Annotated in this window: 90 protein-coding genes, 2 tRNA genes and 3 rRNA genes (1 of these 95 running past the window's edge); 60 read left to right on the top strand and 35 right to left on the bottom strand. The window is 61.9% G+C overall.

Going from position 1 to position 115,343, the window contains the following annotated elements; genetic code table 11:
• On the bottom strand, positions 1 to 717 hold the 5' portion of the coding sequence (speE, locus tag R3F00_RS09885) for a polyamine aminopropyltransferase (protein WP_371281615.1). It extends 141 nt beyond the left edge of the window; only the first 717 of its 858 coding nucleotides appear in the window; it begins with the start codon at positions 715 to 717; its stop codon lies off the left edge, out of view.
• Between the two features lie 272 nt (positions 718 to 989).
• On the opposite strand from speE, the gene speA reads away from it, so the two are divergent.
• From speA to R3F00_RS09865, 4 genes are all read left to right on the top strand, one after another.
• Entirely contained in the window at positions 990 to 2,879 is a 1,890-nt protein-coding gene (speA, locus tag R3F00_RS09880; protein WP_371281614.1) for a biosynthetic arginine decarboxylase, read from the top strand.
• Positions 2,876 to 3,751, top strand: a complete 876-nt coding sequence (locus tag R3F00_RS09875) for an NAD(P)-dependent oxidoreductase (RefSeq protein WP_371281613.1) — start codon at positions 2,876 to 2,878, stop codon at positions 3,749 to 3,751. Before speA ends, R3F00_RS09875 begins: the two co-directional genes overlap by 4 nt.
• Positions 3,752 to 3,900: 149 nt before the next feature.
• Positions 3,901 to 5,214 (top strand): sorbosone dehydrogenase family protein, encoded by a 1,314-nt coding sequence (locus tag R3F00_RS09870; RefSeq protein WP_371281612.1) that lies wholly within the window; start codon positions 3,901 to 3,903, stop codon positions 5,212 to 5,214.
• Positions 5,215 to 5,393: 179 nt separating this feature from the next.
• Positions 5,394 to 6,482 carry an endonuclease/exonuclease/phosphatase family protein gene (locus R3F00_RS09865; protein WP_371281611.1) on the top strand — a complete coding sequence of 363 codons (1,089 nt, stop codon included), beginning with the start codon at positions 5,394 to 5,396 and terminating at the stop codon, positions 6,480 to 6,482.
• A gap of 84 nt (positions 6,483 to 6,566) precedes the next feature.
• On the opposite strand, the gene R3F00_RS09860 is transcribed toward R3F00_RS09865, so the two are convergent.
• Positions 6,567 to 7,583: a mechanosensitive ion channel family protein gene (locus R3F00_RS09860; protein ID WP_371281610.1), complete on the bottom strand. Its 1,017-nt coding sequence runs from the start codon at positions 7,581 to 7,583 to the stop codon at positions 6,567 to 6,569.
• 241 nt (positions 7,584 to 7,824) lie between these two features.
• Between R3F00_RS09860 and R3F00_RS09855 the strand changes: the two genes are divergently transcribed.
• Complete coding sequence (locus tag R3F00_RS09855; protein ID WP_371281609.1) at positions 7,825 to 8,769, top strand: hypothetical protein; 945 nt, start codon at positions 7,825 to 7,827, stop codon at positions 8,767 to 8,769.
• 64 nt (positions 8,770 to 8,833) lie between these two features.
• Here the strand turns inward: R3F00_RS09855 and R3F00_RS09850 are convergent, their stop codons facing one another.
• The 4 genes from R3F00_RS09850 to radC form a co-directional block, all read right to left on the bottom strand.
• Positions 8,834 to 9,433, bottom strand: a complete 600-nt coding sequence (locus R3F00_RS09850) for an SPOR domain-containing protein (protein ID WP_371281608.1) — start codon at positions 9,431 to 9,433, stop codon at positions 8,834 to 8,836.
• A gap of 70 nt (positions 9,434 to 9,503) precedes the next feature.
• Positions 9,504 to 11,186 (bottom strand): arginine--tRNA ligase, encoded by a 1,683-nt coding sequence (argS, locus tag R3F00_RS09845; protein ID WP_371281607.1) that lies wholly within the window; start codon positions 11,184 to 11,186, stop codon positions 9,504 to 9,506.
• Between the two features lie 581 nt (positions 11,187 to 11,767).
• Positions 11,768 to 12,832: a hypothetical protein gene (locus R3F00_RS09840; RefSeq protein WP_371281606.1), complete on the bottom strand. Its 1,065-nt coding sequence runs from the start codon at positions 12,830 to 12,832 to the stop codon at positions 11,768 to 11,770.
• A 78-nt stretch (positions 12,833 to 12,910) separates the two neighbouring features.
• Entirely contained in the window at positions 12,911 to 13,573 is a 663-nt protein-coding gene (gene radC / locus R3F00_RS09835; protein ID WP_371281605.1) for a DNA repair protein RadC, read from the bottom strand.
• A gap of 121 nt (positions 13,574 to 13,694) precedes the next feature.
• Between radC and coaBC the strand changes: the two genes are divergently transcribed.
• The 3 genes from coaBC to R3F00_RS09820 all read left to right on the top strand — a co-directional run bounded on the left by coaBC (position 13,695) and on the right by R3F00_RS09820 (position 18,012).
• Positions 13,695 to 14,918 (top strand): bifunctional phosphopantothenoylcysteine decarboxylase/phosphopantothenate--cysteine ligase CoaBC, encoded by a 1,224-nt coding sequence (gene coaBC / locus R3F00_RS09830; protein ID WP_371281604.1) that lies wholly within the window; start codon positions 13,695 to 13,697, stop codon positions 14,916 to 14,918.
• Positions 14,915 to 15,373, top strand: coding sequence for a dUTP diphosphatase (gene dut, locus R3F00_RS09825; protein WP_371281603.1), 459 nt, complete (start codon positions 14,915 to 14,917; stop codon positions 15,371 to 15,373). The genes coaBC and dut overlap by 4 nt, the downstream gene beginning before the upstream one ends.
• Before the next feature lie 218 nt (positions 15,374 to 15,591).
• Positions 15,592 to 18,012 (top strand): phosphomannomutase/phosphoglucomutase, encoded by a 2,421-nt coding sequence (locus tag R3F00_RS09820; protein ID WP_371281602.1) that lies wholly within the window; start codon positions 15,592 to 15,594, stop codon positions 18,010 to 18,012.
• 102 nt (positions 18,013 to 18,114) lie between these two features.
• Here the strand turns inward: R3F00_RS09820 and R3F00_RS09815 are convergent, their stop codons facing one another.
• Positions 18,115 to 18,750 carry a DUF4124 domain-containing protein gene (locus R3F00_RS09815; RefSeq protein ID WP_371281601.1) on the bottom strand — a complete coding sequence of 212 codons (636 nt, stop codon included), beginning with the start codon at positions 18,748 to 18,750 and terminating at the stop codon, positions 18,115 to 18,117.
• A 97-nt stretch (positions 18,751 to 18,847) separates the two neighbouring features.
• Positions 18,848 to 19,489, bottom strand: a complete 642-nt coding sequence (gene pyrE, locus R3F00_RS09810) for an orotate phosphoribosyltransferase (protein ID WP_371281600.1) — start codon at positions 19,487 to 19,489, stop codon at positions 18,848 to 18,850.
• Positions 19,490 to 19,643: 154 nt separating this feature from the next.
• Between pyrE and R3F00_RS09805 the strand changes: the two genes are divergently transcribed.
• From R3F00_RS09805 to R3F00_RS09795, 3 genes are all read left to right on the top strand, one after another.
• Positions 19,644 to 20,423, top strand: a complete 780-nt coding sequence (locus tag R3F00_RS09805; protein ID WP_371281599.1) for an exodeoxyribonuclease III — start codon at positions 19,644 to 19,646, stop codon at positions 20,421 to 20,423.
• Positions 20,420 to 21,733: an MFS transporter gene (locus tag R3F00_RS09800; protein WP_371281598.1), complete on the top strand. Its 1,314-nt coding sequence runs from the start codon at positions 20,420 to 20,422 to the stop codon at positions 21,731 to 21,733. The genes R3F00_RS09805 and R3F00_RS09800 overlap by 4 nt, the downstream gene beginning before the upstream one ends.
• Positions 21,734 to 21,807: 74 nt before the next feature.
• Positions 21,808 to 22,095 carry a hypothetical protein gene (locus R3F00_RS09795; RefSeq protein WP_371281597.1) on the top strand — a complete coding sequence of 96 codons (288 nt, stop codon included), beginning with the start codon at positions 21,808 to 21,810 and terminating at the stop codon, positions 22,093 to 22,095.
• Between the two features lie 33 nt (positions 22,096 to 22,128).
• Here R3F00_RS09795 and R3F00_RS09790 read toward each other — a convergent pair whose 3' ends face one another.
• Together R3F00_RS09790 and R3F00_RS09785 are read right to left on the bottom strand one after the other, a co-directional pair.
• On the bottom strand, positions 22,129 to 23,232 hold the full coding sequence (locus R3F00_RS09790; protein WP_371281596.1) for an anhydro-N-acetylmuramic acid kinase: 1,104 nt from the start codon (positions 23,230 to 23,232) through the stop codon (positions 22,129 to 22,131).
• An 8-nt stretch (positions 23,233 to 23,240) separates the two neighbouring features.
• Positions 23,241 to 24,653 carry an OapA family protein gene (locus tag R3F00_RS09785; RefSeq protein ID WP_371281595.1) on the bottom strand — a complete coding sequence of 471 codons (1,413 nt, stop codon included), beginning with the start codon at positions 24,651 to 24,653 and terminating at the stop codon, positions 23,241 to 23,243.
• Between the two features lie 227 nt (positions 24,654 to 24,880).
• Here R3F00_RS09785 and tyrS point away from each other — a divergent pair, with 227 nt between their 5' ends.
• The 6 genes from tyrS to rrf all read left to right on the top strand — a co-directional run bounded on the left by tyrS (position 24,881) and on the right by rrf (position 31,891).
• Positions 24,881 to 26,092, top strand: a complete 1,212-nt coding sequence (gene tyrS, locus R3F00_RS09780; RefSeq protein WP_371281594.1) for a tyrosine--tRNA ligase — start codon at positions 24,881 to 24,883, stop codon at positions 26,090 to 26,092.
• 459 nt (positions 26,093 to 26,551) lie between these two features.
• Positions 26,552 to 28,090: ribosomal RNA gene (locus tag R3F00_RS09775) — 16S ribosomal RNA — on the top strand.
• A gap of 127 nt (positions 28,091 to 28,217) precedes the next feature.
• A tRNA-Ala gene (locus R3F00_RS09770) sits at positions 28,218 to 28,293 on the top strand.
• A 135-nt stretch (positions 28,294 to 28,428) separates the two neighbouring features.
• Positions 28,429 to 28,505, top strand: a tRNA-Ile gene (locus R3F00_RS09765).
• Between the two features lie 182 nt (positions 28,506 to 28,687).
• Positions 28,688 to 31,567 (top strand): 23S ribosomal RNA (locus tag R3F00_RS09760).
• 210 nt (positions 31,568 to 31,777) lie between these two features.
• Positions 31,778 to 31,891, top strand: a 5S ribosomal RNA gene (rrf, locus tag R3F00_RS09755).
• Together the 16S, 23S and 5S rRNA genes with 2 tRNA genes alongside form the textbook arrangement of a ribosomal RNA operon.
• Before the next feature lie 231 nt (positions 31,892 to 32,122).
• Here the strand turns inward: rrf and R3F00_RS09750 are convergent.
• Both R3F00_RS09750 and R3F00_RS09745 read right to left on the bottom strand, forming a co-directional pair.
• Positions 32,123 to 32,941, bottom strand: coding sequence for an IS3 family transposase (locus R3F00_RS09750; RefSeq protein ID WP_371281593.1), 819 nt, complete (start codon positions 32,939 to 32,941; stop codon positions 32,123 to 32,125).
• Complete coding sequence (locus tag R3F00_RS09745) at positions 32,941 to 33,255, bottom strand: DUF1153 domain-containing protein (protein WP_371281592.1); 315 nt, start codon at positions 33,253 to 33,255, stop codon at positions 32,941 to 32,943. Before R3F00_RS09745 ends, R3F00_RS09750 begins: the two co-directional genes overlap by 1 nt.
• A gap of 199 nt (positions 33,256 to 33,454) precedes the next feature.
• Between R3F00_RS09745 and hemF the strand changes: the two genes are divergently transcribed.
• A complete protein-coding gene (gene hemF / locus R3F00_RS09740; protein WP_371281591.1) occupies positions 33,455 to 34,363 on the top strand; it encodes an oxygen-dependent coproporphyrinogen oxidase in 909 nt (302 codons plus the stop codon).
• 28 nt (positions 34,364 to 34,391) lie between these two features.
• On the opposite strand, the gene R3F00_RS09735 is transcribed toward hemF, so the two are convergent.
• Positions 34,392 to 34,883: a DUF2782 domain-containing protein gene (locus R3F00_RS09735; RefSeq protein ID WP_371281590.1), complete on the bottom strand. Its 492-nt coding sequence runs from the start codon at positions 34,881 to 34,883 to the stop codon at positions 34,392 to 34,394.
• A gap of 427 nt (positions 34,884 to 35,310) precedes the next feature.
• Between R3F00_RS09735 and polA the strand changes: the two genes are divergently transcribed.
• Positions 35,311 to 38,079, top strand: a complete 2,769-nt coding sequence (gene polA, locus R3F00_RS09730; RefSeq protein ID WP_371281589.1) for a DNA polymerase I — start codon at positions 35,311 to 35,313, stop codon at positions 38,077 to 38,079.
• Between the two features lie 295 nt (positions 38,080 to 38,374).
• Here the strand turns inward: polA and R3F00_RS09725 are convergent, their stop codons facing one another.
• The 5 genes from R3F00_RS09725 to R3F00_RS09705 form a co-directional block, all read right to left on the bottom strand.
• Complete coding sequence (locus R3F00_RS09725) at positions 38,375 to 39,754, bottom strand: AMP-binding protein (protein ID WP_371281588.1); 1,380 nt, start codon at positions 39,752 to 39,754, stop codon at positions 38,375 to 38,377.
• A gap of 10 nt (positions 39,755 to 39,764) precedes the next feature.
• Positions 39,765 to 40,316 (bottom strand): L-threonylcarbamoyladenylate synthase, encoded by a 552-nt coding sequence (locus tag R3F00_RS09720; RefSeq protein WP_371281587.1) that lies wholly within the window; start codon positions 40,314 to 40,316, stop codon positions 39,765 to 39,767.
• Positions 40,316 to 42,838 (bottom strand): DNA topoisomerase I, encoded by a 2,523-nt coding sequence (locus tag R3F00_RS09715; protein WP_371281586.1) that lies wholly within the window; start codon positions 42,836 to 42,838, stop codon positions 40,316 to 40,318. Before R3F00_RS09715 ends, R3F00_RS09720 begins: the two co-directional genes overlap by 1 nt.
• Before the next feature lie 318 nt (positions 42,839 to 43,156).
• Positions 43,157 to 44,320: a DNA-processing protein DprA gene (gene dprA, locus R3F00_RS09710; protein WP_371281585.1), complete on the bottom strand. Its 1,164-nt coding sequence runs from the start codon at positions 44,318 to 44,320 to the stop codon at positions 43,157 to 43,159.
• Positions 44,321 to 44,566: 246 nt separating this feature from the next.
• On the bottom strand, positions 44,567 to 45,724 hold the full coding sequence (locus R3F00_RS09705; protein WP_371281584.1) for a LysM peptidoglycan-binding domain-containing protein: 1,158 nt from the start codon (positions 45,722 to 45,724) through the stop codon (positions 44,567 to 44,569).
• 333 nt (positions 45,725 to 46,057) lie between these two features.
• Between R3F00_RS09705 and def the strand changes: the two genes are divergently transcribed.
• From def to R3F00_RS09630, 15 genes are all read left to right on the top strand, one after another.
• Positions 46,058 to 46,582 (top strand): peptide deformylase, encoded by a 525-nt coding sequence (gene def, locus R3F00_RS09700; protein WP_371281583.1) that lies wholly within the window; start codon positions 46,058 to 46,060, stop codon positions 46,580 to 46,582.
• A gap of 3 nt (positions 46,583 to 46,585) precedes the next feature.
• Positions 46,586 to 47,542 (top strand): methionyl-tRNA formyltransferase, encoded by a 957-nt coding sequence (fmt, locus tag R3F00_RS09695; RefSeq protein ID WP_371281581.1) that lies wholly within the window; start codon positions 46,586 to 46,588, stop codon positions 47,540 to 47,542.
• Complete coding sequence (gene rsmB / locus R3F00_RS09690) at positions 47,539 to 48,861, top strand: 16S rRNA (cytosine(967)-C(5))-methyltransferase RsmB (RefSeq protein ID WP_371281580.1); 1,323 nt, start codon at positions 47,539 to 47,541, stop codon at positions 48,859 to 48,861. Before fmt ends, rsmB begins: the two co-directional genes overlap by 4 nt.
• On the top strand, positions 48,836 to 49,387 hold the full coding sequence (locus R3F00_RS09685; RefSeq protein ID WP_371281579.1) for a DUF4390 domain-containing protein: 552 nt from the start codon (positions 48,836 to 48,838) through the stop codon (positions 49,385 to 49,387). Before rsmB ends, R3F00_RS09685 begins: the two co-directional genes overlap by 26 nt.
• A complete protein-coding gene (locus tag R3F00_RS09680) occupies positions 49,366 to 51,525 on the top strand; it encodes an ATP-binding protein (RefSeq protein WP_371281578.1) in 2,160 nt (719 codons plus the stop codon). The genes R3F00_RS09685 and R3F00_RS09680 overlap by 22 nt, the downstream gene beginning before the upstream one ends.
• 58 nt (positions 51,526 to 51,583) lie before the next feature.
• The gene (locus R3F00_RS09675) at positions 51,584 to 53,329 is read left to right on the top strand and encodes an ArnT family glycosyltransferase (protein ID WP_371281577.1); all 1,746 of its coding nucleotides are present in this window, start codon (positions 51,584 to 51,586) and stop codon (positions 53,327 to 53,329) included.
• Between the two features lie 96 nt (positions 53,330 to 53,425).
• On the top strand, positions 53,426 to 54,484 hold the full coding sequence (locus R3F00_RS09670) for a CDP-glycerol glycerophosphotransferase family protein (RefSeq protein WP_371281576.1): 1,059 nt from the start codon (positions 53,426 to 53,428) through the stop codon (positions 54,482 to 54,484).
• Positions 54,481 to 56,235, top strand: coding sequence for an ArnT family glycosyltransferase (locus tag R3F00_RS09665; RefSeq protein WP_371281575.1), 1,755 nt, complete (start codon positions 54,481 to 54,483; stop codon positions 56,233 to 56,235). Before R3F00_RS09670 ends, R3F00_RS09665 begins: the two co-directional genes overlap by 4 nt.
• A gap of 85 nt (positions 56,236 to 56,320) precedes the next feature.
• The gene (locus R3F00_RS09660) at positions 56,321 to 57,706 is read left to right on the top strand and encodes a sigma-54-dependent transcriptional regulator (protein ID WP_371281574.1); all 1,386 of its coding nucleotides are present in this window, start codon (positions 56,321 to 56,323) and stop codon (positions 57,704 to 57,706) included.
• 200 nt (positions 57,707 to 57,906) lie between these two features.
• A complete protein-coding gene (locus R3F00_RS09655; RefSeq protein WP_371281573.1) occupies positions 57,907 to 58,689 on the top strand; it encodes a 3-hydroxybutyrate dehydrogenase in 783 nt (260 codons plus the stop codon).
• 39 nt (positions 58,690 to 58,728) lie between these two features.
• Positions 58,729 to 59,043, top strand: coding sequence for a hypothetical protein (locus tag R3F00_RS09650; protein WP_371281572.1), 315 nt, complete (start codon positions 58,729 to 58,731; stop codon positions 59,041 to 59,043).
• 394 nt (positions 59,044 to 59,437) lie between these two features.
• Positions 59,438 to 60,964 (top strand): DUF1254 domain-containing protein, encoded by a 1,527-nt coding sequence (locus R3F00_RS09645; protein ID WP_371281571.1) that lies wholly within the window; start codon positions 59,438 to 59,440, stop codon positions 60,962 to 60,964.
• Between the two features lie 33 nt (positions 60,965 to 60,997).
• On the top strand, positions 60,998 to 62,023 hold the full coding sequence (locus R3F00_RS09640; RefSeq protein WP_371281570.1) for a DUF1214 domain-containing protein: 1,026 nt from the start codon (positions 60,998 to 61,000) through the stop codon (positions 62,021 to 62,023).
• 189 nt (positions 62,024 to 62,212) lie between these two features.
• Positions 62,213 to 62,965 carry a hypothetical protein gene (locus R3F00_RS09635; protein WP_371281569.1) on the top strand — a complete coding sequence of 251 codons (753 nt, stop codon included), beginning with the start codon at positions 62,213 to 62,215 and terminating at the stop codon, positions 62,963 to 62,965.
• 100 nt (positions 62,966 to 63,065) lie between these two features.
• Positions 63,066 to 63,881 carry a transporter gene (locus tag R3F00_RS09630; RefSeq protein WP_371281568.1) on the top strand — a complete coding sequence of 272 codons (816 nt, stop codon included), beginning with the start codon at positions 63,066 to 63,068 and terminating at the stop codon, positions 63,879 to 63,881.
• Between the two features lie 115 nt (positions 63,882 to 63,996).
• Here the strand turns inward: R3F00_RS09630 and R3F00_RS09625 are convergent, their stop codons facing one another.
• The gene (locus R3F00_RS09625) at positions 63,997 to 65,199 is read right to left on the bottom strand and encodes a CaiB/BaiF CoA transferase family protein (protein ID WP_371281567.1); all 1,203 of its coding nucleotides are present in this window, start codon (positions 65,197 to 65,199) and stop codon (positions 63,997 to 63,999) included.
• Between the two features lie 252 nt (positions 65,200 to 65,451).
• Here R3F00_RS09625 and gabT point away from each other — a divergent pair, with 252 nt between their 5' ends.
• The 8 genes from gabT (at position 65,452) to R3F00_RS09585 (ending at position 78,514) form a co-directional block, all read left to right on the top strand.
• Positions 65,452 to 66,735 (top strand): 4-aminobutyrate--2-oxoglutarate transaminase, encoded by a 1,284-nt coding sequence (gabT, locus tag R3F00_RS09620; RefSeq protein ID WP_371281566.1) that lies wholly within the window; start codon positions 65,452 to 65,454, stop codon positions 66,733 to 66,735.
• A gap of 54 nt (positions 66,736 to 66,789) precedes the next feature.
• On the top strand, positions 66,790 to 68,613 hold the full coding sequence (locus R3F00_RS09615; RefSeq protein ID WP_371281565.1) for a PLP-dependent aminotransferase family protein: 1,824 nt from the start codon (positions 66,790 to 66,792) through the stop codon (positions 68,611 to 68,613).
• Between the two features lie 170 nt (positions 68,614 to 68,783).
• Complete coding sequence (locus R3F00_RS09610) at positions 68,784 to 69,674, top strand: carbon-nitrogen hydrolase family protein (protein WP_371281564.1); 891 nt, start codon at positions 68,784 to 68,786, stop codon at positions 69,672 to 69,674.
• Positions 69,675 to 69,728: 54 nt separating this feature from the next.
• Positions 69,729 to 72,116 carry a TonB-dependent receptor gene (locus R3F00_RS09605; RefSeq protein ID WP_371281563.1) on the top strand — a complete coding sequence of 796 codons (2,388 nt, stop codon included), beginning with the start codon at positions 69,729 to 69,731 and terminating at the stop codon, positions 72,114 to 72,116.
• Positions 72,117 to 72,141: 25 nt separating this feature from the next.
• Complete coding sequence (locus R3F00_RS09600) at positions 72,142 to 73,734, top strand: sulfotransferase (protein WP_371281671.1); 1,593 nt, start codon at positions 72,142 to 72,144, stop codon at positions 73,732 to 73,734.
• Complete coding sequence (locus R3F00_RS09595) at positions 73,731 to 74,927, top strand: MFS transporter (protein WP_371281562.1); 1,197 nt, start codon at positions 73,731 to 73,733, stop codon at positions 74,925 to 74,927. Before R3F00_RS09600 ends, R3F00_RS09595 begins: the two co-directional genes overlap by 4 nt.
• Positions 74,924 to 76,408 (top strand): NAD-dependent succinate-semialdehyde dehydrogenase, encoded by a 1,485-nt coding sequence (locus R3F00_RS09590; RefSeq protein WP_371281561.1) that lies wholly within the window; start codon positions 74,924 to 74,926, stop codon positions 76,406 to 76,408. The genes R3F00_RS09595 and R3F00_RS09590 overlap by 4 nt, the downstream gene beginning before the upstream one ends.
• 375 nt (positions 76,409 to 76,783) lie before the next feature.
• A complete protein-coding gene (locus tag R3F00_RS09585; RefSeq protein ID WP_371281560.1) occupies positions 76,784 to 78,514 on the top strand; it encodes a serine hydrolase in 1,731 nt (576 codons plus the stop codon).
• 64 nt (positions 78,515 to 78,578) lie between these two features.
• On the opposite strand, the gene R3F00_RS09580 is transcribed toward R3F00_RS09585, so the two are convergent.
• Positions 78,579 to 78,776 (bottom strand): high-potential iron-sulfur protein, encoded by a 198-nt coding sequence (locus R3F00_RS09580; RefSeq protein WP_371281670.1) that lies wholly within the window; start codon positions 78,774 to 78,776, stop codon positions 78,579 to 78,581.
• Between the two features lie 546 nt (positions 78,777 to 79,322).
• Between R3F00_RS09580 and R3F00_RS09575 the strand changes: the two genes are divergently transcribed.
• The 3 genes from R3F00_RS09575 to R3F00_RS09565 all read left to right on the top strand — a co-directional run bounded on the left by R3F00_RS09575 (position 79,323) and on the right by R3F00_RS09565 (position 83,629).
• Positions 79,323 to 80,081: a helix-turn-helix domain-containing protein gene (locus R3F00_RS09575; RefSeq protein ID WP_371281559.1), complete on the top strand. Its 759-nt coding sequence runs from the start codon at positions 79,323 to 79,325 to the stop codon at positions 80,079 to 80,081.
• Positions 80,082 to 80,228: 147 nt separating this feature from the next.
• Positions 80,229 to 82,532 carry a nitric-oxide reductase large subunit gene (locus R3F00_RS09570; protein WP_371281558.1) on the top strand — a complete coding sequence of 768 codons (2,304 nt, stop codon included), beginning with the start codon at positions 80,229 to 80,231 and terminating at the stop codon, positions 82,530 to 82,532.
• 2 nt (positions 82,533 to 82,534) lie between these two features.
• The gene (locus R3F00_RS09565; protein ID WP_371281557.1) at positions 82,535 to 83,629 is read left to right on the top strand and encodes a PLP-dependent cysteine synthase family protein; all 1,095 of its coding nucleotides are present in this window, start codon (positions 82,535 to 82,537) and stop codon (positions 83,627 to 83,629) included.
• Between the two features lie 33 nt (positions 83,630 to 83,662).
• On the opposite strand, the gene R3F00_RS09560 is transcribed toward R3F00_RS09565, so the two are convergent.
• The 4 genes from R3F00_RS09560 to R3F00_RS09545 all read right to left on the bottom strand — a co-directional run bounded on the left by R3F00_RS09560 (position 83,663) and on the right by R3F00_RS09545 (position 86,967).
• Positions 83,663 to 84,508 (bottom strand): sulfite exporter TauE/SafE family protein, encoded by an 846-nt coding sequence (locus R3F00_RS09560; RefSeq protein ID WP_371281556.1) that lies wholly within the window; start codon positions 84,506 to 84,508, stop codon positions 83,663 to 83,665.
• Positions 84,509 to 85,042: 534 nt separating this feature from the next.
• On the bottom strand, positions 85,043 to 85,657 hold the full coding sequence (locus tag R3F00_RS09555) for a MarC family protein (protein WP_371281555.1): 615 nt from the start codon (positions 85,655 to 85,657) through the stop codon (positions 85,043 to 85,045).
• A gap of 137 nt (positions 85,658 to 85,794) precedes the next feature.
• Positions 85,795 to 86,394 carry a DUF1294 domain-containing protein gene (locus R3F00_RS09550; protein WP_371281554.1) on the bottom strand — a complete coding sequence of 200 codons (600 nt, stop codon included), beginning with the start codon at positions 86,392 to 86,394 and terminating at the stop codon, positions 85,795 to 85,797.
• 96 nt (positions 86,395 to 86,490) lie between these two features.
• Positions 86,491 to 86,967 carry a DnrO protein gene (locus tag R3F00_RS09545; RefSeq protein ID WP_371281553.1) on the bottom strand — a complete coding sequence of 159 codons (477 nt, stop codon included), beginning with the start codon at positions 86,965 to 86,967 and terminating at the stop codon, positions 86,491 to 86,493.
• 205 nt (positions 86,968 to 87,172) lie between these two features.
• Between R3F00_RS09545 and R3F00_RS09540 the strand changes: the two genes are divergently transcribed.
• Together R3F00_RS09540 and R3F00_RS09535 are read left to right on the top strand one after the other, a co-directional pair.
• Positions 87,173 to 89,722, top strand: a complete 2,550-nt coding sequence (locus R3F00_RS09540) for a cation-translocating P-type ATPase (protein ID WP_371281552.1) — start codon at positions 87,173 to 87,175, stop codon at positions 89,720 to 89,722.
• Entirely contained in the window at positions 89,719 to 91,110 is a 1,392-nt protein-coding gene (locus tag R3F00_RS09535; RefSeq protein WP_371281551.1) for an MBL fold metallo-hydrolase, read from the top strand. Before R3F00_RS09540 ends, R3F00_RS09535 begins: the two co-directional genes overlap by 4 nt.
• A gap of 38 nt (positions 91,111 to 91,148) precedes the next feature.
• Here R3F00_RS09535 and R3F00_RS09530 read toward each other — a convergent pair whose 3' ends face one another.
• Together R3F00_RS09530 and R3F00_RS09525 are read right to left on the bottom strand one after the other, a co-directional pair.
• Positions 91,149 to 92,030, bottom strand: a complete 882-nt coding sequence (locus R3F00_RS09530; protein WP_371281669.1) for a TIGR00730 family Rossman fold protein — start codon at positions 92,028 to 92,030, stop codon at positions 91,149 to 91,151.
• 78 nt (positions 92,031 to 92,108) lie between these two features.
• The gene (locus tag R3F00_RS09525) at positions 92,109 to 92,396 is read right to left on the bottom strand and encodes an encapsulin-associated ferritin-like protein (protein ID WP_371281549.1); all 288 of its coding nucleotides are present in this window, start codon (positions 92,394 to 92,396) and stop codon (positions 92,109 to 92,111) included.
• 68 nt (positions 92,397 to 92,464) lie between these two features.
• Here R3F00_RS09525 and R3F00_RS09520 point away from each other — a divergent pair, with 68 nt between their 5' ends.
• The 7 genes from R3F00_RS09520 (at position 92,465) to R3F00_RS09490 (ending at position 100,917) form a co-directional block, all read left to right on the top strand.
• Complete coding sequence (locus tag R3F00_RS09520; protein WP_371281548.1) at positions 92,465 to 92,701, top strand: hypothetical protein; 237 nt, start codon at positions 92,465 to 92,467, stop codon at positions 92,699 to 92,701.
• Positions 92,702 to 93,004: 303 nt separating this feature from the next.
• Complete coding sequence (locus R3F00_RS09515) at positions 93,005 to 93,670, top strand: response regulator transcription factor (protein ID WP_371281547.1); 666 nt, start codon at positions 93,005 to 93,007, stop codon at positions 93,668 to 93,670.
• Positions 93,657 to 95,063: a sensor histidine kinase gene (locus R3F00_RS09510; protein ID WP_371281546.1), complete on the top strand. Its 1,407-nt coding sequence runs from the start codon at positions 93,657 to 93,659 to the stop codon at positions 95,061 to 95,063. Before R3F00_RS09515 ends, R3F00_RS09510 begins: the two co-directional genes overlap by 14 nt.
• Positions 95,064 to 95,113: 50 nt before the next feature.
• Positions 95,114 to 96,283: an efflux RND transporter periplasmic adaptor subunit gene (locus R3F00_RS09505; RefSeq protein WP_371281545.1), complete on the top strand. Its 1,170-nt coding sequence runs from the start codon at positions 95,114 to 95,116 to the stop codon at positions 96,281 to 96,283.
• A 7-nt stretch (positions 96,284 to 96,290) separates the two neighbouring features.
• Positions 96,291 to 99,383 (top strand): efflux RND transporter permease subunit, encoded by a 3,093-nt coding sequence (locus tag R3F00_RS09500; protein ID WP_371281544.1) that lies wholly within the window; start codon positions 96,291 to 96,293, stop codon positions 99,381 to 99,383.
• The gene (locus tag R3F00_RS09495) at positions 99,380 to 99,682 is read left to right on the top strand and encodes a DUF3240 family protein (protein ID WP_371281543.1); all 303 of its coding nucleotides are present in this window, start codon (positions 99,380 to 99,382) and stop codon (positions 99,680 to 99,682) included. Before R3F00_RS09500 ends, R3F00_RS09495 begins: the two co-directional genes overlap by 4 nt.
• Positions 99,682 to 100,917, top strand: a complete 1,236-nt coding sequence (locus R3F00_RS09490; protein WP_371281542.1) for a TolC family protein — start codon at positions 99,682 to 99,684, stop codon at positions 100,915 to 100,917. The genes R3F00_RS09495 and R3F00_RS09490 overlap by 1 nt, the downstream gene beginning before the upstream one ends.
• A gap of 144 nt (positions 100,918 to 101,061) precedes the next feature.
• Here the strand turns inward: R3F00_RS09490 and R3F00_RS09485 are convergent, their stop codons facing one another.
• From R3F00_RS09485 to R3F00_RS09455, 7 genes are all read right to left on the bottom strand, one after another.
• Positions 101,062 to 101,553, bottom strand: a complete 492-nt coding sequence (locus R3F00_RS09485) for an OsmC family protein (protein WP_371281541.1) — start codon at positions 101,551 to 101,553, stop codon at positions 101,062 to 101,064.
• Positions 101,546 to 104,788: an efflux RND transporter permease subunit gene (locus R3F00_RS09480; RefSeq protein WP_371281540.1), complete on the bottom strand. Its 3,243-nt coding sequence runs from the start codon at positions 104,786 to 104,788 to the stop codon at positions 101,546 to 101,548. Before R3F00_RS09480 ends, R3F00_RS09485 begins: the two co-directional genes overlap by 8 nt.
• A complete protein-coding gene (locus R3F00_RS09475; protein WP_371281539.1) occupies positions 104,785 to 105,861 on the bottom strand; it encodes an efflux RND transporter periplasmic adaptor subunit in 1,077 nt (358 codons plus the stop codon). The genes R3F00_RS09480 and R3F00_RS09475 overlap by 4 nt, the downstream gene beginning before the upstream one ends.
• Positions 105,861 to 106,244, bottom strand: coding sequence for a DUF302 domain-containing protein (locus R3F00_RS09470; protein ID WP_371281538.1), 384 nt, complete (start codon positions 106,242 to 106,244; stop codon positions 105,861 to 105,863). The genes R3F00_RS09475 and R3F00_RS09470 overlap by 1 nt, the downstream gene beginning before the upstream one ends.
• A 119-nt stretch (positions 106,245 to 106,363) precedes the next feature.
• The gene (locus R3F00_RS09465) at positions 106,364 to 106,570 is read right to left on the bottom strand and encodes a DUF2892 domain-containing protein (RefSeq protein WP_371281537.1); all 207 of its coding nucleotides are present in this window, start codon (positions 106,568 to 106,570) and stop codon (positions 106,364 to 106,366) included.
• 42 nt (positions 106,571 to 106,612) lie between these two features.
• Positions 106,613 to 107,188 carry a cytochrome b gene (locus tag R3F00_RS09460; protein WP_371281536.1) on the bottom strand — a complete coding sequence of 192 codons (576 nt, stop codon included), beginning with the start codon at positions 107,186 to 107,188 and terminating at the stop codon, positions 106,613 to 106,615.
• A 61-nt stretch (positions 107,189 to 107,249) separates the two neighbouring features.
• Positions 107,250 to 108,539: an NAD(P)/FAD-dependent oxidoreductase gene (locus R3F00_RS09455; protein ID WP_371281535.1), complete on the bottom strand. Its 1,290-nt coding sequence runs from the start codon at positions 108,537 to 108,539 to the stop codon at positions 107,250 to 107,252.
• Positions 108,540 to 108,712: 173 nt separating this feature from the next.
• Between R3F00_RS09455 and R3F00_RS09450 the strand changes: the two genes are divergently transcribed.
• From R3F00_RS09450 to R3F00_RS09430, 5 genes are all read left to right on the top strand, one after another.
• Positions 108,713 to 109,081, top strand: a complete 369-nt coding sequence (locus R3F00_RS09450; protein ID WP_371281534.1) for an ArsR/SmtB family transcription factor — start codon at positions 108,713 to 108,715, stop codon at positions 109,079 to 109,081.
• Between the two features lie 156 nt (positions 109,082 to 109,237).
• Positions 109,238 to 110,560, top strand: coding sequence for an NnrS family protein (locus tag R3F00_RS09445; protein WP_371281533.1), 1,323 nt, complete (start codon positions 109,238 to 109,240; stop codon positions 110,558 to 110,560).
• Between the two features lie 16 nt (positions 110,561 to 110,576).
• Positions 110,577 to 111,422: a DUF6544 family protein gene (locus R3F00_RS09440; RefSeq protein ID WP_371281532.1), complete on the top strand. Its 846-nt coding sequence runs from the start codon at positions 110,577 to 110,579 to the stop codon at positions 111,420 to 111,422.
• A gap of 61 nt (positions 111,423 to 111,483) precedes the next feature.
• Complete coding sequence (locus R3F00_RS09435; RefSeq protein WP_371281531.1) at positions 111,484 to 111,885, top strand: SirB2 family protein; 402 nt, start codon at positions 111,484 to 111,486, stop codon at positions 111,883 to 111,885.
• A 21-nt stretch (positions 111,886 to 111,906) separates the two neighbouring features.
• The gene (locus tag R3F00_RS09430; RefSeq protein ID WP_371281530.1) at positions 111,907 to 113,148 is read left to right on the top strand and encodes an MgtC/SapB family protein; all 1,242 of its coding nucleotides are present in this window, start codon (positions 111,907 to 111,909) and stop codon (positions 113,146 to 113,148) included.
• Between the two features lie 23 nt (positions 113,149 to 113,171).
• On the opposite strand, the gene R3F00_RS09425 is transcribed toward R3F00_RS09430, so the two are convergent.
• Complete coding sequence (locus R3F00_RS09425; protein ID WP_371281529.1) at positions 113,172 to 114,389, bottom strand: hypothetical protein; 1,218 nt, start codon at positions 114,387 to 114,389, stop codon at positions 113,172 to 113,174.
• A 257-nt stretch (positions 114,390 to 114,646) separates the two neighbouring features.
• Between R3F00_RS09425 and R3F00_RS09420 the strand changes: the two genes are divergently transcribed.
• Complete coding sequence (locus tag R3F00_RS09420) at positions 114,647 to 115,177, top strand: cytochrome c5 family protein (protein ID WP_371281528.1); 531 nt, start codon at positions 114,647 to 114,649, stop codon at positions 115,175 to 115,177.
• Here the strand turns inward: R3F00_RS09420 and R3F00_RS09415 are convergent.
• Positions 115,161 to 115,343, bottom strand: a 183-nt coding sequence (locus R3F00_RS09415; protein WP_371281527.1) for a hypothetical protein, incomplete at its 5' end; no start/stop codon positions are given. The genes R3F00_RS09420 and R3F00_RS09415 overlap by 17 nt on opposite strands.

The raw sequence follows: 115,343 nt of genomic DNA, 5'->3' as shown, positions 1-115,343 counted from the left end.
CATCGTCGCACTCCACCAGCCGGTCGGATAGCAGGGTTGCGGGAAGGTCAGGGTGCGAACAGCCTGGAAGCCTGCCGTGCGCATGGCCGAACGCATCGACTTGATCAGGCCAAGATGGGCCAGTGGCGACTCACTTTGCTGGACAAAGATGCCACCGCTGCGCAGCGCCTTGAAGCAGCTGGAATAGAACGCAGCGTTGAACAGGCCTTCGGCCGGCCCTACCGGGTCGGTTGAATCGACGATCACCACATCCAGCGAATCCGGCTCGCAATCGGCCATGTACTTGATGCCATCGTCGAAGAGCAGCTGCGCGCGTGGATCGCCGTTGGCCTCACAGAGCTCGGGAAAATACTCTTCGGCGAGTCGCGTGACGCGCTCGTCGATCTCGACTTGCACGGCGGATTCGACCACTTCATGGCGCAGCACTTCACGCAGGGTGCCGCAGTCGCCACCGCCGATGATGACGACACGCTTGGCCCGGGGATGAGTGAACAGGGCCGGGTGCGACATCATCTCGTGGTAGAAAAAATTGTCGCGGGTGGTCAGCATCATGCAGCCGTCGATGACCATGAGCTTGCCCCAATCGGTCGAGTCGTAGATTTCGATGGACTGGAACGGCGTCTTTTCGGCGTGCAGGCGTGCATGCGTGCGAAAGCCGATCGACGACCCGGACGACTCGTGGGCTTCTGTGAACCAGCTCTGCTCGGATGTGGACATACGGACTTCCTGGATGGGGTTGGCCAGGCACACCATGTGGGGAGGGCGGGCCGGTTGACCCGGGATTGTAACGGTTTGCCCCTGCGCACGGGCAGCTTGACCCGAATTGTCACGCGTGTTTGCCGATCGCACGCGGCTCCGTCAGGCAGGCTCGTCATTGCAATGGTTACAATGCGCGCCCCGATCGACCCCGCGGCATGCGAGGCTCCCGGTCGACGGGGCTCTTGCGTCAAGGCCTGCCGCTGCGACGTCGATGTCATCCGGAGGAAACAATGACTGCATCCTGGACAACAGACGACGCCCGCCACACCTATGCGATGGCGAACTGGGGCGAGGGCTATTTCGACGTGGGCAAGGACGGTGGCGTGCAGGTGCGTCCGCACGGTGCCGGAGGACCCGAGCTGAGCCTTCCGGATATCGTCGATGCGGCCTGCGCGGCCGGATCGCGCCTGCCTTTGCTGATTCGATTCGCCGACATCCTCAATCATCGCCGTGCCCGACTCCAGGCTGCATTCGCGAAATCGATGGTCGACACGGGCTATTCGGGGGGTTACACCGCGATCTATCCGATCAAGGTCAACCAGCAGAAAAACGTCGCCGGCGAACTGGCAGCTGGCGGCGATGAGGGGTTCGGGCTCGAGGCGGGCTCCAAGCCGGAATTGATGGCCGTGCTTGCACTGGCGCGACGCGGCAGCGTGGTCATCTGCAACGGCTACAAGGATCGCGAATACATTCGCCTGGCCCTGATCGGACGCAAGCTCGGGCTGGAGATCTTCATCGTCATCGAAAAGCCTTCCGAACTTCGCTATGTCATCGAGGAAGCCAGCAGTCTCGGCGTCGAGCCGCTGCTGGGCGTCCGCATGCGACTGAAGAGCCTCGGCGCGGGCAAGTGGCAGAATTCGGGCGGCGACAAGGCCAAGTTCGGTCTCACTCCGCGCCAGTTGCTGACCCTGATCGATCAGCTGAAGTCGGCGAGTCTCTCGCACACGCTCAAGTTGCTGCATTTCCACATGGGTTCGCAGATGTCGAATGTGCGCGACATCGCGCGTGGCATGCGCGAGGCGGTTCGCTACTTTGTCGAACTCTCGCAGCTGGGCTTGCCGATCCGCTACATGGATGTGGGTGGGGGGCTTGGTGTCGACTATGAGGGCACACGCTCGCGCTCGGAGTGCTCGATCAACTACGGGCTCGATCAATATGCCTCCAGCGTGGTCGGCGCACTGGCTGACGCCTGTGCGGAGAATGATCTGCCTCATCCGCATGTGCTGACCGAGTCGGGTCGCTCGTTGACGGCCCATCACGCGGTGCTCGTGGTCAATGTCAGCGAGATCGAGGAATCGCCGCGCGGATCCGTTCCAGACGTCCGCGAGGACGAACCGGCCGTTCTGCGCCGTTTGCGCGAAGTGCATGCGGAGATCGGATCGCGACCGCCGACCGAGCTTTACCACGAGGCCCAGTATCACCTCGCCGAAGGCCAGTCACTGTACGCACTGGGCCAGCTTTCGCTCGCGGATCGCGCACAGCTCGACGATCTCTACTACGCCGTCGTCAATGCGGTGCGTGAACGCCTGAAGCCCGACGAACGCTCACATCGTCAGGTGCTCGACGAACTCAATGAAACCCTGGTGGACAAGTACTTCGTCAATTTTTCGGTGTTCGAATCGGTGCCTGACATCTGGGCGATAGATCAGGTCTTCCCGATCGTGCCGATCAGTGGTCTCGAGCAGAGGCCGGACCGACGAGGCGTGCTCGCTGACCTGACCTGCGATTCGGACGGACGTATCGATCACTACGTCGATGCCGACGGGGTCGATGTCAGTCTGCCCCTGCATGCGCCTGCGGCGGGAGAAACCTACCGTTTGGGTCTGTTCATGGTGGGTGCGTATCAGGAAACGCTGGGCGACATCCACAATCTCTTCGGTGACACCGATGCGGTCAGCGTGAAACTCACCACCGACGGCTACGATCTGGTCCAGCAGCGCCGCGGCGACACGACCGATCTCATGCTCGACTATGTTGGCTACGATCTTGCGGTATTGCGTTCGGAGTACCAGGCCAAGATTGCTGCGGTCGGAATCGAAGGCGTGGAAGCCGCGCAGCTTGCGGCGACACTGGAGGCGGGTCTGACCGCCTACACCTATCTTGCGGAGACCGCAGAATGAATGACATCAGGGCCGGCTTTGTCGGACTCGGCGCGATGGGACAGCCCATGGCCGGGCACTTGTCCCGTGCAGGTCTGCTTGCATCGGTATGGACGCGCACACCGGCAAATACCAGGGCGATCGCTGCCGAGTTCGGCCTTGGTGAGCCGGCCTCGCTGGCCGCACTGGCCGGACACTGCAACGTGATTGCCTTGTGCGTTCCAGCCGACGCCGACGTGCTTGCCGATGTCGATGTCATCGCGGCCCATGCCCATCCAGGCACCATCGTCATCGACCACTCGACGGTATCGTCCGTGACTGCACGCGAAGCGCGCGACCGAATGCTCGCGGCAGGCGGTGACTTCATTGATGCACCCGTTTCCGGCGGCGTGGAAGGTGCGCGCAACGGCAAGCTCTCGGTCATGGTCGGTGGTGAAACAGCTGCCCTCGAGAGGGCTCGGCCCGTACTCGAATGCTATGCGGCAAGGATCAGCCATATGGGCGCCATCGGTGCCGGACAAAACACCAAGGCCGTCAACCAGGTGCTGGTGGCAGGAATTGCCCAGGCGGTCTGTGAAGGTCTGGCCCTGGGTGACGCGCTCGGCCTGGACGCCGACACCCTGATACCGACCTTGCTCGCCGGTGCTGCAGGCAACTGGTTTCTGGACAAGCGTGGAGCAACCATGCTGCGCAACGAATTCAAGGTTGGATTCAAGCTCGCTTTGCTGCACAAGGACTTGAAGATCGTGCGAGAGCTGGCCTGCGACGCGGGTACCGACCGCAGCGTCATCGAAAAGTCGCTGGCCGACTACGCCGTTCTCATGGCGCAAGGTCACGGTGATGACGACATTTCAGGGCTGATCCGGCTCAAGCGCAACGTCGCCGTACGCTAACGCGCGGTTAACGATAGCGCAGCTACGCTTGGCAGCGGGTCATCCACGACCCCTGCATCTGGCAATCCTGTCACAAGTTCACGTCCTCGTGCTGGCATCGGCATGCCGGCCACGCAACACTTCACGCAACGCAAACTGGAGTCTCGAACATGTTCGTTTTTCGCCTAGTCGCTGGAATCACGCTGGCCCTCTCTGCCGGTTCCGTTGCGGCGCAGGCCATTCCCGGTCTGTCCCTCGAGAACGTGCCGGGCAGCTATTCGGAGCCCGTTGCCGTACGCGCCCCGCACGACGGCAGCGGTCGAATCTTCATCGTGCAGAAAGGCGGCCAGATCAAGGTGGTCAAGAACGGGGTGGCCCTGGCAACGCCGTTCCTGACGAAATCGGTCACGACTTCGAGTGAAAGCGGCCTGCTCGGCCTGGCTTTCCATCCGAACTTCGGCAAGGTCGGCCTGCCGCACAACAACGAGTTCTATGTCTTTTATACGCGTCCGAGCGGAGATCCGCGCCTCGGTTCAACGCCTGATCAGGCCATAGCACGCCACACCGTGCCGACACTGGATTCCGATGTCGCCGATGCCTCCGGTACCATCGTCTTGCGCATTCCTGACCTGGCCGGCAACCACAATGGCGGTGACATCCACTTCGGTCCGGATGGCTACCTGTACATTTCATCAGGTGATGGCGGCCCGCAAAACAATCCGCACGGTTTTGCCGAGTGCCTCTGGAAGAAGCCGGCCGACAGCAACCAGAATTCCTGTGGCACGAACCCGAGCGGCACCCAGTACTTCATGCTCGGCAAGATCCTGCGCATCGACGTCGACAATCGTGGCGGGGCCGCGACCGCCGACATGTGTGGATCAAACGGGATCAGCCCGGCCGAGTACTCGATTCCGGCCAGCAATCCCCATGTCGGCACGAGCAGCACTTGCGACGAGATCTACCTGCACGGATTCCGCAATCCCTGGCGCTTCAGCTTCGACCGCGCCAATGACAATCTGGTGATCGGCGATGTAGGCCAGAACACCTATGAGGAAATCACGGTCCAGGCTGCAGGTGTAGGCGGCAGCGATCACGGCTGGAGCCGTTGCGAAGGGCGTCATTTCTTTGACGCGGCAGGGTCCGGCACCACCTGCCCTGCGGATACGGGCACGGTGGCGCCTGTCTTGGAGTATTCGCACAGTTCAGGCTGCTCGGTCACCGGTGGCTTTGTCTATCGCGGACCTTCCTCGAGCCTGGATGGAACCTACTTCTTCGGTGATGCTTGCAGCGGCGTCCTCTGGTATGCGACAGCGGGAGCGCCAGGAACCAGCTGGTCACCCGGCCTGAACAACACCACGCTCAGCGTCGGTTCGACCTATGGCTATGGCGAAGACGAAGTCGGCAACATGTATATCGCCCAGGCCAACGGCAGCGTGCGCAAGATCGTTTCCGACTTCATCTACCTGGACGGATTCGACGACTGAGGCCTCGCCACCCGGCGCAAGCGATCCGGGGTCGGATCCTTTCCACGGGCCCTGCTTCAAGCCAGATGACAAGGGCTTGAGGCGGCCTTCGAAGGCGCGGCCGTCCACGTGGAAGGCCGCACCCGGATTGGTCTGCGCAACACGTCTGCGCAGGTGCTCTCTCATAGCGGAGGATCGGCATGGTGATCCTGCTTGCGGCACTCTCAATGGCGCTCCTGGCCATGACCTTGCTGCCGCTGCTGCGCAGCGAACGCTGGTGGATTCGCGCGCTCGAATTTCCGCGACTTCAGCTTTGCGCCCTCGCCGTGGGCATGCTGGCGCTCGAAGGGATTATTCTTGATTTCTCCAAAGCCGAGGCCTGGCTGTTCTGTTCGATCGCGACAGCCTGTTTGCTGTGGCAGCTTTGGTGGATCGCACCTTACTCGCCCCTGCATGGCACGGAGGTCCACAGCGCAACGCACGTCGACGGCAGTCGCCGAATACGTCTGTTGAGTGCGAACGTTCTCGGGACCAACAGGCAAGCGGACAGATTTCTAGGACTGGTCGACAAGCATTCTCCCGACATCGTGCTGACGCTCGAGTCAAACAGCTGGTGGCAATCCCGGCTGGATGTGCTCGAATCAGACTACCCGTACACCATGAAATGCCCGCTCGAAAATCTTTACGGCATGCATGTCTACTCCAGGCTTCCGTTGGAACAGACGCGTATCGAGTATCTGGTGAACAAGGAGGTACCTTCGATGCATGCAGCAGTCAGACTGCGTTCGGGCGACTGCATTCGCGTTCGCTTTGTCCATCCCGCGCCGCCGAGCCCCAACGAATCGACCGATACGACCGAGCGCGATGCCGAATTGCTGGTGATTGCGCGCAATCATGACCGGGAAGGGGTGCCCACCATCGTTGCTGGCGATCTGAACGATGTTGCGTGGTCAAGGACCACTCGGCTGTTTCGCAAGATCAGTGGCATGCTCGACCCGCGAATCGGTCGGGGCATGTTCAACACCTTCCATGCAGCGCACTGGTTCTTGCGCTGGCCGCTCGATCATCTGTTTCATGGTCCGCAGTTTTCACTGTGCCACCTTGAGCGGCTGGAACCCTTCGGCTCGGATCACTTCGCTCTGCTCAGCGAGCTTCAATATGAGCCGGCCAATTCGAAGTCCGGAACGAACTCCCTGAGCCGCGATGACTCGGACGAAGCAGAGTCGCGGAGAAAGATCGACCAGGGCAAGGTCGATGGCAGTGATGTTCCGGACCCTGATGGCGGGTGAACGACGCTGCGCCCTCGCCTGGACCCTGAGGGTGAGCGGTTCGACCTTGCGGCAGTTCGCCCCAATGAAGGATTCGTGCAGGATTCACTCGCGCGGTGCGTCAGGGTCGAGCAGGTCGCTCCCTTTGTGTACGTGCTGTTCGCTCTCGATCTGATCCGCGACGTCCAAGTGGACCCGGGTATCCACTGGCGTCGAGTCGTGCGTCGTGGCTGGCGACGGATCGCGCAGAGGCGCGCTGTCCGCAACGGATTTTCCCACTTCGCGAAGCTGTACCCGATAGATCGGTTCGGGCATGTCCATGCCGGCCTCCTCGAGGATGAGCTTGACGCGTCGGATGGCTTCGCTGCGCACTTGCAGGAACTCATGTTCGCGCTGGTCGACCCAGCCGTGGAATCGCACCTGGACATTGGAATCCCCCAGGGCCGTGATCATGGCTCGCGGTGGCGGCTTGTCCATGACGCCATCGATTTGACCCAGCTCCTGAATACCCAGTTCCTGCGCTCGGATCAGATCTTCATTGACGCCAACGCCGATCTCGAAGTCGAATCGCCGACTCGGATTCCGCGTGTAGTTGAGGGTCACGCTGCCAAACACGAGCGCGTTCGGCAGGCGCAGATGATTGCCGTCCAGCGTCATCAGGATGGTCGCGCGCGAATTCAACGAAACGACGATGCCTTCATTGCCATCAATGACGACATGGTCGCGCGGCGAAAAAGGCTGGCGGATGCTCATGAGTATGCCTGCCAGATAGTTCTCGAGGATGCTCTTGAAGGCGAATCCGAGCACGACACCGAGTACGCCAGCGGTGCCGAGCACGGCTCCGACGAGGGCGGTTGCCTGCATGATCTCCAGCGCGACCAGAACGCCCAGGCCGAGCACGATCCAGCGTATGGTCGTTCGCGTGAGTTCCTGCAGGAACGGGTTCGATCTTGCAGCGCGAGCCACCCATGCGCGCCGAGACACCCAGATTCCTGCATGCCAGGCAAGCCACACAATCAGCAGGGCCAGCAACAACAGAGGCAGGGCTGCGATCAGCCGATAGGCTTCATCGAGCAGGCGCTGGCCTACGGCAGCCATATCGAAATTCAAAGCGTCAGGCATGGCGAACTCGTCTTGAACGGATGCTCCCATCATAGGACTTCGCAGTTGAACTGCAGCCAGACGCAGCCATGGGGGCATGCTTGCCCGGTACCGACGTCAAGCGGCTTCAAGCACCTTTCGGCGCCCGAGGGCACGATCCGCGTCGCTTTTTTCGGGCTCGATTGCCGGTAAAGTCCATGGCTAGCGCCACGCTCCGCCTGAGGCAGGGTCGTTCTCGGGCAGAATCGGGAGTAGCTGCACGATGAACGCGCCACGACACTTGTTGCTGCCTGCCGTCCTGTCCGGGTGGCTGCTGGCCTGTGCGGCGTCGGCGCAAACGCTGCCGGCGCATGCGCCGTTGCGTATCCTGATCGTCAGTGACGAGGTCAATCCACACGCTCTTCCACCCGGGCAGCTGACCCAGCCGGGCGAGTTGTCTGCGGCGATGGACAATACCCCGGCACTGAACATTGACGCCTTGCCCGAGTCCCTGCTGGAACTTCCCACCAACGCAATCGAGCAGGCGACCAGCCGGCTGCAATTGCCACCAGCCGATCCCGCTGGCTATGACGTGCTGATCTACTTTGCCCATCGCGTGCCGGACAACGGCATGGACGACCAGGTCAGGCAGGAGGCTTTCGTGGCCGCGGTCAGCCAATTCCTGATTGCCGGTGGCGGTGTGGTCTCGTTTCACCACGGCATCTATGAAACGGCCGGAAAGGCATCCATGCAGGATCTGCTTGGCGCCCAGGCCACGGGTGCCGTGCCGTGGAACACGACGACAGGACAGAACGTCATTGCGCTGAGTTCATATCATTTTGTCTCGCACCACGCCGTGCTTTATCCCGGCCGGGTTGCCTACGCGGACCCCGGTATCGGTGTGGCGACGGGCGACTACCTGGCCTTCAACAACACCCCGGACGAGCGCTACCCGAATCTGGCCCTGCGTGCGGGCACGTCGGGCATCGAGGCACTTTTCGGCAGCGACTACAGCGAGGGTGGATCTGCGCACTTGCTTGGCTATGCGCGCAGTCAGGCGCCGTGGCAGGGCGTTGTGGTGGTCTATCAGCCCGGCGAGTACGAGCCGAATGCATTGGGCCCAGGCAACAACTACCAGATCCTGCTCAATGCGATCCTGTTCGCCGCCAACTATCGTACGGGCGACTGGTTGTTCATCGACGGATTCGAGGGCGGTTCCCTGGAATGAATCAACGCCATCCTGAGTCCGTCACGGTCTGCGGCCTGGCGTCAGTCGGGCCGTCTGCCGATACCTATTGGCCGGATTCCTCTTTCAACGCAATCGCATTGAATCCATTGTCGGCCAGCGCTGCCTTGGTCGTTTCCAGTTGCCCGGCACTGGCGAAGGGACCCAGGCGCACGCGGTTCCAGGTCTTGCCATTGATCGTTACCGGCTGGACGTGGGCCACAAAGCCAAGGATGGCAAGCTTGGCCTTGACCTCGTCGGCGGCCTTGGCCGAAGGGTAGGAGCCGGCCTGGAGCAGGTAGCGGGACGTCGCCGACACCGCAGGCGGGGTGCCGCTTGCGGGTTGCGCGGCTTCGGCGCGCGCCTTGGCCGAGATTTCCGAGTCCGGAATGACGACTTCCATCTCTGGAAGCACCGAGTAGAAGTCATAGTTCTTGCGTGGCTTGTCCTTCGCCTCGACGATCGGCGGTTCGCTTTCGCGCGGAGCTACAGCTTCCGGATTGGGTTGCGGACCGGCGTTCTTGCGCAGCATGGGCGCCCAGTCACTGCCGAGAAACACCATGGCCACGACCAGCCCGAGGACGACGCCGAAGGCAAGCCAGATCCATGCGGGTACCGCCGGTCGGGAGCTGCCGCGGGTTGCCTGCTTGCGTGATCGTGAAGCCATCAACTGTTCTCCGGGTTTGTGGGCCTGCCGAGCCTTGACTGCCGTAGGGGGCGGCCTGGCAGGTGAATCATCACATGCTCTGCGGCGCAGATACACCGAGCAGGTCGAGACCGCTGGCGAGCACGATACGGGCCGCGTCAGCGAGGGCAATGCGCGCATTGCGCATTACCCCGTCGTCGACGATGAACTGGTGTGCGTTGTAATAGCCGTGGAACGCTGCGGCCAGATCGCGCAGGTATTGCGCGACGAGCTGCGGATCAAGATTGGCTGCAGCCGCTTCGAGCACTTCGGGATAGCGCGAGAGCTCGCTCATGAGCGAGCGTTCGTACTCGCTGTCCAGCCGCTCCAGTGCGTTCAGACCTTCGGCCCTGTCTAGGGCGATTCCGCGCTCCGCGAGCTGCCGATGCACGCTGCACACGCGAGCGTGGGCGTACTGGATGTAATAGACCGGGTTGTCGTTGGTCTGCGCGCGGGCCAGGTCGATGTCGAATACCAGTTGCGAATCGGTCTTGCGCGCGACCAGGAAGTAGCGCGTGGCGTCGCACCCGACTTCATCGATGAGGTCGCGCAAGGTCACATAGCTGCCGGCACGCTTTGACAGTTTCACTTCCTCGCTGCCGCGCATGACGGTCACCATCTGGTGCAGCACGTATTCCGGCCAGCCCTTCGGGATGCCTATGTCGAGTGCCTGCAAGCCGGCACGAACCCGGTTGACGGTGGAATGGTGATCGGCACCCTGCTCGTTGATGACACGTTCAAAGCCCCGTTGCCACTTGTCTTCATGGTAGGCAACGTCGGGCACGAAGTAGGTGTATCCACCCTCCGACTTGCGCATGACACGATCCTTGTCATCGCCGAAATCGGTGGTCTTCAGCCAGAGCGCTCCGTCCTTTTCGTAGGTGTGTCCGGCCGAGACCAGCTCCCGGACCGTCTTCTCCACCCGACCCTCGCTGTACAGGGAGGATTCGAGGAAATACACATCGAACTCGACGCCAAAGGCGCGCATGTCGAGGTCTTGCTCGCGACGCAGCCACGCAACCGAAAACCGGCGTATGGCATCGAGATTGTCCACGTCTGCGGCAGCCGTGACGTCCTGGCCGTCTGCATGCACGGTTTCACCGGCCAGATAGTCACGCGCAACGTCCTTGATGTAATCGCCGCGGTAGCCATCTGTCGGCCAGTCCGCGTGATCGGGTTCGATGCCCTTGCAGCGCGACTGCACGGACAGCGCCAGGTTTTCGATCTGCGCACCGGCATCGTTGTAGTAGAACTCACGGCTTACGGCCCAGCCATTCGCGGTCATGACGCGGGCCAGGCTGTCACCGACCGCCGCACCGCGGCCATGGCCCACATGCAGCGGCCCGGTCGGATTCGCCGACACGAACTCGATCTGCAGCTTGCGGCCGTTGCCCGAGTTGTTGCGACCATAGGCATCGCCCAGATCGAGGATGCGCACGATCTCGGCGTGCACCGCAGCCGGGCTGAGAAAGAAATTGATGAATCCCGGGCCGGCGATTTCCGTGCGCGCCACGCGCGGATCGTCGATGGCGGCCACGATGGCCTCGGCGATCTCTCGTGGCTTGCGCCCGGCCAGCTTGGCCAGGGTCAGGGCAACGTTGGAGGCGAAATCGCCGTGCTCGCGATTGCGGGTACGTTCCACCACGAAGGCGGGTGTCTGGCCTTGGGGCAGGATTTCCTGCGCACGCAGATTTGCGAGCGCTCCATGGACCAGCTCGCGCAGGACGTCTTTCACGGCGTGATTCTTGAGGAAGCGGGCCGGCTATTGTAGAGGGCTGGCAGGGATTCCCGAAACCCGGGTGCGCGGGTGTCTCCAGGAGGGGTCGGGTTCGAGTCGAGGCAACCCGCCCGGGCCGCCCGGGAAATCCTGCGAAGGCAGCGCGAACGGTCCCCGGATCGACCCCGGAGCCGCATCAACTCCCAGGCTTCTGCCAGGGCTGATCGGAGCCCGGGCAGGGGACGCCTGCCTGATCGTCCAGGTACAAATCGGGACTGCTGTCGCGACCGCAGGTTGGCGCTCGTTGTGTCTGCAAAAAAGCAGGAATGTGCTCCAAGCGCTTGTCGGGAAAGCCCAATCCGGCATTTGCACCGGCTGTGGATAACTCTGTGGGGAACATGCTGCCGTGCAGCGACGAGCTTGTCGGCAAATCAGGTCCGATTTTTGCTGGAGGAAGGAGAGATGTCCTCAGCTTATTGATTTTTAAGAAAAAAGTGTGGATGAGGCTGGCTTTAGCAGGCGCCTGTCCCAAAACGGAGGCCGTTCAGCGCGGATGTGTATAGTTTGCGCCCGTTGCAGCCAGGCAGCGTCATTGGGCCTCAAATCAGGCCTGCCACCGTTTCACCGTAGGCATTCAGGACCTGGCGGCCACTTTCGGGTTTTCCGCGCATGGCGATGCGCGCCCGCAAGCCCAGACTGAGGGATTTCAGTCGCGCCGCATTTTGCTCCTTGGCGGGCCCGAACGCCTGCCGACCCAGTTCGGAGCTGAACCGGTGCAGGTCGAAAAAGAAGCGATCCTGGCCATCGGTGAGGAAGCCGAGTACCGGCTGGGCACTTTCTCCGTCATCCAGATCGCGGCGGCACAGCATTTCCCGTTCGAGGCAGAGGTTTTCGGCGCTTGCGGCGAAACGGTCGAACGATTCGGCGACGTTGGCGGTGTCCAGATCCGCGGCGATCAGAGCCAGCTTGTGAGCATGCACCAGCCGCTCGTCGCCCTGCCAGCCTGGCCGGTGCTTGTCCAGCTTCTGAGTCAGTTTGGCCGCCAGTGCGCCCCCGGATTGAACCAGTTCTGCCGCATTGAATGCCGCGCCACCCGGCGGCGGACGTGCATCGAACGTGCTGCCCGAGATGGTCAGATCGAGCGCGAGATAGAGGTCCGCGTCATCTTGCGGGGAAAACCCGCAGGCATCGAGCAATCGAAAGGTCTCTTCGATACTGGCTCTTTCGTTGGCACCCACGCCCGCTTCGTAGACTGGTTCCTCGCGCTGGCGCAAGTCGTGACAAGCGGCGAACATGTTGAGAACGCACCAGTCTCTGAGTCCCAGGGCGAATACACCGCTGGCCGCAATCAGCCGACTGATTCGCCCACCGAGGATGTCGAGAATGTGTTCCTCGTTGTGGTAGGCGTGATATTCGTCACTCAGCGTGCCGTGGCGGCGGGCCAGCCGCGCATAGCCGATACGGATGACATCAGCACAGCGTTGAAGCAGGATTTCCCCATCGAGTTCGGTCGACAGCAGGGGGGCCAGTTGCGCATGACGCTCGGCCAGGGCCTTTTCCAGCGGCTGCAGCTTCGCGCCCATCAGCGATCGCGCCGCGGCAACATCCGGCAATGCCAACTCGACCGGGTCGGCTGGATAGCTTCGTGGAAAGCCGAATATCACGTGGCTCGGGTGCCTCTTGCCCTGTTTGCCCCGAGTATAGTGCGCCCGCGCCTGCCCGGCATCCTCTCTGAAGGCCGTCTAGATCCAGCCGCGTCGCGCCAGCGAAGTGGGATCGCCGGATCCAATGACGAAGTGATCCAGAATTCGGACGTCGACCAGGGCAAGGGCATCGCGCAAGCGCAGCGTGATCGCACGATCCGCCGCGCTGGGTTCGGCTACACCTGACGGATGATTGTGCGCGAGGATGACGGCCGCGGCATTGTGGGCCAGGCAATGTCGGACGACTTCGCGCGGATGCACGCTTGCACCATCGATGGTGCCGCGGAACAGCTCTTCGAACGCGATGACCCGGTGTCGATTGTCGAGAAACAGGCAGGCGAATACCTCATACGGGTAGGCGCCGAGTCGGGATTTCAGATAGCGCGCACTGGCTGCCGGATCGGTCAGGGCTTCGGTCTCGCGCAACTCCGAATCGAGATAGCGACGACCCAGCTCGAGCGCCGCCTGGACGCGGCACCAGCTGACCGGCCCCAAGCCGGATTCTTTTTGCCCGGAATGCAGCAGGGACTTGAGTCCGCCCGCTGAGACCAGCAGCTCGCGGCCGACCTCGACGGCGTTCGAGCCGCGACGTCCTGACCCTATGAAGACCGCCAGAAGTTCGGCGTCGGAAAGGCTTCCGCTGCCTCGGGTACGCAGCTTCTCGCGCGGTCGTTCTCCGTCCGGCCACTCTCGAATGCTCATGCATTGTGTCCATCGCTGGCAGGGAAGCCACACTTTGCATGTCGATTCGGGACTCCGATAGCAGCCGGGCCCGCAATTTTGGGTAAGCTTAGAGATCTTCCTCGCGTCAGAAATTTCCTACATGAGTGATGGACCCCTGGAGCGTGTACACATCCTGCTTGGCGTCTGCGGCGGTATCGCCGCCTACAAGGCCGCCGAGCTGGTAAGACGCTTGCGCGATGCCGGTGCCGAAGTCCGTGTGGTCATGACCGAAAACGCCACGCGGTTTGTAGGCGCCACGACATTCCAGGCGCTTTCCGGCAATCCGGTTCGCACCAGCCTGTGGGACGAATCCGCGGAAGCGGCCATGGGCCATATCGAGCTGGCACGCTGGGCCGATCAGGTGCTGATAGCGCCGGCTTCTGCCGATTTCATCGCAAGGCTCGTGCACGGACGTGCCGATGATCTGTTGAGCACTCTGGTCCTGGCCACGTCGGCACCGGTTTCGGTCGCCCCGGCCATGAACCAGCAGATGTGGTCGAACGCCGCAACGCAGGCCAACGTTTCGCTGCTTCGGAATCGCGGAGTGCGCGTCATTCCGCCGGCTTCCGGGAGTCAGGCCTGTGGCGAGGTGGGTGAAGGACGCATGCCCGAGCCTGAGGTACTGGTTGACGAACTGGCGGCGTCGCGCGTTCCTCCCGTATTGGCTGGTCTCAGGGTGCTGGTCAGCGCCGGTCCGACGTTCGAGGATATCGACCCGGTACGATTCATTGGCAATCGCAGCTCGGGACGCATGGGGTTTGCGGTCGCGGCGGCCGCGCAGCAGGCAGGCGCCAGGGTCACCCTGGTTTCCGGGCCGGTCAACCTGCCGACGCCTGCCGGAGTGGGGCGGGTCGATGTGCGCAGCGCGCGCGAAATGCGCGACGCGGTCGTGAAAGCCTGCGCCGACAGCGACATCTTCATCTCAGCCGCCGCCGTCGGTGACTATCGGGTTCAATCGACCAGCCCGACCAAGCTGAAGAAGACAGGCAAGCCAATGGTAGTGGAACTGGTCCAGAACCCGGATATTCTTGCCGAGGTGGCCGGTTTGAAGAATCGGCCGTTCCTGGTCGGCTTCGCAGCCGAAACCAATGACGTCGAGCGCTATGCGCGCGACAAGCTCGAGCGCAAGAAGCTCGACATGATTGCCGCCAACCAGGTCGGCACCGGTCTCGGATTCGAGGGCAGCGAAAACGCGCTACTGCTGATCTGGAAGGATGGCAGCGAAGATCTGGGCAGGGCCGACAAGAAGGCGCTGGCTCGCACCCTGGTGGAACGGATTGCCAGCCGCTATCGGGTCACGATTGAAACGGTTGTACCGGCATGAGCATTCCAGTGGAGATGATCGTGCTCGACCCGCGTCTCGGCACGGAATATCCGCTGCCCGACTACGCCACCGCGGCGTCTGCCGGCATGGACTTGCGTGCGATGATTGAGGCGCCCTTGCGGCTGGAGTCGGGCGCCACGGCGCTGATTTCCAGCGGCATGGCGATCCACATCGGTGATCCGACCTTGTGTGCGATCTTGCTGCCGCGTTCGGGGCTTGGGCACAAACACGGCATTGTGCTCGGCAATGGCGTGGGCTTGATCGATGCCGATTATCAGGGGCCGTTGATGATTTCCTGCTTGAACCGCTCGTCGGAAGCGTTCACGGTGTCACCAGGCGAACGCATCGCGCAACTGGTCTTCATGCCGATTGTGCGAGCGAGCCTGGTACGCGTCGAGACATTCGATCCCAGCGCGCGCGGGGAAGGCGGGTTTGGCAGTTCGGGGAGAAACTGAGCGAATCGTTGCAGGGTTCCGCGTTGTTTGGACTTCGGCGATCCGAGGCCCGAAACCGGCTTGTTGATGAGATACCCTGCATGATGGTTCCATGTGGGCACTTGGCGGGCCAACCGCTGCTGGTCGGGTCCGCTTGCAGCGCGACGCGGGATTCCGTTCCACGGACTCCGGCCTTGTTCGCAGCGTGAGCAACCGTGGGTGAGGCGAGGGTAGAGAACATGGCGCAAGAAGATCAGACAGAGACTGCGGCCAGGCCCGCAAAGTCAGGCTCCGCCGTGACGGTTGCGCGTCTATTGCCGCGACTCAAGGTTCTTGTTCCATTGGCCGTGGCTACCGTGCTCATGCTCGCCGGATTTTTCCTTCTCTGGCAGACCTCTCTCGTCTACAGCGAGAGCGACAAGATTGCCGAGGCCGAGTCCGCGCGCATTCGCGTCCAGCAGGCCATTGCACAGAAGATTGAGGCGCTCAACCGGAAGGCCGAACAGGTCGTGCTGTCCGGACCGGTTCTGGCCGAACTGAGCGGAAACGACGAAGCGAGCCTCGAGCGCGCCGCGGAAGTGGCGCGCACAGAGTGGCCCGAACTCGAGCAAGCCAGTTTTTACAGCCCCGTTCTGCTCGAAGTTCGCAAGAAGGACCTGAAAAGTTTCGGCTATTCGCGTGCACAGATGCTGATGCAGGCTCAGGCGACGCTGAAACCCGCACCGGTCCAGATTCGCCCATCTTCCTCGGGTGGCCAACAGCTGGTCCTGGCCGTACCGGTCAAGCCGGAAGCCAATCCGCTTGCCTATGCCTATCTGGCCCTGCCGGCCTCGGTCATCCTCGATATCCTGCAAGGCGAAAACCGCACTGGCATACGCATCGACCTGCGCCAGGGGGACGGTCGCGGAGACACGATGGTGGCCAGTTCGGGTTCCGGTGCTGGAATTTCCACTGGCGACCTTGGCATTCCGATTGCCGGCTCACAGCTGCGTCTGGCCATTGCCGACCCGAACATTCAGATTCTGATTACCCGCAATTTGTGGGTATTGGTCATATTGACCTTCCTGTGCCTGCTTGGCGGCTTTGTTGCGTTGTGGCTGAGGCAGGTTGGCATGCAGGGGGCCGCGGCTGCTTTCCGCCCGGGTAGACGTTCGCAGACAGAGGAAATCACCTTGGCCGAGGCCATCGAGCAACAGGCTGCCACCGAAGTGGCAGTTGCAGCGGCCAAGCCAGCCCCGGTCAGGGAAGTCCGCGCAAAATCAAAACCCGAAGAAAAGAAGGTCGCGGTAAATCGAAGCATTTTTCGCGCCTACGATATCCGCGGCATTCTCGGGCAGACGCTGACCAACGACATCGCCCGTCAGATCGGTCGCGCTGTTGGCAGTGAAGCGCAGCATCGCGGACTGCGTGAAATCGTTGTCGGCCGCGATGGGCGCTTGTCGGGGCCTGATCTCTCCGGAGCCCTGATCGAGGGATTGCGCGCTGCCGGCTGCGATGTCATCGATATCGGCATGGCGTCCACGCCGCTGACCTATTTCGCCGCTTTCCATCTGCAAACCGGTTCCTGTGTCTCGGTTACCGGCAGCCATAATCCGCCGGACTACAACGGATTCAAGATCGTGCTGGGTGGGGAAACGCTTTCCGAAGATGCGATTCAGGATCTGTACGCACGAATCGCCGAGGATCGCCTGAGCAGTGGGTCGGGCGGACTGCAGGTCATGAGCCTGAGCGATGACTACGTAACCCGGATCAGCGACGACGTCCAGGTTGAAACCAAATTGAAGGTTGTGGTCGACTGCGGCAATGGTGTCGCCGGGGCGATCGCTCCCGCGGTGCTTGAAGGCATCGGCTGCGAAGTGCATGAGTTGTACTGTGAAGTTGATGGGACGTTCCCGAACCATCACCCCGATCCCTCGGATCCCCACAACTTGCAGGACCTTATCCTGTCAGTGAAGCAGACGGGCGCCGATATCGGACTGGCATTCGACGGGGATGGCGATCGCCTGGGCGTGGTGACACGCAAAGGCGAAATCATCTACCCCGACAGGCTGCTGATGCTGTTCGCCATTGACGTGCTGAGCCGAAATCCTGGCGCCACGATAATTTACGACGTCAAGTGCACGGGCCATCTGCAGCCCCTGGTTCTGCAGCATGGTGGCAGCCCGATCATGTGGCGCACGGGGCATTCGCTGATCAAGGCCAAGATGCGCGAGACCGGAGCGCTTCTGGCAGGGGAAATGAGCGGTCATTTCTTCTTTTCCGAACGCTGGTACGGCTTCGACGATGCCGTATACGCCGCCGCCCGGCTGCTGGAAATTCTTGCCGGCGATATCGATGGGCGTCCGCCAGAGGAGATTTTCGCGGCCCTGCCCAAGGGCGTTTCGACGCCCGAGTTGAAAATCGAAATGCGCGAGGGCGAGCACTATCGATTCATCCAGGCATTCAGGGACAAGGCGAAATTCGAGGGTGCGCGACTGACCACCATTGACGGCCTGCGAGCCGACTGGCCTGACGGCTGGGGTCTGGTTCGTGCGTCCAATACGACACCGGTGCTGGTGCTGCGCTTCGATGCGGACAACGAGGTTGCCTTGAAGCGCATCCAGGCGGAGTTCCGCGAACAACTGCTGGCCCTGGATCAGGCACTTCCGCTGCCGTTCTAGGCCCCATGATTGAAGTATGGACCAAGGGCCGCCGCAGGCCCGGTTGCCGGGATTTGTCTCCAGGACCACGGCAGTCGCGCTCCGGCAGGCAGCACCGGATCATCAATGCTGCTTGTATTTTTCCTTCAGCGCACGGTAGCGCTCGATCTCGGCATCAAAGCCCTGGAGAGTCTTCGCACGTTCCGCCTTGTTGCGTTCAAGCAGGGCGTACTGAGTGTTGATCTTGCTGCGCACCTCACCGATCTGATTGTTCAGTTTCTCGGGTACGGACGTTTCGCTGCGCTCCAGGTCGGCAGCGCGCCCGAGCAGGTCGGTCAGGCTGCGTTCCAGACTCTGCAGGCTCGTCTGCACGCTCTTGATCTGCAGATCGAGCATCTCGATTTGCTGGGCCTGCGTCTTGAGCAAGTCGGCCTCGGTCGGATTGGCAGCGAGCAGCTGCTGGTCATTGCGTGACTGGCGCTCGGCGGCGTCCTTCTCCGCCCTCTGCTTTGCAGCTGCGGCCTTGGCCACGGCCTTTTCGTCGGCGGTCATGGCGGGCTCGACACGCTTGACCAGCACGCCCTGAGCATTGATGACGTCGTAGCCATAGATGCCTGCTTCGGCCGGCAAGCTGTCCGAATAATGCAGATTGCCTTCAGCATCGCGCCACTTGTAGCGGACATTGCCAGCCGCAAGCACGCTCAATGCCAGCGTGGGCACAAGCAACAGCAGGGCGAGGCGGTACATCGATGATCGCATTCTGGACTCCTGGACCGACCCGTTCACGGGGCCGCGGCAAATCGCGTCTTGACCGTCAAGTATAGGCGAGGCGGGCGCGGTGACGCAGTGCCCGAGATCACACCCCGTATTTGTGGCGGTATTCCTCAAGCAGGGAAAGCTCGGCGGCGTACTCCGCATGCTCGCGCGTATAGTCGAGCAATTCGGTCAGACTGACGATGGGGATGACCGGGATGCCGAATTCATCGGAGATCTCCTGTGCCGCCGAGCGTTGGCCTTGCCCACGCTCCTGGCGGTCCAGCGCGATCAGGACGCCTGCCATCCGGGCACCGTTGCCGGCAATCAGCTGCAGTGACTCCCGAATCGCGGTTCCGGCCGTGATCACGTCGTCAACGACGAGCACGTTGCCGGCAAGCTTCGCGCCTACCAGATTGCCGCCCTCTCCATGATCCTTGGCTTCCTTGCGGTTGTAGGCGAAGCCGCAATCCTTTGCGTGATTTGCGGACAATGCCGCTGCGGTCAAGGCGGCCAGCGGGATACCCTTGTAAGCCGGTCCGAACAACAGATCGAACTCGACACCGGCCCTGATGGCGGCGGCAGCGTAGCATCGGCCCACCGTACTCAGCGCCGATCCTGAGTCAAACAGGCCTGCATTGAAGAAATAGGGGCTGACGCGCCCGGATTTGAGGGTGAACTCCCCGAAGCGCAGAACCTTGTGCGAAATGGCCAGTTCGAGGAACTCGCGCTGGTAATCGTGCATGCGGGTACCGGGGGTTCGAGATTGGGGAGGGGATTGTGCAAGACTCCGTGCAATCGCGAAAGCCGGCTTCGCTGCGCAACCACCCTGCCATGGCACAACACAGCAGTTCCGGTAGTCTTGCTTACGTTTCCCCAACCCCCATTCGCCACTCCCCATGACGAGAATCATCAGTTTCAATGCCAATGGCATCCGTTCCGCGGCCAACAAGGGTTTCTTCGAGTGGCTGAAACTCCAGGAAGCCGATGTCACCTGCATCCAGGAAACCAAGGCGCAGGAGGACCAGTTGATCGATCCGATGTTCCGTCCGGACGGTCACCACAGCTTCTACAAAGACGCGTCGACGAAGAAGGGATACAGCGGTGTCGCAATTCTGGCAAAGCGTGAGCCCGATGAGGTGCGCACGAGCCTCGGCTGGGCGCCGTTTGACGACGAGGGGCGCTATATCGAGGCACGATTCGGGAACCTGAGCGTCGTTTCCTTCTACATCCCCTCCGGGTCGTCGGGCGAATTGCGCCAGGCTTTCAAGTTCGAAGTCATGCGGTGGCTGAAGCCGATTCTTGACGAATGGCTTTCCAGTGGGCGCGACTACGTGCTTTGCGGTGACTGGAACATCGTACGCAGCGCACTGGATATCAAGAACTGGAAGTCCAACCAGAAGAACTCCGGTTGCCTGCCGGAAGAGCGCGAGTGGTTGAACAACCAATGCGAGCCCACGGCTTCCGGCTGGATTGATGCCTACAGACATCTGCATCCGGAGGGGCAGGAGTACACCTGGTGGAGCAATCGGGGTGCGGCGCGCGCGAACAATGTCGGCTGGCGCATCGACTATCAGCTGGTGACACCAGGCTTGCGCGAGCGCCTTGAAGCTTGCTCCATCGAGCGCGAGAAACGCTTCTCGGATCACGCACCGTTCACGGTGGACTACAGCGAATGAACGCACCCGGCCCGACCCGAAAGCGCGGATGGCGCGCTGCCGCTGCGACATTTGGAACTCGCTCCGCGCTTACCCTTTTCTTCCTGGGCTTTGGTTGCGGCCTGCCGTTCTTCCTGGTCGGCAACACACTGGCCATCTGGTTGCGCGATTCCGGGTGGGCGCTGGGCCCGATCGGCCTGGTCAGCTACCTCACGTTCTTCTACGTGTTCAAGTTTGCCTGGGCGCCGCTGCTGGACACCCGCAAGCTGCCGTTCTTCGGCCGGCTCGGCCGCCGCCGTGGCTGGCTACTGGCCGCGCAACTTTCTATTGCCGGCGGACTGGCGGCGCTGGCTCTGACCGGCCCGGTCGCTTCCGTGCCCCTGTTCCTCGCCCTGGCCGGATTCACTGCAATGGCAGGTGCCACCCAGGACACCATGGTCGACGCATACAGGGTGGAGATCGCGCCAATCGATGAACAGGCTGCACTGGCAGCCACCTACACGCTGGGTTACAGGATAGGTCTGCAATTGTGCGGCGGTGCACTGGTCCTGTACCTGGCGGACTTCGCCGGCTGGCGCATCGGATATCTGTGCATGGCCGCACTCGCCCTGGTGCCTGCACTGGCGACACTGATGTCACCGGAGCCTGCCTCGAGCAAGCGAATCGATTCCGAGGCCCGTCCCGGTTTCATCGAGGCCTACATCAAGCCTTTCGCGGAATTCTTCCGTCGCAACGGCTGGGTGCTCGGACTGGTCCTGCTGGCCTTCGTCGGTTTGTTCAAGATGCCGGATCAGATGCTGAGCATCGCCGGGCCGTTCTATCTCGACACCGGGTTCAGCAAGAGTGACATCGCCACCGTTTCAAAGATCTACGGCGTCTGGATGGGTATCGGAGGTGCATTTCTTGGCGGCTTTGCGGTGGCTGCCATGGGCGTGCGCAAATCGCTTCTTGTCGCCGCGCTTGCGGTGGCGCTGTCGAACCTGCTGTTTATCCTCATGTCCTTGCATCCCGGCGAAATCTGGACTTTTGTCGCGACCATTTCGGGCGACAATCTGTCCCAGGGATTTGCCGGAACGGTCCTTGTCGCGTTCATATCCGGCCTCGTCGACAAGCACTACACCGCAACCCAGTACGCCCTGCTGTCGTCTCTGGCCAATCTGCCTGGAAAACTGGTCGGCGGCTTTTCCGGATTCATCGTCGAGGCGTCCAGCTACACGACGTTCTTTGTCATCAGCAGTGTGTCGGTTATCCCGACCTTGCTGATACTTGCCTGGCTCTGGAAAAGGATCGCTCCGGCGGCACACGACAATTCGGAAGCGGCCAGCGCCTGAGACGTGTCGGAATGCCCTGAAAAATGCCGGCAAAGTTGCGACAATCCCCGCACCACTGAATTTGACGACTGGTCATGGCGGAAATTCGGGTCAAGGACATCGACGAGGAAACCTTCGAGCGTTTGACCGCGCTGGCCAAGGAACGCGGCTGGACGATCAACGAAGTGGCCCTGCGTGCGCTGCGCTACGCGCTCGGATTGAGTACCGAACATCTGGCCGCGCAGGATCGTCAGGACATTGCAACCATGCGTGGAGTCTGGAACCAGAGCGAGAACCAGGCTTTTCACGAAGCCATGGAGGCATTTCGCCAGGTCGAGTCGGGCCCGACGTTCGAGTCGGTAGTGCCGAGGAAACGGAGCTAGCCCGCAGCCCGGGCCAGTGGATCGGTTCAGGGCTCAGGGTGGTGCAGCGAAAATCGCCCCGAGCAATCGCGGTCCACGCGCACCGCTGACACTGGGCAGGTTGCCGGCTCGGCCGGACAGTCGTTCGCGAGCAAGCCAGGCAAGCAACGCGGCTTCGACGAAGTCGGGATCGAGGCCGGCGCTCGCCGTACTTTCCACAGGGGTCGGAGACAGCGCGACGGTCAGCGCGGCCATCAATCCGCGGTTGTGGACGCCGCCACCACACACGAGCACCCGTCCGGGCCTGAACGCTGTCGCAGACAAGGCGTCTGCAACCGTGGTGGCCGTCAGTGCCAGGAGGGTCGCCTGCACGTCGGCGGGCGACCTGTCGCGATTGCCGAGGCGATGATCCAGCCAGTCCAGGTTGAATACCTCACGCCCCGTGCTCTTGGGCGGAGAAAGCCTGAAGTAGGCATCGTCAAGCAGGGTATCGAGCAATTCGGAATCCACCTTGCCCGTGGCCGCCCATTCGCCGTCCCGATCGCAAGGGGTTCCGCGATGGCGCGCGTTCCAGGCATCGAGCAGGCAATTGGCAGGCCCGGTATCGAAACCGATCACCTCGGTGCCACTGTCGAGCAGGCTGAGATTGGCTATACCGCCAAGGTTGAGAACTGCGCATGGCAGGTACCGGGTCAGGGCGGCGGCGTGGAAAGCCGGCGCAAGCGGGGCGCCCTGTCCACCAGCGGCAACGTCGGCCCGTCGAAAATCTGCCACGGTGCAGATGCCGGTTTTCTCGGCGATAACGGCCGGGTCGCCGATCTGCATCGTGAATGGATGAACCCCATTCGGTCGGTGGCGGATAGTCTGGCCGTGCGAACCGATCGCCTCGACTTCCGCTGCGCGCAGGCCGGCATGTTCGAGAAGTTCGATAGCGGCCATGGCAAAGCATTCACCGATCTCGACATCCAGGGCGCCCAGGTGATCCAGCGGAATGGACGCATCAGGCGCGGTCAGCGCCAGCAACTTGTCGCGCAATGCGGCGGAATATCGTGAGGTGCGCGCCGCAAGGACCCTGATCCCGGGATCGAACTGAACCAGAGCGGCATCGATGCCATCCGCACTCGTGCCCGAGATCAGCCCGAGGAACAGTGAGCTCATCGGTGTTCTCAGTGATTCTGGGCGAGGCGGATCGAGTCGACCATCTTGAGCCGCGCCAGCAGGGTGGCGGAGCCCTGGTTGAAGCGGGCCAGTTCGCTGGCAGGCAAGGGCTCCTGCTTGGGCAGGGTGACGGTCAGCGGGTCCCTGTGCTTGCCGGCTACGCGGAATTCATAGTGCAGATGAGGCCCGCTGGCCAGGCCGGTCATGCCGACATAGCCGATGGTCTCGCCCTGGCTGACGCGCTGTCCGACCTTGCCGCTCGCGAAACGCGACATGTGTCCGTACAGGGTGGTGAACTTGCCTGCGTGCTGGATGATGACCACGTTGCCGTAGCCGTTCTGGCGGCCGCGGAACACGATCTTGCCGGCGCCGGCTGCTCGAATGGGGGTGCCCTTCGGGGCGGCATAGTCGACACCACGGTGGGCGCGCATCTTGCCGAGGATCGGGTGCATTCTTCCGCTGCTGAACTTCGAGGAGATGCGCGTGAACTCGACCGGCGTGCGCAGGAAGGCCTTGCGCAGCGGGCGGCCATCTTCGGTGTAGTAGAGCGTCTCGCCTGCCGAGTTCGTGTAGCGGACGGCAGTGAAGCGCTTGCCCTGGTTGGTGAAGGTCGCGGCGATGATGTCGCCGGCACGCAGGCGCTCGCCTTCGCGATAGAGTTCGTCAAAGATGACGCTGAAGCTGTCGCCGGTGCGCAGGTCGCGGGCGAAATCGATGTCGTATCCAAACGCATTGGCGAGCTTGAGTGTCATGAGGTCGCTCATGCCTGCCTGGTCGCCGGCCTCGAACAGGGAGCTCGTGATGACGCCGTGGGCAACCTGCACGCGTCGCTCGACAGCGCGATCCTGCAAGGTCTCGACGACGGCATCGTCGTTGAACTCGAGAATGACCCGGGTTGCTTCATCGCGGTCGAAGCGGAATGCCTTGAGGGTTCCGTCGCTGCCGACGTTGAACGCGAATTCGTCGCCGGGTCGAATCTGCCGCAGCGATGCGGCATCGGCCTGGGAGGCTAGAGCGCGATTCAATACGCTGGCACCCAGACCCTGGTTGCTGAAAATCTCGGAAAGGGTCTGGCCCGGCTCGACCGTGACAACGTCCCAGTTCAAATCGGAACTGTCGTCAGCCAGCAGCGCAATGGCTGCCTCTGCATCTGCGCCGGCTGGCAAGGGAGGCAACTCCAGCGCCCTTGTCGTGAATGGCATCTGCGATGCGTCGCCACGCGTTGCACTGGCGAACGTCGGCATGATGACGCCAACAAGCACGGTAAGCAGTATCGCAGTCCCGCCCAGAATCCAGTGTTCCTTCTGCCAGGAGACCGGAGCAGCGGCGACGTTGCGCAGAAAAGTCCACTTGTGGTTGCGCAGGTAGAACTTGAGATGCTGACGACGAGCCCGGCGCCGGACTGCGAGTCGACGAGCCATTTGTCTGGCACTCTGGGTCGGCGGGTACGTCTCGGTCACAATCGCGTTCCGGATACTGGCGTCGTACCATAGCGGCCGTTTGCGAGCGGCGTCAATGTCAATAATGGCGCGGGCCTGCTAAAACTTTCCTCGATTAACAAACACTTAACCTGATCGTCTCGGATTGGGGTGAGCCAGCGGTCCGCCGCGCCATCCCCACCGCGCATCCCCATTATCCAGAGGACTCCATGGTCGACATCTCATCAGCGCTCGAATTGATCGATCGCGGCGCCGAAGAAATCATCAAGCGCGATGAGCTGGAAGCGCGCCTGCGGCTGGGTCGGCCCCTGCGCATCAAGGCCGGATTTGATCCCACGGCTCCGGACCTGCACATCGGGCATACCGTGCTGCTCAACAAGATGCGTCAATTCCAGGATCTGGGTCATCAGGTCATTTTCCTGATTGGCGACTTCACCGGAATGATCGGCGATCCGACCGGCAAGAATGCGACGCGCAAGCCTCTGACACGCGAAGATGTCGAAGCCAATGCGGTTACCTACACCGATCAGGTGTTCAAGGTGCTTGACCGCGAACGCACCGAAGTGCGCTTCAACTCCGAGTGGTTCGCCACTCTGGGAGCCGCCGGCATGGTCAAGCTGGCCGGCCAGTACACCGTTGCGCGGATGCTAGAGCGAGACGACTTTGCCAAGCGCTACGCGGCCCAGCAACCCATTTCCATTCACGAGTTCCTGTATCCGCTGGTTCAGGGCTATGACTCGGTGGCCCTCAAGGCCGACGTGGAGCTTGGCGGCACCGATCAGAAGTTCAATCTGCTGATGGGGCGCGGCTTGCAGGAGCATTTCGGCCAACCGCCGCAAGTGGTTCTGACCATGCCCCTGCTCGAAGGGCTGGACGGCGTAGCCAAGATGTCCAAGTCACTCGGCAACTACATTGGTATCAATGAGCCGGCCATCGATATCGTGACCAAGACATTGAAGATCGGCGACGAGCTGATGTGGCGCTGGATCGAGCTGCTCAGCTTCGACATTTCGGTTGCAGAAATGGAAGTCCTCAAGGCCGATATCGCCTCGGGTCAGCTCAATCCGCGTGATCTCAAGCTGCGCCTGGCGCGAGAGCTCGCCACTCGATTCCATGATGCCGCCGCCGCCGAGCTGGCCATTGCGGGCTGGAATGCAGTGGTGCGTGGCCAGGGCGACACCAGCCAGCTGCCTTTGAGCGAGATCCCGGTTCCGGCCGAGGGATTGCGCCTTGCTGCATTGCTGACTGCCTGCGGGCTGACCGCCAGCAACTCCGAGGCCAATCGCAAGCTCAAGGAGAATGCCGTGCGTATCGACGCCGAAGTCGTGGTGGATTCGCAGCGTGTCTTCGCGCCCGGCTTCGAAGGTGTCGTACAGGTCGGCAAGCGCAATTTTGCCCGCGTGCGTCTGGTCGAGAGCTGAGTCGATCGCGGTAACACCGTGCTCGATTCGATCCCCGACAAGCCGAAATTCACCGGCAAGGCACAAAACCGCTTCCCCAAACTCCCGCCTGCGGTTAGGATGCGCGCCCCGCCGAGTCAGGGCCGCTGGAAGGGACCGTGATTGGGGGGTGGGTTGGCAGGCTGAGACGCCGCGGGATGGGGTGTCGCAGGGTGTTGACGGTTAGAAAAATGGTTGTATGATGTGCGGCTCGCTGACGACGAAAGGTGGTCAGGTGCCGGGATGCAAATTCCGGCGACGCGAAGGTTCTTTGACAGTGTGCGCAGGTATCTTGTGTGGGCGCCTTGGTGTGGACGAAAGTCCAAAGCATCAAGAACGTCCAAGCAAGATCAAGCAAAAGCTATAAGCCATAGTTTGAGAAAGCTTGGGTTAAACGTTCAGGAACAAACCGGAAGGGGCAACCCGGAAGGTTAGAAGGTTCAACTGAAGAGTTTGATCCTGGCTCAGAGTGAACGCTGGCGGCAGGCCTAACACATGCAAGTCGAGCGGCAGCGGGTCCTTCGGGATGCCGGCGAGCGGCGGACGGGTGAGGAATGCATCGGAATCTACCCTGTTGTGGGGGATAACGTAGGGAAACTTACGCTAATACCGCATACGACCTACGGGTGAAAGTGGGGGACCTTCGGGCCTCACGCGATTGGATGAGCCGATGCCGGATTAGCTAGTTGGTGGGGTAAAGGCCTACCAAGGCGACGATCCGTAGCTGGTCTGAGAGGATGATCAGCCACACTGGAACTGAGACACGGTCCAGACTCCTACGGGAGGCAGCAGTGGGGAATATTGGACAATGGGCGCAAGCCTGATCCAGCCATGCCGCGTGTGTGAAGAAGGCCTTCGGGTTGTAAAGCACTTTTGTTGGGGAAGAAACCGACCGGACTAATACTTCGGTTGAATGACGGTACCCAAAGAATAAGCACCGGCTAACTTCGTGCCAGCAGCCGCGGTAATACGAAGGGTGCAAGCGTTACTCGGAATTACTGGGCGTAAAGCGTGCGTAGGCGGTTAGTTAAGTCTGCTGTGAAAGCCCTGGGCTCAACCTGGGAACTGCAGTGGATACTGGCTAGCTAGAGTGTGTCAGAGGATGGTGGAATTCCCGGTGTAGCGGTGAAATGCGTAGAGATCGGGAGGAACACCAGTGGCGAAGGCGGCCATCTGGGACAACACTGACGCTGAGGCGCGAAAGCGTGGGGAGCAAACAGGATTAGATACCCTGGTAGTCCACGCCCTAAACGATGCGAACTGGACGTTGGTCTCAACTTGGAGATCATTGTCGAAGCTAACGCGTTAAGTTCGCCGCCTGGGGAGTACGGTCGCAAGACTGAAACTCAAAGGAATTGACGGGGGCCCGCACAAGCGGTGGAGTATGTGGTTTAATTCGATGCAACGCGAAGAACCTTACCTGGCCTTGACATGTCTGGAATCCTGTAGAGATACGGGAGTGCCTTCGGGAATCAGAACACAGGTGCTGCATGGCTGTCGTCAGCTCGTGTCGTGAGATGTTGGGTTAAGTCCCGTAACGAGCGCAACCCTTGTCCTTAGTTGCCAGCACGTAATGGTGGGAACTCTAAGGAGACTGCCGGTGACAAACCGGAGGAAGGTGGGGATGACGTCAAGTCATCATGGCCCTTACGGCCAGGGCTACACACGTACTACAATGGTCGGTACAGAGGGTTGCGAAACCGCGAGGTGAAGCCAATCCCAGAAAGCCGATCTCAGTCCGGATCGGAGTCTGCAACTCGACTCCGTGAAGTCGGAATCGCTAGTAATCGCGAATCAGCATTGTCGCGGTGAATACGTTCCCGGGCCTTGTACACACCGCCCGTCACACCATGGGAGTGGGTTGCTCCAGAAGCAGGTAGCGTAACCGCAAGGGGCGCGCTTGCCACGGAGTGGTTCATGACTGGGGTGAAGTCGTAACAAGGTAGCCGTATCGGAAGGTGCGGCTGGATCACCTCCTTAAGAAATGGCTTCGCCGCGTCAAGGCGTCCACACAAGTTACCTGCATTCAGAGTTCCGGTTGATCGCTGATCAACGCGGGAGCGTCGTGATTTGGTGTGTGGGGTCGTCCTCGCACAGTCAGACACCTGGGGCTTTAGCTCAGCTGGGAGAGCACCTGCTTTGCAAGCAGGGGGTCGTCGGTTCGATCCCGACAAGCTCCACCATCGATGGGCTTTGGCGCCGGATTTTGGGTCGCTGGCAAAGGGGCCGCCGGAGCGAACGAGGGAGCGTACATCAGTACGTGACCGAGTGAGCGACAAGGGCGCTGCCGTCCAGCGGGCCAAAAGACAAGCCAAAGAGGGTCTGTAGCTCAGGTGGTTAGAGCGCACCCCTGATAAGGGTGAGGCCGGAGGTTCGAGTCCTCCCAGACCCACCACTCTGAATGTACTGCGTACACACTTTTGTAAACGAACCGGCGTTGAGGCCGGCTTCGTGATCTTTGAAAACTTGGGACGTAATAAGCGTTTTGGCTCGAACGAGTCGAACGTGTCGTTGAGGCAAGTAGGCGAAGTAACACGAGTGGTTTGCGTGTAATCCCGAGGTAACTTGGGGTTATATGGTCAAGCGACTAAGCGCATACGGTGGATGCCTTGGCGGTCAGAGGCGATGAAGGACGTGGCAGCCTGCGAAAAGGGCCGGGGAGCTGGCAACAAGCATTGATCCGGTCATGTCCGAATGGGGAAACCCACTCCTTTTAGGAGTATCCCGCGCTGAATACATAGGCGCGTGGAGGCGAACTCAGGGAACTGAAATATCTCAGTACCTGAAGGAAAAGAAATCAACAGAGATTCCCTCAGTAGCGACGAGCGAACGGGGAACAGCCCAAAAGTTGCACCAGTTCTAGAAGAAGGGTCTGGAAAGGCCTGCCATAGACGGTGATAGCCCGGTATTCGAAAGGGCTGGTGCGATGAAAGTGAGTAGGGCGGGGCACGTGAAACCCTGTCTGAACATGGGGGGACCATCCTCCAAGGCTAAATACTCCTGACCGACCGATAGTGAACCAGTACCGTGAGGGAAAGGCGAAAAGAACCCCGGAGAGGGGAGTGAAATAGAACCTGAAACCGTATGCGTACAAGCAGTCAGAGCCCCTTCGTGGGGTGATGGCGTACCTTTTGTATAATGGGTCAGCGACTTACGTTGTGTGGCGAGCTTAACCGTCTAGGGGAGGCGAAGGGAAACCGAGTCTGAATAGGGCGCACAGTCGCACGGCGTAGACCCGAAACCGGGTGATCTATCCATGCCCAGGGTGAAGGTCCGGTAACACGGACTGGAGGCCCGAACCCACGTCTGTTGCAAAAGACGGGGATGAGGTGTGGATAGGAGTGAAAAGCTAATCGAACCCGGAGATAGCTGGTTCTCCTCGAAAGCTATTTAGGTAGCGCCTCGTGTATCACTGTTGGGGGTAGAGCACTGTTATGGCTAGCGGGTCATTGCGACTTAGCAAACCATTGCAAACTCCGAATACCAGCACGTGCAAGCACGGGAGACACACGGCGGGTGCTAACGTCCGTCGTGAAAAGGGAAACAACCCAGACCCGCAGCTAAGGTCCCAAAGTCATAGCTAAGTGGTGAACGAAGTGGGAAGGCATAGACAGCCAGGAGGTTGGCTTAGAAGCAGCCACCCTTTAAAGAAAGCGTAATAGCTCACTGGTCGAGTCGGCCCGCGCGGAAGATTTAACGGGGCTAAGCCATGCACCGAAGCTCGGGGTTTACTCGCAAGAGTAAGCGGTAGAGGAGCGTTCCGTACGCCTGTGAAGGTGGATCGTAAGGTCTGCTGGAGGTATCGGAAGTGCGAATGCTGACATGAGTAACGATAAGGGGGGTGAAAAGCCTCCCCGCCGAAAGCCCAAGGTTTCCTAGCGCAACGTTCATCGGCGCAGGGTGAGTCGGTCCCTAAGGCGAGGCGGAAACGCGTAGTCGATGGGAAGCTGGTTAATATTCCAGCACTTTATCGCAGTGCGATGGGGGGACGGAGAAGGGTAGGTGTACCGGGCGTTGGTTGTCCCGGGGAAAGGAGGTAGGCATGAGGCGTAGGCAAATCCGCGCTTCTTTATGCCGAGCACCGAGACGAGTCCTTTTAGGACGAAGTCACTGATCCCACGCTTCCAGGAAAAGCCTCTAAGCTTCAGCTGCGATAGAACCGTACCGTAATCCGACACAGGTAGGCAGGGTGAGAATCCCAAGGCGCTTGAGAGAACTCGGGTGAAGGAACTAGGCAACATAGCACCGTAACTTCGGGAGAAGGTGCGCCCCGGTCTGTGGCTACATGCGTAGCTGAGCAGACTGGGGCCGCAGTGACCAGGCCGCTGCGACTGTTTATCAAAAACACAGCACTCTGCAAACACGAAAGTGGACGTATAGGGTGTGACACCTGCCCGGTGCCGGAAGGTTAATTGATGGGGTCAGCCGCAAGGCGAAGCTCTTGATCGAAGCCCCGGTAAACGGCGGCCGTAACTATAACGGTCCTAAGGTAGCGAAATTCCTTGTCGGGTAAGTTCCGACCTGCACGAATGGTGTAACGACAGCGGCGCTGTCTCCACCCGAGACTCAGTGAAATTGAAATCGCTGTGAAGATGCAGCGTTCCCGCGGCAAGACGGAAAGACCCCGTGAACCTTTACTATAGCTTTACATTGAACGTTGAGTTCGTCTGTGTAGGATAGGTGGGAGGCTTTGAAGTGTGGACGCCAGTTCGCATGGAGCCAACCTTGAAATACCACCCTGGTGTGTTTGAGGTTCTAACCTTGGCCCGTGATCCGGGTCGGGGACCATGTATGGTGGGTAGTTTGACTGGGGCGGTCTCCTCCCAAAGAGTAACGGAGGAGCGCGAAGGTACCCTCAGCGCGGTCGGACATCGCGCACTGTGTGCAATGGCATAAGCGTGCTTGACTGCGAGACCGACAGGTCGAGCAGGTACGAAAGTAGGTCTTAGTGATCCGGTGGTTCTGTATGGAAGGGCCATCGCTCAACGGATAAAAGGTACTCCGGGGATAACAGGCTGATACCGCCCAAGAGTTCATATCGACGGCGGTGTTTGGCACCTCGATGTCGGCTCATCACATCCTGGGGCTGTAGTCGGTCCCAAGGGTATGGCTGTTCGCCATTTAAAGTGGTACGCGAGCTGGGTTCAGAACGTCGTGAGACAGTTCGGTCCCTATCTGTCGTGGGCGTTGGAGGTTTGAGAGGGCTGCTCCTAGTACGAGAGGACCGGAGTGGACGAATCCCTGGTGTTCCGGTTGTCACGCCAGTGGCACTGCCGGGTAGCTAAGTTCGGAAGCGATAACCGCTGAAAGCATCTAAGCGGGAAGCGCGCCTCAAGATGAGACCTCCCGAGCCACAAGGCTCCTGAAGGAACCATGAAGACTACGTGGTTGATAGGGTGGGTGTGATCGCAGTAATGCCGAGCTAACCACTACTAATGATCCGTGCGGCTTGACCATATAACTCCAAGTTGCTTCATGTGTGCATCGCTGCACGAAGAAGCGGTTCCAGACCGCACTTCTCTGAAAGCCTCTCGTTGAAGCTTTCTTGCGGCATGAACACAGCTACAAGCCTCAGCAACACAGAAAACTCTCGAGCCAAAACGACTTATTACGTCCCAAGACCCCCTGTGAGACTGGCGCATACCCATGCGCTGTCTCCACCGCTTGCTCAGCGAACATAGCGCTGTGGAACCACCCGATCCATCCCGAACTCGGAAGTGAAACGCAGCAGCGCCGATGGTAGTGTGGCTCAAGCCATGCAAGAGTAGGTCATCGCTGAGCGCTTTATCCCAACCCCGCAGGAGTCCTCCTGCGGGGTTTTTTATTGCCCTCTTGCAGCCGGCGGCGCGCCGCACGAACTGCAATCAGGGCCCGGTAGGGGCGAGTCTCAGACTCGCCCGCTCTCAGGCCAGAAGACAGGATCGATTGACCAGGCGGGGACTCGGCGAAGCCCGACGTTGCGTGAATCCCGGTCGCAGCCATGGTGTAATGACCCAGCACTTTCTGCACAGGTTAGGCCGCTAAAGCATACGCCTGAGCGGGGGTTTTCATGTCGAGCGCCTGATGCGGGCGCTCGGTGTTGTAGAACTGGATCCAGTCGCCGATCGTTCGGCTGGCATGTTGCAGACTCTCGAAGCGATGGCGGTGTACGCATTGCTCTTTGAGCGTCCGGATGAGGCGTTCGACCATGCCGTTCTGCTGCGGGCAGTACGGCGTAATGAACTCCTGCTCGAGGCCGTAGCTGCGAACCAGGCGCGTGTAGCTGCGACTGGTAAAGACCAGGCCGTTGTCCGAGCGCAGCAGGAAGGGAGCCTTCACGCGCCCGAGGGTTCCAAACCGAGCGATGAGCGCATGCTCCAGGGCCGCCGCGGCCGTCGTGGCCTTGCCACTGCGCGACAGATGCCAGCCCAGCAGTTCGCGCGTATGGCAATCGACGACCAGGGCGAGAACCAGCCAGCCATCACGGCCACCCCAAACCCGGCACAGATCGGTCGACCAACGCTGGTCGGGGCGCTCTGCCACCGACTTCTTAGCCTCAATGCGCGGCCGGCTGCCGACCGCACGCTTGCGCACCTGCCAGCCCTTGAGCTGAAAGATCCGCTGGACCGTGTTCTTGTTCATGTCGAGCAAGCCTGCGACCGTTCGATAGCCGAACGAGGGCTCCTTCTCGATGAGCGCCTTGATGGGCTCGGCCAGTTCAGGCCTGACCTTGGCAGGCGCCTTCCGAGAGCGGTAATACATCGATCGACGAGGCACCGAGAACCACCGGCACAACCGCGTCATCGAGACCTCCACGCCTTCTTCCCGCAGTCCCTGCTGGATCGTGACCATCAGGTCTCGTCCTTGCCCAACAGGGACTGCAATTTTTTTCGGGCGCGCAACTCCAGCATGGCCTCGCCATACGCTTCCTGCAGGTCCTTGAGCTGGCGCTCGTACTGCTCGCGCACGTCTTCAGGCTTGGCACGCAAGGCATTCTCCATTCCGGACTTACCCTGTTCGACCCATTCCTCGATCTCGGCCGGTGTCAGATCGAACTGCCGACTGGCCTCGGCTACCGTCGTCTTGCCCTGGATGATTTCCAGAACCAAGGCGGATTTCCGCCGTGCCGTCCAACGTTTGATGTCTTCTTCCATCACTGCACTCATGGGTGTTTCCTCCGAAGGTTACACCTGAGCAGAGATTTACTGGGTCATTACAATGGGCTCATGCGTTTGTGCAACCCTCATGGTCAGCGTCAACCGGAGCGCGTCGATGCTGTGATTCGCCGACGCTCACTCCAATCTGCATGGTCCATGCCCCGCCCAACTGCTAGGCTTTGCGCTCCACTTGCTATGCGGTCCCCACATGTCCGGTACTTCCTCGCACATCGCTGCCATCGAGCACTACCTGACAGGATTGCAGGATCGGATCTGCATGGCGGTCGAGCAACTCGATGGGGTCGCGAAATTCAGTGAAGACCTCTGGCAACGCGCCGAAGGTGGAGGAGGTCGAACAAGAATTCTGGTGAGCGGCGACGTCTTCGAGCAGGCCGGCATAGGCTTCTCCAAGGTTCATGGATCCGCCTTGCCGCCGTCCGCATCACAACACCGCCCGGAGCTGGCTGGAAGAAGCTGGACCGCCCTGGGTGTATCGCTGGTGTTTCATCCGATCAATCCGTTCGTGCCAACCACGCACATGAACGTGCGCTATTTCGAAGCCAATGCGGAAGGCAAGGAACCGGTCTGGTGGTTTGGCGGTGGTTTTGACCTGACCCCGTTCTACCCGTTCGATGAAGACGTGCGACATTGGCACGCGATTGCGAAACAGGTATGCACCACGGCGGGAAACGATGCCTATCAGAAGTACAAGAAGTGGTGCGACGAATACTTCTTCCTGAAACACAGAAACGAAACGCGTGGAGTTGGCGGAATCTTCTATGACGATCTCCACGAGGGCGGATTCGACCATTGTTTCAAGTTCATGCAGGCGGTCGGCAATGGTTTTCTGCCGGCATACAGTCCGATCGTGGAGCGCAGGAAATCAACCCCGTTTGCCGATCGCGAGCGGGAATTCCAGCTCTATCGAAGAGGGCGCTACGTGGAGTTCAACCTGGTCTACGACCGCGGCACCCTGTTCGGGCTGCAATCCGGAGGACGCGCTGAGTCGATACTGATGAGCATGCCCCCCAGGGTCCGATTCGAATACGGCTTCCAGCCCGAACCGGGCAGCAACGAGGCGCGACTCGCAGACTACCTGGTGCCGCGGGAGTGGTAGGCAATCCGGCGGACGGACACCTTCCGCATCAGTCCCATTGATAGAGCGAGAAGTAAACAGGTGAAACCGGCCCATCCAGAGCATCGCGATCCAGTCGGCCATCGCCATTTTCATCGCGATACATTTGCTCGGGACCATTCTCGGGAATGATGTGGACCATGCGCAAGATGCCGTTCTTGCGGTATTCCTTGACCGTATCGGTACCCTGCTTTCGCTCGGAGACCGAATCACTGGTGGCAATGATCTGCTCCGGGGTCGGCTTGCGAGCCGCCTGCGAGCGAACAGGGCTGGTGTCAGGCATTGCCGGCTTCAGAGAGTCTGAATCCGAACTGGCGGCTGTGGCGGCAGAGGAGGTGGGCGCCGGTTTGGACACCACACCCGGATCATTCATGCCCGGTGGCGGGGGTGCGCTACCGAAGGTTTCCTGCGCAGGGGGTGTCGCCGTATCTTCATCGGACCAGGCGATTCCGGTGGCCGCGATTGAGGGCAAGAGGGCCAGCAGGATGAGTGTGCGCTTCATGATCGAACCTCCCAGACAATTCATGGGCATAGTCTAGCCCGAAAAATCCCGAGGCCGCCGGTATTCCCGTTGGCCAGGCATCAATTTCACGTGCTGAACGATTAAACCTTGCGGCGAGCCTCATATCAGCAGAACGAATCGCGGTCCAGGGGCGCTGACCCGCCCCGTTCAGGACCTGCACTGACGAATCCCCCGCCCCTGCCGATCCGCCGCCCTTGTCTCCTGACGAATACGGGAACATCGTCGGCCGTCGGCAGCCCTCGACGAGCCATGGCGCCATGTGCGCTGTTGACAACTTCCTGTTTCAGACCGTGGCCACGCGATGAAAACGGAAGCGCGAAACTGGCCAGGAAACTCCCCGTCCTCGCCGTTGCATTCGCGGGTTTCTCGGGCCAAGCTGGCATGCTCGACACAACGTGAATCTGCCATGACGTCCTCGCGAAAGCGCCTGGTCCTGATCGACGGATCTTCCTACCTGTTCCGGGCCTTTCATGCCCTGCCCCCGCTGACCAATGCAGCGGGTGAGCCCACGGGAGCCCTGTTTGGCGTAGTCAACATGCTGCGCGCCACCTTGAAGGAACGACCGGACTACGTCGCCTTTGTCAGCGACGCCTCGGGGCCGACCTTTCGCGATGAAATGTACCCGGAGTACAAGGCCAACAGGGCGCCCACTCCAGAGGACCTGAAGGCGCAAGTGGAGCCCATGCTTGCCATTGTCGGCGCACTTGGCTTTCCGATCCTGCGCGTTCCCGGTGTGGAAGCGGACGATGTCATCGGTACGCTTGCTCGCGAGGCGGAATCGTTGGGAATTGACGTGGTGATATCAACGGGGGACAAGGATTTTGCCCAACTGGTCTCGCCGTGCATCAGTCTGGTCAACACCATGACCAATACGAGGATGGATCAGGAAGGTGTATTCGAGAAGTTCGGCGTGCCTCCCGAGCGCATCATCGATTTCCTGGCCTTGACCGGAGACACGGTCGACAATGTTCCCGGCGTCAACAAATGCGGGCCAAAAACCGCAGCCAAGTGGATTGCGCAATTCGGTTCACTTGACGGCGTCATCGAGAGCGCGGGTGATGTCAAAGGCAAGATAGGCGAAAACCTGCGTGAGGCATTGCCGCACTTGCAGTTGTCGCGGCAACTGGTGACGATCAAGACCGATGTCGAGCTGGACACCGGAGTCACTGGCCTTTCGCTCCGCGAGCCGGACATTGAGCAGTTGCGCGAACTCTATCGTCGCTACGAGTTCAACGCTGCGCTCAAGGAACTGGACGCGAAGGCGGAGGTATCCTCTCCAGCCGACGAGCAGCAGGGTCCCAAGCAGGCAATGGAGAGTCCTGCTGCTCCAGCGCCAGTCGAGGGGCTGGATGCCGCGCTGCAGGGCCCGGGCACCCAGGAAATGGTCGTGGATGAGGAGCGTTTCCAGTTCTGGCTGGACCTGCTGGCCAAGGCCGACTTGATCGCTTTCGATACCGAAACAACATCGATCGACCCGATGCGCGCGAAGATCGTTGGCATCTCGCTTGCGGTCGAGCCCAAGGTGGCGGCCTACATACCGCTGGCGCATGACTACGCGGGCGCCCCCGCCCAGCTCGATCGCGAGACCGTGTTGGCGGCATTGAAGCCCATCCTCGAAGATCCGGACAAGGCCAAGCTCGGCCAGCATGCGAAGTACGACGTCAATGTGCTTTCAAACGCCGGCATTCGGGTTCGTGGTGTTGCCCACGACACCATGCTCGAATCCTATGTTCTGAATTCAACGGCCTCCCGCCATGACATGGATACGCTTGCGCGCCGACACCTGGGTTATGAAACCATCCATTTCGAAGATGTTGCCGGCAAGGGGGCCAAGCAGATCCTGTTCTCCGAAGTCGATCTGGATACCGCGACGCGCTACGCGGCCGAGGACGCGGATATCACCTTGCGTCTGCATCGCGCCTTGTGGCCTCGGCTCGAGGCGGACGAGAAACTCCGCACCGTTTACCAGAATATCGAGATTCCACTGATACCGGTTCTCGCTCGCATGGAGCAGACAGGGGTCCTGGTTGACGTGGAGGCTTTGCGCAAACAGGGACGACAATTGGCAGCGCGCATGCAGACGCTGACCAAGGAGGCGCATGCATTGGCGGGACGCCATTTCAGCCTCGATTCGCCCAAGCAGTTGCAGGCATTGTTGTTTGACGAGTTGAAGCTGCCGGCGGTTCTGAAGACACCCAAGGGACAACCGTCGACAAATGAAGAAGCGCTTGAGGCCATCAGCGATGCGCACGAACTGCCGCGTTTGATACTGGAATATCGGGGCCTGGCCAAGCTGCGTTCGACCTATACCGAAAAGCTGGCTGAAATCGTCAATCCGGATACCGGTCGGGTGCATACCAGCTATCACCAGGCGACTGCTGCAACCGGGCGTCTATCGTCCTCGGACCCGAACCTGCAGAACATTCCGATACGCACGGAGGAGGGCCGCCGGATTCGTCAGGCCTTCATTGCGCCACCGGGCTGGAAAATTCTCGCGGCTGACTATTCGCAAATCGAATTGCGAATCATGGCCCACCTTTCCGGTGACGCCGGCTTGCTCTCCGCGTTCCACGGAGATCAGGACATTCACAAGAGCACCGCCGCCGAAGTGTTCGGCGTTCCCTTGTCGGATGTCGACAGCAGCCAGCGTCGTGCGGCCAAGGCAATCAACTTCGGACTCATGTACGGCATGGGTGCGTTCGGATTGGCCCGTCAGCTCGGCATCGGGCGTGGTGAGGCGCAGGACTATATCGCCCGCTACTTTCAGCGCTATCCCGGGGTTCACGAGTTCATGGACCGGGTTCGAGCCAAGGCGCATGAAGAGGGCTATGTGGAGACCGTGTTCGGTCGCCGGCTCTACCTGAACAACATTTCATCGCGAAACCAGGCGCAGCGGGCTGGCGCGGAACGCGCCGCGATCAACGCTCCGATGCAGGGTACGGCAGCCGACATCATCAAGCGCGCCATGCTGGCTGTCGGCGACTGGCTGCAAGACCGGGGTGATCAGGCGCGCATGCTCATGCAGGTGCATGACGAGCTGGTCTTCGAAGTCCGTGAGGACTGTGTGGAGCCGATCAGGGAAGGCGTCCGCGAACGCATGGCTGGCGCGGCAGAATTGGCCGTGCCGCTGATTATTGATATCGGTGTCGGCGACAACTGGGATCAGGCGCACTGACGGCCTGCAATGCCGGTGGGATTTCCAAAGTGAATAGCGGATAAACGAATTCCGGAAACTCGACGAGCGGACGAAACTATTTGCTGCCAACACCCGTCTCTATCATCGGGTGCACGCAACGGCACCCCCGGATCCCTCCACCTCCCTGGGAGGATCCCCGGAGATCGGTCCCTCCCCAGACCGGTTTTCGAACCGGCCCCGAAGGCTTCCCCTGGCCTTCGGGGCTTTTTATTGGCCGCGTTTCTGGCCAGGATTCGGTCATGCTGCAGACAGAGTCCCACTTGCTTGCTCTTGATCAACTTTCAGAGATGGCCGAGATCAGGGCCTGGCGCGGAAGCTTGCCTGTTTCATTGCGCGGCAAGGCATCGACCAGGCGCAGCGGCCGTGGCAGGAAAACCGGATCAATCAGCTTGCGCATTGCGCCGAGCAATTCCTTCTCAGATCGGCCCGGCGCAACGGCGAGGGCGGCGATACGCCGAACAGGAGAACCGGCATCGGCGTCGACCTGAAACACGACTGCGTCGAGAACGCCATCCAGCCCCAGCAAGCGATGCGTCAGATCCGCCAGCGACGCCCGCTTGCCGGCAATCTCGAGCAGATCGGCGTTGCGACCCTGCAAGCGGAACCTGCGCCTGGAGCGCAGTTCAAGGATGTCCTGCAGAAGCGTTGGCTGCGACAGGTGTGATGCTTCGACCCGCGTGCCGTCAGCTTGCGCAACCAGTTCCACATTCGGATACAGATTCCAGTCTGATTCGCTCGCCGTGCGGCGGTGCGCGATCACGCAGGTTTCGGTTGATCCGAAAAGCTCGATAACGGGCGCACCGAAACGCTGTTCGACCTCGTTAGCCAGTTCGGCAGTCAACGGCGCAGTCGCCGAAATGAAGGCCGTGATGGATGGCAACTCCACAGCGGAGTGCAACAGCGCACGCAGGTGCACGGGCGTGGTGACCAGCAAGCGTGGTTCAGGCATCTGGGCGAGCGAATGGGCGACATCGGCAGGGAAAAAGGCTTTTCCCGAATGGACTGCGAAGTTCCCGAACAGGGGCAGCAGGACCGACATCTCCATGCCGTACATGTGCTGCGCGGGGACGGTCGCCAATACATGGGTTGTCTGTGCCGCGGACAAGCCCGTTGCCGCGTGAATGGCATCGATGTTGTTGGCGCTGCTCAGTCGAAAATTGCCCCAGCTCTTCGTATTCGGCTTGGGCAGACCGGTGCTGCCGGAAGTGAAGCCGATAGCGACAATCCGGGCATCCTCAATCATCGGCACCGGCGCGCCTTCGTTGAACGCTGGATGCCCCAGTTCAGGCAGGCGAATCAGGTTCGGCAAATCCATACAGCACGATGCATCGCCGACCAGATAGGCGCCGGGATGATCGGACTGCACATCGGCAATGGCCTGGTTGGCGCGGGAAGTAGGCAACAAGGTCGCCTGACCCTTGCTGGCGACGGCGCAAAAGGCCACGATGAAGCCGTAGCGATCCTCGCAGAGATTGATCGCGCAGCCCGCTGAAGGCAGCTGCCCGGCGACCTTGCGTATGTCGTCGAGGAATTCCGAGACACGTATGCCGCGACCGTTGCGCCAGGCAATGATGCGATCTCTTGCGGCGGCGGCCAGCAGCGGCGAAGCGCCTGAAACATGTCGCTCGCCGGCGGTATCGAACACAGCGGCCATCAACCCTCCCTCAGTCACGCAGCCATTCCCCGCTGATAGCGTCGCGTATCGGTGTTGGACGCTCAAGCCCGCCAAGTTCGCCTTGCACGATTTCGGCCAGATCGGAGCCGAACATGTCGCGAACTTCACCGGCGCTGCGCGCAGCCGGCTGGCCATGCCGGTTGGCGCTGGTCGAAATCAGGGCAGAGCCAAAGGCCTCGCACAGTGCACGAGCCACGGGATGATCGGTGACTCTTAGCGCGATACCTGCATGTTCGCCGACGATCCAGGATGGAACTTGCTCTTTTCGCGGAAATATCCAGGTGCTCGGACCGGGCCAAGTCGCCTTCGCACGGGCCAGCGCCGAGTCCGGGCAGGCACCGACAAAGTCCGCGAACTGTTCGAAATTCGAGCCAATCAGGAGTACACCCTGGCCCGGTGGCCGTTGCTTGAGATCAAACAGCCGGGCAACGGCGCCCCGATCAAGCGGATCGCAGCCCAGCCCCCAGACCGCTTCGGTCGGGTATGCGATCACGCCACCCAGGCGCAATGCGGCGACCGCACGATCGATCTGGCTCGCCATCAGCTCTCGCCGGCAGCTGCCGGGCTGGTCGGCGCTTTCTTTTGCGCAGGCGCCTTCTTGGCGGCAGTCTTCTTCGTTGCAGTCTTCTTGCGCGCCGTCTTCTTTTTCGCGGTTTTCTTGCTCGCCGTCTTTTTCTTTGCAGTCTTGCTCGCGGCGGCCTTCTTCGTGGCGCCGGCCCCTGCTGCCTTCTTCGCAGCCGCCTGCTTTTTGGCGCCCTTGGCAAAGCCACGCTTGGGCCGGAACGGGGCGGCAGCCAGCAACTCGACGCACTCGGCCTCGGTCAGTGTCGGCGGTTCGCGGTCCTTTGGGATGCGCGCATTCTTGTCCCCATCGGTGATGTAGGGGCCATAGCGACCATTGAGTATCTGTATGCCGTTGCCAAAGTCCTTGATGATGCGATTCGCCAGGGCCTCGGCCTTGGCCTTGATGAGTTCTTGCGCACGCGCCAGTTCGATCGTGTACGGATCGTCCTCCTTGGTCAGCGAGGCGTAGGTCGAGCCGACCTTGACGAAGGGTCCGAAGCGACCGATGCCAACGGTAATCTCCTCGCCGTCCTCGGAGGTGCCCAGAGTACGCGGCAGCTTGAACAGCTCCAGCGCCTCTTCCATGGTGATCGTGTGCATGCTCTGGCCCGGACGCAGGCTCGCAAACTTTGGCTTGTCCTCGTCGTCCTTGGTGCCTATCTGGGCGAAGGGTCCATAGCGACCGAGTCGAACCGACAATGGTTTGCCGGACTTGGGGTCTTCCCCGAGCACGCGGCTTCCGCTGGCTTCGGACTTGTCGACGGTCTCCATCTTTTCGTCGATCTGCGCCTTGAACGGTTTCCAGAAGCGACTCAGAAGGGGAACCCAATCCTCTTCGCCACGACTGACCGCGTCCAGTTCGTCTTCCAGCCTGGCGGTGAAGTCGTAGTCGACATAGCGGGCGAAATGGCTGCCAAGGAAGCGACCGACCGCGCGCCCGACATCGGTCGGTTTGAAGCGACGACTGTCGAGGATCACATACTCGCGGTTGAGCAACACCTGGATGATGCTGGCATACGTGGACGGACGTCCAATACCGTATTCCTCGAGGGCCTTGACCAGGCTGGCCTCGGAAAAGCGTGGCGGCGGTTCAGTGAAATGCTGGTCGGTGAGGATGTCGCGCAAGGGCACGGCCTCACCCACCTTCATCGCCGGCAACTTGCGTGCATCGTCTTCGTCGTCGGCGCCCTTCTGGTCGCGGCCTTCCTCGTAAACGGCGAGGAAGCCCGGATCAACCACCGTTGTGCCGGTGGCTCGGAAGGCTGCGTCCGGACCACACGGAAAATCCACCGAGACGGTATTCATGGTCGCGTACTGCATCTGGCTGGCAACCGTGCGCTTCCAGATCAGTTCGTAAAGCCTGGCATGATCCGGTGAAAGATAGGCCGCGACCCGCTTTGGCGTCAGCGCAGCCGAAGTGGGCCGGATTGCCTCATGGGCTTCCTGCGCATTCTTCGATTTCGACTTGTAGACATTCGGTTGGTCAGGCAGCGACTGGCGGCCGAACTCACGCACGATCACCTCACGCAACTCGCCCGTGGCTTCGTCGGAGATCGATACCGAGTCGGTTCGCATATAGGTAATCAGGCCGACTACGCCGTCGTCGCCAATCGCGATGCCTTCATAGAGCTGCTGGGCCAGGCGCATGGTGCGGCTGGTCGCGTAGCCAAGCTTACGTGCCGCTTCCTGTTGCAGAGTCGAGGTGGTGAACGGTGCGGAAGGGCGACGCTTGCGTTCCTTCGACTGCACTTCGCCAACCACGAGGCGCCCTTGTGCCGCCTTGTGCAGTGCATTGCGCGCGGCGTGTGCATCTTCGGTATTGGTCAGGTCGAATTGTTCGAATTTCTTGTTGTTGAGCTTGAGCAGGCGCGCCTTGAACGGCTGGTCGGGATGGGCCAGGTCCGCCTCGACCGACCAGTACTCGCGCGGAATGAAGGCTTCGATCTCTTCCTCGCGCTCGACGATCATGCGCAGGGCCGGAGACTGCACGCGTCCTGCCGAAAGGCCGCGCTGAACCTTGCGCCAGAGCACCGGCGAGAGATTGAAGCCGACCAGATAATCGAGCGCGCGACGCGCCTGTTGGGCATTGACGAGCTCCATCGACAGCTGACGCGGATTGGCTACCGCTTCCTTGATGGCCCGTGGCGTGATCTCGGAAAAGATGACGCGATGCACTTCCTTGTCCTTGAGCAGCTTCTTTTCGCGCAGGATCTCGGCGATATGCCAGGAAATGGCTTCTCCTTCGCGATCCAGATCGGTTGCCAGATAGAGGGCGTCAGCCTGCTTTATCGCCTTGACGATGGCGGCGACATGCTTCTCGTTCTTCTCGATGAGGTCGTAATTCATCGCGAAGTCATGATCCGGATCTACCGCGCCTTCCTTGGGTACGAGGTCACGTACATGTCCATACGACGCCAGGACCTGAAAGTCCTTGCCGAGATACTTGTTGATCGTCTTGGCTTTGGCGGGCGATTCGACGATGAGTAGGTTCTTGGCCATGGTGCGGTCCTTGCCGCCGGGTTGTGACAACGCCGGATGGGGCGCCGTGAATCTGAGTTGAAAGGGGAGAAATACGAACTTGCCTATTCAGAAGGACACACGAGTTTGCGGACTGTCAAGTCTGGCCGCTTCGCCTGCTCGTGCCAAACCGCCACCCTTTTGCCTCCTTCTCGTGGCCGGCCCGAACTTCCGGACTGCTCCAGCCGTCGCGTTGCCAGCCTGCGCAGACGCCCCGCCGCGGCGGCGCACTATACCCAATTGGGACGCCTGTCGATGTTCCGGTGCCAGGCGAGGCAGTTGCCCGGCAGACGCCGAGGCTCACGGTTCAGCTGGGAGCCGGGTGTATTTTCCGCCTCGGGCAGCCGAGACCAGGCCCTCGAGCTCGAGTACGAGCAGCATGGAAGAGAGCGCCGCGATGGTCATGCCGGTCCGTTCGGCCAGCGTATCGAGCGCCACCTCCTCGTGTCCGAGCGCATCCAGCAACCGAAGGTATTCCGGATCCAGCTTGCCCGGCAGCGCCTCGCGTCCGCTCGCGACCTGCGCTGGATCGGTCGGGCCAGCCTCCAGGCGCGCGCGCAGGCGATCGCCGAGACTGGCCGCCAGGCTGGACAGGTCGCCGATGATGTCTTCCACCGACTCGGTCAGCCGGGCTCCCTCGCGGATGAGCTGATGACAGCCGCGTGCCAGCGGATTGTTGATCGAACCGGGGATGGCGAAGACTTCGCGGCCCTGTTCGTTCGCGTAGCGGGCGGTGATCAGGGACCCCGATTTCAAGCCGGCTTCGACGATTAGCGTTCCCAGAGACAGCCCGGAAATGATCCGGTTTCGGCGCGGGAAGTGATCGGGCTTGCCAACCGTGCCGGGGGGGAACTCGCTGACCAGCGCGCCGTTTCCGGCGATCTCTGCCGCCAGACCGCGATGCTTGCGTGGATACACCAGGTCGGGTCCGGTTCCGAGCACGGCGACGGTCTTGCCGCCCACTTCCAGGGCCGCCCGATGTGCGGCGCCATCGATTCCATCGGCCATGCCACTGGTGATCGTGAATCCCGCTGACGAAAGTGCGCGCGCGAATCGACGCGTGGTCGCCATTCCGGCCTCGCTGGCGCTGCGGCTGCCGACCATGGCGATCTGCGGCATCCACAGCAGGCTGGGATCGCCATCGACGAAGAGGGCGGCCGGAGCGCCGGGAATCTCTTGCAGCAGCGAAGGGTAGTCGGGGTCGTTCCAGCCGAGCAGGTGATGAGCGGGCGCCGCCAGCCACTCCAGGTCCGATGCAAGCAGAGATTGATCGGGTGCATCCAGCCAGCCGCGCGCTTCGGGCGTCAGTTCGCGGCCGCTCCTGCCATTGCGCAGGTAGTCGAGCGCAGCGCTGGCCCCGCGGTGTTCGCTGATCAGCGGCCGCAGGAGGGACGGTCCAAGTCCGGGTGTGCGCAACAGGACCATCCAGGATTCCATGTCCGGGTTTCGCATCCTTGTGTTCATCCTTGAAGTCTAGCAGTCAGGCGGATCTCGATCGGCTGATCTTCGAATATTCCAGAACGCTTCCCTTGCCCGCCATCTCTTGTCCCATGAAGCTGCGATGGGCTCTCCCATCGTCGTTGTCCGTCCTGACACTGTCAAACTTTCGCCCCCAACCGCAAGCGCCGGTGATTCGCCCGCGAATCTGCAGTAATGAAAACGGCGCGGTGGAATCCACCGCGCCGCCGGGTCATGCCGTCAGGTTGCTGCTCAGGGCGTGCTGTCGGGATCGTGCAGGAAGTCGCCAAGCGACACCGGACGCACGCCATCCATGATCAGACCGTAGCTGACCCGCTGGAATGTGCGGAAAATCATCACGTGGCCGACGAACTCCGGGGGCAGCTTCACGTTCTTGTCGTGCGGGTTGAAGAATGCCTTCGACGAACCCGTCGGATAGTCCGTGATGTCCTGGACAGTCTCGCCTTCCGTGTAAATCGAGTACGTGGTGCCATTGTCGACGCCATCCTCGCTGCCGCGGGAAAGCGCAACCACCTGATAGGTACCGACCGAGGACAAGGCTCCGGTGAAGGCGACCACGCGCATGTTCTCCGGCATCTGGGCCGGTGGATGCGGCACGTATTGATCGTCGTAGGGTTTCGGGTCCAGCGGCAGGATGTAGTCGCCCTTGTTGACCTCGAAGTCCGCATTCATCACCAGGGCGGAAGCGACTTCGCCGGTGCGCGTGACTTGCACCGTGCCGAAATCGAGCACTTCGTAGCCCAGGAACCGAACCCGGCCGCTCAGGGTGATTTCGTGGGGGCCATGCTGCCAGAGCAGGTTCTTGCGACCATTCCAGCCATCACGATCCTGACGGTAGACTTCGCGCTGTGCACCCTCCTCTTCAGGCGGCATGTCGTAGTAGCGTCCGCCGGCCCGGACCACGGCGAAGCGGTCGCCGACCTGGGCATCCAGATTGCGGATGTAGACCAGTTGCCCGGTGGTTCCGCGCAGGCGGTTCTCTTCGATGCCGACGACGGCAGGCGCGTTTTCCATGGTCGCTTCGTCGACGATGCGCGCATTCTTGAGGAATTGCTTGAGCAGCGACAACGGAATCGGCTTGACCGCGTTTTCAAGCGAGGTCACCCGCGCATGCGGCCCGATCGATCCAGGACCGTGGCTGACGCCATCGCCGGACAGGACCAGTTCGTCACCCGGATAGATCAAGTGGGGATTGCGGACATCCGGATTGAGTTGCCAGATCTCGGGCCAGTGCCAAGGCTTGATCAGGAACTTGGCGGAAATGCTCCACAGCGTGTCGCCTTTCTGCACGACATAGCGGTTCGGCGCGTTCTCGGCCCATTGATTTGCGGCGAAAACCGAAACCGTAAGCAGGAGTCCCGCAGAAATCGAAAGTAGTTTTTTAAGCATGGCTGCCAATTACCTGATTCCCCTATGGCTTTGGCGAGTGTATAGGAAACTTTAACCTGAGAAAACGACCGGCACCCGGAAACCTGAACCTCGTCGCAAACCGCGCCAGCCAGCGACCCCGACAGCAGCGATGCTGCAGCGCAAACGAGGCCGGGAAAGCGGCCTCGGTTGCGCTGATTTGGCCTGATGTGGCCGAAAACCGCCAACAATCGCCTGAAAGGCAGCAAACGCGTAGACTTTTAGCGGCCCAAATGACTTGTCTGCTCCCGTCGCGCCCCCAGATCATCGGGTATGCACGGCAGGCAGACGCTCCGCAAATCCGGATCCAACACCATGACTCTCCTCAATATTCTTGAATTTCCAGATCCGCGGCTGCGTACCAGGGCCAAGCCGGTCGAGAAATTCGACGCGGCGCTGAAACAATTGTCCGTGGACATGCTCGAAACCATGTACGCAGCGCCGGGAATCGGCCTGGCAGCCTCACAGGTTGATCGGCACATCCAGATGCTGGTCCTCGATGTCTCCGAAGAAAAGGATTCACCGATGACCTTGGTCAATCCGCGCATTCTCGAGCGCAGCGGCAGCCAGACCTGCCAGGAAGGCTGCCTCTCGGTGCCCGGCATTTTCGCCGACGTGGATCGTGCCGATCGCATTCGGGTTGCTGCGCAGGACCTCAAGGGCGAGCCCATCGAGCTCGAGGCCGACGGATTGCTCGCGGTCTGCATCCAGCATGAGATGGATCACCTGATCGGAAAGCTGTTCGTCGACTACCTGTCGCCGCTGAAACGGGACATGGTGCGCAAGAAACTCGAGAAGCAGCGCCGCCACGCTGATGTTGCCTCGCCGGCAAGCGCCTGAGCGATGAAAAAAAGCCTGCGCCTGGTGTTCGCGGGAACGCCGGATTTCGCCGTGCCTTGCCTGCAGGCCTGTCTCGATTCGGAAGCCGAGGTGGTAGCGGTTTACACGCAGCCGGATCGCCCTTCGGGACGCGGCCGCAAGTTGGTTCCGGGCCCGGTCAAGCAGCTCGCACTGACTGCAGGAATTCCGGTCGAGCAGCCCGATTCGTTGCGAACCGTCGAGTCAAGGAAGCGATTCGCTGACTGGCGCCCCGATCTGCTCGTCGTGGTCGCCTACGGCCTGATCCTGCCGCGATCCATTCTTGCCATCCCCCGGTACGGTTGCTGGAACGTACATGCCTCGTTGTTGCCGCGCTGGCGCGGCGCGGCGCCGATCCAGCGTGCGATTCTGGCCGGTGACCGGGAATCCGGAGTCGACCTGATGCAGATGGAGGCCGGCCTCGACACCGGCCCGGTCCTGCTTGAGCGGCGCACGCCGCTCGCCGATGACGAGACAGGGGGTTCCCTGCATGACCGTCTGTGCCGACTGGGCGCAGAAATCCTGGCCGACGGGATAGCCCGACTGATTGCGGGTGAGCTTCCGGCCGCCGTGGCGCAGGCTGAGACCGGGATCACCTATGCGCACAAGCTCGACAAGACCGAGGCCCGGCTCGACTGGAACGAGCCCGCGATAGCGCTCGAACGCAAGGTGCGTGCATTCAATCCCTGGCCGGTAGCGGAAACCGTGCTGGCGGGTGAGCGCCTGCGAATCTGGTCGGCTCGGGCTTTGCAGTCAACGCATCAGGCCGCGCCTGGCAGCGTGCTGCGCTACGCCACGGATGGCATCGACGTGGCCTGTTCCGAAGGCACTCTGCGCATCCGCGAAATTCAGCGCGATGGCGGGCGCCGAATGGCAGTGCGCGACTGGCTGAACGCGCGGCCCGGGCTGGCAGACATGGCCGACGCTGACTCGCCGGCATGAGCGGCAGGACAGACAACTCAGGCGCCGCTATCCGCGCCGAAGCGGCCCGAACACTGGCCCGGGTCGTGTTCGATGGCGTATCCCTCAGGGTTGCATTCGATGCGCGCGCGTCACGCAGTGCAGATCCGCGCGATCGCGCCCTGCTCGCGGCGACCCTGTTTGCGTCTGCGCGCTGGTGGCTGCGCTTCGATGCCGTTCTGGGGCGGATGCTCGAGCGCGGCTTGCCCGATAAGGCACGCGATATTCACGGCCTCCTGGTACTGGGGTTTGTGCAGATCGAAGTCATGCGCATGCCCGACTACGCCGTGGTCGCCGCCTGCGTGGATGCGGCGAGATTGCTCGGCCAGCCGCGTCACGCTGGCCTGGTCAATGCGGTGCTGAGACGCTTTCTGCGGGAACGAGCCTCGCTGCTGGCCGAGGCCGATCTCGATGAGGTCAGCCGGCATGCTCATCCGCGCTGGCTGATTGATCGCATCCGCAATGACTGGCCACGCGATGCGGACAGCATTCTCGAGGAGAACAACCGCGAGGCACTGCTGACCTTGCGCGTGAATCGCCGCCGTTGCACGCGCGATGCGTTGCTTGAGCGGCTGCAACAGGCCGGCATGACCGCGCACGCGCCCTTGCACCTGGCCGATGCGATCACGCTTGAGGAAAGCACCGATGTCAGCCGCCTGCCGGGTTTTGCCGAAGGGCATTTCTCGGTCCAGGATGGCGCAGCCCAGCAGGTTGCCGATCTGCTCGATCTGAAGGATGGTCAGCGCGTGCTGGACGCCTGTGCCGCCCCCGGAGGCAAGACGGCTCATGCCCTGGAGCGCGCCAATGTGGAAATGACGGCACTGGATTCTGATGCCGGCCGTCTGCCGCGCTTGCGAGAGAATCTGCTCCGGCTCGGACTCGAAGCCACGGTCGTACATGCCGATGCGTCGCGCTCCGACGACTGGTGGGACGGGCGCCCGTTCGATCGCATCCTGCTCGATGCGCCCTGTTCGGCAACCGGCATCATTCGGCGTCAGCCTGACATCAAGCTGCACCGGCGTGCAGCAGATATCGCCCCGTTGGCGGCGATCCAGGCAAGACTTGGAACAGCTCTGTGGCCTATGCTCGCCCCCGGAGGCAAGCTGCTCTACGCAACCTGCTCGTTGTTGCGTGCCGAAAACGAGGCGACGGTTGCCCGGTTGCTGGATGCCTGCAGCGATGCCAGGGCTCTGCCCATCCAGGATCGCCATGGACGTGCCGCCGGTGCCGGTCGGCAAAACTTCCCGGGGCACAAGGGGATGGATGGTTTCTACTATGCGCTACTGGAAAAAACTCGCTAGCTCGCTTTGCCTGGTCGGCCTTCTGGCCGGCTGCGAAGTATTGCGCGACCAGGCGCCCGGAACCCTTCTGATTCGCGATGCGCAACTGGTTGCCGTTGCCGAAGGGCCACGTCTCGAACTGGATCTGGATTGCCAGTTGAACGGGCCGATCAGCGATGCGCTCGAGCACGGTATTCCGATCACGCTGGAAGTCCGCCTGCAAGCTGAAGGCGAGCACGGACTCGCACACGATCGTCGGCAGGTTGAATTGCGTTATTTTCCCCTGACACGACGATACCAGTTGCGCGATACGAGTACCGGCGAGTTGCGCAGCTTTCCCGCCTACGGATACCTGACCGACGCGCTGGCTGCCCTGCATCTGCCATTGTCGGGACACTTCGCCAACTTGCCGCCAGGCACGCGCCTCAGCCTCGAAGTCGGTCTCGACCACGCAGCACTTCCTGGCGCATTGCGCCTCCCGGCCATGCTCGAACCTGCCTGGCGACTGATTGCACCGGAGTATGTGTGGACCGTCGCGGCTGGCTGAACTTCATCGGGCGGCGCCTGCTGCCGACGCTGGCCGTGTTCGGCCTGCTCGCGGCTTCGCTGAAGCTGGCCGAACAGGCGGCCGGCGGCACGGGCGAATTTGTCGACGCCTATCGCTGGGTTCTGGGTGCGGCCGTGTTTGCGCTTGTGGTCCTGCTCGCCTTGATCGCCCAGCGCCTTTGGCGACTGCGCCGGGATCTTGTTCGCGACGCGCCGGGCGCGCGGCTCAGTCGACGCCTGCTCCTGATACTCATCCTGCTGGCGGTGCCGCCGGTCATCGTTGTGTACGGGTTTTCCCTGCGTTTCATCAATGCCACGGTCGACAGCTGGTTCGACGTCAACCTCGAGCGCGCGCTTGATGACGCGCTCGAAGTCGGTCGTATCGTCATCGATGAACATCTCAGGAATGCCGAGTCCGGTACGGCCGAGCTGGCCGATGAACTGGTCAGCGTCTTCGACCGCAACCTGCAGGCCAGTCTGGACCGTGAGATCGAACCGCTCGGCGCGATCCAGCTCAGCGTGTTCGATGCCGATCGTCGGGTGCTGGCCATGGCCAGCTCCGATCCGGCTTTTCTCGATCCGCTGTTTCCGGACTCGGCGACGCTGATGCGGGTTAGTGGCGAAAACCGCTTCGCCGCGGCCGAGCCGCTTGGCGACCTGCTGCTGATTCGCGTGGTGATTCCCATTGGTGCCGTCGGGCTCGGCGGCAAGCGGCGCATGTTGCAGGGACTGTTCCCGCTGCCGGAACGCCTGCAGCCGTTGACGCGCAGCATCGAGAACGCGAGCTTCGATTTCCAGCGTCTGAAATATCTGCGCGGTTCGCTGAAGCTCACGTTCGGCTTGATTCTCACCTTCGTGTTGCTGCTTTCGGTGCTGTTTGCGGTGCTGGCCGCGTTTGGCGTGTCGCGTCGACTGCTCGCGCCGGTGGGTCGACTGATCCACGCCACCCGAGCGGTCGGCGCTGGCCGCTTTGACACGCCACTGCCGATCGCGAGCAATGACGAGCTCGGTCATCTGGTCAATTCCTTCAGCCAGATGACGCGCGAACTGGAACTGGCACGCATGCGCGCACAACACAGTGCGCAGGAAATCGACACGCAGCGCGTCTGGCTCGGCGCGGTGCTTGAACGACTGTCTGCCGGCGTGCTCGGATTCGACAACACGGGCATCCTGCGCGTGGCCAATCGCGCCGGCGAAGCGATTCTCGGCGTCCCGTTGGGCAACTACAGTGGCAGCAGCCTGGCCGACATCAAGCGTGCGCGGCCGGAGCTGGCGCCGATCGCCGATCCGCTCGCCCGGCACATGCGCGAAGGCTTGCGCGAATGGCGCGAGGAAATCGTGATCGAGAATGGTGACGATCGCCGTGTGCTGATGTTGCGCGGTGCGGCCCTGCCGGGCGATGGCGGGTTCGTGGCCGTATTCGACGATCTGACCGTGCTCAACAGCGCCCAGCGTGATGCGGCCTGGGGTGAGGTGGCGCGTCGGCTCGCGCATGAAGTGAAGAATCCGCTGACCCCGATCCAGCTTGCCGCCGAACGTCTGCGGCGTCGATTCATCGGGCGGCTGCCGCCCGACGACAGCGAGTTGCTGGACCGGGCCACGCACACCATCGTCAGCCAGGTCGAAGCGCTGAAAACCATGGTCAATGCCTTTGGCGACTATGCACGACCGCCACAGCTGACCACCCGACCGGTTGCATTGCACGCGCTGATCGCGGAGGTGCTGGATCTGTACGCCAATGACCAGCGCCTCAGTCTTACCCGGCAGTTCGTCGATGGCGACCCGATGGTCAAGGTCGATGCCGTGCGCTTGCGCCAGGCCCTGCACAACCTGCTCAAGAACGCCCTCGAAGCGATCGGCGATCTGCGCAAGCCGCAGATCGTGGTCAGCACGCGTGTGGACCAGAGCGGCGATACGCCCTGGGTCGAAGTCTCTGTTGCGGACAACGGTTCCGGATTGCCCGAGGGGTTTGGCGAACGCTGGTTCGAGCCCTACACTTCAAGCAAGTCGCGTGGTACCGGGCTCGGCCTTGCGGTCGTCAAGAAAATCGCGGAAGAACATGGCGGCAGCGTGAGGGCCGCCCAGCGCGAAGGCGGCGGTGCGGAATTCTTCATGCGCTTGCCATTGGGCAATCCCTGATTCAATGGCTGCCGGCCGTGGCTTCGCCGGGCCGCAAGACAACTGCCGAGGGTTCCGCATGTCCGCAACCGATTTCATCCCCGCGCCGCGAACACAGACAGAGCGTCGCCAGCTCTGGTTGTTCATGCTTGTCGCCCTGCTGGTCATCGGGGCAGGTATCGGGCTGCGCGACCCCTGGCCGGCCGACGAGCCGCGCTTTGCGCTGGCCGCCAAGCAGATGGTCGAGAGCGGCAACTGGCTGATCCCGCATCGCGGTACCGAGCTCTATTCCGACAAGCCGCCGATGTTCATGGCCATGCAGGCGGCCGCCTACACGTTGACGGGCAGCTGGCGGATTGCCTTCCTTCTGCCTTCACTGCTGGCCGCGTTGGGTACGCTGTTCCTGATCTACGATTTCGGCCGCCGCCTGTGGACCCACCGGGTCGGCTTGTGGGCTGCAATCGCCGTGCTCGCCACATTCCAGTTCGTCTATCAGGCCAAACGCGCGCAGATCGATCCGCTGGTCACGTTCTTCATCACCCTGGCCAACTATGGGTTGCTGCGTCATTTCCTGCTGGGTCCGAACTGGCGCGCCTACTGGCTCGGATGCTTCGCTGCCGGACTCGGCGTGATCAGCAAGGGCGTCGGCATCCTCGCCCTGTTCATGTTCCTGCCGTACCTGCTTGCGCGCTGGCGCCGCTGGGAGCACCTGCCCCGGTTCGAAGGTGGCGCCCTGCGCTGGCTCGGCGGCGCGTTGGCGTTCCTCATTGCGGTCGGCTTGTGGATCGCGCCCCTGCTGATCGCCCTGGCCACCAGTGACTCGCCCGAACTTCAGGCCTACGCCCACGACATCCTGTTCCGCCAGACTGCAGGGCGCTACGCAAACTCGTGGGCCCACGAGCACCCGCCCTGGTACTTCATCGAGGTGGTGGCCTACGCATGGTTGCCGTTGACGATCGCCATGGTCGGCGCCTTTCCGCGCTGGCTCGAGCGGTTGCGCGCCCGCGACGCGCGCATCCTGCTGCCTCTGGGCTGGGTCGTGATCGTGTTCGTGTTCTTTTCGATTCCCACCGGCAAGCGTGACATGTACATCCTGCCGGCGCTGCCGTGGGTCGCCTTGCTGGTGGCGCCCTACCTGGATGATCTGCGCCAGCGGCCGTGGTTTCGCTGGACCCTGTTCGTGTTTGTCGTGCTGCTCGCGATCCTGTTTATTGCTCTTGGCAGCTACGCGTGGTCCGGATCCATGCAGCGCGCCAACGAACTCGTCATCGAGCGCGGTATCGACAACAACGGGGTGATGCTCTGGGCCTTCATCGTTGCCGTCGGTGCGCTGGCGGCCTGCTCGGCGTTGATTTTCCGCATACGCCGAAGCGTCACCGGACTGGGCGTCACCCTGGCGGGCATGTGGCTGCTGTGGGGATTCTGGGCCTACCCGATCCTCAACGATTCCAATTCGGCCGCCAAACTCATGCGCCAGGCCGGCGAGCTGGCCGGGCCTGATGCGCAGATTGCACTGGTGGGCTGGAAAGAGCAGAACCTGTTGCTTGCTGATCGCGCGGTCACGGATTTCGGATTCCGCAAACCCCGCCATCGGCAATTGGCCGAGGCGATTCAGTGGCAGGAGGCGGAGCCCGCCCGGCGCAGGGTTTTCATCCTCGACGAAGCGATGCAACCTTGCGTGGATCCGGCATTGTCGATCTTTGTCGGCAATGCCAACCGGCGCTCCTGGTATCTGTTTGGACCAGAGGCCGTCGCTGCGGATTGCCGGGGCGGAAGTGTGCCGCAACCGTTGACCGAGAGTATCGAGCCTGATGATGAGGAATAGGACGAAGTCGATTCGGGGCGTTATTCTGTAGGGCAGCGAAGTGACGCCCGGCACGATCCGTACGGGACGGCTTCAACCAGGTACGGACGCAGGTGAATGCAGCGCCATCTTCTTTTTGCGACAACCCTTTACGCACTACCGGTTTTGCGGCCACTGGCCGAAACAATCCACGCATCGGGAGGTGAGGCCGCCTGGTTCGTGGCGTCCGAACTTGCGCCCTACATGAAAGAGGGCGAGCAGGTCCTGCGCCATGCCCGCGAGGTCAGGCGTTTCGCGCCTTCGGCCGTCTATTCGGCGAGCAACTGGGTGCCGCACTTCTTTCCCGGGGTCAAGGTGCAGGTGTTCCATGGCTTCAATGTCGAAAAGCGCGAATCCACGCGGGGTCATTTCCGCATTCGCGGGCTGTTCGATCTCTATTGCACGCAGGGGCCGGCAACAACGGAATCGTTCCAGCAACTGGCCCGCGAGCATGGACACTTCAAGGTGGTCGAGACAGGTTGGCCCAAGCTTGATCCGCTGTTCTCGGGTGATTCTGCGACGGGTTCGGATCTGCATCCGCACGATGGCCGCGTCGTTTGCATGTATGCCGCCACGTTTACCGAAAGCCTCAGTTCCGCGCGCGCCCTGTTCGGCGAAATCGGCAGGCAGATTGCACGCGGTGACCGCTACTGGTTGTTGACCCTGCATCCGAAATCGGATCCGGAACTCGTGCGCATGTACCGTTCGCTGGAAGGGCCGAACGCCCGCTATCTTGAGGCTGTTGATCTGGTCAGCATGATGCGCGCTGCGGATGTCCTGGTCTCCGACACGTCCTCCGCCGTTTCCGAGTTCATTGTCCAGGGCAAGCCCGTGGTCACCTTCCGCAACCGCGCACCGCGTCCGCACATGATCGATATCCAGACTGCCGACCAGCTGGAAGCTGCGTTGCAGACCGCGCTGAATCCGCCAGACGCGCTGATCGACGAAATCCAGCGCTATGCGCTGCATATCCATCCCGCCCGTGATGGTCGCTCCGGCGAGCGCATTCTCGCGGCCACTGATGCTTTCGCAAGAGGCGAGTTGGGCCCGCTCGCGCCGAAGCCCTTGAACGTCTGGCGCAAGCTGAAGGGGCGCCTGCGCTATCTGGGCTGGACCGAAGGATCCTTAAGCGATTGAACCAGCGCAAGACATTCCACGGCGCGCTTTCGGACTCGGCACTTGTTGAGTCCCTGTGGATTCCGCTGTGGTTGCTTGCTTCACTGTTTGCAATCTTCCAGACCGGCTTCATGCCGCTGTACTCCACGCGCACACTCGGTGTTGCATGGGAAATGTGGAACAGCAGCCAGTTTCTTGTGCCTTACAGCAACGGCGAGCCGTACAGCCACAAGACACCCCTGCTGTTCTGGCTGATCCATGCCGGCTGGGCCGCAGGTGGCGTGGGCGACACCTGGCCGCGCGTGCTCGAAGTGCTGATCGGTCTGGGCATTCTCTGGCTGGCGAAGCGGCTGGCGCGCGTCCTGTTTCGCGAATCGGCGAGGGTCGCGGCGCTGACTCCATGGTTGCTCGCTGCGTTCACGTTTACCTTCCTGTTCAGCCTGCAGATCATGTACGAGATGCTGCTAGCACTCTGCGTGCTGGCGGCGCTGAATTCTCTGGTCGGACGCGATCCGGAAAAACGTCCGTGGTTCGGATGGTTTGCCGTGGCTGTCGCGGCCGGACTGCTGACCAAGGGCCCGGTCATGCTCCTGCACATCGCCGCGCCCTACCTGCTCGGGCCGTATTGGCATCCATGGGCACGGCGGTCGCGCGCGCGCTGGTATCTGGGCGGTGGCCTCGCCCTGATCGCCGCCTGTGCTGCACTGGTCGCCTGGGCCATTCCGGCAGGCCAGGCGGGTGGCGAGGCCTATCGCCATGAGCTGTTTTTCATGCAGACCGCGGGCCGCGTCGTCGACAGCTTCGATCATGCCCGGCCCTGGTGGTGGTACGCCTCGGTGCTTCCCGCTCTTCTGCTGCCCTGGCTGCTGTGGCCGAGGGCCTGGGCCGCGCTGGCTAACGGTTTCGCTGGTCGCAGGCATGCAGGCCGGCGCCTGATTGCTTGCTGGCTGGTTTCGGTGCTGTTCGGCTTTTCACTGGTCAGCGGCAAGCAGGCCTACTACCTGGTGCCCGAAATGGCAGGGCTCGCCATCCTGCTCGCCGCGGGTTTCGCACGCCTTGCCGAACGCGACAGACTGGCTCCGTGGTGGGCGGGTGCATGGCCGCTTGCGCTGGCCGGACTGCTCGGCGCCGGCCTGCTGTGGCTGTTGCCGGGCTGGGTCGCGGAGGGTCGCGTGGATGAACAGGCGCTTGTCGATCTTTCGACGGCAAGCCCGTGGTTCGTGATGGCGGGCTTGCTTCTGGCGGCCCTGTTCCTGCTGGCGCCTCGCCGCGATGCGCCAGCGGTGCGATATGTCGCCGCCCTCAGCCTGGCCGCTGCCTGCCTGGCGTACACCTTGTTTGCACAGACTCTGTGGCCAACGTATGACCTTCGACCCGCCGCCGAACGCATCTCGAACTTGCAACAATCGGGTATCCCGGTTGCGCATTTCCAGGTCTACGAGAACCAGTTCCAGTATCTGGGTCGACTGCAGAAACCGCTGGACGTACTGATCGGAGGCACGCTGGAGCCATGGTCGGCCGCCCATCCGGACGGGCGGATCATCTACTACACCAGGAAGCTGACTGTGGAAGATCTGGCCTATGCCGATCTGATCCAGCCATTTCGCTCCGAATGGTTGATTATTGAACGCGCGGACAGTTGGGCACTGCGCAGGCTTGGGCGCACGGTGCCAAGACCGGCGCGGCCCGCCGAGCGCGTACCCCCCGACTACTGGCTTTATCGCGAGCTTTCGGAGGGATCCACGCCCCGGGCTGCCGAGGGCAGGCCCTGACGGCCGTGCCGTGATCGCCGGGCGCCTGCCCGCAACCGCGAGCATGCGCTATGCTGATGTCTCTTTTTTGCAACGAGTAATGCGCATGCCTTCGGCACGTGTCCTGGTCGTCGATGACGAGCCTGATATCCGCGGTCTGGTCAAGGAAATCCTCGAGGAAGAGGGTTACACCGTAGCCGTCGCCGAGTCGGCTGCAGCCGCACGCGAAGCACGGCGCGGCGAGCGCCCCGATGTGGTCCTGCTCGATATCTGGATGCCGGATCTGGATGGCATCAGCCTGTTGCGCGAATGGAACGAACGCGGAGGCCTGCCCTGTCCAGTCATCATGATGAGCGGACACGGCACGATCGAGACGGCCATTGAAGCAACCCGTCTGGGTGCCTACGATTTCGTCGAGAAACCGATTTCCCTGGCCAAGCTGCTGCTCACCGTCGAACGCGCCCTCGAAGCCAGCCGTTTGCGCCGTGAAAACGAGGGCTTGCGCAGCCAGCTCGTGATGCCGCTGGATCCGGTCGCGACCAGTCGCGCGATGCAGGCACTCAAGGCGCAGATGGAAAAACTCACGGCGCACGATGCATGGATTCTCGTGCAAGGCGAGCGTGGCACCGACAAGGAGGCACTGGCGCGCTGGCTGCATGAAAAAAGTGCGCGTCGTGCTGCGCCCTTTATCACGGTCGCGGCGGGATCCATCGCGCGCGATCATGCTGCTCGCGCCCTCTTCGGCAGCGATGAAAACGGCGGCGTCCAGTACGGTCTGATCGAACAGGCCAATGGAGGGACGCTCTACCTCGACGAGGTTGCCGAGCTCGACCCGGAAATGCAACAACGTCTCTCCAGTGCTTTCGCGCGACGCAACCTGATTCGTTGCGGCGCGCCGGATGCCGTGCCGATCGATCTTCGCGTGATTGCGGCCAGCTCTCAGGATCTGGAGGCCGCCGTGCAGGCCGGCACGTTCCGCGAAGAGCTCTACTACCAGATCAATGTCGTGCCATTGCAGGTCCCGACCCTGCGCGAGCGCATCGAGGATATCCCGGAACTGCTGCGCTACTACGCCGACTTCTTTGCCAATCGCGACAAGCTGCCGTACCGGCAATTTCCCGTAGCCGTGCAGAATCGACTGCGCAACTATGCATGGCCGGGAAACCTTCGCGAACTGCGCAATCTGGTCCAGCGCCTGTTGATTCTCGGCAATGCACCCGAAGTGTCGATCGAGGAAGTGGAGCTGGCACTCGGTGCGGTGGGTGCAGCCGAAAAGGCGGCGCCTGCCACGGCGATGGGGATCGACTTCAGGCAACCCTTGCGCGAGGCGCGCGAACAATTCGAACGCACCTACCTGTTGCACCAGCTCAATGAGGCCGGCGGCAGCGTCGGCAAGCTGGCCAAGATGGTCGGCATGGAGCGCACCCACCTCTACCGAAAGCTCAAGGACCTCGGCGTTGATCCGAAAAGTGCCGGTCGTGACGAACAGTGAACTTTCGACCAATCGATTGTGAACGTGAAGTGTGATTCGATGAAACGCTATTCCGAACAACCCGACTTCCCGAAATGCGCACTGTAGGAGGGGCGTCAGTTGCGATGCTGTTGCTTGACGCAGCATTCAAAAAAAGCATCGCGGCTGACGCCCCTCCTACGAAGAACAACCCTTTTCCTTGACATAAATTGGAGAGATTCATGCAACTCGCAGGCAAGGTAGCCCTCGTCACCGGTGCAGCCAGCGGTATCGGCAAGCGCATCGCCGAGGAATACGCAAGGAATGGTGCGGCGGTCGTGATCGCCGATCTCAACATCGAAGGCGCCAGCGCAGCCGCGAAGGAAATCGGCGAGGGCGGTGGCAAGGCCATTGGCGTGGCCATGGACGTCACTGACGAAGCGGCGGTCGATGGCGGAGTCGCAGAAGCCGTCGGAAAGTTCGGCAGGGTCGACATCCTCGTATCCAATGCCGGCATCCAGATCGTCAAGCCAGTCGAGGAATTCAGCCTGGCCGAATGGAGGAAGATGCTGGCCATTCATCTGGACGGTGCATTCCTGACCACGCGTGCCTGCCTCAGGGACATGTACGCGCGAGGCGAGGGTGGTGCGATCATCTATATGGGCTCCGTGCATTCACATCTTGCTTCAAAGCTGAAGGCGCCCTATTGCACGGCCAAGCATGGCCTGCTGGGACTGGCCCGTGTTGTCGCCAAGGAGGGTGGGCCCAAGGGCGTGCGTGCCAATGTCATCTGCCCCGGGTTCGTGCGCACGCCACTGGTCGAAAAGCAGATTCCCGAGCAGGCGAAGACCTTCGGCATAAGCGAGGACGAGGTAGTCCGCACGATCATGCTCAAGGATACCGTCGACACCGAGTTCACCACGGTCGACGACGTGGCCCATCTTGCGTTGTTCCTCGCCGCGTTCGAGTCCAATGCGTTGACCGGCCAGAGCATCACGGTCAGCCATGGTTGGCACATGCAGTGACTACGCCGTTTCATCAGCGTCGCCTTGATCGGATTGCCGATGGACAGTGATGCGCTCGTCCGGCTGCGCGGCCAGATCGGTGGCCCGCGCGATGGAGCGCTCTTGCGTGTCTCCATCGGCAACCTGCTGCTGGCAGGCAAGGATCCGGTTGGCGCAGCAATCGAATTCCGTGCAGCATTGGATTTTGACGCCGGCTATTCCGCTGCCTGGAAGTTGCTGGGGCGCGCACTCGTCGAGGCCGGCGAAACCGAAGGCGCGATCGATGCCTACCTGCGTGGCATCGACGTCGCCGAGCAACGTGGCGACAAGCAGGCGGCGAAGGAGATGCAGGTCTTCCTGCGCCGCTTGCGATGAACCTGGCGCAATGCGGCATGGGTTGCCGCCCGGTATCCCAGGGCGTGACGGCCGCCTGGCTGTGCAAGAACGCCGGAAAGACTTCTTGTCACAATCGGGCAAGCCAGCGGAATGACCACGCGCGTGCCGGAGGGGCGTCGACAAATTTGCGACACTTCCCGACGAGTGTTGACGGACCAGCTTGCATGCGGAATTCGGAGCCAGGCATGTCGCTGGCGCAAAGAAGCCCATCCAATCACTGGCCAACGGACCTTTACGCCACGTCGTCGCGCCTGAACCTGGTGAGCTCGTTTCTCACCCTCATTCCTGCTTCGCATCCAGGAGATGACGATCGAGCGCCGATCGCACACTCCAATCAATCGCGTATCATCACAGCAACCAATCGGGAGTATTCATGAAGATGCATGTCCAGAGCGCCAGAACGCTGTTGGCCACCACGATGGCCATTGCACTGCTGTCGGCCTGCGGCAAGTCGGCAGACCAGGCCAGCGATTCCGCACCGACTAATGCGGCTCCGGCAACCGCCGTGACGGAACCGGCCGCGCCGGCCGGTGCCCCGACGGTCGAAGAGCTCCAGGCGATCGCCGAGGAGAACTTCATCTACGGCCTGCCGATCGTGATGAACTACGCGGTGATGTACGAGTTCGCGGTGGACAAGAATTCGAACCAGTTCAAGGCGCCGTTCAACGAGATCAAAAACCTCACCCATGTAGCAACACCCAAGGACACCGCGGTCGTCACGCCCAACAGCGACACGCCGTATTCGATCCTGTGGCTGGACCTGCGTGCCGAACCGATGGTGATCTCGGTGCCCGAGGTCGAGGGGAATCGCTATTACGCCGTGCAGTTGATCGACGGCAATACCTACAACTTCGGTTACATCGGTACCCGCGCTACCGGCAACAAGGCCGGCAGCTATCTTGTCGTCGGTCCCGACTGGCAGGGTGAGAAGCCGGCGGGGATTGACCAGACGTTCCGCTCGACCACGCCCTTCGTGTTCGCCAACTTCCGTACCCAGTTGTTCGACCCGGACGACATGCCTAATGTTGAAAAAGTGCAGGCAGGCTATAAGGCCCAACCCCTGTCGGTGTTCCTCGGTCAGCCCGCGCCGCCGGCCACGCCGACAATCGAATTCCTCCCGGCCAGTACGCCCGGGATCAAGGACAACTACTGGCAGTACCTCGACGCCGCGCTCGCCTTCGTGCCCGAGAGCGAGAACAACAGGGAAAGCCTTGCCAAGCTGGCGCGGATGGGCATCGGCCCCGCCAAGACATTTGATTGGAAGGATTTGCCGCAGGAATACCAGCAGGCCATCGTCAAGGGCACCAAGGCCGGCGCAGCCAAGGTCACCGAGTTCGTGGCCTCGGGCTCGCATGACCTCAACGGTTGGCAGGTCGGCTCCTGGTTCGGTGACCAGGCCCACTTCAACCGCGACTGGCTTCTGCGGGCCGCATCCGTCCAGGCCGGATTGTTCGGCAATACCGCCGAGGAAGCCTCGTATCCGATCACCCGTGTGGACGGCAGTGGCCAGACCCTGGACGGCAGCCAGCACAACTACACGCTGACGTTCCCGGCCGGCCAGTACCCGCCCGTCAACGCGTTTTGGTCGGTGACCATGTACGACGGCAAGACGCAGTTGCTGATCGAGAACCCGATCAACCGCTACCTGATCAATTCGCCGATGCTGCCGGACCTAAAAAAGAATCCGGATGGTTCGCTGACGCTCTATATCCAGCACGCATCACCCGGCAAGGACAAGGAGTCGAACTGGTTGCCGGCGCCGAATGGCCCGATCTACATGGTCATGCGCCTGTATTGGCCGAAGCCGGCCACGGACAAGCTGTCGATCCTGCCGATCGGCAAGGGCACCTGGAAGCCGCCGGGCATCGAGGTCGCCGGGCCGCCCAGCGCATCGAACTGATTCGCAAACAACTCAAACGACGGAGTGAGTGAAATGAAAAAGCTGTTTCTGGGCGGGGTGAGGGCTTCGCTCTGCGCCCTGGCCATGATGTCCGCGTCCGCCATGGCGGCCGATCCCATCGTCGTCAATGTCGACAACTTCGCCAGGGCGCAGGCCGATCATGAATTTGACGGCATCACCAAGGGCGCCGGCGGAACCAACAAGTTCAAGATCAATCGCACGCCGACGCCGATCGACGACCAGAACGTCATCCGCATGAACCGCGACACGCTTTACAGCCTGGGCGTGGTCAATATCTCCAGAGGCGCGACGATCACCATGCCGGACGCAGGCAAGCGCTACATGTCGTTGATGATCATCAACAATGACGGCTACGTGAACGAGGTCTATTACGGCGCCGGTACCTACGAGCTCACGATGGAAAAGTTCGATACGCCGTTCGTCGGCGCGGTCGTGCGGATACTGGCGAACGCGGAGGATTCGGCCGATGTGGCCGCGGTCAACGCGTTGCAGGATCAGGTCAAGATCAACGCCAAAGCGCAGGAACCGTTCGTGATGCCGAACTACGATGAAGCCAGCTTCAAGGCGACGCTCGAGCCGATTCTTGCCTTGTCCAAGGGACTGAAGCGGGTCTCCAAGGGTTTCGGCAGTAAGTCCGACGTCGATCCGATCCATTTCCTGCTCGCGAGCGCGGCGGGCTGGGGCGGCCTTCCCGATACGGACAGCATCTACCTGAACGTCGAGCCGGGTCTGCCGGTCGGCAAGTACGAGCTGACCGTCAAGGACGTGCCGGTCCAGGGCTTCTGGTCGATCAGCCTCTACGATGCGAAGGGCTACTTCGAAAAAAACGACCTTCATGCCTACAGCCTCAACAACCTGACTGCAAAACCGAACAAGGATGGCTCCTACACCATCCGCTTCGGAGGCTGCACGACCAGCATCGAAAACTGCCTGCCGATCATGCAGGGCTGGAACTACCTGGTCCGCATGTACCGACCCGATCAGCAGATCATCGACGGCAAGTGGGTGTTCCCGGGGCCACCGGTACCGCGCAAGTAATCGACTGGTTCCTGGTTGGCACAGGTTCCGGGGAGGTCCTGAACATGAAGGCTTCCTCGCCTGGGTGCCAGGCGTGACAATTTGTTCGGATTCACCAGCAGTTTTCCGGACACGATTGGATGTAAAATGATCGTTAACGCGAGTAAACTTTGCATTGCTCAATCCTCACTTTACCTAGGAATTCCCGCGATGAAGACGATTCTCCGCCCGACTGCACTTGCGCTTGCCGGTATGTGTGCTGCTTCGTATTCAACTCAGGCCGCTGCGGCCGAGGGTGATAGCTGGAGTTGGGTTGTTGCTCCGTATATTTTCGCCGCCAGCATCGGCACCGACCACACGCGCGACGTTCCGCCATCAGAAACAAGTTCGGACACGAATTTCTCGAACATCCTCGACAAGCTCGATGGTGCATTCATGCTTCATGTTGAAGGTCAGGGTGATCATGTCGGAGTGTTTGCCGACTACCTGTACATGAGTCTCGGCGACAGCAGGGATTTCAACGTCCTGAGCACCGATTCGGATCTTGATGCCACCCTGTTCGACCTTGCCATGGTCTGGAGCCCGGGTGGTGAGCGCTTCCAGGGCTTCGAAGTGTTTGGCGGCCTGCGCTACATCGATGTGGATCTGAAGATCAAGTTCCAGCCGACCAATCCTGATTTCGACACCGTCAGCGTCAATCCCGGCGAGTCCTACAACGACTTCCTGCTTGGATTCCGCTACAAGTGGGACTTCGGCAATCGCTGGGGACTCAATGTTCGCGTCGATGGCTCGTGGGGCGATACCGACGGCACCTTCAATACCGCAGCCACGCTCAGCTACGCGATGAAGAACGGCGAGTGGCTGTTCGGCTACCGCTACATGACTGCCGATCTTCCGACTGCCGTCAGCAGCACCGACCTTACCCTGAGCGGGCCGCAAATCGGTTACGGCTTCAATTTCTGATAGCGCAACACCTGACCTTGCTGTCCTGGACTGGCTGCACAGTCATGTCGTCCAGGACAGCCCCCGCCGTAACCGCGGGGGCTAATCAACGGAGATGAAAATGAAGATCACGGGGCGCTACAGCCTGATTCTCGTCGCCTGCACCAGCCTGCTTGCGTATTCCAGCGGCGCGATGGCGCAGCAATCGGCCGACGAACTGGCCAAGCAGCTGTCCAACCCGATCGCCAGCCTGACCAGCGTTCCCCTGCAGCTGAACTGGGACGACAATGTCGGCCCGGCCGAAGACGGCACCAAGACCACGCTGAACATCCAGCCTGTCATTCCCGTCTCGATCAGCGAAGACTGGAACATGATTTCGCGCACCATCCTGCCGATCATCAGCCAGAACGATATCTTCCCGGGCGCAGGCAGTCAGTTCGGACTCGGCGATACGACCCAGAGCCTGTTCTTCTCGCCCAAGGCGCCTTCTGCCAGCGGCTGGATCTGGGGTGTCGGTCCGGTCCTGTTGATTCCCACCGGCACCGATGACCTGCTCGGAACCGGCAAGTGGGGTGCTGGCCCGACGGCTGTCGTGCTCAAGCAGACCTCCAGTGGCTGGACCTATGGCGCCCTGGTCAACCAGATCTGGTCGTTCGCAGGTGACGATGATCGCGCCGACGTGAACAGCACCTATTTTCAGCCGTTCCTCGCCAAGGGTCTGGGCAAGGGTCGGACGCTCAGCTTCAATTTTGAGTCGACCTACGATTGGGAAACCGACAAGGCGACGGTTCCACTCAATATCGCGTACAGCAAGGTCACGCGCTGGGGCAAGCAACTGGTCAGCCTGCAAGGTGGCGTGCGCTATTACGTGGAACAGCCGCAGAGTGATTCCCAGTGGGGCCTGCGCTTCGTCGTGACGCTGCTTTACCCGAAGTAGCAAGCCCGAAAGAATGCCATCGACATCGGGATGATGTCGGTGGCGGATGTCGCTGGCGTCCTGCCAGCGTCCTGCCGGCAGAAGTGCGTGCTTGCAGTCTGCATCTTCTTACGCGTTACGCGGAAGAACCTGCGGAATCCGAAGCCTCCTGCGCAAGCTCGGCTCTGACTTCTTCGGTGTGCTGCCCCAGGCTTGGCGATGGTTTGTCCAGGTTGAGGCATGCATTGGAAAACCGGATCGGCGTACGTACGCCCGGAACGCGACCTCCCGAACAATCCGGTGCCTCAAGATCCAGCCGCATTCGCCGATGCCGGACCTGCGGATCATCGAATACTTCGCTGAGCGAATTGATCGGACCCGCCGGAATGCCGCGTCGGTCCAGCTCGCCGAGTATGTCGTTCCTGCGATGACACCCGAGCAGCGATGACAGGCGCGCAACCAGGACATCCCGATGGCGGACCCGGTCGGCATTGCGGCGGAAGCGCGAATCGATGGCCAGACCGGGATCTCCCAGCGCTTCGCAAAGTTGCGCGAACTGACTGTCGTTGCCCACCGCCAGCATGATGTGGCCGTCACTGACCGCAAACACCTGGTACGGCACGATGTTCGGATGTGCATTGCCGTGTCGTGTCGGCACGGCGCCGGAGACCAGGTAGTTGAGGTTCTGGTTGGCCAATATCGCAACCATGGTATCGAGCAGCGCGATGTCGACATGCTGGCCGCGACCGGTATGTTCGCGCTGGGCCAGCGCCGCCTGGATCGCGATGACGCCATACAGCCCGGCAAACAGGTCGCCGACCGCGACGCCGGTTTTCTGTGGCAAGCCATCCGCCTCACCAGTCACGGACATGAGCCCACCCATGGCCTGGATCATCGCGTCATAGCCCGCGCGTTGAGCGTAAGGGCCATCCTGGCCAAACCCGGTGACCGAGCAATAGACGAGACGCGGGTTGATCGCATCCAGCGACGCGTGGTCGAGGCGGAACTTCGCGAGCCCGCCAACCTTGAAGTTTTCGATGAACACGTCGGCACCCGATGCAAGCTCGCGCACCAGCGCGATTCCGTTGTCACTGTGCAGGTCGGCAATCACGGAGCGCTTGCCCCGATTGCAGCAATGGAAATACGCCGCTTCGCGTTCGTTGCCGTCGGCATCGTGAACAAACGGCGGTCCCCAGCTCCGGGTGTCGTCGCCGGCGGGTGATTCGACCTTGATCACGTCCGCGCCCAGGTCGGCGAGGGTCTGTCCGATCCAGGGCGCCGCGAGAATGCGGCCCAGTTCGACCACCTTGAGCCCGCTCAGGGGTGCTTGTGCTTGCATCTATGCGCTACCTTGACTGTTGCCGCCATCCTATTGACCCTTGCGCGATAACGCACGCTGCAGCGTTGCCATCGCAAGCAATCCTCTCCTGGATGCTCCTTCGGCCGTGCGCGAACGAGCCCGCTGCAGACTGAACGCTACTTCCGTGATGGGGAGTCGATTCGCTCATCTGGCTCCACGACTTCATAATGTCTGGACCTATGATGCTTTCCTGCGTGACAGCAAGCTGCGCGCAGACAACGGAGTAGTGCCATGACCCAGAACCGAACCCTGCTGCAACGGCGCATCGATGCCGTGCCGCGCGGTGTCGCAACCGCCATGCCGGTTTTTGCCGCGCGCGCCCTGAATTCCGAAGTGTGGGATGTCGACGGTCGCCGCTACATCGATTTCGCAGCGGGCATCGCCGTGCTCAATGTCGGTCACTGTCATCCGCGCGTCGTCGCGGCAGCGCAATCGCAGCTTTCGCAGTTCACGCATACCGCTTTCCAGGTGATGGCGTACGAACCCTACATCGCCGTCGCCGAGCGCCTCAATGCGCTCGCTCCGATTGCCGGTCCGGTCAAGTCGGTTCTGTTTTCAACGGGCGCCGAGGCAGTCGAGAATGCGATCAAGATCGCGCGCAAGGCGACCGGGCGCTCGGCCGTCGTGGCGTTTTCCGGAGGCTTCCACGGCCGCAGTTATATGGCGATGGCGCTGACTGGCAAGACCACACCCTACAAGCGCGGATTCGGACCGCTGCCGAACGAGGTCTATCACCTGCCATTTCCGATCAGCCACGAAGGTATTCACGTTGCGGATTCCCTTGCTGCGCTGAAACGCCTGTTCAAGGCCGATGTCGAGGCCGACGAGATTGCCGCCTTCATCATCGAACCGGTGCAGGGAGAGGGCGGGTTCCACGCCGCGCCCTACGAGCTGCTGGCGGCCTTGCGCGAGATCGCGGACAAGAACGGCATTCTCCTGATAGCCGACGAAGTGCAAACCGGATTCGGGCGTACCGGAAAGATGTTCGGCATCGAGCATTCGGGCATTCAGCCCGACCTGATGACCGTGGCCAAGTCACTCGCCGGAGGCATGCCGCTTTCGGCCGTGATCGGGCGTGCCGACGTGATGGATTCGGTCGAACCGGGCGGACTGGGCGGCACCTATGCGGGATCACCGGCCGCGTGTGCGGCGGCACTGGCCGTACTCGATGTGATGCAGGACGAGAACCTGGTCGCGCGCGCCAACTCGCTGGGTGAAACAGTCGTTGCACGCCTGCATGCGATGGCGGCGCGCAAGGACTTGCGCCCGATCGGACATATCCGTGCGCTTGGCGCGATGATCGGGTTTGATCTGCTTGCCGCGCGCGGCAGCGACGAAGTCGACCCCGAAGCTGCCAATGCGGTCGTGCAGAAAGCGCACGCGCTTGGCCTTGTCTTGCTCGGTTGCGGTTCGCTGCGCGAAGCCATTCGCCTGCTGTTTCCGCTGACGATCCCCGAATCCCAACTGGAGGAAGGGCTGAACTTGCTCGAGCAGGCGCTGGCCATTGCCGACTAAGTCCGGAGCGGACGTGGCGTGTGCCCGCGGCACTGCTATTCTGGACGCGGAATCATGAATTCCCCGACCAGACACCCGTCACGCAGCATGGATGACCTCAACATTGTGCTGGACCCGGCCAGTCCACTGAGCCTGCAGCACCAGCTCCGCCAAAAACTGATCGACGCGATTCATCGTGGCGTTCTGCGTCCGGGCCGGCGCCTGCCTTCGTCGCGCAGTCTGGCCGAACGCATAGGCGTCGCACGCAACACGGTCAGTCTCGCCTATGACGCGTTGATCGCGGAAAACCACCTGGTCAGCCGCGCGCGCAGCGGAATCTTCGTAGCCACCGATGTGCCGAGCGTGCGTATCGCCGTCGGCCAGCGTGGCGGCGGGCTGGAGGGTCCCCTGGCGACCCGCCTGCCGCCCGCGCCCAAGGATGAAGGTTTCCGCTGCCCGGGCAACTGGCACCAATATCCGTTTCCGTTCATCGAAGGATGCGTTGATGCGGCGCTCTTGCCCAATCCCGAATGGCGCGAGGCCTTGCGGCTGGCCTGTTCGAGGCATGAGATCGAAGCATGGAGTCGCAGCACCACCGACATGGATGATGCCGAGCTGATTGAGGAAATCCGCGGCAAGGTGCTGCCGATTCGAGGCATGGACGCAACGCCCGACGAGATCCTGATCACGCTGTCGGCCCGACATGCGTTGCAACTGGTTGGCAGCCTGCTGGTCGGACGCGGCACACCGGTCGTGCTGGAAGCACCGGTCGACGAAGAGTTCGAGCGCCGCATGCGCGATCGCCAGGCGGATCTGTCCATGCTGGACGAATATGTCGATCGGCCGCTGCCGCGCGCGGCCGTCGTCGTCACAAGTGCAAGGCGCAGTTTTCCCTTGAACTCGAGCAGACCGCGCCAGTTGCTGGCCCTTATCAACGCGGCAGACGGTGTGCTGGTCGAGCATGACATGCCCCCGGGTGCCCGCGATGGCAGCCATGTTGCCCCAGCATTGCGCGCCATGGATGCGCAGGGACGCGTCATCTACATCGGGAATCTGTCGCCAGCCGTTTCCTGCGGCGAGTCCCTGGGTGTCGTTGCCAGCGTTCCCGCATTCATCGAGCGCCTGCGCCAGTTGCGTCGAATCCAGGGCACCGCGCCTCCCACCTTGATACAGCGCGGCTGGTCCTATTTCATCGGGCTCGGCCACTACTCGGCGGCCCTGGCCAGAACAGGTCGCGTGCTTGAAGGCAGGCGCATCGCCCTTCGCGATGCGCTCAATCACTATCTGCACCAGCGCGTCAGCATCAAGACACTGCCAGGTGCCAGCGCTTACTGGGTCAGCCTGCCCGAGACGTTCGATACTCGTGATTTCGCGCGCCAGGCTGCCGCCATCGGCGTACTGGTCGAGCCAACCCGGCTCGAAGGAGGGCGCGAGGCCCTGTGCATGGGCATCACCGGTATTGCAGAAGAAAAAATTCGCGACGGTGTCAGGAATCTCTCGCGCCTGATCCGCGGCGACCTGGCCATGGCTCCCCGTCATATCGATGATGAGCCGATTGCACCGCTGCGTGGCGCCGCACTGCGCAGGACCATGGCTGGGGCGACGCTGTTGTACAGCACCGTGTACGGCGATCCCGCCACGCTGGAAATTCGCAGCAATGGAGAAATGGTGGGCATCGCGGGCTATTCCGGCGAAGATTGCGATCGGGGTCGCTGGTGGATCGAAGAGGGGCGCTGGTACCGATGCTGGCAGCGCTGGGCCTACGCCGAAACCTCGAGCTATGCGGTTGTCGTCGATGGCGATCAGTTGCGATGGTACGGCGCCGATGGAATCCTCGCCGACACCGCCGTGATCACGCGTTCCGGGTCGACCGCGCGCAAGCAGGCGCGAAAGCCCTGATGCCACCCGTCGCCTGATTCGAGAATTGCCCACGATCTCCTGAAACCCGGTTCGGCGATGAGGGCTGGCACCAGACAACTGGACCCATACCCAGTCCGCAACTGGCACTAATCGAGCTGCGCACCTCCGGCTAACGTCGTTGCTGTCATCCGCCAGCAACGGAAACTGCCTTGGTCCAGCCCTTTTCAACTGCCATCGCCAACGGTCGTGGTGCCTGCTTCGGCATCGCTGGCTTGCAGACCACCTATTCTTCAGGCGACAACATCGGGAAACTGACCGAAGAAGTGGCCTCGATTGCGCGGCGTTTCCCATGGGTACGCATGGTTGTTGCCGGAGAACTGTGCGGTTTTGGTCCCAACCCCGATTACGCCCAGTGTCTTCCCGGCGATGCCGAAACGCAACTGTGTGAAATCGCGAAGGCCACCGGGCTCTGGCTGATTCCAGGCTCACTCTACGAAAGCCGTGATGGTGCGGTGTTCAACACGACACCGGTGATCGATCCATGCGGACAGGTGATCGGCCGTTACCGCAAGATCTTTCCGTTCCGACCCTACGAACGCGATATCACTCCGGGAAGCGAATTTCTCGTCTTCGACGTCCCCGATGTCGGCCGCTTCGGCCTCTCCATCTGTTATGACATGTGGTTTCCGGAGACCACGCGCTCGCTGGTCAGTCTCGGCGCGGAAGTCATCCTGCATCCGACCATGACCAATACCATCGATCGCGATGTCGAGCTCAGCATCGTGCGTGCCAGTGCCGCGACGAGCCAGTGCTACGTCGTCGACATCAATGTTGCCGGCGGCATGGGTGTCGGCCGATCGCTGATTTGCGGCCCCGGCGGCGAAGTGATCCATCAGGCTGGATCGCAACGGGAAGTCATGCCGTTCGAGGCCGATTTCGGTTATCTGCGCCGCTGCCGTGAGCGCGGCTGGCAGGGACTCGGCCAGCCACTGAAAAGCTTCCGTGACAACCCGGTGGTCTACCCGGCCTATGCCGCAGCCAGGGCGCATTCAGAAGCGCTTTCGCGGCTGGGTCCGCTTGAACTGCCGCAACCCGACTGACCATAGAGCCAGCAACCCGATGCCTCTCGCAACAAGAAAATGGGGAACGCCAACATGACCACGTATCGCAAGAACAACGCACCCACGCCACGCTGTCGTACGCGTCACACGCTGCTGGCCGTGGCCATTGCCTCGGCATTGATGAGCCAGGCCCAGGCGCAGGACGATACCGGCGATTCGACGGAGCTCGCGCCCGTCACCGTCACTGCCCAGGGACGCGAGGAAGATATCCTCAGCGTGCCGTACAACATCAGCGCCATCTCCGGTGAAACGATCGAGGAGTTCCACATTCTCGATACGGCCGAACTGATGCGACTGATTCCCGGCATTGGCGTGGTCGATCGTGGTGCGCGCAATTCCAGTGTCGTCAATGGCATTCGCATCCGCGGCCTGAATGTCGACAGCTCTGCACTTGGCGACTACGCGGTGACCGCCGAGCCGACCGTGGCGACCTATGTCGACAATGTCCCGCTCTACGCCAACTTCCTGCTCTCGGACATCGAGCGAGTCGAGGTGCTGCGCGGTCCGCAGGGCACCTTGTACGGCTCGGGTGCCCTGGGCGGCGCCGTGCGCTTCATCACGCGGGCGCCGCAGCTTGACGCCTTCGGCGGCCAGGTCAGCCTGAGCGGCTCGAGTGTCGATGGCTCGGATGGTATCGGTGGCTCCGGCACGCTGACCCTGAATATTCCGCTTTCGGACACATGGGCGCTGCGCGTCAACGGCATGATCAACGATTTTCCAGGGGCGACCGACTACGTCAACCTCTACGTGCTGGACGAGCAGGGCATCCCGGTCGCGCCCGATGGCGTGCTCTCTGATACTGCTGCCTATCGCAGCGAGAAAGACGCCGATTCCGTCAAGCAGTCCTACGGGCGCGCGTCGCTGTTGTGGAAGCCGAACGACGCGATCGACTTTACCCTGAGCTACATGGCACAGGCCGACCGGTTCGGGGGTCGCCGCGCGTCGACGTATGGCACCGACGGGTATGGCCGTCCATATCAAGATCTCGAAGTGGGTTCGATCCAGGCCGAACCGGCCGCCCGTCACGTCAACCTGACCAGCCTCGAAGCCAACTTCGATCTGGGTTTCGCCACCTTGACCTCAAGTACGGCCGACTACAGCCAGAAGGGCGAAATCACCAGCGAGAACACCGGTTTTTATGCGCAGAACGGGTGGCTCGCCGCGTTCTATTACAACTATCCACGTCCGATGGCCACCGCAGAGCGCGGCTACGGCGACGACGCATTCATCCAGGAATTCCGACTGGTCTCCAACGTTGGCGAAACCTTCGACTGGGTGGCCGGCTTCTTCTACCGCGACCAGGATCGCAACAGCTCGCAGAACAGCTACCTGCGAGGATTCAAGCAGTGGTGGGATGCCGCCTACCCAAGCATTACCGATGCGGTGATCAGCGATCAGGACTACCTGTATCGGCAAAAGGAGAACTTCAAGGAAACCGCCATCTACGGCGAGCTGACCTGGAATGCCAGCGACACGCTGAGCTTCACCGGCGGCTTCCGCTACTTCGATGACGAAGCAAAGACCAATGTCCAGCAGACCACGGGCCTGTACTCGTCCTTCAACGTGAGCTCGGTTTCAGAGGGGACCGAAAAGGATGACGGTACCCTGTTCAAGGGCAATGTCGCCTGGACGTTCTCCCCCGACAACATGTTCTACGGAACGATTTCGGAAGGCTATCGCCGCGGCGGCACCAATGGAGTTCCGACTGACGGCTTCTTCGCCGAAGACCCGGCCTGGTCCATTTACAAGCCGGACTCGGTCACCAACTACGAAATCGGATTCAAGGGCGCGGTCGGCCGCATGACCTACAACGCCAACGTGTTCTATGTCGACTGGCAGGATCCGCAAATCAACAGTGCGACGACGAATTGGGGTTTCTTCGCCGTGGTCAATGCCGAATCGGCTGCGACCAGTGGTATCGAACTCGAAATCGCCGGCAGCGCGGGTGATGGCTTCACCTACGGGCTTGGCTACACCTATACCAACGCCGAGCTGACTTCCGAAGCCGTGGCACCGGACGGCGGCTTTGTCCTGGGTGTGGATGGCGATACCCTGCCAGGCGTGCCGGAGCATCGCTTCAATGCCTCGGCCGGATACGGCTTTCCGTTTGCGTCCGGCCTGCTGACGATCCGTGGCGATGCCTATACCCAATCCTCGACGCAGAATGCGCTGAGCCAGAGTCCGCGCTTCCGCTACACGATGGGCGGCTTCACCATCTTCAATCTTTCGGCCACCTACAGCCGCGACAACTGGGATACGACGCTGTGGCTCAAGAACATTGGCAACGTCGAGGGCATTACCGGCGTCTACACCGAGGAGTACATGGGTACTTCGCCCGAGCAGAACTATTACGGCAACGGGTCCAAGGGATTGATCACGCTACCGCGTACCATCGGCGTGACGGTCGGCTATCGTTTCTGATGGAGGGAGGCATGCTCGCTTGAACATGCCTTTGGGGGAAACCGATCAGGCATTGCGGCAGATCGAAGGGCTGCTCGGACAAGGTGACGGGCCGAATGCGGAGCGTGCGGCTCGATCACTGATGCAAGCGCAGCCCGGCAGCCTGGAGGCGCATGTCCTGCTGGGCCATGCGCAACGCCTGAGCGGAAAGGCCGACGAAGCACTGGCAACGGCGAAGACGGCTGCTGCCATGCAGCCGGACCATCCGGCACCGGCCATGCTGATCGTCGACTTGCTGCACGAGAGCGGCCAGCGTGTCGCCTGCATCGCGGCATTGAAGACCCTGGCTGCACGCACGGGCGACCCACCCGTGCGTCTGCTCCAGGACGTTGCCCAGCGCTTTGCCGTACTCGGACTGCACGCCGAGGCCGAGCAATGCCATGCGCGTGCCCGGCAGTTGCAACCGGGCCATCCGGAATTGATCTACAACCATGCCACCTCGCTTATTGCGCTCGGTCGGCTGGCCGAGGCGGAGGCAGCGCTGGATCAGGTCATTGCGATGCGACCCGAAGACAGTGATGCCTGGTACAACCGCGCCACGCTGCGCAAACAGACGGTCGATCAGAATCATGTCGAGGCGATCGAGTCGCAACTGGCGAAAACGCCGCCTGCTGCGCCCGGTCGCGTGGCACTGGGATATGCCCTGGCCAAGGAGCTTGAAGACCTTGGCGATCCGGTGCGCTCTTTTGCCGCCCTCAAGCAGGGGGCCGACCTGCGCCGGCGCATGCTGAGCTATCGCGTCGAAGAAGACCTCGAAACGATGCAACTGATCGCACAGGCCTTCGATGCGGATTTCTTCGCCCGCGAGCATGCGGGTCATGCCGACGCGCGACCGCTGTTCATCATCGGCCTGCCGCGCAGTGGCACGACTCTGGTCGACCGCATCCTCAGTTCGCACACTGACGTGACCAGTCGCGGCGAGGTCAGCGACCTGGCCATGGCCCTGGTCAAGGGTGCAGGCAAGGTTTCCGGCAAGGCTGAAATGGTCAGGCGCTCGACGACTCTGGATTTCAGGATGCTCGGTGGGCGCTATTGCGCACATCTTCCCGAAGGCGAAGCGGTCCGCTATCTGGACAAGACGCCGGTCAACTTTCTCTACCTCGGCCTGATTGCCGCAGCCCTGCCGAATGCGCGCGTGATCCATCTTCGGCGCAATCCGATGGATGTCTGCTATGCCATGTACAAGACCCTGTTTCGCATGGCCTACCCGTTCTCCTACGATCTGGGCGACCTGGCTCGCTACTGGATCGGTTATGACCGCCTCATGCGACACTGGCGCGCAGTGTTTCCGGCAAGCCGTCTGCTTGAAATCGACTACGAAGATCTCGTAGCCAATCAGGAACAGCGCAGTCGCGAACTGGTCGCGTTCGCCGGCCTGTCGTGGCAGGACGCCTGCCTTTCGTTCGAGAAAAACCCGCAACCCTCACTGACTGCAAGCGCGGCACAGGTGCGTCAGCCGATGTACCGCAGTTCGGTCGGGCTGTGGCGACGCCACGAGAACGAACTGGCTCCCTTGCGGGACTTGCTCATCGAGGCCGGCATTGAAATCGAATCACATCCCACAGGACATCCGCAGTGAGCGAAGCAGCAGCTGAATCGATGGCGCCCGCGGACGCAACGAAACTCTCCGACAGTCTCTGGCTGTACCTGTTGTTTGCCTTGCTGGCGACGGCAGGATTCTTCTACATCAACATCATGTCGGCGATCGTCGATGGTCTGATCACCGGGCTTGGCTTCAGCAATGCCGAGGCCGGCATGGTCGGTTCGGCCAATATCTACGGTGCGAGCATCGGCAGCCTGACCGCCGTGTTTATCGTGCGCCGTGTCGAGTGGAAACCTGCGCTCGGCATCCTGTTCGCGTTACTGATGGCGATCGATCTGGGCTCGGTGCTGATCGGCGATCCGCTCTTGCTGACTATCGTGCGTGCAGGACACGGATTCATCGGTGGCATGTCGGTCGGCATCGTCTATTCGGTGATGGCGCGCCTGAACTCCCCGGATCGTGCCTTTGGCATGCTGCTCGTGCTGCAGTTCGGACTCGGCGGGCTCGGCGTGATGTTCCTGCCGCTGCTGGTGCCGACTTACGGCACGCAGATTCTGTTCTATGTGCTGGCCGGCTTGACCGCGCTGGCACTGCTCTCGATGCTGGCGATCCCGGAAAATCTCGGCAAGAACCGCAGCAAGGCAGAGCTGGCGGCGATTCCGGCCAGCTATCGAAAACTGACCGTCGTCCTCGCCTTGCTTGCGCTGTTCCTGTTCCAGGCCGGAAACATGTCACTGGCCGCCTTCATCATCCGTCTCGGTGAAAGTGCCGCGCTGTCGCGCGACTTCATCGGCCAGGCCCTGGGCTGGGCCACCTGGATTGGCGCTGCCGGCGCCGGGCTGGTCATCTTCATGGGTACGCGCTTTGGCCGCATGCGTCCGTTGATCGCTGCATTCCTGCTGACCCTGGCCGGCACCGCAGGTTTCTTCTGGAGCGAGTACAACTGGGTCTTCCTGATCGCCAATGTTGGAACGGCGATCACCTGGTCGTTCGTCGTGCCCTATCTGTTCGGCATGGTTTCGCGACTGGACCTCAGTGGAAGACTGGCCACCCTGGGCGGCTTCGTCTCGAAGTGCGGCCTGGCCACGGGGCCGCTCGCGGGTGGTTTGCTGTTGGGTGATGGCAACTTCGACCTGTTGATCGGGTTCGGCATTCTGGTCCTGGCGCTTTCCTCGATTGCAGCCGTCTTCGCAACCATACAAGTTGATCAGCTGGAGAAAGTTGCGTGACCTCCGAAAACAATCCATGCGCCAATCTCGGGCTTTCCGATCCGGGACTGCTGCGCACGCAATGCCTGATCGCCGGCGAATGGCGTGGGGCCGTGAACGAGGCACGTTGCGAAGTCGGCAATCCCGCCAATGGCGAATTGCTCGGCACCGTGCCCGATTTCGGCGCGGACGAAACCAGTGAAGCGATTGCTGCCGCAAGCGCGGCGTTTCCTGCGTGGGCGAAGAAGACGGCGAAGGAGCGGGGCCAGGTCCTGCGCCGGATGTACGAGCTGATGCTCACGCACCAGGAGGATCTCGCCCGCATCCTGACTGCCGAGCAAGGCAAGCCGCTGGCCGAAGCCCGCGGGGAGATTGTGTACGCGGCAAGCTTTCTCGAATGGTTTGGCGAGGAAGCCAAGCGCATGTATGGCGACGTCATACCGGGGCACGCGCCCGACAAGCGCATCATGGTGCTGCGCCAGCCGGTTGGCGTGGTCGCCATGATCACGCCGTGGAACTTTCCTTCGGCCATGCTTGCGCGCAAGATCGGCCCGGCACTCGCCGCGGGTTGCACCGTGGTCTGCAAGCCGGCCCTGCAAACTCCGTATTCGGCTCTAGCCTATGGAGTGATCGCCGAACGTGCGGGCCTGCCACCGGGCGTGCTGAATATCGTTACCGGTAGCCGCTCTTCGGCGATTGGCGGCGCCATGACTTCGCATGCCGCCGTGCGCAAACTCAGCTTCACCGGTTCGACCGGAGTCGGCAAGAAGCTGATGGTGCAGTGCGCCGAGGGCATGAAACGGGTCTCGCTGGAGCTCGGCGGCAATGCGCCGTTCATCGTGTTCGACGATGCCGACCTGGATGCCGCCGTTGAAGGTGCCATCGCCAGCAAGTACCGCAATACCGGCCAGACCTGCGTCTGCGCGAATCGCCTGTTCGTACAGGACGGTATCTACGATGCCTTTGCCGCCCGGCTCGCCGAGGCCGTGAAGGAACTGCGCGTTGGCAACGGTTTGCAGGGCCAGACCGACCAGGGACCGCTGATCGACAGCAACGCATTGGCCAAGGTCGAGGAGCATGTCGCCGATGCGGTGGCCAAGGGTGCGAAGGTCCTCAGCGGCGGTCGGCGCCATGCTCTGGGCGGAACCTTCTACGAGCCTACCCTGCTCGCCGATGTCGATGCCTCCATGCTGATCGCGAGCGAGGAAACTTTCGGCCCGGTGGCCCCGCTGTTCCGCTTCGGGAGCGAAGAAGAAGTCATTGCGATGGCCAACAACACCGAGTTCGGTCTGGCCGGCTATTTCTACACGCGCGACCTGGCCCGCAGCTGGCGCGTGGCCGAGGCGCTCGAATGCGGCATCGTCGGCATCAACACCGGAATCATCTCGACCGAGCTCGCCCCCTTTGGTGGAGTCAAGCAGTCCGGCACCGGTCGCGAAGGTTCGAAGTATGGCCTGAACGACTACACGGAACTCAAGTACATCGGCATCGGCGGCATCTGAGATGACGATGGCCCAGTCAGCGAACCGCCGCAGAAGAGTGAAAGCACACCATGGCGGGTCTGCCTTTTTGCGCCCTCTCCCCCCGGGAGTGGGCCGGGGAGAGGGTACGCCCCCCCCGCGCCACCCCCCCTCCTGTCCGCGAAGTTTCTTTCAAAAGCGCACTGACATGAATAGACCCATCCTTTCCCTGCTACTCCTGGTCTCGTTGGCAACGCCCGCGCAGGCTCGCGAAGCGCTGGATTTCGAAACGATGACCTCGGGCGCGTACCCGACCGCTCTGCCCCCTCTCCCCCCGGGAGAGGGCCGGGGTGAGGGTACGCACCCCGCGCCACCCCCACCACCTGTCCGCGAAGTTTCTTTCAAAAGCGCGCTGACATGAACAGACCCATCCTTTCCCTGCTACTCCTCGTCTCGTTCGCAACGCCCGCGCAGGCTCGCGAAGCGCTGGAATTCGAAACGATGACCTCGGGCACCTACCGGAGCAACGTCGACTTCACGGCCTATGCCCCGCCGGCCGATGCCAAACCGCCCACGCACCGCTTCGAAGGGCGCCTGCAGATCAGCGGAAAGCCTTCGACGCGCACCCTCATCGCCAACCGCGACTATCTCGACGCCGCCGATATCGCCGTATCGAAAACCTGGCCCGCGGATTTCGACTACGCCTTTGTCCAGCACGGCGACGTGCTGATTCCGCAACAGCGCGGCCCGATCCGCAGTTCGCATGCCTGGTGGGAAGTGATCCTCGAACCCGGGCGCGTCTGGGACGAACCGGGCGACCACGGCTACACGCGCGCGGCGATCCCGTTCGCGCTGACCCAGAAGAACGCCAACTGCACGCACAACGGCGTGCTGATGATCCTGTTCGGCGATACCCACGTGCTCAAGCGCGCCGCGATGCAGATCGGCAGCGAAACCTGCCTCTACCTGCAGCGCGACATGTGGGGCTGGCTCGAGGCACGCTACACGCCGCAACCCGTCGCCAACGCCGATGCCCTGGTCGAGGCCTACCGACGCGAGGTCGCCGCGCGCCTGCCGACGAAACCCTTGTCCGAACTTGCCACCGATTACCCCGGCATCATTGTGCCGAACCTCATCACTGCAGCTGACAAGGCGCGCACGCGTCATGGGGTGGTGTTCGAGGGCACGCACTATGTGTCGAGTTGCTCGACGCGCCACGGTAACTATCCGTATTGCGACGAACTCGTGGTGCCGTCTTATTCCGTAGCCAAGTCGATGGTTGCCGGTGTAGCCCTGATGCGCATGGAGAAGCGTTTCCCGGGTACAGCGAAAAAGCCGATGAGTCCCCATGTGCCGGCGAGCGGTTGCCGTACCGAGGCCTGGAAGGACGTCGAGCTGCTGGATCTGCTCGACATGAGCACGGGTCACTACGATTCATCGGCCTACATGGCCGACGAAGACGCGGCCAGGATTGTCCCGTTCTTTGATGCAACCCGCTACGCGCACAAACTCGCCTTCAGTTGCGAAGCCTACCCTCGCGCCAGCGAGCCCGGTAGCCAATGGGTCTACCACACGCCGGATACGTATCTGCTCGGCGTGGCGCTAGCCAACGTGCTCAGGCAGCAAACTGGCGAGCCCGCCAGCGACATCTTTCGCGATGTCGTCGAGGCCGACATCTACGCACCACTGCAGCTAAGCCCGACTGCGCGCACGACACGCCGCACCTACGATGTCGATGCGCAGCCATTCTTCGGATGGGGCCTGTTTCTGCATGCCGACGACATCGCGAAAATCGGCCAATTCCTCGGCCCTGACCATGGTCGCATCGACGGCACACCCCTGCTCGATGACACGCTGCTCGACCAGGCCATGCAACGCGACCCGCAGCACCGCGGACTACAAGCCGCCCATCTTGCAAAATTCCGCTACCAGCACGGATTCTGGGCGCGCGACCTGCAAGAGGAACTGGGTTGCGACCAGCCGACCTGGGTGCCCTTCATGTCGGGCTTCGGTGGCATCCTCGTCGTCCTGCTGCCGAACGGCGCCATCTGGTACAGCGTTGCCGATGACGGCGAATTGTCCTCGATCAACTTCGCAAAGCCTGCCATCGAACTGGCCAGGCTGGGAAGCATCTGCGCTGCGCCGTGATCACCCATGAAAACGGCCCGCGATCAGGCGGGCCGTTGCCGTGAGCATTAGTGGATACGAGGACTCAGGCTTTCGCAGCCCAGGCCGAACACCATCCCTTCGGTTCCACCGAGAAGCCGGCGAACAGCGTGCAGCCCTTCGTGTCGGGGTGGAAGAACTGGCAGTTTGCGCAATCGCTTCCGGCCTTGTAGTTCGGTGCGGTGGCCTTGCTCGCATCGGTCGTATATTTCAGCGCGGCTGCCTGCGCATTCGATTCGGGCAGGGGCGGCAGGTCGGCGGCGTGGGCTGGCTGACGCAGCGCCTGTCCAATCAGCGGCAGACTGCCGAGGGCAACGGCACTGGAAACGAGAAAGCGACGGCGGTTCTTGTCGGGTGCGTTCATGAGATTCTCCTGGGCGAAAACGATGACGGGATTCTACTGCTTGACCCGCGAACGATGTCTTGACGCGAATCAATCCTGTTTCGATTCGACATCTTTTGAGCAGGATTTCCGAACGCGAGTTTTCGCGCAGGCACTCCGTTCAGTCGGCTCTCGCATTCCCTTGCGATCGTTGTCGGGCATGGTTCATTGCCTGCCGGGCATTTTCACGGAGATTTTCGGAAGTCTCCTCCATCCAGCACTTTCCGGTGCTCCAGCCCAAACCGGGCAGCTTCCATCCGCAATCTCCGCGCAATCCGCTGGCCCGGGTTCGAATGGATTTCACGCAAGCATGACCACCTGCGTATGATTCCGCTTGCCTGCATCCCGGACATCCCTGGGGTGGGGCGATCTGCCGCATCGCTGATAATGGGGAATGTGCCGGTGACCATGAGCAGTACCCGACCAACAGGACGCCTGCCTGCGTTTGATCCTGAAGCCGGCGATGGCGACGAGCTGAATTTCTGCTCGACCTGCGCATTCGGAGAAGTGTGCCTGCCCGGTGGATTCGACAAGCCGGCGCTGAAGGATTTGCATTGCCTGGTCGAGCACGTCGGGCCGTACCGTGCCGGCGACAGCATTTTTCGCGTGAGCGAGCCGTTCGAGTCAATCTTCGCGGTGCGGGCGGGCACCGTGAAAACCTGCACGGTCGATGAGGAGGGCAGGGAGCAGGTGCTGGGTTTCCATCTGCCTGGTGAGATGGTCGGGCTCAACGCAATCCATCCGGCCCGCTATCCCTGCGATGCCATTGCGCTCGATACGGTCTACTTGTGTCGATTTTCATTCCCTGCGCTGGCGATGCTCGCGACACGCTTGCCGGGCATACAGCAGCAGCTGTTTCGCCTTCTCAGCGCTGATATCGGCAAGGCTGCCTTGCTCGCCAGCGACTACAGCGCGAATGAACGAATGGCCGCCTTTCTGATCCTGCTGGCCGATCGCTATGCGGCGCGCGGATTCTCGGCGACCCGCTTTCGATTGAGCATGGCGCGTGGCGACATCGCCAACCATTTGCGCCTGGCCGCCGAGACCGTGAGTCGCGTGCTTCGACGCTTTCAGGATCAGGGCCTGATCAAGGTTGAAGAGCGTGACGTCGAATTGCTGGACTCCCCTCAGCTGAGAAAAATGGCGCGTTGCATCCTGCACGGCTGATCCCGCCCGTGGCCATTGCCGGAAAACCACTCGGCAAGTCATGACGCCGCTGCCACCTCGCAGGTGCGCGTTGGCTTGATCCAGATCATGGCCGGATTTCCGGAGTGGCATGACAATTGGACATCTTCCTGATTGGGGAATTGCGTCATGTCCACTACCCGCCGCCTCTGGATCGCGCTCGGCATTCTGCTGGGTGTGACCTTTGCCGTACTGCTCTGGATGGGCAACGAAATCCATCGCAGTGCGCCACCCATGCCCGAGCGTGTCGTGACCGCGTCCGGACAGGTCCTGTTTACCCGCGCCGATCTGGAAACCGGACGCCAGGTCTGGCAGTCCTTCGGTGGTCAGCAACTCGGATCGATCTGGGGGCACGGTGCTCTGGTCGCCCCGGACTGGAGTGCCGACTGGCTGCATCGCGAGTCGATGGCCCTGCTCGACATGTGGGCAAGACGCGATCACGCCGCTGCGTACGATGAACTGGATGTGCCGCGACAGGACGCACTGAAGGCGCGCCTGCGCGCCGAGATGCGCACGAACAGCTACGACCCGAACACCGACACGATGACCGTCTCGGAGGATCGAGCGCTCGCCATCTCCAACGTAGCTGCGCATTACGCAAGCCTGTTCAGCAACGATCCGGCTACACAGAAGCTGCGCGAAGGCTATGCCATGCGCAACGACACCGTCCCTGACCTTGAACACCGGCAAAAACTGGCCGGATTCTTTTTCTGGACCAGCTGGGCGGCATCGACCGAACGACCCGACAGCAAGATTACCTACACCAGCAACTGGCCCTACGAGCCCCTGATCGGCAACTCGCCGACACCGGGATCCTTCATGTGGACGGTTTTCAGCGTGCTCTTCATGATCGCCGGCATCGGCTTGCTGGCCTGGCACTACGCGGTCTGGCACAGCAAGGAGCCGCATCTGACGCCGCCGGCCAGGGACCCGCTGGCAGGCATCACGGTGACTCCGTCGATGCGCGCGACGGCAAAATACTTCTGGGTGGTGCTGGCCCTGGTGCTGGTGCAGATCCTGCTCGGTGCGATCACGGCGCACTATCAGGTCGAAGGCCAGCAGTTCTATGGCTTCGATATCTCGAAGATCCTGCCGTACTCGCTGACGCGCTCCTGGCACACCATGCTGGCCGTGTTGTGGATCGCCACCGCCTGGCTGGCAACCGGTCTGTATATCGGTCCCGCCGTGTCCGGACACGAGCCGAAGTACCAGGTACTCGGCGTCAATATTCTCTGGTGCTGTCTGCTGATCATCGTAGTCGGTGCGTTTGCCGGACAGTGGTTCGCGGTCATGCAGAAGCTGGGCTTGGCCAACAATTTCTGGTTTGGCCATCAGGGTTGGGAATATGTCGATCTCGGTCGCTTTTGGCAGATCTTCCTGTTTGTCGGCCTGCTGCTCTGGCTCGGTCTGGTCGGTCGCGCACTCTGGCCCGCGCTGAAGCGCAAGGACGAGATGTCCTCGATCGTCGGTCTGTTGTTCCTCTCGACCATCGCCATCGCACTGTTCTATGGCGCCGGCCTGATGTGGGGCGAGCACACGCACATATCGATGGTCGAGTACTGGCGCTGGTGGGTCGTGCATCTCTGGGTCGAAGGTTTCTTCGAGGTGTTCGCAGTCGCCGTGATCAGCTTCCTGTTCGTCAAGCTCGGGCTGGTGCGCGGAAAGACGGCCACCGTCAATGTGTTGTTCGCGACCTTCGTGTTCATGGCGGGCGGCGTGCTTGGCACCTTCCATCACCTCTACTTCGCCGGTACCACGGTCGGCGTGATCGCACTCGGGGCGTCGTTCTCGGCGCTTGAAGTGGTGCCCCTGGCCCTGATCGGCATGGAAGCCTACGAGACCTGGTCGCATGGCCGATCCACCGACTGGATGCAGCGCTACCGCTGGCCGATCATGTTCTTCCTCGCGGTTTCGTTCTGGAACCTGGTCGGGGCCGGATTGTTCGGATTTCTCATCAACACCCCGCTGGCGCTCTACTACATGCAGGGTCTGAACCTGACCCCGCTGCACGGGCATACCGCCTTGTTCGGCGTCTACGGCATGCTCGGCCTGGGACTGATGCTGTTCTGCCTGCGCGGATTGAAGCCCGACCTGTACTGGAACGAGGGATGGCTGCGCACATCGTTCTGGTCACTCAACATCGGCCTCGCGCTGATGGCCATCCTGACCCTGCTCCCGCTCGGGGTGCTGCAACTCTCGGCTGCTCTGGAACACGGCTACTGGTTTGCGCGATCCGCCGAGTTCATGACCCAGCCGATCATCCATCTGCTAGTCTGGATGCGAGTTCCTGGAGACACCATCTTTGCTATCGGTGCCTTGTTGTTCAGCTGGTTTGTCGCCCGCCTGTGGATCAGGCCGCGCCGCGAGAAATCAGCCTCCAGAGCTGATGGCACGGTACCCGCCACGGCAGTGCTGGCAAAGAAGGTCGACTGATGGTGAAACGAAATACTGGCGGCACGAAGCTCGAGAATCGTGCCTGGGTCAACGACGCACTCGGGCGGCTCGAAAAGGAGGCCGCCCGATCCGCGGATACGCATCTGTTGCACCTGACCTTCGACGGATTTCCGGGAATCGATTTCTACTTCAAGGACGAAGCCGCACATGCATCGGGCAGCCTCAAGCACCGGCTGGCGCGCTCGCTGTATCTGTATGCGCTATGCAACGGCCGTTTGCGAAAGGATCAGGCCGTGGTCGATGCCTCGTCCGGGAGCACCGCGATTTCCGAGGCCTGGTTCGCACGCCTGCTCGACCTCAGGTTCACGGCAGTCATGCCGGCATCCACTTCGCCGGCCAAGATTCGGGACGTGCAGGCGCTCGGGGGTCTGTGCGATCTGGTCGAGGATGCCGGCCAGGTGCACGCGCGTGCGCGCGAACATGCTGCGAAGGGTGCCTGTCATCTTGACCAGTTTGGCCTTGCCGAACGCGCGACCGACTGGCGCGGCAACAACAATATCGCCGAGTCGATCATTGGTCAGCTCTGCAAGGAGACCCACCCTGAACCAAGCTGGATCGTCTGCGGCGCCGGCACGGGCGGTACGTCGGCCACGATCGGGCGATATCTGCGTTACCGTCGACTGCCAACGCGACTGTGTGTCGCCGAGCCCATGGGCGGCGCGTTCGCGGAAGCCTGGCGCACCGGCGACCGCTCCGTGCGGGCCAGCCGCGCGACCCTGATCGAAGGCATCGGGCGCTCCGAAGTCGAACCGGGCTTTCTGTTCGAGATAGTCGACAAGGTTTTCGAAGTGGACGACGCTGCTTCCATTGCCGCTGCCTGGCTGCTCGAGATCCTGCTCGGACACCGCTACGGCGGATCATCCGGCACGAACTTCATTGCCTGCCTGCAACTGGCCACGGAAATGCGCAAACGCGGTGAAACAGGAAGCATCGTGACTTTGCTCTGCGACCGCGGCGAACGCTATCGCGAAACCCTGTTCGACATCGACTGGCTGGCGGCGCACGGCATCGAGCTTGCGCCATGGCGGCATGCGCTCAAATGGGCCATCGAAAGAGGCGAGTGGAAGCTGCCGTAGGCTCGCCGGTATCCGCACGCAATGCCGTAGTGATCAGGTTGCCAGCTTGATCAGCGTCAGCGCGCCCATGAGCATCGTGACGACGCCGATGATGGTTCTGAGCAAGTCCTCTCTGACCACGCTGATGGCAAAGACCGAAAACGGAACCGACAGCAATGCTCCGGCACACATCGGCACGAACAGGATCAGGTTCAGCTGCTCGCCCTGGGCCAGAAACAGGGTCACGGCGAGCAGGCAGGTGAAAGCCTCTGCAAACGAAGTGATGCCGATGGATGCCTTGCCGCTGACGCCGCTGAGAATCTGTCCGCTGGTCACCAGCGGACCGTAGCCACCGCCACTCACAGCCTTGTTGAACGAGGCGACGGCTGCCAGCAGAACCATCTTCCAGCGCCGGTATTCGATATGACGCCTTGAATGAAGTAACACAAAGAATCCGGATGCGAGGATGATGATGCCCACGCCAAGATTGAGCGAATCCTTGGGCAGGTTCAGGGCCAAAGCCACACCGACACTGACCCCGGCGACACTGCCCGCAGCGAGGATTGCCGCGGGAAGAAAGTCGCGTCCACGGAAGCCGAGTTGCACGTTGCGGATCTCGTTGTGAAAAAAGGACGCCGTAAGACCGCTCAGGAGTTCGGACATCAGAACAGTCGGGACGATGTCATGCGCGTCATATCCCAGCAGGAGCAAGGTTGGAGTCAGGATCGTCCCGTAGCCCATACCCAAGCCGCTGTCGACAAGTTCGCAAGCGAAGCACAAGGCGAAAATCAGCAATGCGTCGACCGGATCGATGCCGCCGTGCACGGCTATCGACACGGCAAACGCGACCAGGACCAGAATGATCCAGGCCAAACTCTTCTTCAGGTATTCAGGACTCAAGACCAGCCTCCAGAAGATCAAGAAGCGACCCGCTTTGACTTTCCCGGTGAACGTCGCCAAGTGCGGGCGATGAAGATCGTAGCGGATATGGATCGTCCCGAGAGGCCGCTGTCGGTACTCGCCGTGTGAATAAGCAAACGGGATTCCGGCATAAGCATTTGGCAGAACCCGAAGTGTCACGCATTCATCGAAAATGCTTCGGCTCTCGGCCGCGCCCCGGAACTTGCGATACTGCCTTGCCGTTTCCTCCCGGAAGCAGGGCCTATGGCGCGTTGAGCGTAGCTCTGAATTCGAGTGTCCCCGCATGGGGTGGCACGAGACCGAATCAAGTGATCAGGCCGAACCCGAATTGCAATCCGAAGCCTCGAGGACGCGATGGTCAACCTGACAGCAGTCGAGATCAGAAGCCTTCGAAGTGTATTCCGGGGCAGGGATCATTGAGACGCGGACTCCCCGAATCACATCGAGCGTGCGCCGTGGCCACAAGCGTACAAGCCCGCCACCAAAAGAGGACTGCAATCCGCACCTGCATCGTCAGGGAGCCGGTCCGATCCACTGACCGACGCCGAGCGCATTCATGACGAACTCCACGGATAGCGCCGCAACGATGATGCCCATGACCCTGGTCAGGATCGAGGCTCCATTCACGCCCAGGATCTTGATGATCCGCGTGGAAAGCAAAAGCAGCAGCAGGGTGATGGTGAGGATGCCGACCGTGATCAGTGCCGTCCCCACCTGCACGGAAACAGGATGTACGTGGTTGTCGGTCATCAGGATGACGGCCAGGATTGCTCCTGGCGTTGCCGTGGCAGGAATGGCCAGCGGGAATACGGCGATGTCGTGCTCGGGCTCGGTTGTGGACGTTTGATTTCCCGAGCCGAAAATCATCTGCAATCCAAACAGGAAGAGAATGATGCCGCCGCTGAGCTGGAATGAAACCAGCCGGATACCCATGGCGGTCAGAATGATCTGGCCCACCACGATCGAGCCCAGCAAAACCGTGCCGGCGTAGAGCACGGTCTTGATCGCTGTCCGCCGTCGCTGTGCCGAAGTCTGGTGTGCCGTCAGCGCCGTGAACAGCGCCATCGTTCCGATCGGATCGATGGTGGCCCAGATGATCAGCGCATCCTGTAGGTACTTTTCGAGCATGACGATCCTGTTTCCAGAGCACCATCAAACCAGACTTGATCGACGTCGTCCATGATCTTGTACCTGGCGTATCAATGCCGCTTGTTGAGCTGATCGGGTTGCGCGATTTGCGGGAGTTGCGGGAGCCCGATTGCGTCCTAAGCCAGCATGTTGAGCCTGCCGCTCTGGATCAACCAGGCGAGCGCCCCGACATTGAGTGCGACGACCAACCAGAACGCGATCTGGAATGACAGCTTGCGGGTCTTGTGGCGGAAGGTGCCTTGCGCGATCAGGGCGCCGGGCCAGCCGCACAGCAGTTCCAGCGCGTGCAGGGTGCTTTCGGGGGTGCGCTGACGATCGGTTCGCGCGGCCGACTTGTCGAGGCCATAGGCGAAAAACGCGATCAGGCTCATGCCGATGTAAGCGAGGGTGACGACCAGCGGTATTTTGCCGCCGTAAGTGGCGATGGCCATTGCCAGCAGCACGATGACACCCAGGCTTCGGCGCGGAAACCAGCGGCCATTCCTGCGCGTAGCGGTGGTGCGCGCAACAACAACATGTCGGACCCGCGCCGCATTCAATCGCTGCCGCTGGTCCTTGATCGGCTCGTAGGAAATGAGATCGCCCTCAACCGGTCGACGGCCGCGATTCTCGAAGGCCTTCACGTGGACAAAGGCGCGTTCGCCACCACCGTTGGGCGTGACAAACCCGTAGCCTTTCTCGTCATCCCAGTTCGTTACGCGTCCCACGTAGCGCATCAGCCCGTCTTCCCTGTGGCGAATTCAGGAGTGAAGCCGATTGTGTAGCCCGTATCCGGCACACTCAACCGGGTCCGGCGAGTACGGCGTCGTGCGTCAGTGGCCGGCGTGTTCCGCGCTGGTTCCCGGCAACGGCCAATCCGGATCGATGAAACGGTGCGGATAGTCATCCACGGCCTTGCGCATGCTGGCCAATGCGGCCATGTCCTTCGGATCCTTGTCGAACGAGTTAACGGCGTCGAGCAAGGGCACGAGGATGGCGTGCAAGGCGGCGTCGGCATCGGTCGGGAGTTTGCAGTTCGCAAACAGATAGTCGATGGACGACTGGATTTCGTCGACCTTTTCCACGGCGATGGATTCCGGCATGTGTCCCATCTCGTAGTGGCGCAGCTCGTTCAGTGCCTGGTGGATGCGGCCCATGCCTTCGCGCAAGGGGGCGTCCGTTTCAAACCTCCGAGCCGGATTCGCGGTCGCCGCAGTTGCGAGCGTCTGGCCGTCATGTTCGTGTTCGTGCCGAGCCTGCGCAGCCGGGCAAGCAAGCGGGACCAGCAGGGCAAGGATGAAGGCTTTCAACGTGATCTCCCAGAGGCGCGCCGGTTTGACTTGCGGACAGAATAGGGCGACTTGCCTGTCGATACACTGACTCAGGTCAAGAGGCTGCTGCACGGACTCGTGCGACGCTAAGGCTGGACGGCTTCCACCGCCGCGATGGCTCACCACGGAGAGTTCGGATGTCGGCATCGGGAATGCTGTCACACCAGACCGGCACAAGGGGCCCATGACCCCGACGCGGCCGCCACGCAACGTCAACCTGCAGGGTCTCAGCGCTGCGGAAGCGCAGGCACGTCTGCAGCGCGATGGCCCGAACCTGCTACCGGGTTCGACGCCGCGGTCCCTGCTGGCGATCGTCATCGGCGTGCTGATCGAACCGATGTTCCTGATGTTGCTCGTCGCCGGCAGCATTTATCTCGCCCTGGGTGATCGTGCAGAGGCCATGTTCCTGCTCTCTGCTGTCTTCCTGGTCATTGGCATCACCCTGGCACAGGAACGCAAGACCCAGCGCGCCCTCGAGTCCCTGCGGGATCTTTCCGCACCGCGAGCGCTGGTGCTGCGCGATGGCGAGGAAATCCGCATCCCCGGCCGCGAAGTGGTCGTTGGCGACCTGCTCGTGCTGCACGAGGGTGATCGCGTTGCCGCGGATGCTGTCCTGCGCGACGGACAACTCGATGCCAACGAATCCCTGTTGACCGGCGAGGCGGTACCCGTTGCCAAGCTTCCGGGGGAAAAGACCGGTGCGTTGTTTGCCAGCACGCTGGTGACACGGGGTGTCGGCGTGGCGGAAGTCATCGCTTCCGGCGCGTCAACGGCGGTCGGAAAGATCGGCGAAGCCCTTGCCGCAACCCGCGAGCCGGATTCCGGTCTGCAAAAGGCATCGCGAGGTTTGATACTCAATCTGAGCCTGGCTGGCCTGGCGATTGCGGCGGTCTACGTATTGCTGAACTGGCTGTGGGACGACCACGGCCTGCTCGAGAGCTTCCTCTCGGGAATCGCGCTGACCATGGCGATCCTGCCCGAGGAAATTCCGGTCATTCTCACGGTATTCCTGGCCCTCGGCGCCTGGCGCATCTCGCAGCGCAAGGTGCTGACGCGCCGCGTGCCGGCGGTCGAGGCGCTCGGCGCCATTTCGGTGTTGGCGGTCGACAAGACTGGCACACTGACCCAGAACCGCATGCAGATTGCGGAACTTGACGTGGAGGGCGCGAGCTTTCGCGATGCCGGTGCGAGCGACCTGCCCGAGTCGTTTCACGAACTGGTCGAGTTCGCCATGCTGGCGACGCCGCTCGATCCCTTCGACCCGATGGAGAAAGCCATTCAGGCATTCGGGCTGCGCTGGCTGCAAGGAACCGAGCACGTGCATGCCGAATGGTCGCCCGAATTCGAGTACGCGTTGTCGCCGCAGATCCTCGCCATGACGCGCGTGTTTCGCGCCGATGCGCCCGATCAGCATCTGCTCGCGACCAAGGGCGCGCCCGAGGCGGTGATCGACCTGTGCCATCTCGACAGCGACAACGCCCGGGCCATTCTCGATCGCGTCGAGGCGATGGCCAAGCGCGGACTGCGCGTACTCGGGGTCGCCCGCGGTCGCTGGAAAGGCGACACGCCCCCACGCAACCAGCACGACTTCTCCTACCAGTTTCTCGGCCTGCTCGGCTTCATCGACCCGCCAAGGGCCGATGCGGCGGCAGCCATCGCCGAATGCCGAGGCGCCGGCATTCGCATCCTCATGCTGACCGGCGACCATCCGGCCACGGCGCGGGCCATTGCGCGCCAGGTCGGCTTGAGCGAACGCCCCGAGGTGATTACCGGCACCGAGATCGAAGCCCTGGACGATGCGGCGCTGAGTGACCGCCTGCGTCACGTCGATCTCTGCGCACGCTTGCAGCCGATTCAGAAACTGCGCCTTGTCGAATTGTTGCGCAAGAACGGCGATGTGGTCGCCATGACCGGCGATGGCGTCAATGATGCGCCGGCGCTGAAAGCCGCCGACGTGGGCATCGCCATGGGCGAGCGTGGCACCGACGTCGCCCGTGAAGCAGCTGCGCTGGTCCTGCTCGATGACAGCTTCGCCAGCATCGTAGCCGCGATCCGACAGGGTCGGCGCATCTACGACAACATCACCAAGGCGACCCGCTTCGTGTTCGCTGTGCACGTGCCGATCATCGCCCTGGCCCTGGTGCCAACCCTGCTGCACTGGCCGGCCTTGCTGATGCCCGTGCACATCGTACTGCTTGAACTGCTGATCGACCCGGCCTGCTCGATCGTGTTCGAAGCCGAACCCGAAGCCGCCGACACGATGACGCGCCCACCGCGCAAGCTTGATGATTCGCCGTTTGCACTGCGCCATATAGGCCCGGCAATCTTGCAGGGCATGGGTTTCGCCGTGCTGATTCTGGTCGGGTTCGGAGCGATGCTGCACATCGGCATGCTCGCCACCCAGGCCCGCACCGGCGTCTTCATTGCCCTGGTGACCGGACTGTTTTTGCTGATCCTCGCGAATCGCCAGCCATCGACTGCGCTGCTTGCCCGCCAGCGCCCGGGGAATCGCTGGTTGCCGCGCATGTTCTTCGGCATGGTTGGCGTGCTCGTTCTCGCTATCGCCGTTCCGTTTTTGTCGAGGATCATGCAGTTGAGTGTTCCGACCGCAGCGACGCTCGGCTTCGTGCTTGCCATGCTGGGCCTGACCGTCGCATGGTTGGAGAGCATGCGCTGGATAGGGCGCATTGCAAGCCGACGCAAAGGTCCTGCTACCGTCATGGAAATCCGATGATCATCTACAGTTGCCACGGTGCCGCCAAGCAAGTCACCGGATCCTGTCATCTTCTGGAGTGCAATGAGCAACGCGTACTGATCGATTGCGGATTGATCCAGGGCAGCCGCACGGCCGAGCAGGCCAACCGCGAAGACTTCGGATTCGACCCCGCATCCATCGATGCCGTATTGCTGACCCACGCGCATCTGGATCATTGCGGACGCCTTCCGTTGCTGGTGAAGCGCGGTTTTCGCGGGCGAATCCTGGCAACCGCGGCAACCCGCGAGTTGGCGCATGTGGTCCTTCTGGATGCCGCAGGCCTGCAGGAAGAAGACGCGCGTCGCGCACAGGGCAGGCAGCGAAATGGCGAAGCCGTCGAGCCGCCCCTGTACACGGTGCAGGATGCCCGCCAGGTGATGGATCTGTTCGCCGATGACGTGGTCTATGGCGAAACCATCCAGGTCGCCCCGGGCATCACTGCCCGATTCCTCGATGCCGGACATATTCTTGGTTCGGCATCGATCCTGATCGAAGTCGATGACGGAAGCCTGCAGCGGCGCCTCGTCTTTTCCGGCGATCTGGGCAATCCGAACCGGCCCATCGTGCGCGACCCGATGCCCGCTCCCGCAGCGGACTACGTGATCATGGAGAGCACCTACGGCGACCGACCGCATCGTTCGGTTCCCGACTCGGTCGAGGAGCTCTATCAGGCGATTCGCGAAACGACGGGACGCCACGGCAATGTCATCATCCCGACATTCGCCCTCGAGCGCACGCAGGAAATCCTCTACTACCTGCACATCGGCATCCGCACCGGTGCCGTGCCCGGGCACCTGCGCATCTTCCTCGATTCGCCGATGGCCATCTCCGCCACGGAAATCTTCCGCCGGCATCCGGAATGCTTCGATCTCGATTTCGTCGGGGAGCTCGAACACGGCGATCCGTTCGACATGCCCGGGCTTCACTTCACTCGCGAGACCAGCGAGTCGATGGCGATCAACACCATCCAGAGCGGAGCGGTGATCCTCGCCGGTTCGGGCATGTGCAACGGCGGTCGCGTACGCCACCACCTGAAGCACAATCTGTGGCGCGAGCGCTGCAGCATCGTCTTCGTCGGCTATGCTGCCGAAGGCACCCCGGCACGCCGTATTGTCGACGGCGCCGAAAGCGTGCGTCTGTTCAACAGCGATGTTCCGGTACGGGCCCAGGTATGGACCATTAACGGTTTCTCGGCACACGCCGGTCAGCCGAGCCTGATCGATTGGCTGGGCGATGCGCCCCGACGCAAGGTGTTTCTCGTGCACGGCGAGGTCGATCGCGGCATGGGCCGCCTGCATGATGTGCTGACCGAGCGGGGCTTCTCCTGTCAGCTACCCGGCATGCACGAGCCGATCAAGATCGACTGAAATCAGCTACGCGCATCCGGCCGCCCTCCAGAGGACACTCAAGGGGCGTTATCCACGCTATCGGCATCAGAGGCTGGCGCAGCGCCATGGAAGTCGGCGAGCACGGCGACAATTTCCTCGGCACGGTCGACGCGTGTGAACAGGTCAAGGTCAGCCTTGCTGATGAAACCTTCCTCGACGAGGTAGTCGAAGTCGATCACGCGCTGCCAGAATTCGCGACCGACCAGGACGATCGGTATGCGCGGCATCTTGCCTGTCTGCACCAGGGTCAACACGTCGAGCAATTCATCAAGCGTGCCGAAGCCGCCGGGAAATGCGACCAGTCCGCGTGCGCGCATCAGGAAATGCATCTTGCGCAGCGCGAAATAGTGGAAGCGGAATGCCAGCTCGGGGCTGATGTAGGGGTTCGGCCGCTGCTCGTGCGGCAGGATGATGTTCAGGCCGATCGAACGCGCGCCGGCCTCGTAGGCGCCGCGATTGGCTGCCTCCATGATGCCTGGCCCGCCGCCGGTGACAACCACGAAGTCGCGACGGCCTGCCTGCTGGAAACGAGTCGAGACAAGGTGGCTGAAACGCCGCGCTTCTTCGTAGTAGACCGATTGGGACAAGCGGCGCCTGGCGGTTGCAATCCGGGCCGCCGCATCCGGGCCGTTACCGGCAGGGCCTTGTGCAGAAGCTTGCGCAGCTTCCAGCTCGGCTCTGGCGTCTGCCTCGGAGGCTATACGTGCACTGCCGAATACCACGACCGTCGAGGCAATGCCCTGCTCACGCAGGTCGTGCTCGGGCTTGAGCAACTCAAGCTGCAGACGCAGTGGGCGCAGATCGTCGCTGTTGAGAAATTCGGCATCATCCTGGGGCAGACGATAGGCCGCCCCGCGCATGATTGCCTGTTGCATCGCTTCGAGTTCGGCAGGGTCGATCATGGCGGCTCGGTCCCGGTTCGGGTGTCGGAACAGCGTATCCGATCTGTCGATCTCATGATGCTTTTCGGCGTCGCCTCAGTCGTGGCTGAGGGACTTCTCGGTGAACAGGTAGTCCTTCATCTCGCTGGAGAACTTGGGATCCCTGCGCCGGATCCATTCGAGCAGCATCGCGGCATGTTCCTTTTCCTCATCGCGATTGTGCGCAAGGATCTTCTTCAGCGTTTCGTCGCTGCAGGCATCGCAACGCTGGTTGTACCAGTCCACGGCCTCCAGTTCTTCCATCAGCGAAACGATGGCGCGGTGCATGTCGCGGGTTTCGTTCGAGAGTGATTCAAAAGGTTCGTGATAGCCGACGCTGGACATGGGTGATTCTCCTGTAGGGTGGTGGGTAGTGCGGTGCCTGGTTCTGACCGGTCTTCGCCAGTCTCCTCGTGCGTGACTTTGTCGCGGATATGGTGTTTGCGCACAAACCGGGGGATGATTACCGGGTCAAGGGCAACAACGATGATCGCGGTCCCGTACTTGCGGGTCATGTTGTTGAGGATACCTATTACCGCCATGGTGTGCGCGCTGTCGAGAGGGGCGGTGGATTCTTCGGCAAGGATGACCAGTTCGCGCTTGGCGCAACCTGGTCCAAGAGTGCGCGACTCCGAAAGCAATGTAGGTGATTCAGGCTGGAGCTGCGGACTGCGTCGTGATGCCGGAATCCGGATCGACCCGGCTTGCAATGCGTCGCAACATGCGAATTGTGTGCAGCCGGAGCTGGTTGGCTGCGGCTTCCCCCGTGCCGGAGCAGCTCCCGATCGAGTCACCAAGTGCTTGCAGCAGGTGCCAGCATAGGCAATTGCGCAATGACTTAAGCATGGGAACAGGTTTCTGCTGCATGCTGCGGCGAAAGAGTGCTGCGGATGCGCAGCGGGACAGCGGGTCTGGCAACGCTTCGCGCAAAACGCGATCAAGGAGGTGATGCCTTGCGTTTATTGATTGTGGAGGATTCTCCCACCCTTGCCGATGCGCTGATGGGCAGCCTGACGCGTGAGGGTTACAGCTGTGATCATGCCGCCGATGGCGTATCTGCGGCCGCGTTTCTCTGCAGCAACAACTATGATCTGGTCGTGCTTGACTGGATGTTGCCGCGACGCGAGGGTATCGATGTGTTGCGTGAGCTGCGACGCAAGGGCGGGCGGGCGCGGGTGCTGATGCTTTCGGCGCGCGACCAGGTCGGCGACCGGGTGGCCGCGCTCGATGCAGGCGCCGACGACTACATCGTCAAGCCTTTTGCCCTGAACGAATTGCTCGCCCGATTGCGCGCCCTGGCACGCAGACCTCAGGAATCTGGCGACGCCGAACTGCGCCACGGCGATCTCAGTATCGATCTGCATGCACGACGCGCCCGCTGGGATGGCCACGACCTCCTGCTGACGCCGAAGGAATACGGGTTGCTCGAATTGCTGATACGCGAGCGCGGACGCGTGTTGTCGCGTCAGCAGATCTACGAGCGACTCTACGATAGTGCCAGCGAATCTTCAGACAAGGTGGTAGAAGTGATCATCAGTACACTGCGCGCAAAGCTGGCCGCGCATGGCCAAGCGGATCTGATCGAAACCCGGCGAGGATTCGGTTATGTCCTCGACTGAGTGGCAGTCGGCCAAGGCTGAAATGAGCGACTGGTCCTTGCAGGGTCAATTGGCGTGGCAGCTGACCCTGGCGATCGGCATGCTGTTCGGGGGACTCTTTTTCGTTCTCGATGTTCTAGTGGACCGGAATCTCTACGACCGCCTGGATCAGTTTCTGGCTGCGCGCGCGGAAGCATTTTCCGCGCAGATCGTCGAGCATGATCCGGAGGAATTGCGCAAGCTCCTGCCAGCCTACGATCTTGCTGGACATGCCGAATTCTTCGCCCTGTTCGATAGCGACAACCAGCTGCGACTGGCCTCGGTCAACAGCGGCTCGGGTGCGCTTTCCCTGCCCGCCGCGAGCACCTCTTCACAATTCTACGACACCCCGTTGCCGGACGGTCATGACGGTCGCGCAATCGTCTTGCGATTGCAGCAGGGCCGGGAGCCGATGGGCGACTGGCGACTTGTGCTGGCTACCGAGCGAGAGAGCTGGGACCGAACCGAGCGTACGGTGCATGGCGTTCTGCTCGGCGGCATCCTGCTCGCCATAGGGTTCACTGTACTGATCTGCCTCTGGCTGTTGCGCAAGGCCTTCGATGGCATGCGCATGGAAGGTGAGCGTCTAAGCCGATTGCGTTCCGATGACGATGTTCTCGCACAAACCGGACACTTGCCTCGAGAACTGATTCCATATGCCACTGCTGTGCGCAATTCATTGCAGCGGCTCATGCATTCGGCCGAGCGCGAGCGCCGCTTCTCGCGCAATATTGCCCATGAAATGCGCACGCCAATAGCCGAAATCCGGACCAGCGCAGAACACGCCCTGGCCGTTGGCGACGCGCCGGCGCTGCGCTCCGGATTAGAGGCCGCACTGGCCGCCAATGCCCGCATGGAACGCGGTATTCAGGCCCTGCTGGCGCTCGCACGCTACGAGTCCGGACAGCTCGCGCCGGCGCCCGACCCTCTCGATCTGGCTGCGTTGCTGCGCCAGCAGGTCAGCAGTCTTGGACAGGCGGAAGGCTTTGACGGCGCACAGCGTTTTGCGCTCGAACTGCCGGCCCCGGTCTGGATCCACAGTGATGTAGGCATGCTCGAGCGTATCCTCACCAATCTGCTGCACAACGCGCATGAGTATGGTGACGCCGAGGAACGGGTGCGAATATCGATCGATACGACCGCTGGCTCATACACCCTGTGCGTGCGCAACCGGGCGCACGAATTGAATGCCGGCGATGTCGTGCACTTTGGTGAACGCTACTGGCGCGGGCATGGTGAGGACGCCGATGCCAGCCACGCCGGACTCGGCCTGGCACTGGCAATGGCGATGGCCGACGCGCTGGGCCTGACCCTCGAGTTCGCTCTCGAGGGTGATGCCGTGGTCGCCCGCTTGGGGCCATTTGCCGCCCTATAGCGCAAGAGCGAGTGTTTGACTTAAGCCGGGCCAAAGCTGGCGCCGGCAGCATGGCGGCATTCCCCTTGAACGGTATGCGCATGATGTCGCCAGCACGCCTCAGACCCATCCACTGGATTGCCCTGGCGGCGCTGGTGGCGCTACTCACTCTGGCCGCCTGGTTGTTGCGGGGCTCGGGCTCTGTTGAATCCGCGCACGAGAGCAAGTTGCCGGAGGCTGATGCGCAAGCCCACATACAGCTCAGTGTCACCCAGCGCGATGCGCTCGGCATCGAGCTTATCGACGCAGTCGCAGCCGAAAGCGTGCCGGTAACCGGCCTGCCCGCGGAAGTATTGGCACCACTCGCTTCGAGCACTCAGGTCACCGTGCCCTACAGCGGCGTGGTGACGCGCATACTGGTGGATGAAGGCGAGCAGGTCAGCGAGGCGCAGCCCATGCTGCGCTTGCGCAGTCGCGATCTGATTGAAGCACGCGGTGATCTCGCCCGCGCCCGCGCGGAAACGACGGCGGCTGTCGAGAAGGCAAATCGCGATACCACGCTGGCGCAGGAAGGCATCATCTCCGCGTCACGCAGGAACGACAGCGTGGCGCGCGCAAGAGCGGCCAGGGCCAGCCTTGCCGAAGCGCAGGAGATGCTCTCGCAACTGCGAATGGCCGCCGATGGACTTCCCGGCGAGTATGAGGTTCTGGCGCCACGGGCTGGCCAGGTCTTGCGTCGCCTTGTCGCTCCCGGTGAAGCCCTGCAGGCCATGGCGCCGGCCTTTGTCATTGCCGCGACGGACGAACTGGACATCGTCTTCAGCGTGCCGGTCAACTTGCGCGCCGAACTGCGCACCGGACTGTCGATTGTTCTGCCGAATGGTGCGATGGGCCAGGTAGTCGCCATCGGCGCGGATATCGAAAGCACCACCCAGAGCTTGCGCGTGCGCGCACGCACCGCTGCACCGGGCGCCCTGGTCGTGGGACAGCAGATCGAAGCGTCGCTGCTATTGCCGGCGCCGCCCGAGGCGCTGATTGTGCCAGTCAGTGCACTCCTGTCACATGGACCGCGCGAAGTCCTCTACGTGGAAGAAGACAACGGGTTCCGCGGCATCGTCGTCGACCATCTGGGTGGCGACCTCGACAGTGCCGTCGTGCGCGGTGCTGGCCTGACTGCGGGCATGCGCGTTGTAGCACGCGGCGCCAGTGTCCTGAAAACGCTGGCACCGGTACAGGAGTAGCGCGACCATGCTCGAGCGCCTGATCGAATTTTCGCTGCGCCAGCGCCTGCTGGTGCTGCTGGTCGCCCTGGCAATTTCGGTAGCAGGTGCGATGGCGTTCATGCGCCTGCCCATCGATGCCTTTCCCGACATTTCGCCCACACAGGTAAAGATGATCCTGAAGGCGCCGGGGATGACACCGGAAGAAGTCGAGGCGCGCGTGATCACGCCGCTGGAGATGGAACTGCTCGGTGTGCCGAACGCCGCCATGCTGCGTTCGACGGCCAAGTACGCGATCGCCGACATCACCCTGGATTTCAATGAAGGCACTGATATCTACTGGGCGCGCCAGCAGGTTGCCGAGCGCTTTGCCAATGTCTCCGCCTCATTGCCGGGTGACGTCACGGGCGGTCTGGCGCCGATTTCCACGCCCCTTTCCGATGTCTACATGTTCACCGTCGAAGGTGACGCTCTGAGTTTGCAGGAACGTCGCAGCCTGCTCGACTGGACCCTGCGTCCGGCGTTGCGAACCATTCCCGGCGTAGCTGACGTGAACGTGCTTGGCGGTGAAGCCAGGAGCTTCGTGGTGATACCCGACCGCGGTCGGCTGACCACCAATGACTTGCACCTTGGCGACGTCGTCGATGCGCTTGTGCGCAACAACCGCAACGATGGTGCCGGTCGCCTGCAAGCCGGCGAGTCGGCGTTGATCGTGCGCGCCGAGGGCGCATTGCAGACGGCCAACGATATCGGCAACGTGGTGATCAAGTCCGGCATGCCACCGCTGCGCGTCCGTGACATCGCCGACATCCGCATAGAGGCACTGACCCGCTATGGTGCAGTTACACGCGACGGCGAGGCTGAGGCGGTCGAGGGCATCGTCGTGGCGCTGCGCGGTGCCGATGCCTCGCAACTGGTCGCGAGCGTAGAGTCACGGCTGATGCAGATGCAGGCTGCTCTTCCGGCCGGGGTAAGCATCCGCCCATTCTACAACCGCAGTACCCTGATTGAACGCGCGGTCGGTACAGTCAAGAACGCGCTGGTCGAGGCCACCGTGCTGGTGGTCATCCTGCTTCTTCTGTTTCTTGGCAATCTGCGGGCGGCGATCGTCGTTGCACTCATCCTTCCTTTTGCGGCCCTGTCCACGTTTCTGTTGATGCGGCTGACAGGACAAAGCGCAAACCTGATGAGCCTCGGTGGCCTGGCGATCGCCATCGGCCTGATTGTCGATGCGGCCGTGGTCGTGGTCGAGAACACCGTCACCCGGCTCGATCCGCAGGCATCCAGCGCCCATCTTCCGCGCCTGCATCGCATCTATGCAGCGACTCGCGAGGTCGCCACGCCGGTGGCCGCTGGCATGCTCATTATCGCGCTCACTTTTCTGCCGCTGCTGACCCTGCAGGGACTTGAGGGCAAGCTGTTTGCGCCGGTAGCGCTGACCATCGTGTTTGCGCTCGCCGCATCGCTGCTGGCGTCGCTGACATTCGTGCCAATTCTGGCGTCCTACTTGATGAAGGAAGGGGCGCATGACGAGCCTTGGCTGATGCGCAAGGTCGACGGCTTCTATCGACCCCTGCTCGAGAAGGTACTGGCAAAGCCCTTATACGCGTATGTCGCGGGAGTGCTGGCACTGGTGCTAGGCGCCATTGGCTATCTTGGTACCGGCAAGAGCTTCATGCCGACCATGGATGAAGGCGATGTGCTGATTCAGTTGGTGAAGTCACCATCAATTTCGCTTGAACGCTCGGTGGAACTCGACTTGGCCGTGGAGAAGGCGATCATGGCCGGCATTCCAGAAGTCCGACACATCATCTCCCGTGTCGGTTCCGATGAGCTCGGACTGGATCCGATGAGCCTCAATGAAACCGACATGTTCCTTGAGCTCAAGCCGAAGGATGAATGGCGTGAGCGCGACAAGGAATGGCTGGTCGGCGAACTTCGCCAGATACTCGACGAATTCCCCGGTATCGAGTACGGATTCACGCAGCCAATCGAGATGCGCGTCTCGGAGATGCTGACCGGCAGCCGCGGAGATCTGGCCATCAAGATTTTCGGTGCAGATCTCGGCGAGCTCGGCGATCTCGCCCAGCGCATTGCCAGCGTGCTGCGAGAAACGACGGGTGCTCAGGACGTGCTGACCCAGACGGTCGAGGGGGTCGACTATCTGAAGGTTGAGATCGATGCGATGGCTGCAGGCAGGCAGGGTCTTGCCGTCGCCGATGTGCAGGATGAACTGCGCGCGCAGTTGGAGGGTATCAGTGCCGGTCTGGTCATCGAGCCGGATCGGCGTACCCCGATCCTTGTCCGTGGAGGCGATGAGATCCGCCTGTCCAAGGCGCGCTTCTCGCGCATGAGCATCAGCCTGCCCGATGGAGGCGAAGTGCCGCTGTCGAGCATTGCCCGCATTGTTCCCGGTAGTGGACCCGCGAAGGTGGGTCGTGAACAGGGTTCCCGCTACGCGCTGGTCCAGGCCAATGTCGATGGCCGTGACCTCGTGGGTTTCGTCGAGGAAGCGAAGGCCGCGGTGGCACAGAGCGTCCAATTGCCTGCCGGCTACCATCTGAGTTGGGGCGGGCAATTCGAGAACCAGCAGCGCGCGGCCGCGCGTCTCGCGCTGGTCGTCCCAGCGGCTCTGGTCCTGATTTTCCTTGTTCTGTTCATGACGTTCGGATCGGTGCGCCAGGCTTTGCTGATCCTGCTGAATATCCCGTTTGCACTGGTTGGCGGCATCGTCGCACTCTGGCTATCGGGGCAATACCTTTCGGTACCGGCGTCCGTCGGATTCATCGCATTGCTCGGCATCGCCGTACTCAACGGATTGGTGTTGGTCACCTGCTTCAACCAGCTGCACGAGCAGGGACTCGATATCACGACGGTCGTTCGCGAGGGCGCCTGGCGGCGCGTGCGTCCGGTGCTGATGACAGCGAGCATCACGGCTATCGGTCTGGTGCCCCTGCTGTTGGCTACGGGGCCGGGCTCGGAAATACAACGGCCGCTGGCCATCGTCGTGATCGGAGGACTGGTCAGTGCCACGGCACTGACCTTGCTGCTGCTTCCGCTGGCCTATCGCCGGCATGGGCTGCCGCCGCCCGCCGCAAGCAACGGGAGCAAATCGACATGAACAACTGGATTCGCATGAATCTGCTGTTTCCACCGCAGTTGGAGACGTTGATAACCGAAACCTTGAGCGCAGACCCGCGTATGCCTGGCTACACACTCCTGCGTGCCGAGGGGCATGCGAACAGCTTCGCCCGGGCCTCCGACGCCGAGCGCGTGCGCGGACGCGTGGAGAAGCGCCTCTTGTGGCTTGTGATTCCGGCAGAAGCAAAAGACGACGTACTGCACTTGCTGCGCGAGCACACGGGGTCTCACGAATTGCGTTGGTGGACCGAAGCCGTGCTCGACAGGGGAAGTCTGTGATGAAAAAGATCGTCTGCGTTTCCTTGTTGTTGCAATTGGCTGTGGTGCAAGTTCATGCGCAGGTCTGGTTGCCAGAGCCGGCGCTTGTGGCCACTGCGATCAATGCCCAGCCTGCAGTGCAGGCGGCTATGGGGCGCTTCGATTCAGCCGGCGCCCAGGCGCGCGCCCAGGCGGTGGGTTCGCATGAGTTCGAAGTGACTGCCATTCCGCAATTGCGGCGCGCGAATGGGGTCGGTGGCGACAACACATACAACGAGTTCGAGGCGCTCGTCGGACGCAAGTTCCGCTGGCCGGGAAAGGCGGCACTGGACCGAAAGATCGGCGAGCACGGCATGACGGCGGCGGAACTGCGCCTGGACGACACTCGCCATCAAGCCGCGCGCAATCTCCTGGAACGCTGGATGGACTGGCTGCTTGCCGATGAAATGGCCCGGGCCGCTGCTGCTCATACCGAATCATTGAGCGAGGAGAGAAGAGCTCTTGCCCGACGTGTGCAGATGGGTGATGCCGCACCGATGGACCTTGATCTTCTCGATGTGGATCTGGCTCAGGCACAGGCTGCCGATGTCGCCGCTCAGGGAAAACTGGCGACCGCACATGCCGCGCTTGCCAATGACTTTCCGAGCCTGCCATTGCCACTGCGAGTGCCTTCGATCGAAGAGCCGGGCGAGCTGCCTATGACTCCCGAAGAATGGACTGCGCGCATCGTTCAGCGCAGCCACGAGATAGGCGCGGTTGAAAGCGATGCGGCCAGGGCCGATGCCATTGCTGCCCGCGTTCGCGCTGACCGCCGGCCTGATCCGACAATCGGCTTGCGCTACCTGAGCGACAACGATGGCACCGAACGAGCGCTCGGGCTTGTTTTCAGCATTCCGATTGGCGGGCGCTACCGAGCGGCGCTGGGAGATGCGGCAGCAGCGGACGCGAGTGCCTTGCATAGCGATTCCCTGGTCATGCGCCGTGATATACAGCGAGAAGCAGAACAAACGGTTCGCCAAGCCATTCAACAACGAGATGGGTGGCTCGCACAGCAGCGAGCCCTTCTTGCCAGCACAGAAGCCACTCGACGTATCCGTCGCGGCCGGGAGCTCGGCGAGCTTCCCCTGGTCGAATGGCTGCTCGCCGAACGCATGCAACGGCAGATTGCATTGGCCGAGGCTTCTGCTCGAGTCGAAGCGGAGCGCGCACGCCTGCTCGTGCTGGTTGACAGTCATGAACTTTGGCACAACGAATAGCCCGGCTAGCAGGCGGGGCGAGGGGCAATTGCACGCCCATCGCGATGCTGCGCATCGCTCCGCGAACGATGGATGGACAAACCATTCGCCGTGATCACTCACTTCGCGTTCGCCAACTGGGAAAGCCAGTGCACGTGATCGGGATCAGGGCGGGTCCTGGGTTTCGGCGGCTTCAGCCGAGCTGTCATGCAGAACGGCGCCGGTTGCATCGTGCACACTCACATCCACCGGAACGCCCGAGCGAACGCTTTCGGTAACGATGCAGAAGTTCTCGAATTGCTCGAGTAGGCGATCGATCTGCGCATAGTCGGCCGCTGCATCCGGCAGCTTGATGGCGACATCGATGTGGGCGATGCGTAAGCGCTTCTGTTCGTTGCGCGCCATTCGGGCGGTCGCACGTGTCACCACGCCATTCACACTGTTCTTGTACTTGCCCAGGGCAAACACCAGGCTTGCACTGAGGCAGTTGGCAACGGCCGCAACGAGAAGTCGCGACGGGTTCGGGCCGCTGTCTGCGCCGAGCGGAGATGGCTCGTCGGTATGCAGGTCGTCGAGCGAGGTTTCATCGAAGGCAATACGAAATGCGTAGTCCGACTCCTGGGTAAGGGTCAGGCGGATCTCCTCGGTGTCACTCATGGCTTGTCTCCTGGAATGTGCCCGCGCTGTTGCTGCGTGACAGCCAGCCGTAGTACAGCAACGGAATGACCAGCAAGGTCAGCGCGGTCGAAACGAGGATGCCGAAGATCAGCGAAACGGCAAGGCCCTGGAAGATCGGATCATCGATGATGAAGAAGCCGCCCACCATGGCCGCTACGCCGGTCAGCACGATCGGCTTGGCGCGGACGGCCGCCGCATCGATCACTGCGTCGCGCAGCGGCCGGCCACGGGCGATTTCCTGGTTGATGAAGTCGATCAGCAGGATCGAGTTGCGCACGATGATGCCGGCCAGGGCGATCATGCCGATCATCGAGGTCGCCGTGAACTGCGCACCGATCAGGGCGTGGCCCGGCATCACACCGATTACCGTCAACGGGATTGGCGCCATGATGATCAGCGGTACCACGTAGCTCTTGAACTGGCCGACCACGAGCAGATAGATCAGGACCAGGCCGACCGAATAGGCCAGGCCCATGTCGCGGAAGGTTTCGTAGGTGATCTGCCATTCACCGTCCCATTTCACTGCAGGCGACGTGGTGTCCTGCGGCTGGTCTATGAAGGTCTGCACGAGTGCGGGATCTCCACCGTCGGCCTGCTTCAGATCGCTGACCATGGAAAACATGCCGTAGAGCGGGCTGTCGGTGTGACCGGCATCGTCGCCGGTGACGGTGGCATAGGGCAGCAGATCCTTGTGCAGGATCGCCTTTTCCCAGTTCGCCGCGCGCACTTCGACCACTTCCGAGAGCGGTACCAGATTGCCATTGGTTGCGCGCACGCGCAGCGCCAGCAACTGCTCGATCGCAGCCTGATCGCCGGCGGGCAGGCGCAATCGCACCGGCACCGCATAGCGCGCGTGGCCGTCCATCAGATAGGTCGCGTCATCACCGGACAGGGCCGTGCGCAGGGCCTGCGCAATGCTCGCCTGGTCGAGGCCCAGACGTGCCGCGCGGACACGATCGACAACGATGATCTCGCGCGGCGCATCGGCTTCGACACTGGTATCGACATCGACGATGTCGGATTCGGCGCGGAAACGCCTCTCCAGTGCCAGGGCGGTCTTGCGCACCGTGTCGTAGTCGGGTCCGTAGACTTCAGCGACGATCGGGGCCAGCACCGGCGGACCGGGTGGCACTTCGACCAGCTTGACCGAGGCACCGAACGCCTTGCCAATCGCGGCCAGCTGCGGACGCACGGCCAGAGCGATCGCATGGCTCTGGCGGTCGCGCTCGTGCTTGTCGACCAGGTTCACTTGAAGGTCGCCGACCAGAGGCCCGCTGCGCAGGTAGTACTGGCGCACGAGCCCGTTGAAGGTGATCGGTGCGGCGGTGCCGGCGTAGCCTTGCCAGTCCTTGACTTCGGCCACATCGGCCAGGCTTCCGGCAAGTTTGCCGAGCAGCTCGTTGGTGCGTTCGACCGTGCTGCCTTCGGGCATGTCGACGACGATCTGGAATTCGGACTTGTTGTCGAACGGCAGCATCTTGAGGATGACTGCCTGGATCACGACCAGACCGACCGCCGCCATCACCAGCACGCCCATGGCCGCGAACAGCAGGCGCCGCCGTCGCGGTGCACGATCGGTTTGCAAAAACGGCGACATGATCCTGTGCGATGCGCGATTGAGCCAGCCGCCGCCGGTTTCTGCAGTGTCGGCCTCGCCTTCTGCTGCGCCGTGATGGGCGAGCAGGCGCAGCGCCAGCCACGGTGTCACCACCAGTGCGACCGCGAGCGACAGCAGCATGCCGACCGAGGCATTGATCGGGATCGGCCGCATGTACGGGCCCATCAGACCCGAGACGAAGGCCATCGGCAGCAGCGCGGCGATCACTGTGAAAGTGGCGAGAATGGTCGGCCCGCCGACCTCGCTGACCGCCGCCGGAATGATGTCGCGCAGGCGCGCTCCGCCGAGACGCTGATGGCGGTGGATGTTTTCGACAACCACAATGGCATCGTCGACCAGGATGCCGATCGAGAAGATCAGCGCGAACAGCGAGACCCGGTTGATCGTGAAACCCATCGCCCACGAGGCGAACAGGGTCAGCATCAGGGTGATGATGACGGCGGTGCCAACCACGATCGCTTCGCGCCAGCCCAGTGTGAACAACACCAGCAGGATCACCGAGAGCGTGGCGAACATGAGTTTCTGGATCAGCTTGTTGGCCTTGTCGCTGGCGGTCTGGCCGTAATCGCGGGTGACCGAGAAATGCACGTCCGACGGAATCACTTCGCCACTCAAGGCCTGCAGGCGTGCGCTCACGGCGGTCGTGATGTCAGCCGCATTGCTGCCGGGTTTCTTCGCGATCGCCAGGGTCACCGCGGGGGCGTGGCCACTGGCCGGTCCCGGCTTGCCCGCCGGTGCGCCATACCAGACATAGGTATCGGGCAAATCGGCTCCGGCACGAATGCGGGCGACATCGGAAAGGAACACGGGCTGTCCCTTGTTGAGTCCGATGACCAGTTCGGCAACATCGGCCGCACTGGCCAGGAAGCTGCCGGCCGTCACCGGCAGGGCATGGCCATCGACGACGCGATCACCGGCCTGGCTGACCGTGTTGGCGGCGCGGATCGCACTCGCCAGTTCCTGCATGGAAAGGCCATACGCGGCGAGCTTGGTCGCGTCGAGCTCAACCATGACGGCACGCTCCGGTGCGCCGATGGTGTAGACATCGCGCGTACCCGGAATTCGCTTGAGTTCCGATTCCAGCGTGTGCGCGACTTCGGCCAGCGTGGTCGGATTTTGCTCGGGTGAATCACTCCACAGGGTGACGGCCATGACCGGTACGTCATCGATGCCCATCGGCCGAATCAGTGGCTGGCCAACGCCGAGTCCGGCCGGCACGAAGCCCTGATTCTGGAAGACCTGGTTGTACAGGCGCACGATCGCGGTCTGGCGCGGAATGCCCACCTGGTATTCGACCGTGAAGATCGCGACACCCGGGCGACTCAATGAATAGACGTGCTTGACCCCGTCGATCTCGGCCAGTTTCTGTTCCAGCGGAAAGGCGACGAGGTTCTCGACATCGCGCACATCGGCGCCGGGAAACGGCACGATCACGTTGGCCATTGTCACGTCGATCTGCGGCTCTTCCTCGCGCGGCGTGATCAGGGTCGCGGCAATGCCGAGCAGGATCGCAGCCAGCGCGAGCACCGGCGTCAATGGAGAGGACTGGAAGGTGCGTGCGATGCGACCGGAAAAGCCGAGCCTGGATTCGCTCACTTGGGCTCTCCGCCATGCTGGCGAACCAGCCACTGCGCGGCGACCTGCGGGTCGAGCGCATAGCGTTCGCCGTCGGCAAGCCCGGCCAGGATCTCGACGTTCTCACCGATGCGCCGGCCGCTGCGAATCTGGCGCAACCGGACCGTGTTCCCGTCTACCACGTAGACCGCCTGCAATTCACCGCGCTGGACGAGTGCGCTGACCGGGAGCATCAGGCGCCTGGCTTCTCCGGTGGCGAATGCCGCCTTGACCGTCATGCCCGGATACAGACCGGTGTTGTCGCCGGGCAATTCGAGGCGAACGGTGAAGGTGTGCGTGGCCGGATCGGCATACGGAAACACGGTGACCTTGCTTGCCTTCACCCGTTTCGATTCCTCGCTGTCGAGAAGGATGTCGGCTGACTGCATGGCACGGATGGCTGTGATCGCGCTCTGTGGGACCTGTACCGAGACGCGCAGATCCTTGAGCGAAACGCCTGCCATCAGCGGCTGTCCGGGTTGCACGGTTTCGCCAATCTGCACGTAGCGTTCGGTGACGATGCCGGAGTAGGGCGCGCGGACAACGGTGTAGTCCATCTGCTGGCCCACTTCGCGTGCCTGTGCCTGTGCGGCGACCAGTGCTGCCTTGGCGGCATCTCGGCGCGCGCGCTCTTGATCGAGCTGGGCCTTGGCGACCAGCTTGCGTGCATAGATATCGGAAGTCCGCTTGTAGGCGGCTTCGGCTTCGTCGTAGCTGGCCTGTGCCGATGCGATCTGTGCCTGTGCGCGACTGCGCGCCGATTTCTGTTCCACGTCGGTGAAGCGCACGATCACCGCACCCTCGGGTACGGTGTCATTCACGTCGAACGGCAACTCGATCACGCGTCCGCTGGTCTGCGCCGACACCGTCGCCTGGTTGACCGCCTCGACCACACCATCCCAGACCTGCTCGGAATGGGAAACTTCGGCGCTGGCGACGGCCGTCGCAAAGTCGGGCGTTGCCGCCGAAACCATTTCTTGCGGAGCGGAACGGTCACAACCTGCGAGCATGCCGAGGCCGACCGCCACCCATAGCAGCGAACGCGTGAGGTTCATCAGGCTGCCTCGTCGATCATTTTCTTTGTGGCGGCTTCCACTTCCGCGGCAACGCTGGCCAGCTGTGAATCCTTCGACAACATGCCAAGCATCGGCTCGGGCCGGATCATGCCGATCCGGGTCTGCCCGCCTTCGGTGTAGACCGAGATCCGGCAAGGCAGGGCCATGTTCAGACGCATGTCGCTGGCCAGTACCTTGGCCGCCTGTGCGGGATTGCAGACTTCGAAGACCTTGCATTGCTCGGCGAACTCGACCCCCTTGCTGCGCAGGGTCGCGCCCAGGTCATGGACGTGAAGCACGCCGAACTTGTGCGCCACGACCGTGGCTTCCAGATCGGCCGCGGCCTGATCGAAGGATTTGGTTGAATCGACGAGGTAATACATTGAATCGCTCCATCGGGGAGAGGTGTCTGAAGGCAATGCTGAATAGGTCCGTGCTCGTCCTCCCAGCGCAGGCTGGGATCAAGCTTTTCAGCGTTGAACTAGTGTCGGTTGCCTTGGGATCAGTTGGAGAACGCGGTGCCGGACTTGACCCCGAAGGCACGCAGGATGCTGGCGAGCGGGCAGAAGCCGGTGAACGCCGACTGCAGCAGGTTGGCGCCGACGAACAGCGTCAGCAGCAGCCACCACGGCGAAACGAAGTGGGCCAGGATCACGCTGATCAAGATGACGCTGCCGGCGAATGCAAGGACGATGCGGTCGATATTCATGGCGGGTTTCCTCGTGTTGAAGAGTGTTTCGAATCAGAGGCGCTATTTGCGCCCGGTGTCGCGCAGCGGTCTTTCCGCGCCAGGCAACATGCGCAGCAAGGTGTTGTCGCGAATGAAGTAGTGGTGGAACAGTGCGGCCGCGGCATGGGCGCCGATCAGGTAGTAGCCGATTTCGCCAATCAGTTCATGGATGTCTTCGATTTCGTGGGCGAGGTCCTTGTTCTGATCCCACAGCGGCGGCAGTTCGAGGCCGAAGAAGGGAATCTGTTTTCCCTCCATGCTGAGAATCAGCCAACCGAGCACGGGCATCGCGAACAGGAACAGGTAGAGCACGCCATGCATGGCTGCGGCCATTCGGTGCTGCCATGCGCCGACGGGTGGCTGTATGGCCGGAGTCGGGCCGGTGAAGCGAATGATCAGACGAAATACAAGCAGGCCCAGCACGCTCAGGCCGAGCATGAAATGCCAGGTCTTCAGATCATTCCGGAGCTCGCTTCCGCGCGGGAATTCTTCGCGCAACAGAATGCACGTATAGACGGCGATTAGCAGCGCCAGCATCAGCCAGTGCATGGCAATCGAGAGTTTCCCGTAACGTTCCTGCGTGTTCTTCCAGTTCATGTGTGGTCCTCGCGTAGGGGTTGAAGAATCCGGTTTCGGTTCCGCAACCCCATGCTACCGCTCAAGTCGCTGGCGGGTCGGATTTCAGCCGCTCGATGCCCAGGGCCTTGAGTACGTATTTCTCGTACACGGGATCGGTATTGCCGGTACGCATCTTGCGCAGGTAGTACTTCTCGAAAGCCACCTTGGCCAGATGCACCCATTTGCCGACCCTGGCCCAGGTGACGTTGCGCGGAGGAATCTGCGGCAGGGCCACGAAGGCCGCTCCGGTATCGCCCATGTCGGCGAGACACACTGCATTCCAGGTCGCGCGTGCCTTGCCAACGCGCCCTGCGAGGTCGTCGCGCAGGTTGTGCGCGATGGCAGTGACCATCGATTCGATCATGAAGCCGGTCTTCGGTGCTCCGGTCGGCACGGGCGTGGCTTCAACCGGCGGGATCGCCACACAGACGCCTGCCGCATAGATATTGCGGAAGTTCGGATTGCGCTGGTGTTCGTCGATGAGGATGAATCCGCGCGGATTGGTCAGGCCCTCGATACCGCGTACGGCATCCACGCCGGTAAACGCGGGCAGCAGCATGGAGTAGGCGAACGGCAGCTCGTGCGACTGACTGGTGTTACCCTTGGTGTCCACTTCGTCGACCTTGATCGTGCCGCTCTCGACTGCGGTCACGCGGGCATTGGCAATCCACTTGATATGTCGCTGACGCAACTCGGACTCAAGCAGCGACTTGGAGTCACCCACGCCACCCAGTCCCATGTGCCCGATGTAGGGTTCCGAGGTGACATAGGTCATCGGCACGCGATCGCGCAACTTGCGCTTGCGCAGGTCCGCATCAATGATCAACGCGAACTCGTAGGCCGGGCCGAAGCAACTCGCGCCCTGTACCGCGCCGATCACGATCGGCCCGGGATTCGCCAGGAACGCCTCATACGCCTGCCAGGCGCCCTGCGCATGCGGTCCGGTGCAAACCGACTGGGTGAAACCTGCGCTGGGACCGAGCCCCGGAACCTCGTCGAAGGCGAGACGCGGTCCGGTGGCGATAACCAGATAGTCGTAATCGAGTACGCGTCCACCGACGAGTCGGACCTGATTCTGCGAAGGGACTACGGCTTCGGCCGCGGTATCGACGAAATCGATCGCGTGCTTGCCGAGCGATGGCGCGGCCTCGATGCGAATGTCGGCCGGCTTGCGCCAACCCACGGCGACCCAGGGGTTGGACGGCGTGAAATTGAAGTGCGGACTCTCGCCAACGACCGTGATCGCATGATTCTTGCCGATGGCCGCGCGAATCTCGTAGGCCGCCGCCATCCCGCCCAGACCCGCACCCAGAACGATGATTGTTGCCATGATTCGGATTCCTTCTGTTATGCCAACGATGCGCTGGCGACGGCGAGATACGGTTGACTAAGATCAAGCATATTCTAAATAAGTAGTTGCTAATATACAAGCACCTAATTTAGAATCGCACCGCCGGTCGCCGCTGTCCGGGCGGACGCGCACGCAGAGAGGAGCGAGAACTCGTGGCACTACCCAAATCGAGTGACCTGAGCGCCATGCAGGGCCGCGCCGAAGAAGCCTCGAAGTTGCTCAAGACGCTGGCCAACGCGCAACGCCTGCGCGTGCTCTGCCTGCTGGTCGGAACCGAAATGACCGTCGGTCAGATCAACGAAGAATTGCCCGACCTGAGCCAGTCCGCGCTGTCGCAACACCTGGCCAGGCTGCGCGAGGAAGGCACGGTCAGCACGCGGCGCGAGGCGCAAACCATCTGGTACCGCCTGGTTGACGGACCTGCGCAGGCGGTCATCGCCACGCTTTACGGCCTTTATTGCAATCCCGCCCCGCGCACGAAGGCATCGGCCAGCAGCAAGCGTTTGCCCGCAAAGGCCTGAGCATCGCGGGATCGGATGCACCGGCAGTGCGCCGGATCGACCACCGACCTGATCCAGATCAAGGTGCAGATAAGAATCGTTCGCGATAATTGAGGGAAGGAGGGCGTTTTGTCATTGCGCTGCTCCATCCAGCCCTGATCCTGTCGGAAAGCGTCGATGAACATGGAATCCCAGAGCCTGCGCATTCCCTGCGCGCGCACGATCGAGGCCGAGGGACCCAACCTCGCCTGCATCCTCGAGCTGTCCGTACATGAGGAGTCGGCTTCGCGCCTCGCGGAACTGCCGGCCCTGTTATCCGCTGCACCGCATCGACTGATGTTTTTCGCGGGCGCCATGGCCATCGTCGTTTCGATGCTTTGGTGGGCGTGCGTGCTGGGATCGGGCGTCTACGGTTTCGCGTTTCCGGTATCCCCGGTGCCGGCGGGCTGGGCGCATTCGTTCTTTACCCAGTTCGGCATGTTGCCGTTCTTCATGTTCGGATTCCTGCTGACCGTCTTTCCCCGCTGGATGGCGCAGCCCGCACTGGGCAAGCGTGAATACGTGCCGGTTTTCGCGGGCGTGTTTGGCGGCTACCTGCTGTCGAACGCAGGCTTGCTTGATCACAAGCCGCTGCTGCTGGCCGGGCTGCTGCTGATGCTGACGGGATGGGCGTACGCGCTGACTGTTCTCGGGCGCATCCTTGCACGCAATGGTGCGCAGGATCGAACGGCGATATCTTGCTTCAGTGCCCTGTTGCTGGGCTTTCTCGGCTTGGCAGCGTTCACCGCATTCGCTTTTGGTGCCTCGCCTGAGCTGGCAATTGTTGCGATCAAGATCGGCACCTTCGGCCTGCTGTTGCCGATCTATTTCACGGTCTGCCATCGCATGTTGCCGTTCTTCAGCGCCAGCGCGATCGGTTCGCGCTACAAGGTATTCAAGCCAGCTTGGAGTCTGCCGCTGTTCTGGCTGCTTGCACTCGGTCATCTGGTTATGGAACTGGCGAGGCTTCAACAATGGCTATGGCTGATCGACGTACCGTTGACCGCGTTCTTCCTGGTCCACTGGATCCGCTGGCAGCCATGGAAATGCATGCGCCCGGGTTTGCTTGCAGTCCTGCATATCGCGGCGGCATGGTTGCCGCTCGCGCTTGCCCTGTATGCGCTACAGAGCCTGTTGCTTCATTTCGAAGGCAGCCTGTTGCTAGGGCGCGCGCCCGTGCATGCACTGACCATCGGATTCTTCGGCTCGATGCTGGTTGCCATGGTCACACGGGTGACCCAGGGCCATTCAGGCCGGCCCCTGGAAATGGGCTGCATACCGTGGCTGACATTTGGCCTTCTCCAGGCCGTCGCGCTGATCCGTATTCTCGCCGAGCTGATGCCCGACTCGAGCCGCTGGCTGGCGATGGCGGCGATTGCCTGGCTGCTGGCATTTCTGCCTTGGGTCATTCGTTCGGCGTGGATTTTCCTGACGCCGCGCGTGGACGGAAAACCAGGCTGATGGAGCGAGCAGCGCCATGATCGGCCTGATTCTCGCCTGCGTTCTGGCGCTGGCTGTGGGCTGGGTCTCGCTGCGGCTGCTGCAACGGCGAGCGCGGCGTGAAATAAAGCATATTGCGGCGAAGCTGGAGTCGGCCGCGGGAGATCCGGCGCGGCAGGTAGATTTCTCCGAACTGGTAAATCTTCCCGAAGTCGTGCAGCGCTATCTGCGCCATGTGCTGCAGGATGGCCAGCAGATTGCCCATGTGACCCGGCTGCTGCAACGCGGGACGTTGCGCACGTCCACGACAAGTCCGCGCTGGCTGAGCTTCGATGCCGAACAGGTCATTGCGCCGCATGCGCCGGGCTTTCTCTGGGTGGCACGCATCCGTCTCCTGCCATGGCTGAACCTGCTCGTCTGTGACAGCTTCGTGGACGGCTGCGGCGCGGGCGATGTGCGCCTGCTTTCCGCGTTGCGCATCGCGGCGGATCGTGGGCATCGCGAACTCGACGAGGCGGGCTTGCATCGCTATCTGGCCGAAGCGGTGTGGTCGCCTTCGGCATTGCTGCCAGGTTCCGGAGTGCACTGGAGCGCACTCGACGAGGAATCGGCGCTGGCCACGATCAAGGTGAAGGACGTCAGCGTGTCGCTTGAATTCCGATTCAACGCCCACGGTGAAGTCAGTTCCGTGTACAGCGAAGGGCGCTGGATGCGCGCCGGCAACGGATATCAGCAACGGCCCTGGCAGGGTCGTTTCTCCGACTATGCAAGTCGCAGCGGCATGCGCGTACCCTTGAGGGCGGAAGTTGCCTGGCTAGACGCAAGCGGATGGCAGACCGTCTGGAAGGGGCGAATCGAGGAAATCGCCTGCGAAGTGAGCTGATCGCGGACCTCGCCCGGCAACCCTCCGGCTACTCTATTCATCAACCAAGGCGTGGCCACCCATGATCGAGTTCTATCCGCAAATCAAGTTTGTCCACGTGCTTGCCGTGATTCTTTCCGGCAGCCTGTTTACCTTGCGCGGCCTGCTCATGTTCGCGCATTCGCGTCAGGTCAATCACATCGTCTTGCGCGTCGCGTCCTGGGTCATCGACACCACCCTGCTCACCGCGGCGCTGATGCTGATCACGCTGCTGCATCAGTATCCGTTCGTCCAGGGCTGGCTCACGATCAAGGTACTCCTGCTGGTCGTCTATATCGTGCTCGGCGTGCTTGCGCTGAAGCGCGGCAAGACCCGCAAGGTACGGATCACGTGTTTCTTCTCCGCAATGCTTGTCTATGCCTTCATCATCTCGGTCGCGATCGCGCACAATCCCTGGGGCGTCTTCGCCCGCTTCCTTGCCTGAGGTGGATATGCCGGTATGCCGATGTTCGATCTCACCGTAGTGCCTCAACTGCTGGCTGCCCTCGGCGGCGGCTTGCTGGTCGGAATCGAGCGCGAGCGCAGCAAGGGCAGCGGGCCGGAGCGCGGGTCGGCGGGCGTGCGCAGCTTCGCACTGGCCGCCCTGGTCGGTGCGATCAGCGCCATGATCGGGACCGGCGTGCTGCTGCTCTCGGGCGTGGCCATGGCCGCGCTGATTCTGGTCAGCTACACGCGCTCGATCAGGCAGGAACCTGGCCTGACCAGCGAAGTGGCCCTGTACCTTGTCTTTCTGCTCGGTGCCCTGTCCGCGCAGCAGCCGCAACTCGCGGCGGCGCTTTTCGTCGTCGTTGCCATGGTGCTGACGTTCAAGCAGGCCATGCACCATTTCACCCGGCAAGTCCTTACCGAAGCGGAACTCGGCGACCTGCTCCTGCTCGCTGCCTCGGTTCTGATCATCCTGCCCTTGCTGCCGGACCGGACCGTGGATCCGTTCGACGTGCTGAATCCGCGCAAGCTCTGGTTGCTCGTGGTCCTGGTGATGACGATCAATGCGGCCGGTTATGTCGCCTTGCGCCTGCTCGGCGCGCGTCGTGGTTTGCTTCTTGCGGGCCTGCTTGGAGGGTTCGTGTCGAGCGCGGCGACAATCGGCAGCATGGGCCAGCGCGCACGGCAGGCTCCGGACACGCGCGATGCGGCTGTGGCAGCCGGTCTGATGTCGAATGTCGCGACCGTGATCCAGCTGGTGGTGATTCTCGGAGCGCTGTCGCTTGATCTGCTGCGCGAATTCGCCCCGGCGCTCGCATCAGCGGCCGTCGCGACCGGACTGGTCGCCCTGGTCTCGTTCCTGCACGCTCGCGGAGAGCATCCGCGAATCGATCAGGAGACGACTGCCGAGCGACCGTTTGATCTCGGCCATGCCCTGCTGTTCGCCGCGATCATCGCTGCCGCATTGCTGTTGTCCGCGGCATTGCACGCCTGGCTGGGCAGCGGAGGTCTGATCATCGCCTCGGCCGCCGCCGGACTGGCAGATGTGCATGCCGCCGCGATTTCGCTGGGCCAGCTCACCTCTGCTTCGAGCTTGCCGGCTGGCGAGGCCGGCATCGCCTTGGCCGCCGCGTTTGCAGCCAACTCGCTGGTCAAGTGCATTGCCGCGTTTGCGATGGGTGGCATTGCCTATGCGCGCCCGATGATTCTCGGCATTGCCGTCATCAACGCCGCTCTGGTGGCTGGCCTGTGGCTGATGTGACGAGCCCGCTACCGGGCAGTCGCTCAATAGCGATAGTCGAGACTGGCCCAGATCTTGCGCGTGTCCGAGGAAAAACCGTCGCTGCGGTAGTCGGCGAACTTCAGCAATCCCTTGAAGTGCTCGCCGAACGGATAGGAAAGCGAGGCATCCCATTCGGAGCCGTAGTCGTCACCCCCATCGTCGGCCTTGAAGTCATGCCAGGTGATCGCCCAGGCAGCTTTCTCGATCTTGCCGCCGACACCGAGGTAGCGGTCATCAAGGCCCCTCAAGGGCGTTGCCAGAAACTTGTCCGCCCAGCCGTTGAACTTGTGCAAGGTGGCATAAGGCGTGCTGAAACCGTAGTCGCCGTCGCCGCCCAGCACTTCCCAGCCGGCCGTCATCCTGATTCCTGCCACCTCCAGGCTGGGCTCGATCAACCAGTAGTGGGCGCTGACATCACGCGGGTTGTTGCTCCAGTCCGATTGCCAGGCATATTCGGTGGCCCAGCCCAGGGTGGCGCGATCGAAAGCCTGTGAGCCGGTCCAGCGCAGGCCGTAGGTCTGCGTCGAGTTCGTGGCGATGTCGTCGTTTTCGACCAGATAGGCATAGCCGGTCAGCTGACCCAGCGGAAGCTTCTGGTCGAGATGGAACAGGTTGCCGTTGAGCGACCATTCGCGCAGCAGCGGATTGGGGTTGTCGTGTCCGAACACGCGCAGGACGCGATCGAGATAGACATAGCGCAGGACCGGTCCGGCGCCAGTGGTTCGGGTGCTGAACGAAAACGCATCGAAAGTCTGTTCGTTCTGGCGCCAGCCGACATCACCGAAGAAGCGCTGATTGTCGAGCGTGACCTTCTGCCGACCGAGTGCCGAGTCGACTCGCTCGTCCGCATAGGCAATGAACGCCTGGTTGATCTCGCTTGATTCGGGATCGGCAACGACCGGGTACTCGGTCTTGCCGTTCGCCGTGCTGTTGTATTTCTCGCCGGCAAAGGCTTCGACGTGCTCGCCATCCGCATACAGCTGCCAGCCGGGTGCAAAGACCCAGCGATAGCCCAGACGGACACGCAGGGTATCGGCATCGGCTTCCTTGCTGAACGCCGCATCGTCCACGTTTTCATGCCGATAGCGGAGTTCGATGACCGGTCCGGAGGCGAGCTCGGTGGCTGTCGCCGAAGCCAGTATCGGGGTGCCAGCCGCCAGACCGAACACGATGGCCGCACGAAGCAGGCAGGGCGCACGTTGCTGGGTTGTTGGGCGCATCGAAGGTTCCTCGACGGGGCCTCTTGGCCGGGATGGCCGCAAGATTGCTGCGGTCGCCCGAAATCCGCCTTGACCCGCATCAAGCCGGTCGGCCCGGCAACGCTCACCGCGACCGCTTGCCGCAGCCAGGCCGAATGCGGCCTCGGCCCGAAACTCCGGGCCAGGCCGGACTTCCGTGTATTCGTCGGCATGGCTATACTTGTCCGTCAATTTTGGCGTACCGGTGCCTGATCCGGGCGCCCGCAAGAGGTGGCTTCGTGACCAATCCCGTACCCCAGACCGATGCGGTCTTCCTCAAGCACTTCGCCCAGCTCATTGCCTTCCTGGTGCTGGTTTGCGTGCTCCTGATCGCCTTGGGCTCCTATATCTACAGCGGTCATCCGTCGCCGGAAAATCCCGGCGCGGCCAAGGTCACCGATCAGCGCATCGCCCCGGTCGGTGCGGTCTACGCCGGTGATACCGGTGCAGCCGCGATCGCCGCTGCGGCCGAGGCTGCGAAAGCCGCGGCTGCTTCGCAGGTGGCCTATGACGGCACCCTCGACGGCTCGGTCATCTACGGCAACCTGTGCCATGCCTGCCACGATTCCGGAGCCGGCGGCTCGCCCAAGCTGTCCGACAAGGCGGCCTGGACCGCGCGCCTTGCAACCGGTGCGCAAACGCTCATCAAGCATGCGATCGAAGGCTACACCGGCAGTGCCGGCCTGATGCCGGCCAAGGGCGGCAACCCCGCACTCAGCGACGAGCAGGTCAAGGCCACCGTCGAGTGGATGATCACCCAGGTCCAGTAGTTGCCTGCTCGCTTGCCGCGATGAACAGTCCAAACGCCGCCTTCGGGCGGCGTTTTTCATGGCGCCACCTGATCACCGATGCCTTAAAGTGGGAGACATGTCCGTCGAACGCATCTACCAGCTCGACGATCTGCGTATCGACCTTGATCGTCAGACCGTCGTTCGC

The sequence above is a fragment of the Dokdonella sp. genome (genome assembly GCF_041395345.1).
GTDB lineage: Bacteria > Pseudomonadota > Gammaproteobacteria > Xanthomonadales > Rhodanobacteraceae > Dokdonella.
This window is presented reverse-complemented; position numbering and strand designations above follow the sequence as displayed.

Bases quoted from the DNA above. Each gene is read 5' to 3' on its own strand.
- speA (WP_371281614.1), top strand. From the start codon at position 990: ATGACTGCATCCTGGACAACAGACGACGCCCGCCACACCTATGCGATG.
- R3F00_RS09875 (WP_371281613.1), top strand. From the start codon at position 2,876: ATGAATGACATCAGGGCCGGCTTTGTCGGACTCGGCGCGATGGGACAG.
- R3F00_RS09870 (WP_371281612.1), top strand. From the start codon at position 3,901: ATGTTCGTTTTTCGCCTAGTCGCTGGAATCACGCTGGCCCTCTCTGCC.
- R3F00_RS09865 (WP_371281611.1), top strand. From the start codon at position 5,394: ATGGTGATCCTGCTTGCGGCACTCTCAATGGCGCTCCTGGCCATGACC.
- R3F00_RS09860 (WP_371281610.1), bottom strand. From the start codon at position 7,583: ATGCCTGACGCTTTGAATTTCGATATGGCTGCCGTAGGCCAGCGCCTG.
- R3F00_RS09855 (WP_371281609.1), top strand. From the start codon at position 7,825: ATGAACGCGCCACGACACTTGTTGCTGCCTGCCGTCCTGTCCGGGTGG.
- R3F00_RS09850 (WP_371281608.1), bottom strand. From the start codon at position 9,433: ATGGCTTCACGATCACGCAAGCAGGCAACCCGCGGCAGCTCCCGACCG.
- radC (WP_371281605.1), bottom strand. From the start codon at position 13,573: ATGAGCATTCGAGAGTGGCCGGACGGAGAACGACCGCGCGAGAAGCTG.
- coaBC (WP_371281604.1), top strand. From the start codon at position 13,695: ATGAGTGATGGACCCCTGGAGCGTGTACACATCCTGCTTGGCGTCTGC.
- dut (WP_371281603.1), top strand. From the start codon at position 14,915: ATGAGCATTCCAGTGGAGATGATCGTGCTCGACCCGCGTCTCGGCACG.
- R3F00_RS09820 (WP_371281602.1), top strand. From the start codon at position 15,592: ATGGCGCAAGAAGATCAGACAGAGACTGCGGCCAGGCCCGCAAAGTCA.
- R3F00_RS09815 (WP_371281601.1), bottom strand. From the start codon at position 18,750: ATGCGATCATCGATGTACCGCCTCGCCCTGCTGTTGCTTGTGCCCACG.
- pyrE (WP_371281600.1), bottom strand. From the start codon at position 19,489: ATGCACGATTACCAGCGCGAGTTCCTCGAACTGGCCATTTCGCACAAG.
- R3F00_RS09805 (WP_371281599.1), top strand. From the start codon at position 19,644: ATGACGAGAATCATCAGTTTCAATGCCAATGGCATCCGTTCCGCGGCC.
- R3F00_RS09800 (WP_371281598.1), top strand. From the start codon at position 20,420: ATGAACGCACCCGGCCCGACCCGAAAGCGCGGATGGCGCGCTGCCGCT.
- R3F00_RS09795 (WP_371281597.1), top strand. From the start codon at position 21,808: ATGGCGGAAATTCGGGTCAAGGACATCGACGAGGAAACCTTCGAGCGT.
- R3F00_RS09790 (WP_371281596.1), bottom strand. From the start codon at position 23,232: ATGAGCTCACTGTTCCTCGGGCTGATCTCGGGCACGAGTGCGGATGGC.
- R3F00_RS09785 (WP_371281595.1), bottom strand. From the start codon at position 24,653: ATGGCTCGTCGACTCGCAGTCCGGCGCCGGGCTCGTCGTCAGCATCTC.
- tyrS (WP_371281594.1), top strand. From the start codon at position 24,881: ATGGTCGACATCTCATCAGCGCTCGAATTGATCGATCGCGGCGCCGAA.
- R3F00_RS09750 (WP_371281593.1), bottom strand. From the start codon at position 32,941: ATGGTCACGATCCAGCAGGGACTGCGGGAAGAAGGCGTGGAGGTCTCG.
- R3F00_RS09745 (WP_371281592.1), bottom strand. From the start codon at position 33,255: ATGAGTGCAGTGATGGAAGAAGACATCAAACGTTGGACGGCACGGCGG.
- hemF (WP_371281591.1), top strand. From the start codon at position 33,455: ATGTCCGGTACTTCCTCGCACATCGCTGCCATCGAGCACTACCTGACA.
- R3F00_RS09735 (WP_371281590.1), bottom strand. From the start codon at position 34,883: ATGAAGCGCACACTCATCCTGCTGGCCCTCTTGCCCTCAATCGCGGCC.
- polA (WP_371281589.1), top strand. From the start codon at position 35,311: ATGACGTCCTCGCGAAAGCGCCTGGTCCTGATCGACGGATCTTCCTAC.
- R3F00_RS09725 (WP_371281588.1), bottom strand. From the start codon at position 39,754: ATGGCCGCTGTGTTCGATACCGCCGGCGAGCGACATGTTTCAGGCGCT.
- R3F00_RS09720 (WP_371281587.1), bottom strand. From the start codon at position 40,316: ATGGCGAGCCAGATCGATCGTGCGGTCGCCGCATTGCGCCTGGGTGGC.
- R3F00_RS09715 (WP_371281586.1), bottom strand. From the start codon at position 42,838: ATGGCCAAGAACCTACTCATCGTCGAATCGCCCGCCAAAGCCAAGACG.
- dprA (WP_371281585.1), bottom strand. From the start codon at position 44,320: ATGAACACAAGGATGCGAAACCCGGACATGGAATCCTGGATGGTCCTG.
- R3F00_RS09705 (WP_371281584.1), bottom strand. From the start codon at position 45,724: ATGCTTAAAAAACTACTTTCGATTTCTGCGGGACTCCTGCTTACGGTT.
- def (WP_371281583.1), top strand. From the start codon at position 46,058: ATGACTCTCCTCAATATTCTTGAATTTCCAGATCCGCGGCTGCGTACC.
- fmt (WP_371281581.1), top strand. From the start codon at position 46,586: ATGAAAAAAAGCCTGCGCCTGGTGTTCGCGGGAACGCCGGATTTCGCC.
- rsmB (WP_371281580.1), top strand. From the start codon at position 47,539: ATGAGCGGCAGGACAGACAACTCAGGCGCCGCTATCCGCGCCGAAGCG.
- R3F00_RS09685 (WP_371281579.1), top strand. From the start codon at position 48,836: ATGCGCTACTGGAAAAAACTCGCTAGCTCGCTTTGCCTGGTCGGCCTT.
- R3F00_RS09675 (WP_371281577.1), top strand. From the start codon at position 51,584: ATGTCCGCAACCGATTTCATCCCCGCGCCGCGAACACAGACAGAGCGT.
- R3F00_RS09670 (WP_371281576.1), top strand. From the start codon at position 53,426: ATGCAGCGCCATCTTCTTTTTGCGACAACCCTTTACGCACTACCGGTT.
- R3F00_RS09660 (WP_371281574.1), top strand. From the start codon at position 56,321: ATGCCTTCGGCACGTGTCCTGGTCGTCGATGACGAGCCTGATATCCGC.
- R3F00_RS09655 (WP_371281573.1), top strand. From the start codon at position 57,907: ATGCAACTCGCAGGCAAGGTAGCCCTCGTCACCGGTGCAGCCAGCGGT.
- R3F00_RS09650 (WP_371281572.1), top strand. From the start codon at position 58,729: ATGGACAGTGATGCGCTCGTCCGGCTGCGCGGCCAGATCGGTGGCCCG.
- R3F00_RS09645 (WP_371281571.1), top strand. From the start codon at position 59,438: ATGAAGATGCATGTCCAGAGCGCCAGAACGCTGTTGGCCACCACGATG.
- R3F00_RS09640 (WP_371281570.1), top strand. From the start codon at position 60,998: ATGAAAAAGCTGTTTCTGGGCGGGGTGAGGGCTTCGCTCTGCGCCCTG.
- R3F00_RS09635 (WP_371281569.1), top strand. From the start codon at position 62,213: ATGAAGACGATTCTCCGCCCGACTGCACTTGCGCTTGCCGGTATGTGT.
- R3F00_RS09630 (WP_371281568.1), top strand. From the start codon at position 63,066: ATGAAGATCACGGGGCGCTACAGCCTGATTCTCGTCGCCTGCACCAGC.
- R3F00_RS09625 (WP_371281567.1), bottom strand. From the start codon at position 65,199: ATGCAAGCACAAGCACCCCTGAGCGGGCTCAAGGTGGTCGAACTGGGC.
- gabT (WP_371281566.1), top strand. From the start codon at position 65,452: ATGACCCAGAACCGAACCCTGCTGCAACGGCGCATCGATGCCGTGCCG.
- R3F00_RS09615 (WP_371281565.1), top strand. From the start codon at position 66,790: ATGAATTCCCCGACCAGACACCCGTCACGCAGCATGGATGACCTCAAC.
- R3F00_RS09605 (WP_371281563.1), top strand. From the start codon at position 69,729: ATGACCACGTATCGCAAGAACAACGCACCCACGCCACGCTGTCGTACG.
- R3F00_RS09600 (WP_371281671.1), top strand. From the start codon at position 72,142: ATGCCTTTGGGGGAAACCGATCAGGCATTGCGGCAGATCGAAGGGCTG.
- R3F00_RS09585 (WP_371281560.1), top strand. From the start codon at position 76,784: ATGAACAGACCCATCCTTTCCCTGCTACTCCTCGTCTCGTTCGCAACG.
- R3F00_RS09575 (WP_371281559.1), top strand. From the start codon at position 79,323: ATGAGCAGTACCCGACCAACAGGACGCCTGCCTGCGTTTGATCCTGAA.
- R3F00_RS09570 (WP_371281558.1), top strand. From the start codon at position 80,229: ATGTCCACTACCCGCCGCCTCTGGATCGCGCTCGGCATTCTGCTGGGT.
- R3F00_RS09555 (WP_371281555.1), bottom strand. From the start codon at position 85,657: ATGCTCGAAAAGTACCTACAGGATGCGCTGATCATCTGGGCCACCATC.
- R3F00_RS09550 (WP_371281554.1), bottom strand. From the start codon at position 86,394: ATGCGCTACGTGGGACGCGTAACGAACTGGGATGACGAGAAAGGCTAC.
- R3F00_RS09540 (WP_371281552.1), top strand. From the start codon at position 87,173: ATGACCCCGACGCGGCCGCCACGCAACGTCAACCTGCAGGGTCTCAGC.
- R3F00_RS09535 (WP_371281551.1), top strand. From the start codon at position 89,719: ATGATCATCTACAGTTGCCACGGTGCCGCCAAGCAAGTCACCGGATCC.
- R3F00_RS09525 (WP_371281549.1), bottom strand. From the start codon at position 92,396: ATGTCCAGCGTCGGCTATCACGAACCTTTTGAATCACTCTCGAACGAA.
- R3F00_RS09510 (WP_371281546.1), top strand. From the start codon at position 93,657: ATGTCCTCGACTGAGTGGCAGTCGGCCAAGGCTGAAATGAGCGACTGG.
- R3F00_RS09505 (WP_371281545.1), top strand. From the start codon at position 95,114: ATGGCGGCATTCCCCTTGAACGGTATGCGCATGATGTCGCCAGCACGC.
- R3F00_RS09500 (WP_371281544.1), top strand. From the start codon at position 96,291: ATGCTCGAGCGCCTGATCGAATTTTCGCTGCGCCAGCGCCTGCTGGTG.
- R3F00_RS09495 (WP_371281543.1), top strand. From the start codon at position 99,380: ATGAACAACTGGATTCGCATGAATCTGCTGTTTCCACCGCAGTTGGAG.
- R3F00_RS09490 (WP_371281542.1), top strand. From the start codon at position 99,682: ATGAAAAAGATCGTCTGCGTTTCCTTGTTGTTGCAATTGGCTGTGGTG.
- R3F00_RS09485 (WP_371281541.1), bottom strand. From the start codon at position 101,553: ATGAGTGACACCGAGGAGATCCGCCTGACCCTTACCCAGGAGTCGGAC.
- R3F00_RS09475 (WP_371281539.1), bottom strand. From the start codon at position 105,861: ATGAACCTCACGCGTTCGCTGCTATGGGTGGCGGTCGGCCTCGGCATG.
- R3F00_RS09470 (WP_371281538.1), bottom strand. From the start codon at position 106,244: ATGTATTACCTCGTCGATTCAACCAAATCCTTCGATCAGGCCGCGGCC.
- R3F00_RS09465 (WP_371281537.1), bottom strand. From the start codon at position 106,570: ATGAATATCGACCGCATCGTCCTTGCATTCGCCGGCAGCGTCATCTTG.
- R3F00_RS09460 (WP_371281536.1), bottom strand. From the start codon at position 107,188: ATGAACTGGAAGAACACGCAGGAACGTTACGGGAAACTCTCGATTGCC.
- R3F00_RS09455 (WP_371281535.1), bottom strand. From the start codon at position 108,539: ATGGCAACAATCATCGTTCTGGGTGCGGGTCTGGGCGGGATGGCGGCG.
- R3F00_RS09445 (WP_371281533.1), top strand. From the start codon at position 109,238: ATGAACATGGAATCCCAGAGCCTGCGCATTCCCTGCGCGCGCACGATC.
- R3F00_RS09440 (WP_371281532.1), top strand. From the start codon at position 110,577: ATGATCGGCCTGATTCTCGCCTGCGTTCTGGCGCTGGCTGTGGGCTGG.
- R3F00_RS09435 (WP_371281531.1), top strand. From the start codon at position 111,484: ATGATCGAGTTCTATCCGCAAATCAAGTTTGTCCACGTGCTTGCCGTG.
- R3F00_RS09430 (WP_371281530.1), top strand. From the start codon at position 111,907: ATGTTCGATCTCACCGTAGTGCCTCAACTGCTGGCTGCCCTCGGCGGC.
- R3F00_RS09425 (WP_371281529.1), bottom strand. From the start codon at position 114,389: ATGCGCCCAACAACCCAGCAACGTGCGCCCTGCCTGCTTCGTGCGGCC.